Source organism: Streptomyces sp. ITFR-16 (assembly GCF_031844705.1).
Lineage (GTDB): Bacteria > Actinomycetota > Actinomycetes > Streptomycetales > Streptomycetaceae > Streptomyces.
In genome coordinates this window covers 3,085,960-3,199,756 of record NZ_CP134609.1, presented here as the reverse complement: position 1 = coordinate 3,199,756, position 113,797 = coordinate 3,085,960, and the positions used below count along the sequence as shown (strand labels likewise).

Annotated in this window: 99 protein-coding genes, 1 pseudogene and 1 riboswitch (2 of these 101 running past the window's edge); of the genes and pseudogenes, 57 read left to right on the top strand and 43 right to left on the bottom strand. The window is 72.2% G+C overall.

The window, feature by feature from the left end; all coding sequences use genetic code 11:
• Nucleotides 1-265 carry the 5' end (the start) of a TetR/AcrR family transcriptional regulator gene (locus RLT58_RS14070; RefSeq protein ID WP_311310744.1) on the bottom strand. It extends 443 nt beyond the left edge of the window, so 265 of the gene's 708 nt are visible here — the first part of the coding sequence; its start codon is at nt 263-265; its stop codon lies off the left edge, out of view.
• Nucleotides 266-400: 135 nt separating this feature from the next.
• Here RLT58_RS14070 and RLT58_RS14065 point away from each other — a divergent pair, with 135 nt between their 5' ends.
• From RLT58_RS14065 to RLT58_RS14040, 6 genes and pseudogenes are all read left to right on the top strand, one after another.
• Nucleotides 401-1,891, top strand: coding sequence for an MFS transporter (locus RLT58_RS14065; RefSeq protein WP_311314515.1), 1,491 nt, complete (start codon nt 401-403; stop codon nt 1,889-1,891).
• Between the two features lie 41 nt (nt 1,892-1,932).
• A complete protein-coding gene (locus RLT58_RS14060; protein ID WP_311310743.1) occupies nt 1,933-2,289 on the top strand; it encodes a YciI family protein in 357 nt (118 codons plus the stop codon).
• Nucleotides 2,290-2,367: 78 nt separating this feature from the next.
• Nucleotides 2,368-3,673: pseudogene (locus RLT58_RS14055) on the top strand (RNA polymerase sigma factor).
• Nucleotides 3,674-3,755: 82 nt separating this feature from the next.
• The gene (locus RLT58_RS14050) at nt 3,756-4,229 is read left to right on the top strand and encodes a VOC family protein (protein WP_311310742.1); all 474 of its coding nucleotides are present in this window, start codon (nt 3,756-3,758) and stop codon (nt 4,227-4,229) included.
• Nucleotides 4,230-4,282: 53 nt separating this feature from the next.
• On the top strand, nt 4,283-4,951 hold the full coding sequence (locus RLT58_RS14045) for a hypothetical protein (RefSeq protein ID WP_311310741.1): 669 nt from the start codon (nt 4,283-4,285) through the stop codon (nt 4,949-4,951).
• Between the two features lie 51 nt (nt 4,952-5,002).
• Nucleotides 5,003-5,368 carry a hypothetical protein gene (locus RLT58_RS14040; RefSeq protein WP_311310740.1) on the top strand — a complete coding sequence of 122 codons (366 nt, stop codon included), beginning with the start codon at nt 5,003-5,005 and terminating at the stop codon, nt 5,366-5,368.
• Nucleotides 5,369-5,375: 7 nt separating this feature from the next.
• On the opposite strand, the gene RLT58_RS14035 is transcribed toward RLT58_RS14040, so the two are convergent.
• Nucleotides 5,376-6,587 (bottom strand): class I SAM-dependent methyltransferase, encoded by a 1,212-nt coding sequence (locus RLT58_RS14035; protein WP_399131494.1) that lies wholly within the window; start codon nt 6,585-6,587, stop codon nt 5,376-5,378.
• 82 nt (nt 6,588-6,669) lie between these two features.
• On the opposite strand from RLT58_RS14035, the gene RLT58_RS14030 reads away from it, so the two are divergent.
• From RLT58_RS14030 to groL, 4 genes are all read left to right on the top strand, one after another.
• Nucleotides 6,670-7,686 carry a polysaccharide deacetylase family protein gene (locus RLT58_RS14030; protein WP_311310738.1) on the top strand — a complete coding sequence of 339 codons (1,017 nt, stop codon included), beginning with the start codon at nt 6,670-6,672 and terminating at the stop codon, nt 7,684-7,686.
• Nucleotides 7,683-8,015 carry a hypothetical protein gene (locus RLT58_RS14025; RefSeq protein ID WP_311314752.1) on the top strand — a complete coding sequence of 111 codons (333 nt, stop codon included), beginning with the start codon at nt 7,683-7,685 and terminating at the stop codon, nt 8,013-8,015. Before RLT58_RS14030 ends, RLT58_RS14025 begins: the two co-directional genes overlap by 4 nt.
• Before the next feature lie 276 nt (nt 8,016-8,291).
• Nucleotides 8,292-8,600 (top strand): co-chaperone GroES, encoded by a 309-nt coding sequence (gene groES / locus RLT58_RS14020; protein ID WP_018101172.1) that lies wholly within the window; start codon nt 8,292-8,294, stop codon nt 8,598-8,600.
• A gap of 102 nt (nt 8,601-8,702) precedes the next feature.
• The gene (gene groL / locus RLT58_RS14015; protein WP_311310737.1) at nt 8,703-10,325 is read left to right on the top strand and encodes a chaperonin GroEL; all 1,623 of its coding nucleotides are present in this window, start codon (nt 8,703-8,705) and stop codon (nt 10,323-10,325) included.
• Nucleotides 10,326-10,503: 178 nt separating this feature from the next.
• Here groL and RLT58_RS14010 read toward each other — a convergent pair whose 3' ends face one another.
• The 5 genes from RLT58_RS14010 to RLT58_RS13990 form a co-directional block, all read right to left on the bottom strand.
• Nucleotides 10,504-11,532, bottom strand: coding sequence for a hydroxyacid dehydrogenase (locus RLT58_RS14010; RefSeq protein WP_311310736.1), 1,029 nt, complete (start codon nt 11,530-11,532; stop codon nt 10,504-10,506).
• A 36-nt stretch (nt 11,533-11,568) separates the two neighbouring features.
• The gene (locus RLT58_RS14005; RefSeq protein WP_311310735.1) at nt 11,569-12,423 is read right to left on the bottom strand and encodes a carbohydrate ABC transporter permease; all 855 of its coding nucleotides are present in this window, start codon (nt 12,421-12,423) and stop codon (nt 11,569-11,571) included.
• Nucleotides 12,420-13,313 (bottom strand): carbohydrate ABC transporter permease, encoded by an 894-nt coding sequence (locus RLT58_RS14000; RefSeq protein ID WP_311310734.1) that lies wholly within the window; start codon nt 13,311-13,313, stop codon nt 12,420-12,422. The genes RLT58_RS14005 and RLT58_RS14000 overlap by 4 nt, the downstream gene beginning before the upstream one ends.
• A complete protein-coding gene (locus tag RLT58_RS13995; protein ID WP_311310733.1) occupies nt 13,313-14,641 on the bottom strand; it encodes an ABC transporter substrate-binding protein in 1,329 nt (442 codons plus the stop codon). The genes RLT58_RS14000 and RLT58_RS13995 overlap by 1 nt, the downstream gene beginning before the upstream one ends.
• 158 nt (nt 14,642-14,799) lie before the next feature.
• Nucleotides 14,800-15,885 carry a substrate-binding domain-containing protein gene (locus tag RLT58_RS13990; protein ID WP_311310732.1) on the bottom strand — a complete coding sequence of 362 codons (1,086 nt, stop codon included), beginning with the start codon at nt 15,883-15,885 and terminating at the stop codon, nt 14,800-14,802.
• Between the two features lie 223 nt (nt 15,886-16,108).
• On the opposite strand from RLT58_RS13990, the gene RLT58_RS13985 reads away from it, so the two are divergent.
• Nucleotides 16,109-17,638, top strand: coding sequence for a right-handed parallel beta-helix repeat-containing protein (locus tag RLT58_RS13985; RefSeq protein ID WP_311310731.1), 1,530 nt, complete (start codon nt 16,109-16,111; stop codon nt 17,636-17,638).
• An 8-nt stretch (nt 17,639-17,646) separates the two neighbouring features.
• Here the strand turns inward: RLT58_RS13985 and RLT58_RS13980 are convergent, their stop codons facing one another.
• Together RLT58_RS13980 and RLT58_RS13975 are read right to left on the bottom strand one after the other, a co-directional pair.
• A complete protein-coding gene (locus tag RLT58_RS13980; protein WP_311310730.1) occupies nt 17,647-18,420 on the bottom strand; it encodes an SDR family NAD(P)-dependent oxidoreductase in 774 nt (257 codons plus the stop codon).
• Between the two features lie 42 nt (nt 18,421-18,462).
• Complete coding sequence (locus RLT58_RS13975) at nt 18,463-19,134, bottom strand: MOSC domain-containing protein (RefSeq protein WP_311314514.1); 672 nt, start codon at nt 19,132-19,134, stop codon at nt 18,463-18,465.
• A gap of 89 nt (nt 19,135-19,223) precedes the next feature.
• Between RLT58_RS13975 and RLT58_RS13970 the strand changes: the two genes are divergently transcribed.
• Nucleotides 19,224-20,114 (top strand): LysR family transcriptional regulator, encoded by an 891-nt coding sequence (locus RLT58_RS13970; RefSeq protein ID WP_311310729.1) that lies wholly within the window; start codon nt 19,224-19,226, stop codon nt 20,112-20,114.
• 119 nt (nt 20,115-20,233) lie between these two features.
• Here RLT58_RS13970 and RLT58_RS13965 read toward each other — a convergent pair whose 3' ends face one another.
• Nucleotides 20,234-20,566, bottom strand: coding sequence for a WhiB family transcriptional regulator (locus RLT58_RS13965; protein ID WP_311310728.1), 333 nt, complete (start codon nt 20,564-20,566; stop codon nt 20,234-20,236).
• A gap of 390 nt (nt 20,567-20,956) precedes the next feature.
• On the opposite strand from RLT58_RS13965, the gene RLT58_RS13960 reads away from it, so the two are divergent.
• The 5 genes from RLT58_RS13960 (at nt 20,957) to RLT58_RS13940 (ending at nt 26,122) form a co-directional block, all read left to right on the top strand.
• A complete protein-coding gene (locus RLT58_RS13960) occupies nt 20,957-21,568 on the top strand; it encodes a response regulator transcription factor (RefSeq protein WP_003948568.1) in 612 nt (203 codons plus the stop codon).
• 266 nt (nt 21,569-21,834) lie between these two features.
• Entirely contained in the window at nt 21,835-22,410 is a 576-nt protein-coding gene (locus RLT58_RS13955) for a sigma-70 family RNA polymerase sigma factor (protein WP_018101160.1), read from the top strand.
• 136 nt (nt 22,411-22,546) lie between these two features.
• Nucleotides 22,547-24,049 (top strand): IMP dehydrogenase, encoded by a 1,503-nt coding sequence (gene guaB, locus RLT58_RS13950; protein WP_311310727.1) that lies wholly within the window; start codon nt 22,547-22,549, stop codon nt 24,047-24,049.
• 105 nt (nt 24,050-24,154) lie between these two features.
• A complete protein-coding gene (locus RLT58_RS13945) occupies nt 24,155-25,279 on the top strand; it encodes a GuaB3 family IMP dehydrogenase-related protein (RefSeq protein WP_024490221.1) in 1,125 nt (374 codons plus the stop codon).
• Between the two features lie 351 nt (nt 25,280-25,630).
• Entirely contained in the window at nt 25,631-26,122 is a 492-nt protein-coding gene (locus RLT58_RS13940; RefSeq protein ID WP_311310726.1) for a hypothetical protein, read from the top strand.
• Nucleotides 26,123-26,178: 56 nt separating this feature from the next.
• On the opposite strand, the gene RLT58_RS13935 is transcribed toward RLT58_RS13940, so the two are convergent.
• Nucleotides 26,179-26,616 carry a hypothetical protein gene (locus tag RLT58_RS13935; RefSeq protein WP_311310725.1) on the bottom strand — a complete coding sequence of 146 codons (438 nt, stop codon included), beginning with the start codon at nt 26,614-26,616 and terminating at the stop codon, nt 26,179-26,181.
• Nucleotides 26,617-26,810: 194 nt separating this feature from the next.
• Nucleotides 26,811-28,073, bottom strand: coding sequence for a nucleotide sugar dehydrogenase (locus RLT58_RS13930; protein ID WP_311310724.1), 1,263 nt, complete (start codon nt 28,071-28,073; stop codon nt 26,811-26,813).
• A gap of 247 nt (nt 28,074-28,320) precedes the next feature.
• Here RLT58_RS13930 and RLT58_RS13925 point away from each other — a divergent pair, with 247 nt between their 5' ends.
• A complete protein-coding gene (locus RLT58_RS13925) occupies nt 28,321-30,027 on the top strand; it encodes a glycerol-3-phosphate dehydrogenase/oxidase (RefSeq protein WP_311310723.1) in 1,707 nt (568 codons plus the stop codon).
• 66 nt (nt 30,028-30,093) lie between these two features.
• Here RLT58_RS13925 and RLT58_RS13920 read toward each other — a convergent pair whose 3' ends face one another.
• Nucleotides 30,094-31,161 (bottom strand): serine hydrolase domain-containing protein, encoded by a 1,068-nt coding sequence (locus RLT58_RS13920; protein ID WP_311310722.1) that lies wholly within the window; start codon nt 31,159-31,161, stop codon nt 30,094-30,096.
• 119 nt (nt 31,162-31,280) lie between these two features.
• Here RLT58_RS13920 and RLT58_RS13915 point away from each other — a divergent pair, with 119 nt between their 5' ends.
• From RLT58_RS13915 to RLT58_RS13890, 6 genes are all read left to right on the top strand, one after another.
• Nucleotides 31,281-33,233: a protein kinase domain-containing protein gene (locus RLT58_RS13915; RefSeq protein WP_311310721.1), complete on the top strand. Its 1,953-nt coding sequence runs from the start codon at nt 31,281-31,283 to the stop codon at nt 33,231-33,233.
• 193 nt (nt 33,234-33,426) lie between these two features.
• Nucleotides 33,427-36,033 carry a serine/threonine kinase C-terminal domain-containing protein gene (locus RLT58_RS13910; RefSeq protein WP_311310720.1) on the top strand — a complete coding sequence of 869 codons (2,607 nt, stop codon included), beginning with the start codon at nt 33,427-33,429 and terminating at the stop codon, nt 36,031-36,033.
• Between the two features lie 143 nt (nt 36,034-36,176).
• The gene (locus tag RLT58_RS13905) at nt 36,177-37,859 is read left to right on the top strand and encodes a serine/threonine-protein kinase (RefSeq protein ID WP_311310719.1); all 1,683 of its coding nucleotides are present in this window, start codon (nt 36,177-36,179) and stop codon (nt 37,857-37,859) included.
• 167 nt (nt 37,860-38,026) lie between these two features.
• Entirely contained in the window at nt 38,027-39,655 is a 1,629-nt protein-coding gene (locus tag RLT58_RS13900; protein ID WP_311310718.1) for a succinic semialdehyde dehydrogenase, read from the top strand.
• A 233-nt stretch (nt 39,656-39,888) separates the two neighbouring features.
• Entirely contained in the window at nt 39,889-41,751 is a 1,863-nt protein-coding gene (locus RLT58_RS13895) for a GMC oxidoreductase (protein WP_311310717.1), read from the top strand.
• 300 nt (nt 41,752-42,051) lie between these two features.
• On the top strand, nt 42,052-43,779 hold the full coding sequence (locus RLT58_RS13890; protein ID WP_311310716.1) for a peptidase: 1,728 nt from the start codon (nt 42,052-42,054) through the stop codon (nt 43,777-43,779).
• Between the two features lie 339 nt (nt 43,780-44,118).
• On the opposite strand, the gene RLT58_RS13885 is transcribed toward RLT58_RS13890, so the two are convergent.
• A complete protein-coding gene (locus RLT58_RS13885) occupies nt 44,119-44,421 on the bottom strand; it encodes a chorismate mutase (RefSeq protein WP_311310715.1) in 303 nt (100 codons plus the stop codon).
• A 329-nt stretch (nt 44,422-44,750) separates the two neighbouring features.
• Here RLT58_RS13885 and guaA point away from each other — a divergent pair, with 329 nt between their 5' ends.
• The 4 genes from guaA to RLT58_RS13865 all read left to right on the top strand — a co-directional run bounded on the left by guaA (nt 44,751) and on the right by RLT58_RS13865 (nt 49,357).
• The gene (gene guaA / locus RLT58_RS13880; protein WP_311310714.1) at nt 44,751-46,337 is read left to right on the top strand and encodes a glutamine-hydrolyzing GMP synthase; all 1,587 of its coding nucleotides are present in this window, start codon (nt 44,751-44,753) and stop codon (nt 46,335-46,337) included.
• A 184-nt stretch (nt 46,338-46,521) separates the two neighbouring features.
• Entirely contained in the window at nt 46,522-47,292 is a 771-nt protein-coding gene (locus RLT58_RS13875) for a class II aldolase/adducin family protein (protein ID WP_311310713.1), read from the top strand.
• A gap of 127 nt (nt 47,293-47,419) precedes the next feature.
• Complete coding sequence (locus tag RLT58_RS13870) at nt 47,420-48,685, top strand: hypothetical protein (protein WP_311310712.1); 1,266 nt, start codon at nt 47,420-47,422, stop codon at nt 48,683-48,685.
• A 162-nt stretch (nt 48,686-48,847) separates the two neighbouring features.
• Entirely contained in the window at nt 48,848-49,357 is a 510-nt protein-coding gene (locus RLT58_RS13865; RefSeq protein WP_311310711.1) for a DoxX family protein, read from the top strand.
• Here RLT58_RS13865 and RLT58_RS13860 read toward each other — a convergent pair.
• Nucleotides 49,264-49,527 carry a hypothetical protein gene (locus tag RLT58_RS13860; RefSeq protein WP_311310710.1) on the bottom strand — a complete coding sequence of 88 codons (264 nt, stop codon included), beginning with the start codon at nt 49,525-49,527 and terminating at the stop codon, nt 49,264-49,266. The genes RLT58_RS13865 and RLT58_RS13860 overlap by 94 nt on opposite strands.
• Nucleotides 49,514-50,830, bottom strand: a complete 1,317-nt coding sequence (locus tag RLT58_RS13855; protein ID WP_311310709.1) for a PspC domain-containing protein — start codon at nt 50,828-50,830, stop codon at nt 49,514-49,516. Before RLT58_RS13855 ends, RLT58_RS13860 begins: the two co-directional genes overlap by 14 nt.
• Before the next feature lie 174 nt (nt 50,831-51,004).
• Here RLT58_RS13855 and RLT58_RS13850 point away from each other — a divergent pair, with 174 nt between their 5' ends.
• Together RLT58_RS13850 and RLT58_RS13845 are read left to right on the top strand one after the other, a co-directional pair.
• Nucleotides 51,005-52,303, top strand: a complete 1,299-nt coding sequence (locus tag RLT58_RS13850) for a PspC domain-containing protein (RefSeq protein WP_311310708.1) — start codon at nt 51,005-51,007, stop codon at nt 52,301-52,303.
• A complete protein-coding gene (locus RLT58_RS13845) occupies nt 52,287-52,991 on the top strand; it encodes a LuxR C-terminal-related transcriptional regulator (RefSeq protein ID WP_250968117.1) in 705 nt (234 codons plus the stop codon). The genes RLT58_RS13850 and RLT58_RS13845 overlap by 17 nt, the downstream gene beginning before the upstream one ends.
• Here RLT58_RS13845 and RLT58_RS13840 read toward each other — a convergent pair.
• Both RLT58_RS13840 and RLT58_RS13835 read right to left on the bottom strand, forming a co-directional pair.
• Complete coding sequence (locus RLT58_RS13840; RefSeq protein ID WP_311310707.1) at nt 52,988-53,755, bottom strand: GNAT family N-acetyltransferase; 768 nt, start codon at nt 53,753-53,755, stop codon at nt 52,988-52,990. The genes RLT58_RS13845 and RLT58_RS13840 overlap by 4 nt on opposite strands.
• A gap of 43 nt (nt 53,756-53,798) precedes the next feature.
• Nucleotides 53,799-54,845, bottom strand: a complete 1,047-nt coding sequence (locus RLT58_RS13835) for a C40 family peptidase (protein ID WP_311310706.1) — start codon at nt 54,843-54,845, stop codon at nt 53,799-53,801.
• 371 nt (nt 54,846-55,216) lie between these two features.
• On the opposite strand from RLT58_RS13835, the gene RLT58_RS13830 reads away from it, so the two are divergent.
• The gene (locus tag RLT58_RS13830) at nt 55,217-55,570 is read left to right on the top strand and encodes a hypothetical protein (protein WP_311310705.1); all 354 of its coding nucleotides are present in this window, start codon (nt 55,217-55,219) and stop codon (nt 55,568-55,570) included.
• 50 nt (nt 55,571-55,620) lie between these two features.
• Here the strand turns inward: RLT58_RS13830 and RLT58_RS13825 are convergent, their stop codons facing one another.
• The gene (locus RLT58_RS13825; RefSeq protein ID WP_311310704.1) at nt 55,621-56,784 is read right to left on the bottom strand and encodes a C40 family peptidase; all 1,164 of its coding nucleotides are present in this window, start codon (nt 56,782-56,784) and stop codon (nt 55,621-55,623) included.
• A riboswitch (cyclic di-AMP (ydaO/yuaA leader) is annotated at nt 56,783-56,948 on the bottom strand. Its footprint overlaps the gene before it by 2 nt.
• Before the next feature lie 257 nt (nt 56,949-57,205).
• Here RLT58_RS13825 and pcrA point away from each other — a divergent pair.
• Nucleotides 57,206-59,644 (top strand): DNA helicase PcrA, encoded by a 2,439-nt coding sequence (gene pcrA / locus RLT58_RS13820; protein ID WP_311310703.1) that lies wholly within the window; start codon nt 57,206-57,208, stop codon nt 59,642-59,644.
• A gap of 36 nt (nt 59,645-59,680) precedes the next feature.
• On the opposite strand, the gene RLT58_RS13815 is transcribed toward pcrA, so the two are convergent.
• Together RLT58_RS13815 and RLT58_RS13810 are read right to left on the bottom strand one after the other, a co-directional pair.
• Nucleotides 59,681-61,204 (bottom strand): peptidoglycan DD-metalloendopeptidase family protein, encoded by a 1,524-nt coding sequence (locus RLT58_RS13815; RefSeq protein WP_311310702.1) that lies wholly within the window; start codon nt 61,202-61,204, stop codon nt 59,681-59,683.
• A gap of 256 nt (nt 61,205-61,460) precedes the next feature.
• Nucleotides 61,461-62,336, bottom strand: a complete 876-nt coding sequence (locus tag RLT58_RS13810) for an esterase/lipase family protein (protein WP_399131481.1) — start codon at nt 62,334-62,336, stop codon at nt 61,461-61,463.
• A gap of 336 nt (nt 62,337-62,672) precedes the next feature.
• Between RLT58_RS13810 and RLT58_RS13805 the strand changes: the two genes are divergently transcribed.
• Nucleotides 62,673-63,086: a coenzyme B12-dependent isobutyryl CoA mutase small subunit gene (locus tag RLT58_RS13805; RefSeq protein ID WP_311310701.1), complete on the top strand. Its 414-nt coding sequence runs from the start codon at nt 62,673-62,675 to the stop codon at nt 63,084-63,086.
• Between the two features lie 138 nt (nt 63,087-63,224).
• Here RLT58_RS13805 and RLT58_RS13800 read toward each other — a convergent pair whose 3' ends face one another.
• Together RLT58_RS13800 and RLT58_RS13795 are read right to left on the bottom strand one after the other, a co-directional pair.
• The gene (locus tag RLT58_RS13800; protein WP_311310700.1) at nt 63,225-64,940 is read right to left on the bottom strand and encodes a DUF5691 domain-containing protein; all 1,716 of its coding nucleotides are present in this window, start codon (nt 64,938-64,940) and stop codon (nt 63,225-63,227) included.
• Nucleotides 64,941-64,957: 17 nt separating this feature from the next.
• Nucleotides 64,958-66,340, bottom strand: coding sequence for an SWIM zinc finger family protein (locus RLT58_RS13795; protein WP_311310699.1), 1,383 nt, complete (start codon nt 66,338-66,340; stop codon nt 64,958-64,960).
• A gap of 116 nt (nt 66,341-66,456) precedes the next feature.
• Between RLT58_RS13795 and RLT58_RS13790 the strand changes: the two genes are divergently transcribed.
• From RLT58_RS13790 to sucD, 7 genes are all read left to right on the top strand, one after another.
• On the top strand, nt 66,457-67,569 hold the full coding sequence (locus RLT58_RS13790; RefSeq protein WP_311310698.1) for an ATP-binding protein: 1,113 nt from the start codon (nt 66,457-66,459) through the stop codon (nt 67,567-67,569).
• Nucleotides 67,566-69,974 carry a DUF5682 family protein gene (locus tag RLT58_RS13785; protein WP_311310697.1) on the top strand — a complete coding sequence of 803 codons (2,409 nt, stop codon included), beginning with the start codon at nt 67,566-67,568 and terminating at the stop codon, nt 69,972-69,974. The genes RLT58_RS13790 and RLT58_RS13785 overlap by 4 nt, the downstream gene beginning before the upstream one ends.
• A complete protein-coding gene (locus RLT58_RS13780) occupies nt 69,971-71,221 on the top strand; it encodes a vWA domain-containing protein (protein ID WP_399131478.1) in 1,251 nt (416 codons plus the stop codon). Before RLT58_RS13785 ends, RLT58_RS13780 begins: the two co-directional genes overlap by 4 nt.
• Nucleotides 71,222-71,337: 116 nt before the next feature.
• Nucleotides 71,338-72,147: a hypothetical protein gene (locus RLT58_RS13775; protein WP_311310696.1), complete on the top strand. Its 810-nt coding sequence runs from the start codon at nt 71,338-71,340 to the stop codon at nt 72,145-72,147.
• Nucleotides 72,148-72,308: 161 nt separating this feature from the next.
• Complete coding sequence (locus tag RLT58_RS13770) at nt 72,309-73,034, top strand: hypothetical protein (RefSeq protein WP_311310695.1); 726 nt, start codon at nt 72,309-72,311, stop codon at nt 73,032-73,034.
• 333 nt (nt 73,035-73,367) lie between these two features.
• Nucleotides 73,368-74,549 (top strand): ADP-forming succinate--CoA ligase subunit beta, encoded by a 1,182-nt coding sequence (sucC, locus tag RLT58_RS13765; RefSeq protein ID WP_311310694.1) that lies wholly within the window; start codon nt 73,368-73,370, stop codon nt 74,547-74,549.
• A 21-nt stretch (nt 74,550-74,570) separates the two neighbouring features.
• Nucleotides 74,571-75,455 (top strand): succinate--CoA ligase subunit alpha, encoded by an 885-nt coding sequence (gene sucD, locus RLT58_RS13760; RefSeq protein ID WP_007450902.1) that lies wholly within the window; start codon nt 74,571-74,573, stop codon nt 75,453-75,455.
• 102 nt (nt 75,456-75,557) lie between these two features.
• Here the strand turns inward: sucD and RLT58_RS13755 are convergent, their stop codons facing one another.
• Nucleotides 75,558-76,898 (bottom strand): helix-turn-helix domain-containing protein, encoded by a 1,341-nt coding sequence (locus RLT58_RS13755; protein ID WP_311310693.1) that lies wholly within the window; start codon nt 76,896-76,898, stop codon nt 75,558-75,560.
• Between the two features lie 125 nt (nt 76,899-77,023).
• Between RLT58_RS13755 and RLT58_RS13750 the strand changes: the two genes are divergently transcribed.
• Nucleotides 77,024-78,703 (top strand): cell division protein PerM, encoded by a 1,680-nt coding sequence (locus RLT58_RS13750; RefSeq protein WP_311314511.1) that lies wholly within the window; start codon nt 77,024-77,026, stop codon nt 78,701-78,703.
• Between the two features lie 2 nt (nt 78,704-78,705).
• On the opposite strand, the gene RLT58_RS13745 is transcribed toward RLT58_RS13750, so the two are convergent.
• On the bottom strand, nt 78,706-79,650 hold the full coding sequence (locus RLT58_RS13745; protein WP_311310692.1) for a hypothetical protein: 945 nt from the start codon (nt 79,648-79,650) through the stop codon (nt 78,706-78,708).
• Nucleotides 79,651-79,981: 331 nt separating this feature from the next.
• Here RLT58_RS13745 and purN point away from each other — a divergent pair, with 331 nt between their 5' ends.
• The gene (gene purN, locus RLT58_RS13740) at nt 79,982-80,638 is read left to right on the top strand and encodes a phosphoribosylglycinamide formyltransferase (protein WP_311310691.1); all 657 of its coding nucleotides are present in this window, start codon (nt 79,982-79,984) and stop codon (nt 80,636-80,638) included.
• Complete coding sequence (gene purH, locus RLT58_RS13735; protein WP_311310690.1) at nt 80,625-82,178, top strand: bifunctional phosphoribosylaminoimidazolecarboxamide formyltransferase/IMP cyclohydrolase; 1,554 nt, start codon at nt 80,625-80,627, stop codon at nt 82,176-82,178. The genes purN and purH overlap by 14 nt, the downstream gene beginning before the upstream one ends.
• A gap of 112 nt (nt 82,179-82,290) precedes the next feature.
• Here purH and RLT58_RS13730 read toward each other — a convergent pair whose 3' ends face one another.
• The gene (locus RLT58_RS13730; protein WP_311310689.1) at nt 82,291-83,052 is read right to left on the bottom strand and encodes an RDD family protein; all 762 of its coding nucleotides are present in this window, start codon (nt 83,050-83,052) and stop codon (nt 82,291-82,293) included.
• A 229-nt stretch (nt 83,053-83,281) separates the two neighbouring features.
• Here RLT58_RS13730 and RLT58_RS13725 point away from each other — a divergent pair, with 229 nt between their 5' ends.
• The 4 genes from RLT58_RS13725 to RLT58_RS13710 all read left to right on the top strand — a co-directional run bounded on the left by RLT58_RS13725 (nt 83,282) and on the right by RLT58_RS13710 (nt 87,459).
• Nucleotides 83,282-84,154 carry a bifunctional methylenetetrahydrofolate dehydrogenase/methenyltetrahydrofolate cyclohydrolase gene (locus RLT58_RS13725; protein ID WP_311310688.1) on the top strand — a complete coding sequence of 291 codons (873 nt, stop codon included), beginning with the start codon at nt 83,282-83,284 and terminating at the stop codon, nt 84,152-84,154.
• Nucleotides 84,155-84,174: 20 nt separating this feature from the next.
• Complete coding sequence (locus RLT58_RS13720) at nt 84,175-84,744, top strand: DUF3017 domain-containing protein (protein ID WP_311310687.1); 570 nt, start codon at nt 84,175-84,177, stop codon at nt 84,742-84,744.
• 456 nt (nt 84,745-85,200) lie between these two features.
• Complete coding sequence (locus tag RLT58_RS13715; RefSeq protein WP_311310686.1) at nt 85,201-86,307, top strand: helix-turn-helix domain-containing protein; 1,107 nt, start codon at nt 85,201-85,203, stop codon at nt 86,305-86,307.
• 162 nt (nt 86,308-86,469) lie between these two features.
• Entirely contained in the window at nt 86,470-87,459 is a 990-nt protein-coding gene (locus RLT58_RS13710) for a malate dehydrogenase (RefSeq protein WP_311310685.1), read from the top strand.
• A gap of 111 nt (nt 87,460-87,570) precedes the next feature.
• On the opposite strand, the gene RLT58_RS13705 is transcribed toward RLT58_RS13710, so the two are convergent.
• On the bottom strand, nt 87,571-88,299 hold the full coding sequence (locus RLT58_RS13705) for an isocitrate lyase/PEP mutase family protein (RefSeq protein WP_311310684.1): 729 nt from the start codon (nt 88,297-88,299) through the stop codon (nt 87,571-87,573).
• A gap of 40 nt (nt 88,300-88,339) precedes the next feature.
• Complete coding sequence (locus RLT58_RS13700) at nt 88,340-88,852, bottom strand: carboxymuconolactone decarboxylase family protein (RefSeq protein WP_311310683.1); 513 nt, start codon at nt 88,850-88,852, stop codon at nt 88,340-88,342.
• Between the two features lie 47 nt (nt 88,853-88,899).
• Between RLT58_RS13700 and RLT58_RS13695 the strand changes: the two genes are divergently transcribed.
• Nucleotides 88,900-90,303, top strand: a complete 1,404-nt coding sequence (locus tag RLT58_RS13695) for a MocR-like pyridoxine biosynthesis transcription factor PdxR (protein ID WP_311310682.1) — start codon at nt 88,900-88,902, stop codon at nt 90,301-90,303.
• Nucleotides 90,304-90,341: 38 nt separating this feature from the next.
• Here the strand turns inward: RLT58_RS13695 and RLT58_RS13690 are convergent, their stop codons facing one another.
• A complete protein-coding gene (locus RLT58_RS13690; RefSeq protein WP_311314510.1) occupies nt 90,342-91,196 on the bottom strand; it encodes a DMT family protein in 855 nt (284 codons plus the stop codon).
• A gap of 88 nt (nt 91,197-91,284) precedes the next feature.
• Entirely contained in the window at nt 91,285-92,490 is a 1,206-nt protein-coding gene (rocD, locus tag RLT58_RS13685) for an ornithine--oxo-acid transaminase (RefSeq protein WP_311310681.1), read from the bottom strand.
• Nucleotides 92,491-92,693: 203 nt separating this feature from the next.
• Between rocD and trpS the strand changes: the two genes are divergently transcribed.
• A complete protein-coding gene (gene trpS, locus RLT58_RS13680) occupies nt 92,694-93,707 on the top strand; it encodes a tryptophan--tRNA ligase (RefSeq protein ID WP_311310680.1) in 1,014 nt (337 codons plus the stop codon).
• A 106-nt stretch (nt 93,708-93,813) separates the two neighbouring features.
• A complete protein-coding gene (locus RLT58_RS13675) occupies nt 93,814-94,404 on the top strand; it encodes a 2'-5' RNA ligase family protein (protein WP_311310679.1) in 591 nt (196 codons plus the stop codon).
• Between the two features lie 39 nt (nt 94,405-94,443).
• On the opposite strand, the gene RLT58_RS13670 is transcribed toward RLT58_RS13675, so the two are convergent.
• Together RLT58_RS13670 and RLT58_RS13665 are read right to left on the bottom strand one after the other, a co-directional pair.
• Nucleotides 94,444-95,232: a decaprenylphospho-beta-D-erythro-pentofuranosid-2-ulose 2-reductase gene (locus RLT58_RS13670; RefSeq protein WP_311310678.1), complete on the bottom strand. Its 789-nt coding sequence runs from the start codon at nt 95,230-95,232 to the stop codon at nt 94,444-94,446.
• A 57-nt stretch (nt 95,233-95,289) separates the two neighbouring features.
• Nucleotides 95,290-96,651, bottom strand: a complete 1,362-nt coding sequence (locus tag RLT58_RS13665) for an FAD-binding oxidoreductase (protein WP_311310677.1) — start codon at nt 96,649-96,651, stop codon at nt 95,290-95,292.
• A 140-nt stretch (nt 96,652-96,791) separates the two neighbouring features.
• On the opposite strand from RLT58_RS13665, the gene RLT58_RS13660 reads away from it, so the two are divergent.
• Complete coding sequence (locus RLT58_RS13660) at nt 96,792-97,748, top strand: YihY/virulence factor BrkB family protein (protein WP_311310676.1); 957 nt, start codon at nt 96,792-96,794, stop codon at nt 97,746-97,748.
• On the opposite strand, the gene RLT58_RS13655 is transcribed toward RLT58_RS13660, so the two are convergent.
• A complete protein-coding gene (locus RLT58_RS13655; protein ID WP_399131470.1) occupies nt 97,696-98,961 on the bottom strand; it encodes a D-alanyl-D-alanine carboxypeptidase family protein in 1,266 nt (421 codons plus the stop codon). The two genes, RLT58_RS13660 and RLT58_RS13655, sit on opposite strands and share 53 nt — an antisense overlap.
• Before the next feature lie 121 nt (nt 98,962-99,082).
• Here RLT58_RS13655 and RLT58_RS13650 point away from each other — a divergent pair, with 121 nt between their 5' ends.
• The 3 genes from RLT58_RS13650 (at nt 99,083) to RLT58_RS13640 (ending at nt 102,477) form a co-directional block, all read left to right on the top strand.
• Nucleotides 99,083-99,328: an SCO4848 family membrane protein gene (locus RLT58_RS13650; protein WP_311310674.1), complete on the top strand. Its 246-nt coding sequence runs from the start codon at nt 99,083-99,085 to the stop codon at nt 99,326-99,328.
• 65 nt (nt 99,329-99,393) lie between these two features.
• Complete coding sequence (locus RLT58_RS13645; RefSeq protein ID WP_311310673.1) at nt 99,394-100,692, top strand: metallophosphoesterase; 1,299 nt, start codon at nt 99,394-99,396, stop codon at nt 100,690-100,692.
• A 231-nt stretch (nt 100,693-100,923) separates the two neighbouring features.
• Nucleotides 100,924-102,477 (top strand): ABC transporter substrate-binding protein, encoded by a 1,554-nt coding sequence (locus RLT58_RS13640; protein ID WP_311314509.1) that lies wholly within the window; start codon nt 100,924-100,926, stop codon nt 102,475-102,477.
• A 27-nt stretch (nt 102,478-102,504) separates the two neighbouring features.
• Here RLT58_RS13640 and RLT58_RS13635 read toward each other — a convergent pair whose 3' ends face one another.
• From RLT58_RS13635 to RLT58_RS13620, 4 genes are all read right to left on the bottom strand, one after another.
• The gene (locus RLT58_RS13635; protein ID WP_311310672.1) at nt 102,505-103,218 is read right to left on the bottom strand and encodes a TetR/AcrR family transcriptional regulator; all 714 of its coding nucleotides are present in this window, start codon (nt 103,216-103,218) and stop codon (nt 102,505-102,507) included.
• A 23-nt stretch (nt 103,219-103,241) separates the two neighbouring features.
• On the bottom strand, nt 103,242-103,679 hold the full coding sequence (locus tag RLT58_RS13630) for a thiol-disulfide oxidoreductase DCC family protein (protein ID WP_311310671.1): 438 nt from the start codon (nt 103,677-103,679) through the stop codon (nt 103,242-103,244).
• 9 nt (nt 103,680-103,688) lie between these two features.
• On the bottom strand, nt 103,689-104,123 hold the full coding sequence (locus RLT58_RS13625; protein ID WP_311310670.1) for a hypothetical protein: 435 nt from the start codon (nt 104,121-104,123) through the stop codon (nt 103,689-103,691).
• 67 nt (nt 104,124-104,190) lie between these two features.
• On the bottom strand, nt 104,191-105,465 hold the full coding sequence (locus tag RLT58_RS13620; protein WP_311310669.1) for an MFS transporter: 1,275 nt from the start codon (nt 105,463-105,465) through the stop codon (nt 104,191-104,193).
• Between the two features lie 90 nt (nt 105,466-105,555).
• Here RLT58_RS13620 and RLT58_RS13615 point away from each other — a divergent pair, with 90 nt between their 5' ends.
• A complete protein-coding gene (locus RLT58_RS13615) occupies nt 105,556-106,065 on the top strand; it encodes a MarR family winged helix-turn-helix transcriptional regulator (RefSeq protein WP_311310668.1) in 510 nt (169 codons plus the stop codon).
• Between the two features lie 15 nt (nt 106,066-106,080).
• On the opposite strand, the gene RLT58_RS13610 is transcribed toward RLT58_RS13615, so the two are convergent.
• The 6 genes from RLT58_RS13610 to RLT58_RS13585 all read right to left on the bottom strand — a co-directional run bounded on the left by RLT58_RS13610 (nt 106,081) and on the right by RLT58_RS13585 (nt 111,193).
• The gene (locus tag RLT58_RS13610; RefSeq protein ID WP_311310667.1) at nt 106,081-106,920 is read right to left on the bottom strand and encodes a hypothetical protein; all 840 of its coding nucleotides are present in this window, start codon (nt 106,918-106,920) and stop codon (nt 106,081-106,083) included.
• 100 nt (nt 106,921-107,020) lie between these two features.
• Nucleotides 107,021-107,797: a succinate dehydrogenase iron-sulfur subunit gene (locus tag RLT58_RS13605; protein WP_311310666.1), complete on the bottom strand. Its 777-nt coding sequence runs from the start codon at nt 107,795-107,797 to the stop codon at nt 107,021-107,023.
• The gene (sdhA, locus tag RLT58_RS13600) at nt 107,797-109,551 is read right to left on the bottom strand and encodes a succinate dehydrogenase flavoprotein subunit (RefSeq protein ID WP_311310665.1); all 1,755 of its coding nucleotides are present in this window, start codon (nt 109,549-109,551) and stop codon (nt 107,797-107,799) included. The genes RLT58_RS13605 and sdhA overlap by 1 nt, the downstream gene beginning before the upstream one ends.
• A gap of 30 nt (nt 109,552-109,581) precedes the next feature.
• Nucleotides 109,582-110,055: a succinate dehydrogenase hydrophobic membrane anchor subunit gene (locus RLT58_RS13595; RefSeq protein ID WP_018101094.1), complete on the bottom strand. Its 474-nt coding sequence runs from the start codon at nt 110,053-110,055 to the stop codon at nt 109,582-109,584.
• Between the two features lie 5 nt (nt 110,056-110,060).
• Nucleotides 110,061-110,441 carry a succinate dehydrogenase, cytochrome b556 subunit gene (gene sdhC, locus RLT58_RS13590; RefSeq protein ID WP_026249405.1) on the bottom strand — a complete coding sequence of 127 codons (381 nt, stop codon included), beginning with the start codon at nt 110,439-110,441 and terminating at the stop codon, nt 110,061-110,063.
• A 242-nt stretch (nt 110,442-110,683) separates the two neighbouring features.
• Complete coding sequence (locus RLT58_RS13585; protein WP_311310664.1) at nt 110,684-111,193, bottom strand: 2-oxo-4-hydroxy-4-carboxy-5-ureidoimidazoline decarboxylase; 510 nt, start codon at nt 111,191-111,193, stop codon at nt 110,684-110,686.
• Nucleotides 111,194-111,548: 355 nt separating this feature from the next.
• Here RLT58_RS13585 and RLT58_RS13580 point away from each other — a divergent pair, with 355 nt between their 5' ends.
• Nucleotides 111,549-113,153, top strand: coding sequence for a beta-N-acetylhexosaminidase (locus tag RLT58_RS13580; RefSeq protein WP_311310663.1), 1,605 nt, complete (start codon nt 111,549-111,551; stop codon nt 113,151-113,153).
• A gap of 187 nt (nt 113,154-113,340) precedes the next feature.
• Nucleotides 113,341-113,797, top strand: partial view of a hypothetical protein gene (locus RLT58_RS13575; RefSeq protein ID WP_311310662.1) — the 5' portion only. The gene runs 113 nt beyond the window's last position; 457 of the gene's 570 nt are visible here — the first part of the coding sequence; the start codon lies at nt 113,341-113,343; its stop codon lies off the right edge, out of view.

Below are 113,797 nucleotides of genomic sequence, written 5' to 3'. Positions count from 1 at the left end.
GCTCGGCGGGCAGCTCGGGGCGCGGGAAGGTGGCCGCCGTCCCGGACAGGGTGAGCATCAGCAGCTCGTCCTTGTCCTGCACGTAGTGGTAGAGCGCCATCGGCGTGGAGCCGAGCTCCTTGGCGACCCTGCGCATGCTCAGGGCGGCCACGCCCTCCTCCTCGATGATCCGGCGCGCGGTGGCGACCATCGCGTCCGGGTCGAGCCTGCGCGGCCGTCCCACGGATCGCTTCGCCGCCGGAGTCTTCTTCCCGTTCCCTGACACCCGGGCATTGTCTCCCGTCCCTCCCCGCCCGGTGGGTCCGCACCTCCTCGCGCTTATTTTCTATACGCGTATAGTAATGGCTCGACCGAGTGACCGCGAGGGAAGGGGAAGACCGTGGACGACCGCTCACGGCACATGCGCCGGCTGCTGGTGGTGTCGCTCACCGTGCAGTTCATGGTGGCGCTGGACATGTCCGTGGTGAACGTGGCGCTGCCCGACATGCGCGCCGGGCTCGGCTTCACACCGGAGGGGCTGCTGTGGGTCGTCAACGCCTACGCGCTCGCCTTCGGCGGACTGCTGATGCTCGGCGGACGCCTCGGCGACCTGCTCGGCAGCCGCCCCGTCCTGATCACCGGCCTGGTGCTCTTCGGCACGGCGAGCCTGGCCGGCGGCCTCGCCCAGTCGCCCGGCGTGCTGATCGCCGCCCGCGCGGTGCAGGGGGCCGGGGCCGCCGCGCTCGCCCCGGTCGCCTTCGCGCTCATCGCCCTGGCCTTCCCGGCCGGACCGGAACGCTCCCGCGCGCTCGGGCTGTGGGGCATGGCGGGCGCGGCGGGCGGCGCGGCCGGGGTGCTGGCCGGCGGGTTGCTCACCGATGCGGCGGGCTGGCGGGCCGTGATGCTGGTCAACGTGCCGATCGTCGCCTTCGCCCTGGTCGCGGCCCTGCGCACCGGACCGGCCGCGCGCACCCCGGCCGCGACCGGCGCCCGGCTCGACGTGACCGGGGCGCTGCTCGCCACCGGCGGGACGACCCTGCTGGTCCTCGGGCTCGTCGGCACCGCGACGCACCCGTGGGGTTCGGCCAGGACCGTCGGCGTCCTCGCGGCGGCGGCCGTGCTGCTCGCCGCCTTCGTCGCCGTGGAACACCGCACCGCGTCGCCGCTGCTGCGGCCCGGCCTGCTGAAGGGGCGCCCGGTGCTCACGGCCAACCTGTTCTGCCTGCTGCTCAGCTCCGGGCAGTTCGCCTCGTTCTACTTCGTCTCGCTCTGCCTCCAGCAGGTGCTCGGATACGGGCCGACCGCCGCCGGGGCCGCCTTCCTGCCGTTCTGCGTGGGCGTCGTCGCCGGTTCGGTGATCGCCACCCGTACGGTCGCCCGGCTCGGCACCCGGCGGCTGCTGGCGGCCGGCGGCGCCCTGGCCGCCCTCGGCTTCGCCGGTTTCGCGGCCACCGCGCGGGTCGACGGCACCTTCCTCACCTTCGTCCTCGGGCCGTCCCTGGTCGCCTCCGTCGGCATCGGCATGTGCTTCGTCCCGCTCGGCACGGCGGCCACCACCGGGGTCGCGCCCGGCGAGACCGGCATGGCCTCCGGGCTGCTCAACAGCTCCCGGCAGGTGGGCGGCTCGCTGGGACTCGCGGTCCTGGTGACCGCCGCCGCGCAGGTCACCGGCGGATCGGACCGGCGGACCGACCTGGTCGCCGGCTACGCGACGGCCTTCTGGGCGGCGGCCGGACTGCTCGCCGCGGGCGCGCTGGCGGCGCTGCTCCTGCTGCCCCGCGACCCCGCCACCGGCCCCGCGGACCCCTCCGGAACGGACGCGGGGGGCCTTGCGGTGGCCGGTCCGGAAGATTCTCAGAAGAATTCCGTGGGAGGTGTCGATCCGGCCGTGCCCCGTTCGACGCAAGGGTGAGAGGCGGGGAGAGCCCCCGTCCTTCCGACCGAGGAGTCACCATGCCGCGCTTCATGTCACTCATCCGCATCGACGAGCAGGCCGCCGCCTCCTTCGAGCCCGACCCCGGCTTCGACGAGCGGGTGACCGCGCTGTTCGAGGAGTTCGACAAGGCGGGAGTGGTGCTGGACACGGCCGGCCTCACGCCGACCGAGCGGGGCACCCGGGTCCACTGGACCGGCGGAGAGCTCAGCTACACCGACGGGCCCTTCACCGAGACCAAGGAGGTCGTCGGCGGATACGCCATCCTCCAGTGCAAGGACAGGGAGGAGGCCCTGGAGTGGACCCGGCGGTTCCTCCGGATCCACCCGGAGAGCTGGAGCGTCACCTGCGAGATCCGGGCCATCGATGAGTCCTGAGCCAGGGCCTTTCGTTCGGATCAGGCCGGGCCCGGCCGCGCTTGCCCGGGCCCGGCACGGCTGCTCTGATGGGTGGCCGTGACGACAGCGAGCGCGGTTGAGGCGGTATTCCGGATCGAGTCCGCGCGGATCATCGCCGGTGTCGCCCGGATCGTGCGGGACGTGGGCATCGCCGAGGAACTGGCGCAGGACGCGCTGGTCGCCGCACTGGAGCAGTGGCCGGAGTCGGGCGTCCCGGACAACCCGGGTGCCTGGCTCATGGCCACGGCCCGGCACCGCGCCATCGACCTCGTGCGCCGCCGCGAGACGTACGCCCGCAAGCTCGCCGAGATGGGCCGCGACCTCGACGGCGTCTCGACCGCGCCGGAACCCGCCGACGCCGACCCCGACCGCATCGACGACGACCTGCTCCGGCTGATCTTCACCGCCTGCCATCCGGTGCTCTCCACCGACGCCCGGATCGCCCTCACCCTGCGGCTCCTCGGCGGCCTCACCACCGCGGAGATCGCCCGCGCCTTCCTCACCACCGAACCGGCCGTCGCCGAGGGGGTACCTCCCATGCGTCAAGCCATGGGGGAGCACCGTCCGGGCCAAGCGCTCGCTGGGCCGGGCCGGCGTCCCCTTCGAGGTGCCGTACGGCCCCGAGCGCGCGGCCCGCCTCGGCTCGGTGCTCGAAGTGATCTACCTCGTCTTCAACGAGGGGTACGCGGCGACCGCCGGCGACGACTGGCTGCGCCCGGCGCTCTGCGAGGACGCGCTGCGCCTGGCCCGGGTGCTGGCCGGGCTGATGCCCCAGGAGTCCGAGGTGCACGCCCTGGCCGCCCTGCTGGAGCTCCAGGCGTCCCGCACCGCCGCCAGGACCGGCCCGGACGGCACCCCGGTGCTGCTCGCGGACCAGAACCGGGCCCGCTGGGACCGGCTGCTGATCCGCCGTGGCTTCGCGGCCCTGATCCGGGCCACGGAGACGGCGAAGCAGACGGCTGCGCAGGCCGCACCGGAGACCGGCGAGCCGCTCGGTCCGTACGCCCTCCAGGCCGCCATCGCCGCCTGTCACGCCCGCGCGGCGCGCTACGAGGACACCGACTGGGCCGCCATCACCGCGCTCTACGACCGCCTCGCCGCCCTCACCCCGTCACCGGTCGTCGAGCTCAACCGCGCCGTCGCCGTCTCCATGTCCGAGGGCCCGGCGGCGGCGCTCGTCCTGGTCGACGCGCTGGCCGCCGACCCCGCCCTCAAGGGCTACCACTTGCTGCCGAGCGTGCGCGGGGATCTCCTGGAGCGCATGGGACGTACCGACGAGGCGCGCGCCGCATTCGTACGGGCGGCGGAACTGACCCGCAACGAGCGGGAGAGGGCGATGCTCCTGGACCGCGCCGGCCGATGAGTTCCGGCCACGGCGGCGGCCTACCCTGCACGGCATTTCGCACCACCGGGTGGTTCGCGCCACCGAGAGTGAGGAGACGGTCATGCAGAAGGTCACCACGTTCCTGTGGTTCGACGACAACCAGGCCGAGGAGGCGGCGGACCACTACATCTCCGTCATCGGCGGCGACTCGCGCGTCCTGGAGGTGACCCGCTGGACCGAGGCCGGACCGGGCGAGGCGGGCTCGGTGATGACCGTACGGTTCCAGCTGGACGGTACGGAGTACATCGCGTTCAACGGCGGCCCCGCCGGGTTCTCCTTCGACGAGTCCGTCTCGCTCTCCGTCGACTGCGCCTCGCAGGAGGAGGCGGACGAGCTGTGGGACCGGCTCACGGCGGACGGCGGCCAGGAGAGCCAGTGCGGCTGGCTCAAGGACAGGTTCGGAGTCTCCTGGCAGATCATCCCGCCCGGCCTCGGCGGGGCCCTGACCGACCCGGACCCGGAGAAGGCGGCCCGCGCCATGAAGGCGATGCTCGGCATGAAGCGCCTCGACATCGAGGCCCTGCGCAACGCCTGAGCGGGCCCGGGCCCCGGGCGGAGGCGTCGCGCGCGCTCGATAGGGTCTGGCCCATGTCGCCCCGTTCAGAGCTGCCGCCGCCCCCGCCGCCCGTGGAGATACGCGCCTGGCCCGACCGGGGAGCGCTGCTCGCCGACCGGGCCGCCGTCCTGGGCGAGTTGGTGAGGACACACATCGGTCCGGGCCGGCTGGGGCTGCTGTGGCTGTGGGGTGCGCTGGGTGCGCTCGGCTGGTCGCTGATCGGCACGGCGTTCATCACCTTCGAGGAGTCCTACGACTTCGTCGGCGCGATCGTCGGCGTGGTCATGATCGCCATGGGCGCCTGCGCGCTGGTGCCCGCGATCGTCCTCGTCGTCATCGGCCTGCGCCGGGACGTGCGGATCCGCCGACTCCTCGTGGAGTGGGGCGCGCTGGACCGTGACCCGGCGGGCGACACCGCCCTGCGGCAGCCCGGCGTCAGCCTCTGCTTGCTGCTCGGCTCCTTCGTCCTCTGCGCGGTCGGCCTCTACGCCTGCGTCGTCGTGCCGGCGGGCGCCGTCCGGGGCCATGACACCTACGGCCTGATGGCCCTGATCATGGGCCTCGGCCTCCTCTGCTGGCTCGTCGGTCTCATCGGCGTCGTCAAGGCCTTCTGGCACCGGCGTTGGGTCCTGCGGGTACTGATCGGCGCGAGCGCGCCCGAGCCGCTCATCTCCTCCTCCGGCGGCGGCGCCCACCGCTGACCCCGGCCCTATCCTTGGCGGGTACACGGTGATTCAGGGGGAGGGCGTTTCATGGAGTGGTACTGGTGGGTGCTCATCATCTTCTGGACGGGCGGCTTCGGCTGGCTCGCCGACAACGTCCGTACGGCGCTGCGCAACCGGCACACCCGCAGGCTGGAACTGCTGGAGGCCGAACGGCGGGAACGGCTCGCGCTCGAAGCGGCGAACCGGCCGCCCGAGCCCGTCTGCGGCTGTACGCACCACACCGCCAAGCATGACAAGCAGGGCAAGTGCCACGAGCGGATCGAGGTGCCGACCGCCTGGGACGAACAGAAGAAGCCGGTCCGCTTCGAGGCGGGGCAGTGCAACTGCCAGCAGTACGTGGGCCCGCAGCCGCTCTCGCAGGTGTACGCGGACGAGCTGACGGACCTCGCCTAGGGCGTGTCTACCGGTGGCCGGCCTCCGGGCCGGTCACCGGCCGGCCGACCAGCATGGTCGGCGCGTCCGCGACCCGGGTCAGGAAGACCGTGGCCGCGTTCGGCCCCTGGAGCTTCATCTTCCGGCGCAGTTCCTCCGGTTCGACCGCCGAACCGCGCTTCTTGACCGTCAGGACGCCGACCTTCCGCTCCCGCAGCAGCGCCTTCAGCCGCTTCACGTTGAACGGCAGCTGATCGGTGATCTCGTACCCGGCGGTGTACGGGGAGTCGTACAGCTCGTCGCTCGTGACGTACGCGATCATCTCGTCGATCAGCCGGCCGCGGCAGCGCCCGACGATGTCGGCGACCAGATGCGCCCTGATCACCGCGCCGTCCGGCTCGTACAGATAGCGGCCGACCGGGCCCACCGGCGGGGCCGGCAGCGCGGCCGGGGCGGACAGGGTCGCGCCCGAGGGGAGCAGCGTGGCGCGGAAGGAGCCCGCCTCGAAGCCCTCGCCGAACCAGAGCACCGCCTCCTTCACATCGCCGCCGTCCGAGATCCACTCGGCCTCCGCCCGGGGCCCGATCGCCTCGTGCGGGATGCCCGGGGCGATCTTCAGCGCGGCCCTGGGCGCCTTCAGCGCGGCGGCGGTCGCCCAGGACAGCGGCGGTGAGTAGGCCTCCGGGTCGAAGATGCGGCCGCGGCCGCCCCGGCGGGCCGGGTCGACGAAGACCGCGTCACAGGGCGAGGTGTCGATCTCGGTGACATCGGCGCACCGCACCTCGATCAGCCCGTCGAGCCCGAGCGCGGCGGCATTGGCCCGGGCCACCTCGGCGGTCAGCGGGTCGCGGTCCACGGCGAGGACGGAGATCCCGGCGCGGGCCAGTGCGATGGCGTCGCCGCCGATCCCGCAGCAGAGGTCGGCGACGCTGCGCACCCCGGCGGCCGCGAACCGGCCGGCCCGGTGGCCGGCCACCGAGGCACGGGTGGCCTGCTCGACCCCGTTGGGCGTGAAGAACATCCGGTACGCGTCCTCGGCGCCGAACTTCGCGACCGCCCGCTGCCGCAGCCGGGCCTGTCCCAGCGCCGCCGAGACGAGGGCGGCCGGGTGGGTGCGGCGCAGCCGGGTGGCGGTGGCGAGCTCCGTCGCCGGGTCGTACGACCGCAGTCCGGCCAGCAGCCCTTCGCCCTCCGGGGTGCGCAGGGCCAGGAAGTCATCGAGTGCGTTCACCTGCCCCATTGTGAGCCAGCCGGGGGACCGTGCGGGTCCGGCGGCGGTGTCGGGCCGGGAGCCCGATCGCGTACTGGCAGGATGCGGCGCCATGCAGCCAGTACGACAAAAGGAAGAATTGGCCATGAACAGGCGCAGACCGGATGCGGTGACGGGCGGAGCGGTACGGACCGGGCGGCGGCGGGGTCATCTGCGGCGCCGGCCGGGATTCACGGTCCTTTCCGTGCTCCTGCTGGCCGCCGTCGGCTCCGGCTGCGCGGCCGGGACCGACGCCTCGGACACCGGGCGCGCGGCGAAGGCGCAGGCCGGAGCCCCGGGCGCGCAGGCCGAGGCCGCCGCCGGGGCGCTGGGCACCCGCGCGGCCCAGGAGGAGCGGGCCCGCCTCGCCCGGGCGGCCCGCGCGGTCGCCGCCAAGAAGTGGGGCCTGGCGAGCACCCCCCTCACGGCACCGCTGCCGCCCGCCGTGAAGCCGCACATCACCACCCGCAAGGGCTTCGAGGTCGAGGGCGGCGACGCCTCGCTGCCGCCCGTCTTCACCACCGTCCCCACCAAGGACAAGGTCGTCTTCCTGACGATGGACGACGGTGACGACAAGGACCCCGAGCTCCTGAAGATGATGTCGGAGCTGAACATCCCGTACAGCGCCTTCCTCAGCGACTACCTGGTGCGCGACAACTACGCGTACTTCAAGGACGCCGAGGCCCGGGGTGTCACGCTCAACAACCACACGCTCAACCACCGTTACATGCCCGGCCTGTCCTACGCCGAGCAGAAGCGGGAGATCTGCGACCAGCAGGACATCCTGGAGAAGCAGTACGGCAAGCGGCCCCGGCTCTTCAGGCCGCCGTACGGCAACTACAACGGCGACACCCTGCGGATCGCCAAGTCCTGCGGGATCACCGCCGTGCCCCTCTGGTCGGCCGAGGCGTTCCCCGACCACATGGAGTGGCGCGAGGAGGACCAGGACCTGCACCCCGGCGACATCATCCTCACCCACTTCCGCGGCAAGAAGGACTGGAAGGGCAGCATGCCCGACCTGATCCGGTCCGTCATGAAGGTCGTCACGGACAAGGGCTACGCCGTGGCCCGGCTGGAGGACTACGTATGACAGGCGCGCACCGGCTGCTGGCCGGGCTGCTGGCGGCCGGTGCGCTCCTGACCGCCACCACCGGCTGCGCACAGTCGGTGGACCCGATCGAACGCCTGGGCCGCAAGGCCGCGCAGCGGGTGGACCGGCGGCCCAGCGCTCCGGCCGCCGTGCGCCCGGCGGCGGTGCGCGGCGACCACGGGGCGCCCGGGGCGATGGTCGTCGTCGCCTGCGGCCGGGCCCGGCACCCCGGGAACGCGCGGCCGGTCTCCCCGCCGGTGCGCCGCTGGCCGGACCGGCCCGGACCGCGCTCCGGGGAGCGTGCGGACACGGGGTGCGGTCGCCCCTGACGTGCGCAGCGGCCCATGGAACGCCGCGGCGCCCTGCGGCGTTCTCCCTGCGGCGGGTCGCCGGGAGAGGCGAACCCGCCGCCACGAGGGGCGTCAATTGGCACTCCGCTTGACCGAGTGCTAATCGCGGTCATAGTCTCAGTGCTGGCACTCCCCACTGGAGAGTGCCAGCAGTACTGTGCGACCGGCAGGTCCGGCACCCGCGACGACGGGCCCACCTGGTCGCCACCCCAAGACTGTTAACCCCGTGAGATCTCCGAAGGGGGAGACCGGATCGTGTCGACCGCCAGCTCCAAGGTTGCGATCAAGCCGCTCGAGGACCGCATTGTGGTCCAGCCGCTCGACGCCGAGCAGACCACGGCCTCCGGCCTGGTTATTCCGGACACCGCCAAGGAGAAGCCCCAGGAGGGCGTCGTCCTGGCCGTGGGCCCGGGCCGCTTCGAGAACGGCGAGCGCCTGCCGCTCGACGTCAAGACCGGCGATGTCGTGCTGTACAGCAAGTACGGCGGCACCGAGGTGAAGTACAACGGCGAGGAGTACCTCGTCCTCTCGGCTCGCGACGTGCTCGCGATCATCGAGAAGTAATTCACCCACGTTTGCTTCTGTTCTGCGCCCCTGGCCCCCTGCGAAATCACTAGCCGGGCGGCGAGGGGCGCAGTTCTTGTTTTGAGAGGACAGTTCAGCTCCATGGCGAAGATCCTGAAGTTCGACGAGGACGCCCGTCGCGCCCTCGAGCGCGGCGTCAACAAGCTTGCCGACACGGTGAAGGTGACGATCGGTCCCAAGGGCCGCAACGTCGTCATCGACAAGAAGTTCGGTGCTCCCACCATCACCAACGACGGTGTCACCATCGCGCGCGAGGTCGAGCTGGACGACCCGTACGAGAACCTCGGTGCCCAGCTGGTGAAGGAGGTGGCGACCAAGACCAACGACGTAGCGGGTGACGGTACGACCACCGCCACCGTCCTGGCCCAGGCGCTCGTCCGCGAGGGCCTGCGCAACGTGGCCGCGGGCGCGTCCCCGGCCGCCCTGAAGAAGGGCATCGACGCCGCGGTCAAGGCCGTGTCCGAGGAGCTCCTCGCGACCGCCCGCCCGATCGACGACAAGTCCGACATCGCCGCCGTGGCCGCGCTCTCCGCGCAGGACACCCAGGTCGGCGAGCTCATCGCGGACGCGATGGACAAGGTCGGCAAGGACGGTGTCATCACCGTCGAGGAGTCCAACACCTTCGGTCTGGACCTCGACTTCACCGAGGGCATGGCCTTCGACAAGGGTTACCTGTCGCCGTACATGGTGACCGACCAGGAGCGTATGGAGGCCGTCCTCGACGACCCGTACATCCTGATCCACCAGGGCAAGATCGGCTCGATCCAGGAGCTGCTTCCGCTCCTGGAGAAGGTCATCCAGGCCGGTGGCTCCAAGCCGCTGCTGATCATCGCCGAGGACGTCGAGGGCGAGGCCCTGTCGACCCTGGTCGTCAACAAGATCCGCGGCACCTTCAACGCCGTCGCGGTGAAGGCCCCGGGCTTCGGTGACCGCCGCAAGGCCATGCTCGGCGACATCGCCACCCTCACCGGTGCGACCGTCATCGCCGAGGAGGTCGGCCTCAAGCTCGACCAGGCCGGTCTGGACGTGCTGGGCACCGCCCGCCGTGTGACCGTCTCCAAGGACGACACCACCATCGTCGACGGTGGCGGCAAGTCCGACGAGGTCGCCGGCCGGGTCAACCAGATCAAGGCCGAGATCGACGCCACCGACTCCGACTGGGACCGCGAGAAGCTCCAGGAGCGTCTGGCGAAGCTGGCCGGCGGTGTCTGCGTGATCCGCGTCGGTGCGGCCACCGAGGTGGAGCTCAAGGAGAAGAAGCACCGTCTGGAGGACGCCATCTCCGCGACCCGCGCCGCGGTCGAGGAGGGCATCGTCTCCGGTGGTGGCTCCGCTCTGGTCCACGCCGTCAAGGTCCTCGAGGGCAACCTCGGCAAGACCGGCGACGAGGCCACGGGTGTCGCGGTCGTGCGCCGCGCCGCCGTCGAGCCGCTCCGCTGGATCGCGGAGAACGCCGGTCTCGAGGGCTACGTCATCACCTCGAAGGTCTCCGAGCTCGACAAGGGTCAGGGCTTCAACGCCGCGACCGGCGAGTACGGCGACCTGGTGAAGGCCGGCGTCATCGACCCGGTCAAGGTCACCCGCTCCGCGCTGGAGAACGCCGCGTCGATCGCGTCGCTGCTGCTCACGACCGAGACGCTGGTCGTCGAGAAGCCGGCCGAGGAAGAGCCGGAGGCCGGTCACGGTCACGGCCACTCGCACTAGCGTGTAGCTTCCCGCGCCAGCGGCGAGGCCCGGTACCCCTGCGGGGGTACCGGGCCTTTCGCGCCCCCAGCCTTGCCGCCCACCTCCGGCTACTCCGGTCGAACCCAGCCCCTCCGGCTACCTCCGGCTACTCCGGTCGGACCCCGCTCCTCAATCGCCGGAGGGGCTTAATCTTGGGTTACGCCGAGCGGGAGAGCGCGTCTCCCCGGACCGGGTCCGCGAACGGGCGGCCGGAGGCGAAGCGTTCGAGTTCGTCCAGCGCCTGGTCCGCCATCCGGTGCAGCTCGTTGCCGAGCGAGCCCGCGACATGCGGAGTCAGCAGCACATTCGGCAGGTCGTACAACGGCGACCCCGCCACCGGCAGCTCGGGATCCGTCACATCCAGCACCGCATGCAGCCGCCCACTCGTCAGCTCGGGCAGCAGCGCGTCCTCGTCGACCAGCGACCCCCGCGCCGTATTGATCAGGGTCGCCCCCGACGGCATCGCCGCCAGCTGGGCCGCGCCGATCAGATGGCGGGTCTCCGGGAGCTGCGGAGCGTGCACCGAGACGACCGAACTGCTCGCGCACAGCTCGTCGAGCGCGCTGAGCCGGACACCCAGCCGCGCCGCCTCGGCCGGGCCGACGTACGGGTCGTACAGCAGGACGTCCAGGTCGAAGGGGCGCAGCAGCCCGATCACCCGGCGGCCGATGCGGGAGGCCCCGACGATGCCGACCGTACGGCCGTAGTTGCCGCTGCCGTCCAGCTCGGCGAGCCAGTCGTGGCCGGTGCGCAGTTCCCCGTAACGCCGGGCCGAGCGCAGGACCTGCTTGCCGGCGAAGAGGATCGCGGCCACGGTGTACTCGGCGACCGGCAGCGCGTTGGCCCCGGCCGCCGAGGTGACGGCGATGCCGCGTTCCCAGCAGGCGTCGGTGATGTGGTGCTTGACGGACCCGGCCGCGTGCACCACCGCGCGCAGCCGGGGCGCGGCGGCCAGCACCGGAGCGGTGAGCGGGGTCGCGCCCCAGCAGGTGAACAGCACCTCCGCCTCGGCGAGCGCGGCTGCGACCTCGGGCGTCGGGTCGGCCAGGTCGTGGGCGACGAGCCGGGTGTCGGTCCGGGTGAGGGCGGCCAGCCGGGCGTGATGGCGTTCGGTGAGGAGCCGTCCGGCGATGCCGGGGCCCATCGCGAGCAGGGCACGGGGCCGGTTGTCAGTGGGGTGCGGCATGGTGGAACTCGTACTCCTCAAGGCTCGCGTGGGGGGTCACTTGACGCTTCCTGCGGTCAGGCCCGCCTTCCAGTGCCGCTGCAGGGAGACGAAGGCGACGATCAGCGGGATGACGGCGAGGAGGGAGCCGGTGACGACGAGGGGGTAGAAGCTCGGCTCGCCGTGGGTGTTGGTGTTCCAGGAGTACAGACCGAGGCTCAGCGGGAAGAGCTTGCGGTCCGAGAGCATCACGAGGGGGAGGAAGAAGTTGTTCCAGATCGCGGTGAACTGGAAGAGGAAGACGGTCACGAAGCCCGGCATGACCATGGGCAGACCCACGGACCAGAAGGTGCGCAGCTCGCCGGCCCCGTCGATACGGGCCGCCTCCAGCGCCTCGTTCGGTATGTAGCCCGCGCAGAAGACCCGCGCGAGGTACACGCCGAAGGGGTTGACCAGCACCGGGATCAGCACCGACCAGTAGGTGTTGACCAGGCCGACCTTGGATGCCAGCAGATACATCGGCAGGGCCAGCGCGGTGGTGGGGACGAGCACGCCCATCAGCACCAGGCCGAACAGCTGGTCCTTGCCCCGGAAGGTGTACTTGTCGAAGGCGTAACCCGCGGCGACGCAGATCAGCGAGCAGACGAGCGCCCCGCCGCCCGCGTAGCCGAGGCTGTTGAGGTACCAGCGGAAGTAGATGCCGTCGCCGTAGGAGGCCAGGTTCGACAGGTTCTCGCCGAGGTTGAAGCCGTCGAAGGAGAACGCGTTGCCGGCGAGCAGCCCGCCGGTGTCCTTGGTCGCGGCGGTGACCAGCCAGACGAGCGGGAAGAGCATGTAGACGACGGCGAGCAGCAGGAAGCCGTTGACCGCGGTCTTCGACATCCAGCGGCCGCGGGAGGCGGGGGAACTCATGCTTTCTTTCCCTTCCGGCCGGTGAAGCGGGTGACGACGAAGGACAGCAGGGCGGCGGTGAGCGCCAGCAGGATGGAGGCGGCTGCGGCGAGGCCGTAGTCGTTGCGTTCGAAGGCCGCGGTGTACGCGTACATGTTCGGCGTCCAGGTGGAGGAGACGGCGGAGCCGGTCCCCTTGTTGAGGATCAGTGGTTCGGTGAAGAGCTGGAGCGAGCCGATGACGGTGAACAGCGCGACCATCACGACCGAGGCGCGGATCAGCGGGACCTTGATGGCGATCGCGACCCGCCAGGCGCCCGCCCCGTCGACCGTGGCCGCTTCGAGCACGGACCGGTCGATGGCCTGCAACGCGGCGTAGAAGATCACCATGTTGTAGCCGAGCCACTCCCACAGCGCGATGTTGACGACGGAGGGCAGGGCGCCGTCGGGGGAGAAGAAGTCGAAGCCGATGCCGCCGGACTCCATGGCGCTGACCACGGGGCTGAGCTGCGGGGTGTAGAGATACACCCAGATCAGCGCGGCGATGATGCCGGGCACGGCGTGCGGCAGGAACAGCGCGAGCTGGAAGAAGCGGCGGGCGCGGGCCAGCGTGGAGTCCAGCAGCAGCGCGAGGGCGAGGGCTCCGACGAGCAGGAGCGGAATGTAGAACAGGCAGTATCCGAGGAGTACGCCGAAGCCCTCGCGGAACGCCCGGTCGCCCAGGGCCGCCGTGTAGTTGTCGAGTCCGCTGAACACGGACTCGGTGCCGCCGAAGCCCAGGCCGGACTGCTTCTCCGTGAACAGGCTGAGCCAGACCGCGTATCCGATCGGCAGCACCATGGCCAGCGTGAACAGTACGAAGAAGGGCCCCAGCAGGATGGCGGCGGCTCTGGTCGTCCGGGCGCGCTTCATCAGCCTGCGTCCTCGACCTTCAGACCGCGCTTCTTCAGCTCGGCGACGGTGGCGTCGTGCCCTGCCTGCACGGCCTCCTTCACCGTGGTGCCGCCGCCGGCCACCTTGCCGAACTGGTCCTTCATCGTGGTGTTGGTGGTGCCGGTGGTCGGGCCCCAGCTCCAGTTCGGGCCGATGGATGTCGCGGCGTCCTCGAAGACCTGGTAGATGTCCTGGCCGCCGTAGAAGTCCGCGTCGAACGCCTTCTTGGCGACCGGGCGCAGGGACGCCGCCGCCGGGAACGCGCTCGACGTGCCGGACTCGATGCGGGCCTTGATGCCGTCCTCGGTGGTCGACATCCAGGTGGCGAACTCGACCGCAGCCTTGGCCTTCTTGCTGGTCTTCGTCACCGCGAAGGTGGAGCCGCCGAGCATCCCGCTGGCGGGCTTCCCGTCCCAGCTGGGCATCGGGGCGACGGCCCATTTGCCGCTCTGCTCGGGCAGGGTGCCCTTGAGGACACCGGCGCCCCAGGCCGCGCCGAGGTAGCCGACGGTGCCGCCGTTCTTGAGGGAGTTGGTCCACTCGGGGCTGAAGGAGGCGTTGGCGCGGATCAGGTCGTCGTCGAGCAGGCCCTGCCAGTAGTCGGCGACCTTGGTGGTGCCCGCGTCGGTGGTGTTCACCTTCCAGGTGTCGCCCTCGGGCTTGTACCACTGGGCGCCGGCCTGCCAGGCCATCGCCTGGAAGGTGGTGGGGTCGTCCGGGAAGAACGTGCCGATGCGGGCCTTCTTGTCGGCCTTCTTGATCTTCTCGGCGGCCTTGCGGAAGTCGGCCCAGGTCTTGGGGACCTCGACGCCGTACTTCTCGAACAGGTCCTTGCGGTAGTAGAAGGACTGCGGCGAGGCATCGAAGGGGACGGCCCAGTTCTTGCCGCCGAGCGTCGTCAGCTCCACCGCCTGCGGCAGCAGCTTCTTCCTGATGTCCTCGGTGAAGTACGGGCCGATGTCCTGGAGCGCGCCCTGGCTGACGTACTCGGGGAGCTGCGGGTACTCGATCGAGACGAGGTCGGGGGCGTTGCCCGCCTTCACGGCGTTGGAGATCTTGGCGTAGCCGCCGGCGTTGCCGGACGGTATCTCCTCGTAGACGACCTTGATGTCCTTGTGCGAGGCGTTGAACGCGTCAACGACCTCCTTGGACCCCTTGGCCCAGCCCCAGAAGGTGATGCTGACGGGCTTGCCGTCGCTTCCGGCGGTGGACGTGTCGTCACCGCTGCCGCCACAGGCCGTGAGAACGGCGAGGGCGGTGGCGGCGCCGACGACGGCGAGAGAGGTTCTGCTCGAACTGCGGCTCACAGCGAGGCTCCTGAACAGGCGGCGACATTGGCGTTGGCCGTGATCCTTGGACCAGCCGTGACCGAAGTCAAGAGCGAAAGAGCGATCGATCGAAAAAAGATCAGAAGAGTTGCGTACGGAAGCCGGGCGGAAGCGCGACGGAAGCCCGTGAAGACGTCCTACGGGAGCGGCGCTCCGCAGGACTCCCGCACCCGCAGCTGCGGCAGCAGCGTCAGATGCCGCCGGGGTGCCCCGGTCTCCTCGCCCAGCCGCTCCACCAGCAGCTCCGTCGCATGGCGGCCCACCTCGCGCTTGGGCGGGGCCACGGCGGTCAGCGGGGTGTCCGCGAGGGCCGCCACCTCGTCGTCGTACGCGATCAGCGCCAGGTCCTCCGGCACCCGCACCCCCAGCTCCGCCAGGCGCTGCACCACCTGGATCGCGTCCACGTCGTTGTGGATCAGCGCGGCCGTGGCCACCCCCGAGACGACCGCCTCGCGCATCTCCCGCACGGCCTGCTCGAACGCCTCCGGTGCCTGGTCGGCCGGTACGGAGTCGATCACGTCCTGCGGGGCGCGCAGCCCGAGCGCGGTCAGCGCCTCGGCGTACCCGGAGCGCACCGCGAGCGCGGTCGGGGAGTCCGCGCGGGCCATCAGCAGGGGCGCCCCGTGCCCCAGCCCCACCAGGTGGCGCACGGCCAGCAGGACCCCGTGCGCATGGTCCGAGCAGACCCGGTCCAGGCCGTCCAGCGGCGATCCGGCGGTGGGCCTGCGCTCCAGCAGGACCGTGGGCACGGGCAGCGAGGCGATCCAGTCGCCGAACGCGGAGGGGTCGCCCGGGTGCTGCCAGCCGGGCGCGACCAGCAGTCCCTCGGCACCCGCCGCGAGCAGTCCTTCGGTGCGGGCCTGGTCCTCCTGCGGACGGTAGTCCGAGATCCGCAGGATCAGCCGGGCGCCGGCCCGGGCGGCGGCCTCGTGGGCGCCCCGGATGACCTCGGCGAAGTAGTAGGTCGCCGAGGGTGCGAGCATGCCGAGGACCCGGCCGCCGCCCGGGCCCGCCGGCGCCGCCGCGGGCGTGGCGTCCTGCGGCCAGGACACCGAGCCGTGGACCCGGTCGAGCAGCCCCCGGCCCGCCAGGTCCTCGACGTCCCGGCGCACCGTGACGGGCGAGACCCCCAGCTGCGACGCCAGGTCGGAGACCCGGGCCGAGCCCCGGTCCCGTACCAGCCCGAGCAGGCGGTCATGACGTTCAGCAGCACTTTCGCGCACGGCGGCAGTCCCCTCGCAGTGTGTGGCCCGGCCCTCGGCCCGGCCGGTGCCGGAGCCGGTGTCCGACCCGAAAGACCCTAGACCAACGTGATCGAACGATGGGAGTTTCGATCATTCAAACGCAATCCATTGACGTTCGATCAATCCGCGTCCAGGATTCCCGGCGATGCCGATCCGGCCGTTCCCGGCCCGTCCCGAACCCGACTGTTCGTACGGAGGAATTGTGAGACATCGCGTCACAGCCGCGGCGCTCGCGGCCCTGACCGCCGCCGCCGGTCTGACCCTCGCAGGACCGGGCGCCGCGCAGGCGGCACCCGCCGGCCACACCTTCCACGTCGACTGCTCCGCCGGCCCGCAGGGCGCCGACGGCAGCAGACAGCACCCCTGGACCACCCTCGCCGAGGCCAACGCGCACACCTACGGCCCCGGCGACCGGCTGCTCCTCAAGCGCGGCGCCACCTGCACCGGCACCCTCGCCCCCCGGGGCGAGGGCAGCGCCCGCGCGCCGTTCACCATCGCCGACTACGGCGGCGGCCCGGCCCGCGCCAGGATCGACGGCGCGGGCGCCCACGACGCGGTCCTGCTCGCCAACACGCAGTACGTGCACCTCGGCGCCCTGGAGATCATCAACGCCGCCGACCCGGGCAGCGAGCGCAACGGCGTACGTCTGCTCCTCACCGACTACGGCGTCGCCCGGGGCTTCGACATCAGCGGCCTGTACATCCATGACGTGCGCGGCGGCGACTACAAGACCGTCTCCGGCTCCAGCGCCCTGCACATCGCCGTCGAGGGCACGGCGAAGGCCAGCTGGTACGACGGCCTGGACATCGGGAACAACCTCATCGAGGACGTCGACCGCGAGGGCATCTACTTCAAGTCGACCTTCTCCAAGCGCGATCTGGTCGGCGAGCAGCAGGACCCGGACGTCTACCCGGGCGAGTGGACCCCCAGCACCGGCATCCGCATCCACCACAACACGCTGAAGTCCCTGGCGGGCGACGGCATGAAGCTCGACACCACCAGCGGCGCCCGCGTCGACCACAACCGGGTCGACGGCTTCCAGCTCCGCTCGCCCTCCGCCAACGCGGGCATCTGGACCTTCAACACCGACGACACGACCGTCGAGTACAACGAGGTCTCCGGCGGCGGCAACACCCACGACGGCATGTCCTTCGACGCCGACGGCGCCTCGCAGAACACCGTCTTCCAGTACAACTACAGCCACGACAACAAGGGCGGCTTCCTGCTGATCTGCCCGTACAGCGGGGCGAAGACCCTCGGCACCGTCGCCCGCTACAACGTCAGCCGCGACGACGGCGCCCGGCTGATCCAGAACTGCTGGGGCCCCATCCTCGGCACACAGATCTACAACAACACCTTCCGCAACACGACGCAGATCCCCGGCTACCTCGTCCAGGACGACGCCGGCAGCCCCGGGACCACCCAGCACGAACTGGCCATCCGCAACAACGTCTTCGTCAGCGAGGGCACCGGCGGCTACGCCTTCAAGAACCCGACGCCGGGGCTCGCCTTCGACCACAACGCCTTCCACGGCATCGACATGACCCGCCCGAACCCCGGCGGCATCACCGCCGACCCGAAGCTCCGCGACGACTTCCGGCTCGGCGCGGGCTCGCCCGCCCTCGCCGCCGGAGCCGTCGTCGCGGACAACGGCGGCAAGGACTACTTCGGCAACCGCCTCAGGCCCGGCGCCCCCAACATCGGCGCCTACGCGGGTCCCGGAGTGCGCTGACCGAACGCTCACTGAGGCCCGTACCTGCGGCCTGTCTTGGAGGTGACCCCTCCGAGCAGGCCGCGCGGCGTCAGCTTCACCAGGCCCATCAGCGCCTTGTACCGAGGGTCCGGCACCGACACCGACCTGCCGCGCGCCAGGTCCGCCAGGGCCGCGGCCACCAGCTTGTCGGCGTCGAGCCACATCCAGCCCGGGATGTTCCCCGTGCCCATCCCCGCCCGCTGGTGGAACTCCGTACGGACGAAGCCCGGACAGAGCGCCATCAGCCGCACCCCCGACCCGGCCAGGTCCTTCGCCGCGCCCTGGCTGAACTGCACCACCCACGCCTTGGACGCCCCGTACGTGCCGCGCGGCACGAACGCCGCCACCGAGGCGACATTGACGATCCCGCCCCGGCCGCGCTCCCGCATCCCCGCCGCAGCCGCCGACGTCAGCCGCAGCACCGCCTCGCAGTGCACCTTCAGCATCGCCAGCTCGTCCGCCATGGGGACGTCCAGATAGCGGCCCTTGTTGCCGAACCCGGCGTTGTTGACCAGCAGGTCGACCGGCTGCAGACGGTCGCCGAGCCGCTCCTCGACCGCGGCGATCCCCTCGTCCCGGGACAGGTCTGCGGTCAGCACCTCCGCCTCGATGCCGTGCCGGTCATGCAGTTCGGTGGCCTGCTCCCGGAGCCGCTCGGTGTCGCGGGCCACCAGGACCAGGTTGTGCCCGTCGGCGGCGAGCCGCCGGGCGAAGGCGGCCCCGATGCCCGCCGTCGCTCCCGTAATCAGTGCAGTCGTCATACGCGGCACGTTAGTGCCACGCCCCTGCTCGCCTCGCAGCCCTCACACCGCTGCCTGCCTGGCCGCGTACTCCCGGGCCTTGGCCAGCGGAATGGGGTGCAGTGCCTCCTCGGCCGGGAGCAGCAGCGGCAGCAGGTCCCGCCGGGTCGTCACCGCCTTGAACTGGAGCTCCACCGTCACCCCGTGGTCCGGCCGGTGCACGATCTCCACCGGGTCACCGGCCGTGATCGAACCCGGTGCGAGCACCCGGAAATAGGCGCCGGGCAGGGCCGCCTGCGTGAACCGCCTGACCCAGCCCTTCTCGTCGAGATGGCCCGCGAACGTACGGCACGGGATGCGGCCCGACGTGACCTCCAGGAGCAGATCGGGACCGACCCGCCAGCGCTCGCCGATCAGCGCCCTGCTGACGTCGAGGCCGGTGGTGGTGAGGTTCTCGCCGAAGGTGCCGTTGCGCAGGGGGCGCCCCAGCTCCTGTTCCCAGCGGTCCAGTTCCTCGCGGGCGAAGGCGTACACCGCCTGGTGGGAGCCGCCGTGGAAACGCAGGTCGCAGACCGCGTCACCGGCCAGACCGCTGCCGCCGGTGCCCTCGGGCCCGGGGTCGGTGACGTACACCGGACCGTCGACCGGGTGCTTGTCGATCCCGGTCACGCCGCCCGGGGAGTCGGTGTGGGGCGCGGCCACGGGCCGGCCGGTGTTCACGGTCAGCAGTCTCATCGCAGTCATGCCTGCACGGTAACGGCCCCGACCCCAAAGTCGCACACGAATAATTCGCACCTTCTCCAAGATTCCCTTATATTCAAGGGGTGATCGAAGCCCGTCATCTCCGTGTCCTGCGAGCCGTGGCCGGCACCGGCTCCTTCTCCGCCGCCGCCCGCGAGCTGGGCTGCACCCAGCCTGCCGTCAGCCAGCAGATGAAGGCCCTGGAGTCCTCGGCGGGCACGACGCTGCTCATCCGTACGGGACGCGAGATGCGGCTGACCCAGGCCGGCGAGGCGCTCGTGCGCCATGCGTCGGGCATCCTCGCCGGGCTCACCGCCGCCGAGGAGGAGGTCGCCGCGATCGCCGGGCTGCGGGCGGGCCGGGTACGGCTGGTCTCGTTCCCGAGCGGCAGCTCCAGCCTGGTCCCGGGCGCCCTCGCGGCGCTGCGGGCCGCCCACCCCGGCACCCGGGTCTCCCTGGTCGAGGCCGAACCGCCCCGCTCCGTGGAGATGCTTCGGGACGGCGACTGCGACATCGCGCTCGCGTTCCGGTACGGGGCGCCGGGCGCCGAGTGGGACGACCTGGTGGTGCGCCCCCTGCTCACCGACCGGCTGATCGGCCTGGTCCCCGAGGGGCACGGGCTGGCCGACCGGGCCGAGGTGGGCATCGCGGAACTCGCGGGCGAGTCGTGGATCGCCGGCTGCCCGCGCTGCCGGCGGCAGCTGGTCGAGGTCTGCGAGGAGTCCGGCTTCACCCCCCGGATCGATTTCGCCACCGACGACTACCCGGCCGTGATCGGCCTGGTCGGGGCGGGTCTGGGGGTGGCCGTGCTGCCGGCGCTGGCGATCGAGTCGGTACGCCCCCGAGGGGCCAGGACGGTGGCGGTGCGGCCGGCCATCGAGCGCGAGATCGTCGCGCTCACCCTGCCCGATCTGGCGAGGGTCCCGGCCGTGGCGGCCACCCTGGACCAGCTGTCCCTGGCGGCCGCCCGCTGAGGCGTCCGCCGGTGACCCGGGCCCGGGATGGGATGCCCGGGATGGGATGTCCGGGATGGCTTGCAGGGGTGCGGTGGGCTGAAGAAACGTTTCTGTGTCGGCGCGTGCGGTGCTGTCGGTCAGCTGTGTCCGGACGTGGTGGGGCCCGAGGGCGCCGCCGCCGTGATCAGGCGGTTGCGGGCCCGTCCCATGAGCTCCTCGCGCTCGTCCTCGGTCAGTCCGCCCCACACGCCGTAGGGCTCGCGGACCGCCAGTGCGTGCGCGGCGCACTCGGCGCGTACCGGGCACCGCATGCAGACCTCCTTGGCGGAGGTCTCGCGGGCGCTCCGGGCGGCTCCGCGTTCCCCCTCGGGATGGAAGAACAGAGAGCTGTCGACCCCGCGGCAGGCCGCCAGCAGCTGCCAGTCCCACAGATCGGCGTTGGGTCCGGGAAGGCGGGAGAAATCTGCCATTGCTTGTCCCCTCGAAACCATGCTGTGTCGGTGACCGTGCTCATGACCGTACATCTACGGTGTTAGTAGATGTAAATATGACTGATTGCGAATCTAGCCACAGACACCAGCAAAAGGGAAGAAAACCCGCTAAATGGGGCATGGGGTCATCAGAAGTTCCGGTTGACGGCTGGACGAACCGTGGCGCTCTCCTCCGTGCACGCCCCCTCACATAGAGTGCCGAACTCGGTCGTTCGGCCCGTAACTCTTTCGAGTGACCATCGTTGAGAGTGCAGAGGCGGTTGGCAGAAAGAGCGATCGGGCAGATGTCCGAGAGCGTCAACCGCACAGGTGACGACTTGTAACAGCCTGGAGGCTCAAGGTGACGCGCATCAGCTGCGGAGGGCGGTCATGACATCCGTCCTCGTCTGCGACGACTCCCCGCTTGCCCGAGAAGCGCTCCGTCGCGCGGTCGCGACCGTGCCCGGCGTCGAGCGTGTGACGACGGCGGCCAACGGCGAGGAAGTCCTCCGCCGCTGGGGTGCCGACCGTTCGGATCTGATTCTGATGGACGTACGCATGCCCGGCCTGGGTGGTGTGGAGACCGTCCGTCGGCTGCTCTCCGCGGACCCGGGGGCCAGGATCATCATGCTGACCGTCGCCGAGGACCTGGACGGTGTCGCGCTCGCGGTCGCCGCCGGGGCCCGCGGATATCTGCACAAGGACGCCTCCCGGGCGGAGCTCCGGGCGACCGTCACCCAGGCGCTGGCCGACCCGACGTGGCGGCTCGCCCCGCGCCGGCTGCGGTCGGCCGAGATGGGTGCGGCGCCCACGCTCACGGCGCGTGAGATCCAGGTGCTCGAAGGGATGAGCCACGGCCGCTCCAACGCGGAGATCGGCCGCGAGCTCTTCCTCTCCGAGGACACGGTGAAGACGCACGCCCGGCGGCTGTTCAAGAAGCTCGGTGCCTCGGACCGGGCCCACGCCGTGGCGCTCGGCTTCCGCTGGGGCCTGGTCCGCTGAGGACCGGTCGTGGCCTGCGGCCCGGGCGGGGGTGCGGCGCGAGCCGCACCCCGCCCATGGTCCTCGAAGACCCCGCCGCCCCGGCGGCATGTGACGCTTCCCGGCCGATGCCGCATCCTTGAGATGTGGAGTTCCTCGGGAACGATTCGGTCGAGCGGAAGGGGAGGGCGCAGGACATGACTTCCGGCGCACCCGCTCATAACGCTTCGGTGCACAACTACGGACGCGGTGCCACGGATGACGCGGCGCCGGGGCACCATGGTCCGATGCGCGACGACGGAACGACGGTGATCGGTGCTCTGGTGCACCGCGCCGTCGAGGGCGACGCGCAGGCCACTCACGATCTGCTGGCTCATGTCCACCCCCTCGCGCTGCGCTACTGCAGGTCCCGGCTGAACCGGTTGCCCGGTGATGCCCGCCACTTCGTGGAGGACCTGGCGCAGGAGGTCTGTGTCGCGGTGCTGATGGCGCTGCCGCGGTACAAGGACACGGGCAGACCCTTCGAGGCCTTCGTCTTCGCCATCGCCGGCCACAAGGTGGCCGATCTCCAGCGGGCCGCGATGCGGCACCCGGGATCGACCGCCGTCCCCTCCGACGAGATGCCGGAGCGGCCGGACGACTCCCTCGGGCCCGAGGAGCGCGCGCTGCTCAGCAGCGACGCGGCCTGGGCCAAGAAGCTCCTCGCCAACCTCCCGGAGAACCAGCGCGAGCTGCTGGTCCTGCGGGTCGCGGTCGGCCTGACCGCCGAGGAGACCGGGCAGATGCTCGGGATGTCACCGGGCGCCGTCCGGGTCGCGCAGCACCGCGCGCTCAGCCGGCTGCGCGCCCTCGCGGAGCAGTGAAGCGGGCCCCGGGGCCACGGGCCGCCGCCGTAGGAAGCTACAGAACCTCCAGGTGATCTTGCCCGTGGAATGAGACACCCCCGGAGGCCGTTAGCATGGACATCCGCACCGATCAAGGCCATTTGGGGAAGGTGTCATGACTGCAAACGTCGACGGAGTGCCCGAGAAATTCGCGACGCTCGGGCTGACATACGACGACGTGCTGCTGCTGCCGGGCGCATCTGAAGTGCTGCCCAACGCGGTCGACACCTCGACGCTCATCTCGCGCAACGTCCGGGTGAACATCCCGCTGCTCTCCGCCGCGATGGACAAGGTGACCGAGGCCCGCATGGCCATCGCCATGGCCCGCCAGGGCGGCGTCGGCGTGCTGCACCGCAACCTCTCGGTCGAGGACCAGGTCAACCAGGTCGACCTGGTGAAGCGGTCCGAGTCCGGCATGGTCACCGACCCGATCACGGTCGGCCCGGACGCCACGCTCGCCGAGGCCGACGCGCTCTGCGCCAAGTTCCGCATCAGCGGCGTCCCGGTCACCGACCCGGCGGGCAAGCTGCTCGGCATCGTCACCAACCGCGACATGGCCTTCGAGTCGGACCGTACGCGCCAGGTGCGCGAGGTCATGACCCCGATGCCGCTGGTCACCGGCCGGGTCGGCATCTCCGGCGTGGACGCCATGGAGCTGCTGCGCCGCCACAAGATCGAGAAGCTTCCGCTGGTCGACGAGGCGGGCATCCTCAAGGGCCTGATCACGGTCAAGGACTTCAAGAAGGCCGAGCAGTACCCGAACGCGGCCAAGGACGCCGAGGGCCGGCTGCTCGTCGGCGCGGCCGTCGGCGCCAGCCCGGAGGCGCTCGACCGCGCCCAGGCGCTGGCCGAGGCCGGGGTCGACTTCCTGATCGTCGACACCTCGCACGGCCACAACAGCAACGCCCTCAACTGGATGGCGAAGATCAAGTCGGCCGTGAACGTGGACGTCATCGGCGGCAACGTCGCGACCCGCGACGGCGCCCAGGCCCTCGTCGACGCCGGCGTGGACGGCGTCAAGGTCGGCGTCGGCCCCGGCTCGATCTGCACCACCCGCGTGGTCGCCGGCATCGGCGTCCCGCAGGTCACCGCGATCTACGAGGCCGCGCTCGCCGCCCGTGCGGCAGGCGTCCCGGTCATCGGCGACGGCGGCCTGCAGTACTCGGGCGACATCGGCAAGGCGCTCGCCGCCGGTGCCGACAGCGTGATGCTGGGCTCGCTCCTCGCGGGCTGCGAGGAGTCCCCGGGCGAGCTGCTCTTCATCAACGGCAAGCAGTTCAAGTCGTACCGCGGCATGGGCTCGCTGGGCGCGATGCAGTCCCGCGGCCAGGGCCGTTCGTACTCGAAGGACCGCTACTTCCAGGCCGAGGTCTCCTCCGACGACAAGCTCGTCCCCGAGGGCATCGAGGGCCAGGTGCCCTACCGGGGCCCGCTGGCCAACGTCCTGCACCAGCTCGTCGGCGGCCTCCGCCAGACGATGGGGTACGTGGGCGCCGCCTCCGTCGACGAGATGGAGAGCAAGGGCCGCTTCGTGCGGATCACCTCGGCGGGCCTCAAGGAGAGCCACCCGCACGACATCCAGATGACGGTCGAAGCACCGAACTACAGCAGGAAGTAACGCGACAGCGCAGGTGAGGGGCGGACCGGAGTTCCCGGTACCGCCCCTCATCCGTGTGTCGGGGATACTGGACAGCGCAGACGTAGAGGGAAAGGCCACACCATCGTGACTGAGATCGAGATCGGGCGCGGCAAGCGCGGCCGCCGGGCATACGCATTCGACGACATCGCCGTCGTCCCGAGCCGCCGGACCCGCGACCCGAAGGAGGTCTCGATCGCCTGGCAGATCGACGCCTACCGCTTCGAGCTGCCGTTCCTGGCCGCCCCCATGGACTCCGTCGTCTCCCCGCAGCACGCCATCCGCATCGGTGAGCTCGGCGGCCTCGGCGTGCTCAACCTGGAAGGCCTCTGGACCCGGCACGCCGACCCGCAGCCGCTGCTCGACGAGATCGCGCAGATGCCCGTCGAGTCCGCGACCCGCCGGCTCCAGGAGATCTACTCCGCCCCCATCCAGGAGGAGCTGATCGGGCAGCGCATCAAGGAGGTGCGCGACTCCGGCGTCGTCACCGCTGCCGCGCTCTCCCCGCAGCGCACCGCCCAGTTCTCCAAGGCGGTCGTCGACGCGGGTGTCGACATCTTCGTCATCCGGGGGACCACGGTCTCCGCCGAGCACGTCTCGGGGGCGGCCGAGCCGCTCAACCTCAAGCAGTTCATCTACGAGCTGGACGTCCCGGTGATCGTCGGCGGCTGTGCCACGTACACCGCCGCCCTGCACCTGATGCGTACGGGCGCGGCCGGTGTCCTCGTCGGCTTCGGCGGCGGCGCCGCGCACACCACGCGCAACGTCTTCGGCATCCAGGTCCCGATGGCCACCGCCGTCGCCGATGTGGCCGGCGCCCGCCGTGACTACATGGACGAGTCCGGCGGCCGCTATGTGCACGTGATCGCGGACGGCGGCGTCGGCTGGTCCGGCGACCTGCCGAAGGCCATCGCCTGCGGTGCGGACGCCGTGATGATGGGCTCCCCGCTCGCCCGCGCGACGGACGCGCCGGGCCGGGGCCGCCACTGGGGCATGGAGGCCGTCCACGAGGACGTGCCGCGCGGCAAGCTGGTCGACCTCGGTTCGGTCGGGACGACGGAGGAGGTCCTCACCGGTCCTTCGCACACCCCCGACGGCTCGATGAACATCTTCGGCGCGCTGCGCCGGGCGATGGCGACCACGGGCTACAGCGACCTCAAGGAGTTCCAGCGCGTCGAGGTGACGGTGGCGGACTCGCAGCACCGCCGCTGACAACGGATCCAGCCTTTCGGGGTCTGAAGCACCGATCAGGTGCCTCAGGCCCCGTTCCATGTCCGGCTGCCGGGCGTACACGGCAGTTGTCGAAGCGGGCAGCGGGCCGGGAATTTCGAAGGCTCAGATTTGGATCAAATTTGCCCGCTTGAGCAGTTTCCCTCAGACGAGCGCTGTTAGCTTTGATCTGTACAGAACGATCAACGTTCGTGGGGGAACACGAGACCGTTGGTCGTCGTCGACTGATGCCTCTGTCGTGTCTGCCGGCTCTCCCGGCGGAGCGATGGAAAGCGAGGGGGAGTTTTGACCAGCAGTGCGTTTTCGTGGGCCCGTGCGGGCCGGAGTTCCATCGTGGTTCTGGGGCTGGTGGCTGGAACCCTGGGAATGACAGCCGGAACCAGCTCGGCGGCGGCACAGACAAGTTGCGCCGCGCGCTACAAGGATGAATTCGGCCGCCCTAAAGCCTATAACCTGTGCAACCTCAAGAAGGTCAAGTACATCGGCCTGCAGACCGGCAAGAACTACATCGCTCTCGTGCGGGGGCGCGGCCCCATGACGCTGACGCTCACGAGCATCGAGACCGTGAGCAACACCAAGAGCTCCAAGTTCGATGTCACTGCCGGAGCGGTCTCGGCAGCGGTCGGCTTCGATGTGACCAAGTCGCGAACGAAGAGCATGTCCGGTAGTTGGGTCGTTCCGAAGAAGAAGTTCGGGACTCTCAAGGCATATCCCGTCTACAAGGCCTATTCCTTCGAGGCCTACAGCAAGTTCACCGGCAAGCTTGTCGGTAAGGGAGTGGCTCGGAAGGCCATTGGCTACCACTACACGCATTCCGCGAAGTAGGCGCAGAGCAAGGGCCCGGCACGTACTGTGCCGGGCCCTTGTCTGTCGTAAGGCGATCAGCCCGCGGCCTTCTTGGCGGTAGTGAAACCTGCCAGGCCGGCGATACCGAGGAAGACGATGTTCATGAAACTCGACTCGTCCTTCCATACCTGCAGCAGATCACTCAGCCCGGAGGTGAGGAGTTCCGTGACCGTCACGGGGTCGGGGGCAGCCTCCGACCACCAGCTGAGCATCAGGGCGAAGCCGAAGAGTTGGCCGAGGAAGACGCCTGCAAGGGCGAGAGGGATACCCACGGCCGGCAGGAGTGGGTTGCGGCCACCCGCCTTGCCGAGGGCGAGGCCGACGAAGGCGCCGACGCCGACGGCGACATAACCCACCTGTGTGTAGCTGCCGTCCTCGTCGGCCAGTGCGCGCATCAGGCCGCCGTACACCAAGGCGCCCACAAGAGCGGCGATGATGCCCGCGCCGATACCGAGTCCGAGGTTGCTTCGCACCGGAGCCGGAGCCGGAGCCGGAGCCGGAGCCGGTGCCGGTGCCGGTGCCGGGGGGTACGGGGTAGGGCCGTGGCCGGCGAACGGGTTGCCGGTCGGTGGTGGAGGTGGGACCCCCATATGACGGAATCGTCGCACGAACGTGCGACGCTTTCCGGACACTAGCAGGAGCCGATGACAGGGCCTTCGGGTTCTTCTCAGAGCCGGTGCGCGGCTCCCGCCGGGGTCGCGCCCCGGGTGTCCAGGAGGAGCTGCGCCTTCACGGCGAGACCCTGGAGGTCGTACGTACGGTGGTGCTGGAGCAGCACCGTCAGATCGGCGTGCGCCGCCGCCTCGTAGAGCGAATCCGCACGCGGGACCGGGAGTTCACGTACGCGCCAGTCCAGGACGTGCGGGTCGTGGTAGCCGATCTGGGCGCCCATGTCCATCAGCCGGGTGGCGATCTCGCGGGCGGGGGAGGCCTCCTGGTCGGCGAGGTCCGGCTTGTAGGTGACCCCGAGAAGAAGCACCCGGGCGCCCCGGACGGACTTGCCGTGTTCGTTGAGGAGGGTGGCGCAGCGCTGGATCACGTACTGCGGCATCCGGTCGTTGATCTCCTGCGCGAGCGAGACCATCCGCAGGGGGTGCCCGGGGGTGCGGCTGTTGTACGGGAGATAGCCCGGGTCGACCGGGACGCCGTGGCCGCCGACGCCGGGGCCCGGCCGGAAGGGCTGGAAGCCGAAGGGCTTGGTCTCGGCGCACCGGATGACGTCCCACAGGTCGACGCCCAGGTCGTGGCAGAGGACGGCCATCTCGTTGACCAGGGCGATGTTGACGTGCCGGAAGTTGGTCTCCAGGACCTTCGTCATCTCCGCCTCGCGCGGACCCCGGGCGCGGACCACCTTGTCGGTGAGCCGGCCGTAGAAGGCGGCGGCCGACTCGGTGCAGGCGGGGGTGAGGCCGCCGATGACCTTGGGGGTGTTGGCGTAGACGTGGGTGCGGTTGCCCGGGTCGAGCCGGGTGGGGGAGTACGCGAGGTGGAAGTCGCGTCCGCCGCGCAGCCCGGATCCCTCTTCGAGGAGGGGGAGCAGGAAGTTCTCGGTGGTGCCGGGGTGGACGGCCGATTCGAGCAGCACGGTGGTGTGCGGGCGCAGCCGGGCGGCCAGCGCGCGGGCTGCGTCGCCGACGGCGGTGAGGTCAAGGGTGCGGTCGGGGCCGAGCGGGGTCGGGGCGCAGATCACGGCGGTGCGCACCCGGCCCAGTTCGGCCTGGTTGGTGGTGGGCCGGAATCCGCCGGCGAGCATCCGGCGGACGTCGGACGCGGTGAGCGGTCCCTCGACGGGGGTGCGGCCGGCGGAGAGTTCCGCGAAGGCCCGGGGGTCGGTGTCGTAGCCGACGGTCTGGATACCGGCGCCGACGGCGGCCTGGGCGAGGGGCAGGCCGAGGTGACCGAGTCCGATGACGGCGAGGTCTGCAGGCACGTGGGTGGCCGTCCTTCCCTAAGACCATGAGGACAGAAAGCGCAACTGCTGGGGACAGCGCAATGTCAGACTAGGCGTAAATATGACCTATATGTCGCATTGTGTGGTCATCGACGTCCGGGTGTTGTCCACAGGCGGTGGCTGAAGTCGCGGAGCGCGGACAGAATCGAGGGATGGGCACGGGCACCGACCCCGCGGTCGGGCCGCACCCCCGTGCCGTACCACCCCGATCTACCGGGAGGCAGCAGTGAGGACAGCGACACTGGGACCCGCGGAGCGCGCCGAGGCGCTCGCCGCGATGGCCGAGCGCGAACTGGACGTGCTGGTCGTGGGGGCGGGCGTGGTCGGCGCCGGGACGGCGCTGGACGCGGTCACGAGAGGGCTCTCGACCGGCCTGGTCGAGGCGCGCGACTGGGCGTCCGGCACGTCGAGCAGGTCGAGCAAGCTGATCCACGGCGGGCTGCGCTATCTGGAGATGCTCGACTTCGCGCTCGTCCGGGAGGCGCTGAAGGAGCGCGGGCTGCTGCTGGAGCGGCTGGCCCCGCATCTGGTGAAGCCGGTGCCGTTCCTCTATCCGTTGCAGCACAAGGGCTGGGAGCGGCTGTACGCCGGTTCGGGCGTCGCGCTGTACGACGCGATGTCGGTGTCGTCCGGGCACGGCCGAGGGCTGCCCGTGCACCGGCATCTCTCCCGCCGCCGGGCTCTTCAGGTCGCCCCGGCCCTGAAGCGGGACGCCCTGGTGGGCGCGCTGCAGTACTACGACGCCCAGATGGACGATGCCCGCTATGTGGCCACGCTGGTGCGCACCGCCGCCGGATACGGGGCGCAGGTGGCGAACCGGGCGCGGGTGGTCGGCTTCCTGCGGGAGGGCGAGCGCGTCGTCGGCGCCCGGGTGGAGGACGTCGAGGCGGGCGGTGTGTACGAGGTCAGGGCCAAACAGGTGGTCAACGCCACCGGTGTCTGGACGGACGACACCCAGGCGCTGATCGGCGAGCGAGGACAGTTCCACGTCCGGGCCTCCAAGGGCATACATCTGGTCGTCCCCAAGGACCGCATTCACTCCTCCACCGGGCTGATCCTGCGGACCGAGAAGTCCGTGCTCTTCGTCATCCCGTGGGGGCGGCACTGGATCGTCGGGACCACGGACACCGACTGGGACCTGGACAAGGCGCATCCGGCGGCGTCCAGCGCGGACATCGACTATCTGCTGGAACATGTGAATTCGGTCCTGGCCACGCCTCTGACCAGGGACGACGTCGAGGGTGTCTACGCGGGCCTGCGGCCCCTGCTGGCCGGCGAGTCGGACGCGACCAGCAAGCTGTCGCGCGAGCACACGGTGGCGCATCCGCTCCCGGGCCTCGTCGTCGTCGCGGGCGGGAAGTACACGACGTACCGGGTGATGGCCAAGGACGCCGTCGACGAGGCGGTGCACGGCCTCGACCAGCGGGTGGCGGAGTGCGTCACGGAGGACATCCCGCTGCTGGGCGCCGAGGGCTACCGCGCCCTGTGGAACGCCCGGGCCAGGATCGCCGCCCGCACCGGCCTGCACGTCGCCCGGGTGGAGCATCTGCTCAACCGGTACGGCTCCATGACCGAGGAGATCCTGGAGCTGATCGTCGCCGACCCGGTGATGGGCGAACCGCTGCCCGCCGCCGACGACTATCTGAAGGCCGAGATCGTCTACGCCGCCTCGCACGAGGGGGCCCGCCACCTCGACGACGTCCTGACCCGGCGCACCCGGATCTCCATCGAGACCTTCGACCGGGGCACGCTCTCCGCCCGGCTCTGCGCGGAGCTGATGGCCCCGGTCCTCGGCTGGGACAAGGACCGCATCGAGCGGGAGGTCACGCACTACGAGAAGCGGGTCGAGGCGGAACGGGAGTCGCAGCGCCAGCCCGACGACCTCACGGCGGACGCGGCGCGGCTGGGCGCACCGGACATCGTGCCAATCTAAGGGCTCCGGAACCGGGGGCCGGCCGCACTGCCCGCCGGCCCCCGGCCCGGCCCCGCTCCCCATGGCTCAGGCCGGGCAGAACTCCGCTTCCAGGAGCGCCGGTTCCAGCGTTCCGGCCTCGGCCAGGGTGTCCGTGTTGATGCGGTACGTCAGGGTGTGTCGCCCGTCGCGGGTGGCGGCGGCGCGCACATAGCTGCCCGCTATCAGGCCGTTGTGGCCCCAGACGGTGACCCCGCAGGACAGCCGCTGCGGGAAGATCCCGAGGCCGTAGGAGCCGTGGGCCGCCGAGGTGTCCAGCAGGGCGGCCAGCTGCGCGGGCGGCAGCAGCCGGCCGCCGAGCAGGGCCGCGTAGAAGCGGTTCAGGTCGGCGAGCGTCGAGATCAGCTCGCCTGCCGCGCCCGCCGTGCGCGGGTCGAGAGCGGTGACGTCCGCCAGCGCGCCGTCCACCGGATCGCGGGAGTAGGCGCGCCCGTGCGGCGCGGGCAGGGCGGTCCGGGCGCCGGGGAGCGAGGTGCCGTCGAGGTGGAGAGGGCCGAGGAGGCGGCGCCGGATCTCGGTGGCGTAGGGGTGGCCGGTGACGCTGCGGACGACGAGCCCGAGGACGGCGTAGTTGGTGTTGGAGTAGGCGAAGACGCCGGGTGCGCCGGCGGGGTGGTGGGCCGTCGCCGTGCGGACCGCCGCGGTGGCGGACAGTGGCCGCGCGGACGGGTCGTCGGTGTAGTCGTAGAGGCCGCTGGTGTGGCTGAGCAGGGCGCGCAGCGTGATGCGGCGGCCGTCGTTGCCGTGGCCCCGGATCAGTCCGGGCAGGAAACGCTCGACGGGGTCGGACAGCCCCAGCCGTCCCTCACCGGCGAGTTGGAGGACGACGGTGGCGACGAAGGTCTTGGTGACGCTGCCCGCCCGGAAGCGGTCCGCGAACCGGATCCCGGGGCCCGTCGAGCGGTAGCTGTCATGGGGCGAGGCGGAGGGGGTATGCGCCAGGAGTGCCGCGGCGGGGGCACCGCCCCGCACGACGAGCCGGGGGAGGTAGGACGCCGCGGGCGTGAGGTGTGGTTCGCTGGGCAGGCTCGCCGTTCCGAGGCCGAGCAGCGTAATCACCAACAGGGTGGCGAGCGGTGCCCTGAGTGTCGGCATGGCAGGGAGTCCCTTCCTCCGGCCACATCATGACGGACCCCGGACCCGGCACCAGGACCGGTCCCGGGGTGAGGGACAATGAACGCTCTGCCAGGGCGGGTTGATCGCAGAGGGGACGCATGTCGGAGGCGGAGCAGGCACGGGAGCCCCAACGGGACAAGGACGGACGTCTCCTCGCGGGGCGCTACCGGCTCGGAGAGGTGCTCGGCCGGGGCGGCATGGGCACGGTCTGGCGCGCCGTCGACGAGACGCTGGGGCGCACGGTCGCGGTCAAGGAACTGCGGTTCCCGTCGGCCATCGACGACGACGAGAAACGCCGTCTCATCACGCGTACGCTGCGCGAGGCCAAGGCGATCGCCCGGATCCGGAACAACGGCGCGGTCACCGTCTACGACGTGGTCGACGAGGACGACCGCCCGTGGATCGTCATGGAACTCATCGAGGGCAAGTCGCTGGCCGAGGCGGTGCGCGAGGACGGCGTCCTGACGCCGAAGCGGGCGGCCGAGGTCGGTCTCGCCATCCTCGACGTGCTGCGCTCGGCGCACCGCGAGGGCATCCTGCACCGCGACGTGAAGCCGTCCAACGTCCTCATCTCCGAGGACGGCCGGGTCGTGCTGACCGACTTCGGGATCGCCCAGGTCGAGGGCGACCCGTCCGTCACGTCCACGGGCATGCTGGTCGGCGCCCCCTCGTACATCTCGCCGGAGCGGGCGCGCGGCCACAAGCCGGGTCCGCCCGCCGACCTGTGGTCGCTCGGCGGACTGCTGTACGCGAGCGTCGAGGGCTGCCCGCCGTACGACAAGGGCTCCGCCATCGCGACCCTGACGGCCGTGATGACCGAGCCCCTCGACCCGCCGAAGAACGCGGGCCCGCTGGAGGAGGTCATCTACGGGCTGCTCGCCCGGGACCCCGAGCAGCGGCTCGACGACGCGGGCGCGCGCGCCCTGCTCAACGACGTCATCAGCTCCTTCGAGCAGCCGGAGCGCCCGGTGCCGCCGCCGGCGGACGCCACCCAGGTGATGGCGCTGCCCAAGAACGTCGCGGCCCCGAAGCCCGGCGAGGGCGAGGGAACCCGCGACCGGCTGCGCGGGGCGCTGCGCTCCGTGCGCAACGCGAAGGCACCCGCGGCCGGTGCCGCGGCGGCCCCGGCCGCGACGGCGTCCGCACCGGCCCGGCCCGCCGCGGCCCCCGTGACCGCGGCGTCGCCCTCCGGGGCCGTGCCTCCGCAGCGTCCGGCGCCCTCGGCGGTCACCCCGCCGCGGGCGTCCCTCACCGACGTGGTGCCGCGCCGCACGCTGGCGATCATCGCGGCCGTCATCGTGCTCGCCGTGCTCGGCACGGTCCTCGCGCTCACGCTCGGCGGGGACGACAAGGGCACCGACGCCGGCGGGAAGACGGGCGGCACGTCCGCGCTCGACGGCCGCGACCCCGGCTCCGGCAGCGGCTCGGCCGGCACGGAACAGGGCGGCAGCGGCAAGAAGGCGGACGAGGGCAAGGGCGGGACCGGGGACGGCTCGGCCAAGGACGACGACGCCGGCAAGGACGGCTCCGGCAAGGACGACGACTCGGGCAAGGCGGCGGACGGCGCGAAGGGCGGAAAGTCCTCGGACTCCCTGCCCGCCGGATACCGGACGGTCACCAACAAGCAGTTCCACTTCTCCATCGCGCTGCCCGAGGGCTTCCGCTTCGACACGACATCGGGCCAGAACGCCGGCGCCATCTACAACACCGACGGCGGCTTCCCCCGGGTCCAGGTCGACTACACCTCCTCGCCCGGCGGGGACGCGGCCGCCGCCTGGAACGCCGCGAAGAACGGGGTGGCCGGCTCCAGCACCGCCTATCACCACCTCGGCATACGGGAGGTCCAGTACAACGGCTATCCCACGGTCGCCGACTGGCAGTTCGAGCGTACGCAGCACGGCCAGCGGGTCCGGGTGCTCAACCGGGGCTTCAAGGTCGACGCGGGCCACGGGTACGCGATCATGATCAGCTGCAAGGCCGCCGCCTGGGACGGCAAGGAGTGCCGGACGCTGCGCAAGACGGCGTTCGACACGTTCAAGCCGCTCGACTGAGGGCGGCCGCGCGGCCGGGTTGCGCCGACCCGGCCGCGCGGGCGCCACTTGCCACGTATGGTGAGAGCCCGAAGACCGTACGCAGTCGGAACCGCCGGTCAATTGGCGAGCACGTGACCGCAATTGACCGAACCCGGCGGTTTCCTTGCGACGGTCTCCGTGACCGGGGGACAGCGCGCTCTGGGGAGGCGTCGTGGACGACTACGCGGGTCGGGTACTTGCCGACCGCTACCGCCTTCCGCTGCCTCCGTCCGATGCGTACGAACTGGTCGAGACCCGCGCCTTCGACACCTACAGCGGACAGGAAGTCCTGGTCCGGCAGGTGCCGTTGCCCGAGGTCGTGGACGCCGAGATGCTCGACGCCGACGGTGCGCCCGCGCCCGCCCGGCGCACCAGCGGGCGTACCGTGCGCAGGTCCACCGACCCGGCCGTGCGGCGTGCCATAGAGGCGGCCCAGGCCGCCGCCCAGGTGCCCGACCATCCACGGCTCGACCAGGTCTTCGACGTGTTCGCCGAGGCGGGCTCGCTCTGGATAGTGAGCGAACTGGTCGCGTCCCGCCCGCTCGCCGCCCTGCTCGCGGAGCGCCCGCTCAATCCCTACCGGGCCGCCGAGATCGGCTCCGACGTCCTGACCGCTCTGCGCGTCCTGCACGCCCACGGCTGGACCCACCGCAACATCACCGTGCGCACGGTGCTCATCTGCGACGACGGACGCGTGGTGCTGACGGGCCTCGCGGCCGGCGCGGCGGAGGAGGCCCTCTGCGGCTACATGCCGGTGCCCCGCCCCGACGAGGGCCCGGACGACGAGGGTGAGTACGGCGGTCCCGCGGTCGAGTCGGGCCCCACCGGACCCTATGTGCCGCCCGCCCTGCAGCCGGCCCAGGACCTGGGCGGCCCCTACCCGCCGCGCGACCCCGCACCGCTGCCCGCCTCGCGCGGCCCCGCCGCGATCGAGTCCGCGCCCGCCCTGCCCGTTCCCGCGCCCGGGGCCGACAGTGCCGCGCAGGCCAGGGCCGCGCGCGCCGGTGCCATCGCCGCCTACCGCGCCGGGGCCCGCGCCGCCGCCGCACGCGTCAGCGAGGAGGAGCGCCGCGCCGCCACCGAGCCGACGGGCGACACCGGCCGGCCGGCCGGCCCCGTCCCGGGCGGCGGCCGGCCGCGCCTGCCCGAGCCGCAGAACCCCTTCGACGACGCCTATCCGTACGACGACGAGGACGACGAGGACGAGGACGGCGACGGCGGTCCGCTCCCGCCCCGGCGGCTGCATCTGACCGGTTCCTGGGACGACGGGCCCGGCGCCGGGCGGCCCGTGCCCGCCGGGGGCTCCGGCGAGGACGCGCTGCGCGCCGACTCCCGCCGCACGGGCCCGCCACGCCCCGAACTCCCCTCCGCCGCCGCCCGGGAGACCCCGCCCGGGCGCTGGGACGAGATCGTCGCCGAGAGCCCCGGGACCTCCGCCTACCGGGGCCCCGCCACGACGCTCGCCGCCGAGCGCGCCCGGCAGGCCCGGATCGCCGTCGTCGGCGCGGTCACCGAGCGCTGGGCGCCCGAGCAGGCGGGCCCCGTCCACGAGAACTGGCAGCTGGCCCCGCCGATCGGCCCCTCCACCGACCTCTGGGCGCTCGGCGCCCTGCTCTACCGCGCGGTCCAGGGCCACGCCCCGTACCCGGAGGACAACGCCGCCGAGCTCGTCCAGATGGTCTGCGGCGAACCGCCCGCGTTCGCCGAGGAGTGCGGCCCGCTGCGCCCCGTCGTCGAGTCGCTGCTGCGCCAGGACCCCACCGAGCGGCCGGACTTCGAGGAGCTGCGCGGCTGGCTGCGCTCCCTCGTCCGCTCGGCCCCCGAGCCGGAGGCCGGGACCGACGTCGTGACGCTGCCCGCCGACGACGCCACGAAGCTGCCCGTCGTACGCCGGCGGGGCGAGCTCGTCCGCAAGCGGCGCGGCCGCCGTGGCGCGGTTGCCGCGCACGGCAGGCACCGCCACACCAAGGAGCGCCTGGAGCCCGCCGAGCGGCCACCCGCCACCCGCCGCGAACCCCCCATCAGGGCGCCGCGCGAGCCCAAGGGCCCCAAGGCGCTGCGCACCCCGCCCCGCCCGCCGCAGGGCGGACAGCGTGCGCCGCGGCGGCTCGGCCGGCTGCTGCTCGTCGCGATCCTGCTGGTGCTCGTGGCGGCGATCGCGTACGCCGTGATGTTCATGCCCAAGTCGGGGGAGAAGCAGGGCGCGGGCGCCAGTCCCTCCCGCACGGCGTCCGGGGCGCCCGAGCCCGGACCCGGCACGCCGGAGCCGTCCGGGTCGTCCTCCGGCGCCCAGAAGCCGCAGACCAGCCGCTCGGCCGCCGCGCTGGCCGCGGGCTACACCCTGCGCAAGGACGCCGAGGGCTTCGAGGTCGGCGTACCCAAGGGCTGGCAGCGCAGCCCGGCCAACGCGGACCGTCAGATCCGGTACGGCAGCGACGGCTTCAGCCTGGTCATCGTCCCCGGGCGCGACACCGCCAAGGCCAACGGCAGCGACCCGCTCGACTACCAGCGGGACAAGGAACCGGAGTTGAAACCGTTCCGCGACTCCAGCTGGTCGTCGGCGAGCGGGCTGCGCCGGACCGACGTCGGCCGGCAGGCCATGGCGGAGGGCCAGTACACCTGGCAGGACGGCAACGGCCGGGAGGTCTACGTCCGCAACCTCGTGATGCTCGTCGACGGCCGCTACCACATCCTCCAGGTCATCGGCCCGGAGGACCGGCGTGACAAGGTGTCGGACATTTACCAACAGGCCAGCCTGTCCTACCGCGTGACGTCCTGAATCCCCGCAGGATCGAAGCGGTTCGACGCGGGGCCCTGTGCCCGGGCGACAAGCATCACAGTGCGGTCTCGTGAGCGATGCGAGGTTCCGTGGCCGCACATCCGCTCCGTAACCTGTCATCCGAAGGAACGGGGCGGGGACACGTGGATCGATCACAGAATACGGACGCGGGACTGCTGCTGGCCGGAAGGTACCGGCTGGGCGAAGTCCTCGGACGCGGCGGGATGGGCAAGGTCTGGCGCGCCCATGACGAGGTGCTGCACCGCACCGTCGCCGTCAAGGAGCTGACGGCGGGGCTGTACGTCGCCGACGCGGACCGGGTCGTGCTGCACGCCCGTACGCAGAAGGAGGCCCGCGCCGCCGCCCGCATCACGCACCCCGGTGTGGTCACCGTCCACGACGTCGTCGAGTACGACAACCGGCCCTGGATCGTCATGCAGTACGTCGACGGACCGTCACTCGCCGACCGGACCAAGGAGTCGGGCGAGATCGATCCGCGCGAGGCCGCCCGGATCGGTCTCCATGTGCTGGGCGCCCTGAGCGCCGCACACGGTGCCGGGGTGCTGCACCGCGATGTGAAGCCGGGCAACGTCCTGCTCGCCCGGGACGGCCGGGTCCTGCTCACCGACTTCGGGATCGCGGCGATAGAGGGCGACTCGACCATCACCAGGACCGGTGAACTGGTCGGCTCCATCGACTATCTGGCGCCCGAGCGGGTACGGGGCGGCGACCCGGGGCCCGCGTCCGACCTGTGGTCGCTGGGCGCCACGCTGTACACCGCGGTCGAGGGGCGTTCGCCGTTCCGCCGCACCTCCCCGATATCGACGATGCAGGCCGTCGTCACGGAGGAGCCGCCGCCGCCCGAGAGGGCCGGGGCCCTGGGCCACGTCATCACCGCCCTGCTGCGCAAGGAGCCGGCCGAGCGGCCGACGGCGGCGGAGACCGAACGGATGCTGCTGGAGGCCATGGAGGGGCGCGAACCCCGCTCGGCCCAGGCGTACGTCCCGACGCAGCGCCTGTCCGAGGAGGCCCTGCACACGCTCGGCCCCGACGGCACCCCGGCCGGCGGGATGCCGCCCGGCGGCACGGCCCCGCTGCCCTACCCCGGGCCCGTCCCGGCCCCCGGCTCCGCACCCGTGGTCCGCCGCAGCCGCTGGCGGACCACGGCCGTGGTCATCGCGCTGGCGGCCCTGCTCGGCGGCGGCGCGGGCATCGCCGCGATGCTGTACGCGAACCGCGCGGACCACGACGCCAGGGCCGGGACCGGCGGCACCACCTCCCACGGCACCCGGTCACCGGGTCCGGCCACGCCGAGCCCCGAGCCCAGCCGCTCCAAGGAGAAGGACCCGGCGACGCCGGGCGTGCCGGACGGCTGGCGGCGGGTGGAGGACCCCGCGGGGTTCAGCATCCTCATGCCGATCGGCTGGGAGCGCCGGGTGAGCGGCACCAACATCGACTACACCCCCGACAACGGCGTGCACTACTTCCGCCTCAGCGTCGACCAGGCACCCGACTTCGAGCACCCGTACACGCACATGCAGAACATCGAGACGGACCTGCGCAAGCGGCTGCCGGACTACCGGAGCCTGGAGATGAACTCCAACGTCTACCGCGACTGCGTCGGTTCCATCTGGGAGTTCACCTGGACCGAGAAGGACGGCGTGGCCGCCGGGCCCCGGCACGCCATCGACCAGATGTACTACGCCAAGGAGGGGGGCCCGGAGTACGCGCTGTACATGACGGGACCCGCGGACGACTGGGACGTCACCCGGGACCAGTTCAACACGATGCTGCGCAGCTGGCGGGCGCCGGCCGACGAGGGCTGACCCGCGCGGAGCCCTCCCCGCAGCCGGGGATAGCCCCTGATCAGCGCTTATGCAGCCAGTAGGCACTGGCTCGATCAGTGGGTGCCGTGCGAGGGCTGTGGGAGGGACTGTGAAAAGCTGTTACCCACGGGTACCCAAAGCATCCGGCTCGACGTACTCTCGCCCTCATGACGGACTCGCAGGCCTCCACGTCCACCTCCGCCGCCGCTGTCGGCACCAACCCCGTGGCCGCCGCCCCCGCAGGCGTGCGCACGGCCGCCGATGTCGTGACGCCCGAGGTGATCGCCCAGCTGACCCGTGGCGTCGTCGGCTCCGGCCGTACCGCCAACCACACCCCCTTCACCGGTGAGAAGCTGGCCGATCTGCCCGAGTCCACCCCCGAGGACGTGGCGGAGGCCTTCACGCGGGCGCGCGCCGCCCAGGCCGCCTGGGCCGCCACCCCGGTCCGCACCCGGGCCGCCGTGCTCCTGCGCTTCCACGACCTCGTCATCGGCCGCCAGTCCGAGGTCCTCGACCTCATCCAGCTGGAGACCGGCAAGGCCCGGCTGCACGCCCACGAGGAGGTGCAGGCGGTCGCCGTCGCCGCCCGGCACTACGGCCGCAAAGCCGGTGCCTATCTCAAGCCGAAGCGGCACACCGGCGTCGTACCGACCCTCACCAAGGTCACCGAGCTGCGTCAGCCGCGCGGCGTCATCGGCCAGATCGCCCCGTGGAACTACCCCTTCGAGCTGTCCGTCGGGGACGCGCTGCCCGCGTTCGTCGCCGGCAACGCCGTGGTGATGAAGCCCGACACGGAGACCGCGCTGACCGCGCTGTGGGCCCGTGACCTGCTGATCGAGGCCGGGCTGCCGGCCGAGGTGTTCCAGGTCGTCCTCGGTGAGGGACCCGTCGTCGGCCCCGAGGTCGTCAAGCACGCCGACTACGTCTCGTTCACCGGCTCCACCCGCACCGGCCGCGAGGTCGCCCAGGGCGCGGCGGCCCGGCTCGTCGGGGTCTCGCTGGAGCTCGGCGGCAAGAACGCGATGCTGGTCCTGGCCGACGCCGACGTGGAGAAGGCCGCCGCCGGCGCCGTCCGCGCCTGCTTCTCCTCCGCGGGCCAGCTCTGCATCTCCATCGAGCGGCTGTACGTCCACGAGTCGGTGGCCGACGACTTCGTGGAGCGCTTCGCCGCCCGCACCAGGGCGATGCGGCTCGGCAACTCCCTCGCGTACGGCGCCGACATGGGCTCGCTGGTCGGCGAACGCCAGCTGGAGACCGTCAGCCGGCATGTCGCGGAGGCCGTCGAGAAGGGCGCCAAGCTGGTGGCCGGCGGGGTCGCCCGCCCTGACATCGGCCCGCTCTTCTACGAGCCGACCATCCTGGACGGCGTCGAGGCGCCGATGGCCGTGTGCACCGAGGAGACCTTCGGCCCGGTCGTCTCCCTCTACCGCTTCAGCGACGAGGACGAGGTCATCGCGCTGGCCAACGCCACCCCGTACGGCCTGAACTCCAGCGTCTGGACCAAGGACTCCGGGCGGGGCCACCGCGTCGCCGCCCGGCTGCGGACCGGCACGGTCAACATCAACGAGGGCTACGCCCCCGCGTACGGCAGCGTGCAGTCCCCGATGGGCGGCATGAAGGACTCCGGTCTCGGCCGCCGCCACGGCTCCGAGGGCATCCTCAAGTACACCGAGGCGCAGACCGTCGCCCAGCAGCGGCTGATCCCGCTCGCCCCGTCCTTCGGCATGGACGACGAGAAGTACGCGGCGTTCATGAGCCGCAGCCTGAAGGCGATGAAGGCGTTCCGCCTGCGCTAGGGCGTGTCGTCGAACTGGCGTCTGCCGGGCGACGCCATGCACGCACTCTCGCCGCACCGGCCCCAGACCCCGGTACGTCCAGTACAGGGGCCTGGGGTCGGCACGCCGAGAGCACGCACCTGACGCCGCCCGGCCGCCCTTCGGGCAACGACGCCAGTTCGACGACACGCCCTAGCCCCGCCGAGTCGCCGCACCCACGCAGCACTTCTGTCCTTTTCGTACCGAGGAGAGCCATGTCCCAGGACAGCCCTGCCCAGAACCAGGCCGGACCGGCCGGTGCGGCCGACGACGACGCCGCGTACGACTACGACGTGATCGTCGTCGGTTCGGGCTTCGGCGGCGCGGTGTCGGCGCTGCGGCTGACGGAGAAGGGGTACCGGGTCGGCGTCCTGGAGGCGGGCCGCCGCTTCACGCCGGGCACCCTGCCCAAGAACTCCTGGGACCTGAAGAACTACCTCTGGGCCCCCGCCCTCGGCCTCTTCGGCATCCAGCGCGTGCATCTGCTCGGCAAGGTGATGGTGCTGGCGGGCGCCGGGGTCGGCGGCGGCTCGCTGAACTACGCCAACACGCTGTACGTGCCGCCCGCGCCGTTCTTCGAGGACCGCCAGTGGGCCCACATCACCGACTGGCAGGACGAGCTGAAGCCGTACTACGACCAGGCCAAGCGGATGCTCGGGGTCCGGCTCAACCCGACGACGACCCCCTCCGACGTCCATCTGAAGGCGACCGCCGAGGTCATGGGCGTCGGCGACACCTTCCACCTCGCCCCGGTCGGCGTCTTCTTCGGGGACGGCGAGGACGCCGACGGCGCCGCGCGGGCGAAGCCGGGCGGCACGGTCGCCGACCCGTACTTCGGCGGCGCGGGCCCCGCCCGCAAGGCCTGCACCGAGTGCGGCGAGTGCATGACGGGCTGCCGCCACGGGGCGAAGAACACCCTCAACGAGAACTACCTCCACCTCGCGGAGAAGGCCGGCGCGGTCATCCACCCGATGACCTCCGTGGTCGGGATCACGGACGACCCGGACGGCGGCTATCGCGTCTCCACCGTGCCGACCGACCGCCGGAGGAAGGCGAGGCCCACCCGGCTGCGCGCCCGCAAGGTGGTCGTGGCGGCGGGCACGTACGGCACCCAGACCCTGCTGCACACGATGAAGGACGAGGGACTGCTGCCCCGGCTCTCGGCCCGGCTCGGTGAGCTGACCCGGACCAACTCCGAGGGCCTCGTCGGCGCCCAGACCTCCGAGCGCCGCTACCGCAGGCGCCACGGCACGAAGCCCGACTTCACCAAGGGCGTCGCCATCACGTCCTCGATCCACCCCGACGAGAACACCCACATCGAGCCGGTCCGCTACGGCAAGGGCTCCAACGCGATGGGCGGGATGACCATCCTCCAGGTGCCCTACAGCACCCACCGGGTCCTGGCCTGGTTCGGGAACCTGGCCAAGCACCCGACGCTCGCCGTGCGCTCCCTGTCCAACCGGCGCTGGTCGGAGCGGACCATCATCGGCCTCGTCATGCAGTCGCTCGACAACTCCCTGACCGCGTACCGCAAGCCGCGCGGCCTCGGGAAGGGTCTGCTCACCGCCCGGCAGGGCCATGGGGCGCCCAACCCGACGCAGATCGCGGAGGCCACCCGGAGCGCCTCGCTGCTCGCCGCGGAGATCAACGGTTTCGCCGGCTCCAACATCGGCGAGCTGATGGGCACCCCGCTCACCGCGCACTTCCTCGGCGGCTGCCCGATCGGGGCGAGCCCCGAGGAGGGGGTCATCGACCCGTACCACCGGCTGTTCGGGCACCCGGGCATCTCGGTCGTCGACGGTTCGGCGGTCTCCGCCAACCTGGGCGTCAACCCGTCACTGACGATCACCGCCCAGGCGGAGCGCGCCATGTCCTTCTGGCCGAACAAGGGCGAGCGGGACCCGCGCCCGGCGCAGGGCGAGGCGTACGAGCGGCTGGCGGCGGTCGAGCCGCAGGCGCCGGCGGTCCCGAAGGAGGCGTTCGGCGCGTTGAGGCTGCCGTTCCTGGGGATGCCCGTGCTGCCGCCGAAGAAGGAGTCCGCCGAGAAGGCCACGGAGAAGGCCGCCGAGAAGGCCTGAGCGGCGCCGGGAGCCGGCGAGGACAGCAGAAGGGGCTGCACCCCCCTCCGAGTGCAGCCCCTCACGCTGTAACCGGTGCGCCGGATGAACGGCGGTCGACCGGTGTTCCGCATGCATGACCTGCAAGGCGTCCGAATGGTTGTCCTCCCGTTGATGAAATCCTTATGTGAGGTGGGTCACCCCGTCGGGTGTGCCCGATCCGTGATCTGATCGCGCGCAACTATTCGCGCATCCCCGGGGTCGTACCCATATCGCTGTCACAGCGGTCACACAGCTCCCGACGACCTCAGAGGGCCCGAGATGAGACGCACGACCCCGAGAGCCGCTCTCCGCCGTGTCGCAGGCGGACTCGCCACCGTCGGCCTGCTGGCGGCCGGCACGCTCGCCCTGGACACCCCGGCGCGGGCCGCCGGACCGGAGTTCACCCTCGGCGGCCCCGCCGAGACCGCCCTGCACCCGTACCCGGCGAGCGGCACCCCGAAGAAGGCCGCCCTCGACTTCACGGTCACCAACCCCTCCGAGGACGAGGACAACGGTGGCTTCGACGGCGAGTACACCGTCCGCTTCGACTTCGCCGGGCTCGCGGGCGTCGCGGACGTCTCCTTCGGCGAGGACGGCACCCTCGACTGCGAGACCACCGGGACGACCGCCGTCTGCCACGACTACGGCATCCGGCCCGGCCTGAACACCCTCGCCGAACTCGACGTCAGCGCGGCACGGGGCAGCAAGGACGGCGCCTCCGGCACGCTCACGGTCACCGCCGAGGCGGACGGCGCCACCTTCCGCCCCTTCACCGCCCGCGTCGGCGTCGGCGGCCCCGACCTGTCGATGAAGCGGCTCCCCTTCCGTACGGAACTGAAGCCGGGCGACAGCCAGCCGGTGCCGGTCACCTTCACCAACAACGGCACCCGGGCGGCCGACGGCGTCCTGCTCACCCTGCGCCACACGCGCGGCATGGAGTTCACCGAGCGGTACCGCAACTGCGAGTACAGCGAGGACGACCTCGGGATGGGCACCCCGGGCGCCTGGACCACCGCCCTGTGCACCTTCGAGGGCAGCTACGACCCGGGCGTCACCTACACGCTGGCCGAGCCGCCGGCCATCCGGGCCACCGCGCACGCGTACTACGACTCCTTCCTCTACCGGATCGAGGAGGACGGCTCCGGTGCCCGTGAGGACCTGCGGGCCGGGGCGCGGTTCAGCCCCGGCAAGGGCGCCACGCTGGCCCTGCGCGCTGCCCCGGCGGCCCGCGCGGCCGACCTCGAACCGGGCGACAACCAGCAGGAGGCCGACTTCCGGACCGCCAACAGCGCCGACTTCGCGGCCTACGGCGACCGGGGCCGGGGCGCCAAGGGCGACACGGTCGACGTGACCGTCGGATTCCGCAACCGCGGACCGGCCTGGATCGGGTACATCCGCTCCGGCGAGGACGTCGCGACCGTCGACTTCACCGTGCCCGAGGGCGCCTCGGTGACCACGAAGCCGGACTCCTGCCGAGGGGTGACGGCGGACGGGCAGTACCGCGAGAACCAGACGGCGGCCCCGCGCTACTTCTGCTCCACCCCGATGTCCGTGGGCGAGGACGCCGACTTCGCGCTCCCCTTCGGGCTGAGGATCGACAAGGTGGTCACGGGCGCCTCCGGCGAGGTCCGGGTCCGCAACACCCACCTCGCCGGCCCCGCGCTGCCCTTCGACCCGAAGCCCGCCAACAACACCGCGTCCCTGGTGCTGAACGCCGAGGACTCCGGCACGACGACCGGGGGCTCCGGCCCGGGTTCGGGCTCCGGCTCGGGCGGATCGGGCACCACGGGCGGCGGCTCGACCGGCTCCGCCGGTTCCACGGGTGCCACCGGAGGCTCGGCAGGCTCCGGCTCCGGTGGCACGACCGGTTCGTCCTCGGGCTCCGCCACCGGCGGCGCACTCGCCTCCACCGGCACCGCCGCCCTGGCCTCGGCGACCGCCGCGCTCGTCGCGCTGGTCGCGGGCGGGGTCCTGTACACCGCGTCCCGCCGCCGCACCGCCCGCTGACGAAAGCTGACGAAAGGAGAACGGCCGGCCCCGGGCGTCCCCGGAGCCGGCCGTTCGTGGAGGAACCGGTGACTGTCCCTCCGAGTGACCGGGCTGCTGTCCCCTGCCGACCGGTCACGCACGCCGGTGCGCGGTCCCACGGCGTACATGCAGTACGCCACACACCCCGGCGGAGCCACGCGTGGATTCCTCTTGCCGGTCCGCCCCTGGCTGGCACGGACATCGGGACCAACGAAGCCGCGCGGGAGCCGGTCACGCGCCGTACGGGTGAGACCCCGCCCGAACTGGGATACGCCCGTACAGCCCTGTGCCCCCTTGTGCCGCCCGACCTGCGGCGGGTCACACCCGGCCGCGGCACAGCTCCAGCAGCGTCATCGCCAGCGAGGTGCCGGGCTTGCCCAGCGCGTCCCGGTACTGGCCGAGGATCTCCATCTCGCGGGAGAGGTTCACCCGGCGGCCGCCCGAGGTGATCCGGGCCTCCTGGATGACCGAGGAGACGGCCATCCGCTCCTGGACGAGCCCGATGATCCGGTCGTCGAGGGCGTCGATGCGCGCGCGGGCGTCGCTGATCAGGGACGCGGCCTCGTCGGTGTGCGCGCCGGTCGCCTCGGTGGCGGTGCGGGTGGCTGCGGTGCTGCTCATGGTGGGTCTCCCGGTGGGCTGGGCCCCCGGGACCGACCGGGCCCGGAACGCCAGAACGCCCCGGGCCTGTCGGCCCGGGGCGCCTGGAACGTTGCTTGTCAGTTGCTCAAGCAGCACGACCATGGCAGCCGGCGGGCCGGGTGCCATAGGTAAAGACGAAGGTCGTGTGCTGACGCATGGGAGACAGTATGGACCCGGCCCCGCGCCCGGTCCAACGCCCGGCCCGGATCGTGAGACGGCCGGGCCCGTCCCCGCGCGACGAGGGGCGCCTCCGGCCGCCGGTAGAATCGGGAGAACCGACCCCCTCTCCACCGCCGGAAGGCCGCCCCGTGCCAGCAGCACCCCCCGCCGCCCCCGACACCGCCACCGACGTGGTCCTCGTTGTCGACTTCGGCGCGCAGTACGCCCAGCTCATCGCCCGCCGCGTCCGTGAGGCCCGGGTCTACAGCGAGATCGTGCCGTCCACGATGCCGGTGGCCGAGATGCTGGCCAAGAACCCCCGGGCGATCATCCTGTCCGGCGGACCGTCCTCGGTCTACGCGGAGGGCGCGCCCTCGCTCGACCGCGCGCTGTTCGAGGCCGGGGTCCCCGTCTTCGGTATGTGCTACGGCTTCCAGCTGATGGCCACCACGCTCGGCGGCACCGTCGACGACAACGGTGCCCGTGAGTACGGCCGCACCGCGCTCACCGTCTCCAAGTCCGGCTCGACGCTCTTCGAGGGCACCCCGGACCAGCAGTCGGTGTGGATGTCGCACGGCGACGCCTGCTCCGCCGCCCCCGAGGGCTTCACCGTCACCGCGTCCACGGACGTCGTCCCGGTGGCCGCCTTCGAGAACGACGAGAAGAAGCTCTACGGCGTCCAGTACCACCCGGAGGTCCTGCACTCCACGCACGGCCAGCAGGTCCTGGAGCACTTCCTCTACCGGGGCGCCGGCATCGAGCCGACCTGGACGACCACCAACGTCGTCGAGGAGCAGATCGCCGCGATCCGCGCCCAGGTCGGCGACAAGCGTGCCATCTGCGGCCTCTCCGGCGGCGTGGACTCGGCGGTCGCGGCGGCCCTCGTCCAGAAGGCCATCGGCTCCCAGCTGACCTGCGTGTACGTCGACCACGGCCTGATGCGCAAGGGCGAGACCGAGCAGGTCGAGAAGGACTTCGTGGCCGCGACCGGCGCGAAGCTGAAGGTCGTCGACGCGGAGAAGCGCTTCCTCGACGCCCTGGCCGGTGTGTCCGACCCGGAGACCAAGCGGAAGATCATCGGCCGCGAGTTCATCCGCGTCTTCGAGCAGGCCCAGCTGGAGATCCTCCAGGAGGACGGCCCCGAGGTCGCCTTCCTCGTGCAGGGCACCCTCTACCCGGACGTCGTGGAGTCCGGCGGCGGCACCGGCACCGCCAACATCAAGTCCCACCACAACGTGGGCGGGCTCCCCGACGACATCGAGTTCCAGCTCGTCGAGCCGCTGCGCCAGCTGTTCAAGGACGAGGTCCGGATGGTCGGCCAGGAGCTCGGCCTGCCGGACGAGATCGTCCAGCGCCAGCCCTTCCCGGGCCCCGGCCTCGGCATCCGGATCGTCGGCGAGGTCACCAAGGAGCGGCTCGACCTGCTGCGCGAGGCCGACGCCATCGCCCGCGAGGAGCTGACCGCGGCCGGCCTGGACCGCGACATCTGGCAGTGCCCGGTGGTCCTGCTCGCGGACGTCCGCAGCGTCGGCGTCCAGGGCGACGGCCGCACCTACGGCCACCCGATCGTGCTGCGCCCGGTCTCCTCCGAGGACGCCATGACGGCCGACTGGTCGCGCCTGCCGTACGAGACCCTCGCCAAGATCTCCACCCGCATCACCAACGAGGTCGCCGACGTCAACCGCGTGGTGCTCGACGTGACGAGCAAGCCGCCGGGGACGATCGAGTGGGAGTGACCCCCCACACGATTCCCGTGCCGATGCCGTCGCCCGTTCCCGCGGGCGGCGGCATCGCCGCGTTCCCGCACCGAATCGGCACCCGGATACCTCTGGCCACCTGCGGCGACCGGCGGTAACTTCCGATCCCGTACGACTGATCCGCCCGCCCGATCCGTACGCCCGGGAGCACCGAGGAGCCGCCATGCCCGAGCCCGCACCCCTCCCCGTGGACCAGCTCCACTTCGCGATGCCGCCGGTGCACGCCTCCCTCGGGGAGGAGCGAGCGCACCGCAAGGAACGGCTGGCCGGGGCGCTCCGGCTGTTCGGTGAGTACGGGTACGAGGACGGGGTCTCCGGGCACATCACGGCACGCGACCCGGAGTTCACCGAGTGCTTCTGGGTCAACCCCTTCGGCGTCCCCTTCGACGGGATGCGGCCGGGGGACCTGATCCTGGTCAACGCCCAGGGGCAGGTCGTCGAGGGCACCCGGCACGTCAACCAGGCCGCCTTCACCGTCCACGCCCAGGTGCACCGGGCCCGCCCGGACGTCGTGGCCGTGGCGCACACCCACTCCGTGCACGGCCGGGCGCTGGCCGCGCTGGGCGAGCTGATCGAGCCGATCACCCAGGAGTCCTGCGCCTTCTACGAGGACCACGCCCTGTACGACGCGTACACCGGGGTCGTGGTGGACGAGGACGAGGGTCGCCGGATCGCCGCCGCGCTCGGGCCCCGCAAGGCGATCGTGCTGCGCAACCACGGACTGCTGACCGTGGGCGACTCGGTGGACGCGGCGGCCTGGTGGTTCCTCGCGCTGGAGCGGTCCTGCCAGGTCCAGCTGGTCGCGCGGGCGGCCGGGAAGCCGGTGCTGATCGAGCACCGGGACGCGGTCACCACCCGCGAACAGCTCGGCAGCGACCTGGTCGCCTGGATCAACTACCAGCCGCTGTGGAGCCGGGTTTCTCGAACGTTCTGACGATCCCGCCCGCCCGGTGTGCCCCGATGCGGGAACCGCCCGTACCGTACGGCACAATTCGCAGCAATCACAGCTGAGTTGGGTTTGATCATCAGCTGTACCGGGGTGGGAGAGGGCGGCGTTTTCCGTGGCGTTGGACGAGGCACGACAGGGCACGCACGGCGGTGGCTGTACGTGCGGCGACTGCCCGCACGGAGCGCGCCGGGGGCACCGGCGCGCGGTGGCCGCCTTCCTGGCCAAGCGGGACGAGCTCGCGGCGGGCCAGGGGCTGCCCACCGGGGTCGCCCAGTCCGCCTCCGCGACCCGGCAGTGGGTCTCCGACGAGCTGACCCAGTCCGCCCGCGCGGTCGCCGAGCGCGGCCGGGAGGCCGGGGACGCCTGGCTCCACCGGGTCCGGCAGCGCACCCTGGCCGTCGTCTGGGGTGCGGTGGCCGTGCTGGCGGTCACCGAGGCGGCCACCGCGATCGGTGCGGGCTGGTCCCACGCCCGTACCGCAGGACTGGTCGCCGGGGTGATCATCGCCGGGCTGCTGACCGCCGCCGCGCACCTGCACCGGGCGCGCGGCGGGCTGCTGGCGCCGCTGATCGGTGAGGACAACCGGCTCTCCACCTCACGGGCGGTCGCCGCCTCCTGGGTGCTGCTGGCGGTCTTCTCCGTGCTCGTCCTCGCGCTCCAGCTGGCGGGCGCGTCCGGACACGACGAGCGCGACGCGCTCATCGAGGGCCTGGACCTGGCGCGCGGCGCCGGCGTGGTGAGCGTGCTGGCGCTGGTGTGCGCGATCGCCGTGGTCGTGCGGCGGGTGGTGAGCGTACGGGTGCTGTCCGGGCGGCTCCAGAAGCTGCGGGCCGACCGGCCGCGCGCCGCCGATCTGCTGACCGACGACTCCGGGCGCGGCGGGTTCACGGATGTGCAGTACGTCCTGGTGAGCACGGCCGCCGTGGTCTTCGCGGCGGTCCGGCTGGCCCGCCGGCCCGAGCAGCTGCCCGATCTGCCGTGGGGGCTCGCGCTGCTGGTGGGCGTCTCGGCGGCGGCCTATTTCGCGGGCAAGTACACCGAGGGCGGCCGGCCGGTGGTGCTGTCGGTGGTCCGCGCCCGCGAGGCGGGCGACCTGGACGCGCCGATCCGCACCGGCGACGACATCGAGATCAGGGGCGCGGGGTTCGTGCCGCCCGGCGCCGGGGCCCCGGACCGGCTGGCGCGCATGGTCGTGCGGATCGGCTCCGTCCATGTCCATGTGCCGCTGATCCCGGTCACCGGCGGCTTCGCCAACCCCACCGACACGGTGCTGACCGTGCCGGTGCCGGTGGAGGTGGAGCCGGGGGTGGTCGAGGTGCAGGTCGTGACAGCCGCCGGGGCGGAGTCCAACCGCGTCGAGATCGATGTGACGGACTGAGGCCCGGCCCGGCCTTTCGCGGGAGTCGGCCGCACACCCGGTGAGCAGTGCGTTCGCCGCGTACGTATCGTCTGGTGACGGGTCGAACGGTCCGGCGAGGGCAGAACGGCCCTGCGGGCGGGACGGTGGTCCCGCGACAGGGCTGCGGAAGGCGGGAGAACCATGCACGGATACGGCACGAACGGGCGCGGTCTGGGCGAGGCCAGGAGCCTGCGGGACCTGGCACGGGAGCACGCCCTGCTGCCGTTGCGGATCTTCCTCGGGGTCACCTTCGTCTACGCGGCGCTCGACAAGCTCACCGACAGCGCGTTCTTCCACGCCACCGGCGCCGGATCGATCGGCGAGCAGATGACCGGTGTCCGCGACTCCGCCGCGATCCCGGCCCTCGTCGACCTCGCCCTGAAGAGCCCGTCCGGCTTCGGGTACGCCATCGCGTTCGGCGAGCTCGCCGTCGGGATCGGCACCCTGCTCGGGCTCTGGTCCCGGATCGCCGCGCTCGGCGGGGCGCTGATCTCGCTGAGCCTGTGGCTGACCGTCAGCTGGCAGGTCTCGCCCTACTACCTGGGCAACGACCTGATCTACCTCATGGCCTGGCTGCCGCTGCTGCTCGGCGGTGCCGCCTCGTTCTCCGCGGACGCCTTTCTCGCGGCGCGGCGGCGGCGGATCCGGTAGGCCGTCCAGGTCGCGGTGGCCGCGAGCCACAGACCGCCCACGAACACCGGGACGAAGAAGACCCACGGGGCCTCCCACAGCCCCGCCGCGTCCGCCGCGTAACCGGCGGCCAGGGTCAGCATCACCAGACCCGCGACCGCCCGGCCCGGCCGGAACTCATGACGTGGCACGGCTGACCTCCACCTGTCCGATGCCCACTTCCAGATCCAGGTCGACCGTGCCCGCCGCCTTGGTGCCCGCAGGCGGCGGCAGCGTGCGGTGCTCGTTCTGCGAGGGGCTGATGTCCACGTCGCCCCGGCGCCGCTCGCCCGGCAGCGTGATGTCCCCGAGGCCCGCGCGGGCGTTCACCCTCACGGTGACCGCCTTCGGGACCAGCACGACGACCCGGCCCGCCCCGACCTCCACCTCCGTGCTGAGCGTCTGCCCCCGGGGGACGGCGACCCGGGTGAGGTCCAGGCGCACCTGCCCGGAGCCCAGTTCGTAGCGCGGCTGTACGGCGGCGACCGTCGCGGGCCGCCAGTCCTCGCGCGCCCAGTGGGTGGTGATGTCCTTGGGCAGCGCGGAGGCGCCGGCCAGCAGCCCTGCGGTGATCATCGCCAGCAGCAGCGTGCCGAACCCGGTCCGCCCCACGAAGGCGCTGATCAGCATCCCCGCCCCGAACACCGCGAGCGCCGCGGCCAGGCCGATCTGCAGGCTCGTCCCGAGCGGGTGGGCGTCCCAGCTGAGCCCCGTGCCCAGCCCGCCCGCGAGGAGCGCGGTCAGGAACACCATGCCGCCGATCGAGCGCGGCCCCCGGATCTCCCGCGACCGCTGCGGCGGGCTGAACGGGGCGTCGGCCCTCGCCCTGCGCGCGCCCGCCGCCTGCCCGTCGACCACGGCGTCCGGCGGACCCCACAGATAGCCGGGCCCCACCGGCCCCGTCGTCCCGTCCTTGACGATCGGGTCCCGCCACCAGGACGGGCCGGACGGGGACGGCGGCGCCTTCACCTCGGGCGGCGCGTCCGACACGGCCTGCGCGGCCGCCGGATGCAGCGGGTCCTGCGGATCGGCCGTCCTGCGGTGCTGCGTCCAGACGGAGAAGCCGACGACCGCGGTCGACAGCATCCCGGCGAACGCCAGCGTGCCGCCGTTGCCCAGCATCGACAGGAAGAGACCGCAGCCGATCAGCGCGCACAGCACCGCGATCAGCGAGGCACCCTCGACGCGGCCCGACAGCAGCCGGCGCGCCTCGTTCTCCTCCTCGCCGTCCAGCGGGATCAGCAGCCAGGCGAAGCCGTAGAAGACCAGGCCGAGGCCGCCGGTCACGGAGAGCACACCGAGCACGATCCGGAAGATCACCGGGTCGACGTCGCAGTACCGGCCGAGCCCGCCGCACACCCCGGCCACCACTTTCTGCCGCGAGCTGCGCTGCAGCCGCGGGAGTGGCCCGGGGGGCGGTACGACGCCGGGCGGCGCATCCTGGGGAACGGTCATGGCTCCATGGTGACGGGCCCCGGCCCCGTCCGGCACCCGCCCCGACCCTGGACGGTCCCTGATATTGGCCGGCCCGTCCCTCAGGGTGCCCCGGGCCGTCGCCGCCCGCTCTCAGGGTCGAAGTGGGGGCCGACCCTGATGCCACGACCCTCCGGGACGTGTGACGATCGGGTCATGCCAGCCGCCACGTCCCGAGCCGCAAGCTCCCACGCCCCCGACACGGAGGAGCCGCCGCAGCGCAAGCTGTACCGCAGCGCCGACGGACGGCTGCTCGGCGGCGTCGCACGCGGTCTCGCCGGGCATCTCGGACTCCCGGTCGCCTGGGTGCGGTTCGTCTTCCTCGGGCTGTTCTTCGCGGACGGCCTCGGCGCACTCCTGTACGCCGTGTTCTGGATCGTCGTGCCGCTCGGCGTCGGCGGCGTCGACACCCCCCGGTCCGTCTTCGAGACCGCCCCCGACGGCAGACGCCGGCTCCGCAAACCCGACAAGGGCCAGGTCTTCGCCCTCATCGCGCTGCTCATCGGCGCCGTCGTCTTCGTCGGCAACGTCGACATGGGCAGCAAGGCCGACCGCTACATCTGGCCCACCCTGCTCATCGGTGCCGGCTCCGTCCTGGTGTGGCGCCAGGCGGACAACGCCCGCCGCGCCCGCTGGATGGAGGTCGGCAGCCGCCGCCGCGTCCTGCACCTGGCCCGCGGCCTCGCCGGTGTCGCGCTGGTCGGCCTCGGCCTCGCCGGCTTCATGGTCGTACGCGGCTCCGCCGCCCAGCTCGGCAACGTCCTGACCGCCGCCATCGCCGTCCTCACCGGCATCGCCCTGCTGGCCGGGCCCTATCTCGTCCGCATGACCCAGGACCTCTCCGAGGAACGCCTCATGCGCATCAGGGCCCAGGAGCGCGCCGAGGTCGCCGCCCATGTCCACGACTCGGTGCTGCACACCCTCACCCTGATCCAGCGCAACGCGGAGGACCCGGGCGAGGTCCGCAGGCTGGCCCGCGCCCAGGAACGCGAACTGCGCAACTGGCTGTACAACCCCGAGGGCACCGGCAAGGACGAGGCCGACGAGCCCGAGACGCTCGCCGAGGCCGTCAAGCGCGCCGCCGCCGAGGTCGAGGACAAGCACGGCGTCCCGCTGGAGGTGGTCGTCGTCGGCGACTGCCCGCTCGACGAGAAGCTGACCGCACAGATGCAGGCCGCACGCGAGGCCATGGTCAACGCCGCCAAGTACGGTGGCGAGGGCGGCGCCGTGCAGGTCTACGCCGAGGTCGAGGGCCGGACGGTCTTCGTCTCGGTGCGTGACCGGGGCCCGGGTTTCGACCTGGACTCCGTACCGGGGGACAGAATGGGTGTACGAGAGTCGATCATCGGCCGGATGCAGCGCAACGGCGGCAGCGCCCGGCTGCGTTCGGTGCCCGGCGGGGGCACGGAAGTCGAGCTGGAGATGGAGAGGACGAGCGATGAACGGGACCACTGAGGCGACCGGGGGCCACGAGGGCCCGGAGCGCCGGGTACGAGTCGTGCTCGTCGACGACCACCGGATGTTCCGCACCGGCGTACAGGCCGAGATCGGCCGCACCGAGGAGACCGGGGTCGAGGTCGTCGGCGAGGCCGCCGACGTCGACCAGGCGGTCACCGTCATCACGGCGACCCGCCCCGAGGTCGTCCTCCTCGACGTCCATCTCCCGGGCGGCGGCGGCGTCGAGGTGCTGCGCCGCTGCGCCCCCTTCATGGGCGCGGTCGAGAACCCGGTGCGCTTCCTCGCGCTGTCCGTCTCGGACGCCGCCGAGGACGTCATCGGTGTCATCCGGGGCGGTGCGCGCGGCTATGTCACCAAGACGATCACCGGCAGCGACCTGGTCGACTCGGTCTTCCGGGTCCAGGACGGCGACGCGGTGTTCTCGCCCCGGCTGGCCGGCTTCGTCCTCGACGCCTTCGCCTCGACGGACGCGCCCCCGGTCGACGAGGACCTCGACCGGCTGACCCAGCGCGAGCGCGAGGTGCTGCGGCTGATCGCCCGGGGCTACGCGTACAAGGAGATCGCCAAGCAGCTCTTCATCTCGGTGAAGACCGTCGAGTCCCATGTCTCGGCGGTGCTGCGCAAGCTCCAGCTGTCCAACCGCCACGAACTGACCCGCTGGGCGACCGCGCGGCGGCTCGTCTAGCCCCGGTCCGGGTCCAGCGAGATGTTGAGCTTCTCGCCGATCCGGCGGTAGCCGATGGCCGCGTAGATCCGCTCCACATCGGCGTCGCCCGGCTCCAGCCACACCACCCGGCAGCCCCGCTCGAACGCGGTGCGCGTCAGATGGGCGGAGAGCGCGGCGCCGATGCCCCGGCGGCGGAAGTCCGCGCCGACCGCGAGACCGGCGAGCTCGCTGAGGCCGTCGACCGGGACCGAGCAGCCGCCCGCCCCGGCCGGGGTGCCGCCGACGGTCGCGAGCGCGGTGACCCCGCCGCCCGCCGCCGCGTTGCGCAGCCACTCGGCCGTGCCGTCCTCGGGCTCGCCCTCCCCGCCGTAGCCGAGGTGCTGGACGAGCGCTGCGGCCGCGAACTCCGCGTCCGTTGCGGGCTCCGTGACGACCAGGTCCGCGACCGGCTTCGGGTCCACCAGGCCGCCGGGGGCGCAGGCGAGGATCGGGGCGCGGTTCTCCACCGTGAACCCGGCGGCGAGCAGAGCCGGTTCGACGGCGGGCGCCCAGCCGGGCAGGAACTCCAGGCGGGGCATCCGGTCCCGCTCGCGGAAGGCCGCTATGAGTGCGTCGAGTTCGCCGGGCGTCGGCTCGGCGTCCTGGTCCGGGATCGCGTAGTTGGCGAACTTCAGGGACCAGTTCGGGTTGTAGCGGATCACGAACGGACCCACCCGGACATGGTCCGGCGAGCGGAGCGTGAGCGTACGGGCATGGGTCTGGACGTCGGCGTCCATGGGCATGTGCGGGTGTCCTTCGGGCCGTTGGGTTCGCAGCCACGGGAGCCTATGCCACCCGGGTCGCTCCCGCGAAAGGCATTTGGTCGATCGGAGCGATGCGGACCGGGGCGCCGGGGCGCGGGGCGTGGATCATCCGGCCGTTGCCGATGTACAGCCCGACATGGCTGACGCCGGAATAGAAGAACACGAGGTCGCCCGGCGCGAGTTCGGAGCGCGACACCCGGCGCCCCGCGTTGATCTGCGTGTACGTGGTCCGGGGCAGCGAGACACCCGCCGCGCGCCAGGCGGCCTGCGTGAGTCCGGAGCAGTCGAACGAGGAGGGGCCGGTGGCACCCCAGACGTACGGCTTGCCGAGGGCGGTGTACGCGAAGGCGACGGCTGCGGCGGCGCGGGAATTGGGCGCCTCGGCCGCGCCGCGCGGAGCGCTGCGGTCGGCGTGCCCGGCGCCGCGCCCGTCCTCCGACGCGTCGTAGGCGGCGCGCTCGGTGGGGGAGAGACGCTCCAGCAGCTTCCGGGCCTCGGCGAGCCTGGCGCGGACGGTGTCCTTGTGCGCGCGCAGGGCGGCCTGCTGGGACGCGAGCTCCGACAGCCGGCCGGCCGCCTCGGAGCGCAGCTGGGCCACGTCGGTGACCTGGCGCTCCACGGCACGGAGCCTGGTCGCGCGGCGCTCGCCGGCCCGCTCCACGTACGAGGCGCGCTCCAGGTACTGGTCGGGGTCCGAGGAGAGCGCGAGCTGGACGGCGGGGGAGAGTCCGCCGGAGCGGTACTGCGCGGCGGCGTACGCACCGAGCGCGTCGCGCGAGGCGTTGAGCCGGGCGGTCCGGCGGGCGGCCTCGTCGCGCAGGGCGTCCACGGACCTGGTGAGGGCCTTCGCCTTCACCTTCGCGCCGTTGTACTGCTCGGTGGCGACCTCCGCCTCCCGGTACAGCCGGTCCACCTCGGCCTTGACCTGGGCGGGGGTCGGCGCCGGCGCGGCGTGCGCGGATCCCGGCAGCGCGGCGGCGGTCGCGGCCCCGGCGAAGGCGAGGGTCGCTGCGGTGCGGGCAGCAGAGCCGGTGGAGAGGCGCTGCTTGGGTTTCCGATGGGCGGCCACTGGGGCGGGCGTCCTTCCTTCCGACTGCCCGGCGGGGACTACCGGCGGGCCCGTCCGGGATCCGGCGGCGGGCCGCCAACAGGGGGAGCGGTCCGTCGCCGGATCTCCCGGCGGGGTGGCCGCCCACCGCCGTCCGGGTGCGGAGCGGCGGTGGGCGGCCACCTGCACAGGGACGCTAAACCCGGGGCACGGGCAGGAGTCGTCTTGGCGCTTATTGCCCGCTTTTGGCGTTGCGTTGTCGTCGAATGACTGGGAAAAACGCGTCAGATTCAGGCATTTGGTGCATTCTTCGGTCACATGGCCACTACGCCTCCGGCTGCCGGGGAGCCCTGGTAAAGCGCCCGGAAACGCCGTGGCTAGGCTGCGGAACCATGCGCGTACTCATCGACTTCATCGTGGCCCTGCACATCATCGGTATCGCCGCCCTGCTCGGCGGCTTCCTGGGCCAGCTGAAGGCGATGTCGGCCGGCACGGCCCGGTTCGTCCCGGGGATGCTGCACGGGGCGCTGACGATGCTGGTCACCGGGATCGCCCTGGTCGGCCTCGACCAGGCCGACGACCACCCGGTGAACAACATCAAGATCGGCATCAAGCTGGCGATCCTGGTGGTCATCCTCGGGATCGTCTACGTCAAGCGGGACGAGGAGAAGGCCGGGAAGGGCCTCTTCGCGGCCGTCGGCGCACTCACGGCCGCCAACATCTTCATCGCCACGCTCTGGACCTGAGCCGCCCTGAGCCGGGCCGGCCGGAACCCGGGCCGGCCCCCTGCTCCCGGTCAGGCCGGCCGCACGCTCCCGTAGATCGGCATGTAGTAGATCGATTCCTCGCGCACGTTCGCCCCCGGCTTCGGCGCGTGGATCATCATGCCGTCGCCCTTGTAGATACCGACGTGGCTGATGTCGTCGTAGAAGAACACCAGGTCCCCCGGCTGAAGGTCCTCCGTGGCGATCCGCGTGCCCACCTCGACCTGGTCCCAGGTGGTCCGAGGGATGTCGACGCCCGCGGCCTTCCAGGCAGCCTGGGTGAGCCCCGAGCAGTCGTACGAGGCCGGGCCGGTCGCCCCCCAGACGTACGGCTTGCCGAGCTGCGCGCGGGCGAACGCGAGGACCTTCTCGGCCTTCGTCGAGGCGCTGCTGCCCGCACCGGACCCGGAACCCGTGCCGGTACCCGTACCCGTCCCGGAGCCGCTGTCGCCACCGGCCTCCTTGGCCTTGCGGGCGGCCTCCGCCTTCGCGGCGGCCTGCTTCTTCGCCAGCTCGGCGGCCTTGCGCTCGGCCTCGGCCTCCTTCTTGCGCTCCAGCTCGGCCAGCCGCGCCTTCTCCTCGGCGGTCAGCCTGGACAGCAGCGAGCGGGCGGAGGCCAGCTTCTTCTGGACGTTCTGCTTGCTGGTGCGCAGCGTGGCCTGCGACTCGGTGAGCGTCTCCAGGCTCGTCACCGCCTCGGCCCGCTGCCTGGACGCCTCCGCCTGCTGGGTACGGAAGTCCGAGACGGCCTGCTGCTGGCGCTCGGCCATCCGGTTCATCAGATGGGTCTGGTCGAAGAACGACTGCGGGTCGTTGGCCAGGAAGAAGGTGGCGGTCGGCGCGAGGGCGCCGTCGCGGTACTGGGCGGCCGCATAGGTGCCGAGCGTCCTGCGGGCCTCGTTCAGCTTCTCGGTGCGCTTGGCGACGTTGTCCAGCAGCGTGTCCACCCGGGAGCGCTGCTTGTCCGTCGCCTCCTTGGCCTGGTTGTACTGCTGGGTCGCGGTGCCCGCCTGCCGGTAGAGGTCGTCGACCTTCTTCTGGACGTCCTCGATGCTGGGCTTCGGGGCCGGGGCGGCCAGCGCGCTCTGCGAGGACAGCAGGGTCACCGACGCCAGCGCGGCCGTCGTGAGCCCGACGGCAGGGGTGGTGGTGCGCACCCGGGTGCGCGGCTTGCGATGCGACGCCAAGGCCGGCATCTCCTTCCGTGGACCGCCTACCGGGTTAGCTGTCGGGTTCGGGCGGAACGGAAGGCTGCCCTACGGTCCGGGTGGGGGATTCGGACCGATTCACCCCGGTGATGCGTGTGGGTCCCCGGTTCCGGACTCCCCTGGGGGAGGCGCGGATTCGGCGTGGACGCCCGCTCGGCGTGGTTCGCCTCGGTGGTACGGGCCGCCCGGACGAGCACGCTAGCCAACTCATGGTGCCGCTGTGAAGGTTGATGTGCGATATGCCCGATACATTTTCGTGACCTAGCCGGATCGGGGTGCTCCGGGGCAGGTGGAGCCCGCCTCCGGCCACTTCGCGCGGTGCCGTGCTTGCTCTGCGTGCCCGCCCGGAGGTGCGCGCTTCGTCACTCCGGCCCTGAGTGTCAGTCCGCACGCCTAGACTCGGACAGCGATGAGCAGCCTCTTTGACGACAGTTTCCTGGCCGGCCTCCAGCACACGGAGGAAGGGCCCCCGCCGCCCCCCGAGGACTCCGCACCCGAAGCGGTGCCGGAGGACCTCTTCGCGGGCGTGTTCGACGGGCCCCCGCCGCCCCGCGACGCGTACTACCGCGACGGGGCGCACCGCCCGGTCATCGACGCCGCCGCGCTGCTCGACGGGCTGAACACCGAGCAGCGCGCCGCCGTCGTGCACGCGGGCTCCCCGCTGCTCATCGTGGCCGGGGCCGGCTCGGGCAAGACTCGGGTGCTGACCCACCGCATCGCCCATCTGCTGGCCGAGCGCGGGGTGCACCCCGGCCAGATCCTGGCGATCACCTTCACCAACAAGGCCGCCGGCGAGATGAAGGAGCGCGTCGAACAGCTCGTCGGCCCGCGCGCCAACGCCATGTGGGTCATGACGTTCCACAGCGCGTGCGTACGGATCCTGCGCCGCGAGTCGAAGAAGCTCGGCTTCACCTCGTCGTTCTCGATCTACGACGCGGCCGACTCCAAGCGGCTGATGGCCCTGGTCTGCCGCGATCTCGACCTCGACCCGAAGCGCTACCCGCCGAAGTCGTTCACCGCCAAGGTCTCCAACCTCAAGAACGAGCTCATCGACGAGGAGACCTTCGCCGGGCAGGCCGCCGACGGCTTCGAGAAGACCCTCGCCCAGGCCTACGCGATGTACCAGGCCCGGCTGCGCGAGGCCAACGCGCTGGACTTCGACGACATCATCATGACGACGGTGCACCTGCTCCAGGCGTTCCCCGACGTCGCCGAGCACTACCGCCGCCGCTTCCGGCACGTCCTGGTCGACGAGTACCAGGACACCAACCACGCCCAGTACACGCTGGTACGGGAGCTGGTCGGCCCGGCCGGTCCCGAGGACGCACCCGCCGAGCTGTGCGTGGTGGGTGACGCGGACCAGTCGATCTACGCCTTCCGGGGCGCGACCATCCGCAACATCCTCCAGTTCGAGGAGGACTACCCGAACGCGACGACGATCCTGCTGGAGCAGAACTACCGCTCCACCCAGACGATCCTGTCCGCCGCCAACGCGGTCATCGAGCGCAACGAGAGCCGCCGCCCCAAGAACCTCTGGACCAACGCCGGCACCGGCGCCCGCATCACCGGCTATGTCGCCGACACCGAGCACGACGAGGCGCAGTTCGTCGCCGACGAGATCGACCGCCTCACCGACGCCGGCGACGCCAAGGCCGGCGACGTCGCGATCTTCTACCGGACGAACGCGCAGTCCCGTGTCTTCGAGGAGATCTTCATCCGCGTCGGCCTGCCCTACAAGGTCGTCGGCGGGGTGCGCTTCTACGAGCGCAAGGAGGTCCGGGACGTCCTGGCCTACCTCCGCGTCCTGGCCAACCCCGAGGACACCGTCCCGCTCCGCCGCATCCTGAACGTGCCCAAGCGCGGCATCGGCGACCGCGCGGAGGCGATGATCGACGCCCTGTCCCTGCGCGAGAAGATCACCTTCCCGCAGGCGCTGCGCCGCGTCGACGAGGCGTACGGCATGGCCGCCCGCTCCGCCAACGCCGTCAAGCGGTTCAACACACTGATGGAGGAGCTGCGCACGATCGTCGAGTCCGGCGCGGGCCCGGCCGTGGTGCTGGAAGCGGTCCTGGAGCGTACGGGCTATCTCGCCGAGCTCCAGGCGTCCACCGACCCGCAGGACGAGACCCGCATCGAGAACCTTCAGGAACTCGCTGCCGTCGCCCTCGAGTTCGAGCAGGAGCGTGGCGAGGAGGAGGGCGCGGGCACCCTCGCGGAGTTCCTGGAGAAGGTCGCGCTCGTCGCCGACTCCGACCAGATCCCCGACGAGGACACCGACGGCTCCGGCGTCATCACGCTGATGACCCTGCACACCGCGAAGGGCCTCGAATTCCCGGTCGTCTTCCTGACCGGCATGGAGGACGGCGTCTTCCCGCACATGCGGGCGCTGGGCCAGGTCAAGGAGCTGGAGGAGGAGCGGCGCCTCGCGTACGTCGGCATCACGCGCGCCCGTGAGCGGCTCTATCTGACCCGGGCGGCCATGCGCAGCGCCTGGGGCCAGCCCTCGTACAACCCGCCGTCGCGGTTCCTGGAGGAGATCCCGGACCAGCACCTGGACTGGAAGCGCAAGGGCCCGATGGCGGCCCCGGCGGGGCCCACGTCGGGCATCACCTCGTCGCTCTCCACGTCCCGTTCGCGTTCCGGCCCCTCGGGCTTCGCCACCCGGCGGACCTCGGACAAGCCGACGATCACGCTGGTGGTCGGCGACCGGGTCACCCACGACCAGTTCGGTCTGGGCACGGTGGTGGCGGTCGAGGGCATCGGCGACCAGGCGAAGGCCACGGTCGACTTCGGGGACGAGCGGCCGAAGAAGCTGCTCCTGCGGTACGCGCCGGTCCAGAAGCTGTAAGTGCGGCCGGCCCGGCGGGGGCGCTGTGCGCCCTCGTCAGGTCGGGTCGACGCCGTGGCTGCGGAGCCACGGCAGCGGGTCGATCGCCGCGCCGCCGCCGGGCCGCACCTCGAAGTGCATGTGCGGGCCCGTCGAGTTCCCGGAGTTGCCGGAGTACGCGATGACGTCACCGGCCTTGACCGGACCGGAGCGGATCCGGGTGCTGCTGAGGTGGCAGTACCAGGTCTCGGTGCCGTCGGCCATGGTGACGATGGCCATGTTCCCGTAGGCGGTGTTGTACTGCGTGCGCACGGTGCCGTCGGTCGCGGCCATCACCGGGGTGCCGTACTGGACGGGGAAGTCGATGCCCGTGTGCACGGACATCCAGTTGACGCCCGCCTGGCCGAAGTAGGCGCTGAGGCCGTGCTGCTTGACCGGCATGACGTACTTGGGGCGCAGGGCCTCCTTGCGGGCGGCCTCCTCGATGCGCTTCTTCTTCTCGGCGGCCTGCCGCTCCTTCAGGTCGATGCGCTCCTGGGTGCGGCTGGCGCGGTCGGCGAAGTTCTCCGCGTCGGCGCTGAGGTTGGCGAGCTGGGTGTCCAGCTTGTTGTTCGCGGCGACCGGCTTGACCGTGCCGGGGTCCGCGGCGGCCATGCTCGTGGTGTCGTCCTTCTTCTCCTCGCCCCCGCCCATGCCGCTCACGGAGGCGGCGGCGATGCCGGCCACGCTCATCACGCAGGCGGAGGGAACGGCGACGGTGAGGAGTGCGGAGCGCTTCGCGGGGGAACGCCTGCGGCTGCGGCTGCCACCGGACCGGGTCACGGGACGGGCGACGGGATGCGGGGCGGGGTGTGGGTCGACCGGTTCCGGCGCGGGATCCTCGCCGTCCGTCTCCGGGAGCGCGGACTCGGCGGTCCGGTAGGGCTCATAGGGGTCGTACTGGTTGTACTGGCCGTACGAGTCGTGCGCCTCCGGCGCCGCGTGCTCGTGCGGCTCGGTTGTCTCGTAGTGCCCGAGCGTCTGCTGTGCCGCGTGTTCGGCTTCGTTCGGATCCGGCACGGTTTGCACTGTTTGCTGTTCGTACCCGGGCGTGGCGCCGGTGTTCCACGCGGTGGCGTCGTACGCGCCGGTGTCGTAGGCCGCCGTATCGGTGCCCGCCCACTGTCCGTTCGGGTACCAGGCGGTGGTGTCCCACTGCCCCGAGGACTCCGGTGCGCCGCCCTGGGCGGGGACGGCCGGGCCGTAGCCGTCGGCCGTCAGCCAGGTCGCGGAGGTGTCGTACGGGGCTGCCGCGTCGTACTCGGGGTGCTGCTGGGGCTGCTCGGCGTAGGTCTGGTAACCGGCGGTGTGGTCGTATCCGACCGTCCCGTGCGTGCCCGTGTCCCACTGCGTGGTGTCGTAAGCGCCGGTGTACGTGGCCTGCCCGGTGGCGTACGAGGTGCCGTAGCCGTAGTCCGCCGAGGTGTCGTACGAACCGTCGTAGCTGCCGGGGAGCGAACCGAAGAGCGGGTCGCTGTCGAAGGCGGTCGTCGAGTGGCCGTCGTATCCGGCATACCCGGCGTGGGGGTGCTGGTCGTTCACCAACTTCTCTCTCGCCTCGGCAGCAGGACCAGTTCCGGGGGCGGTGGGGGACCCCGGGGGCTAAGCAGTGGCCGCGACTGTACCCGGCGGTATGCGACGCCGACAATCTTCGACGGCCTCCACGCGCTCAGGAAACGGGCAATCGGCCGTCTTTCGGCGGACCGCTCACACAGCCTTGGCTCTATGTTCGAAACCCGTTCTATTTGTGCGGAGGGTGAGGGCGCGCCCGGGGGAGAGGTTCAGGCCGCGGAGAGGCTCAGGCCACGGAGACGGCGCCGGACGCGCCGAGGGCCGCCTCGTCCGCGTCGAGGGCCTGGCGGACTCCTGCGGCCACCGCCGGGTGCACCGGCAGCGCGAGGTGCCCGATGCCCGTGACGCGTACGTTCACCGCATCGAGGTCCGGGTGGTCCACGCAGGCCGCCTCGGCCGGGACGATCACCTGGTCCAGCTCGCTCCAGAAGCTGACGAACCGGGTGCGGCAGCCGGGCGCGGGCAGCCGCAGCTCCTCGATCGGAACCGATCCGCTGCGCATCTGCCGCACGATCGGGTGAGCGCCGGCCAGCGGCGCGACGGCCGTGCCCGCGTGCGGGGTGCCGAGTGTGACCAGGGTGCGGACCCGGTGGTCACCGCCCAGTCGCTGTACGTAGTAGCGCGCGATGAGACCGCCGAGGCTGTGTCCGACGATGTCCACCCGGCGATGCCCCGTGCGGGCGCAGATCTCCTCGACATGCCGGCCGAGCAGCTCGGCCGCCGTACGGATGTCGCAGGTCAGGGGGGAGTAGTTGAGCGATTCCAGATGGCGCCAGCCGTGCCGGGCCAGCGAGCGGCGCAGCAGGACGAAGACCGAGCGGTTGTCGATGAAGCCGTGCAGGAGCACGACCGGCGGGCGGTCGGGCGGCCCGGCGGGCAGCGCGGACGTCCCTGCGGGCGCGGGCGCGGGCCCGGCCGGGGACGGGGCGGCGCGGCGCTCCCCGGTGATTCCGGTGGGATACAGCAGGGCGTGACCGGCGAGTACCACGAGCTCCAGCGCGGTCGCTCTCAGTAGCGCGGAGGGCAGCCAGGCCGAGGGCAGCCAGGCGGTGCGCAGGCAGGGGCGGCGCAGCAGTAGGGGAAGGAAAGGCAGGGTCCTCACGGTCGACCTCCTGCTCCGGCACCCGGGGAGAGCGGCTCCCTGTCCCGTGTGCCCTCGTGGGGCGCCGTGTCGGAGGTCGGGCAGGCGGTGAGCCGTACCACCGTGCCGTGCGGCTGACGGCGCGGTGGTACGGCGACCTCGATGCGGCTCCCCCGGCGACCGGGCCCCGCACGGCGGTTCTGCCGCATGCTGCGGGGAACGGTGCCCGGTGAACATGTCCCACGTGTGATTTCCCCCTCCCGGTCCACCGCGAAACGGCGGCTTGCGGGATGCTGTGGATAACGTTCGTTCACATCCCCGGCCCGTCCGGTACGGGAGACGCATGTGGAGGCAGTGATGGGTGTGTCCGGTCCGATCCGTGTGGTGGTGGCCAAACCGGGCCTCGACGGCCATGACCGCGGGGCCAAAGTGATCGCGCGGGCCCTGCGCGACGCCGGTATGGAGGTCATCTACACGGGGCTCCACCAGACGCCCGAGCAGATCGTGGACACCGCGATCCAGGAGGACGCCGACGCGATCGGCCTCTCGATCCTCTCCGGCGCGCACAACACGCTCTTCGCCAAGGTGATCGAGCTGCTGAAGGAGCGCGAGGCGCAGGACATCAAGGTGTTCGGCGGCGGCATCATCCCGGAGGCGGACATCGCGCCGCTGAAGGAACAGGGCGTCGCGGAGATCTTCACCCCGGGCGCGACGACCACCGCGATCGTCGACTGGGTCAACGCGAACGTCCGCCAGCCGGCCGGGGCCTGATCCGGGCGGAGCCGGGTGCGGGCCCGATCCGGGCGGCCCGGGTGGGGTGGTTGCGGTCCACCGCCGGGTGGGCGCCGGTGGGCGCGGGCCCGGCAGGGCTTCGCCGTCTCGCCGGTCCGGCGCCGCCCCGCCCCCGCCTCACCGCACCGGCGCCAGCTCCGCCTCCATCGTCGCGCGCAGCCTCAGTGTCGAGACCAGGCGTCCGAACGCCTCCGACCAGTAGCCGTTCGCCCCGGGGGAGGCGTCCTCGGGCTCGTCGGGGGTCGTGGTGAGCACTTCCAGACGGCCTGCCTCCGCCGGATCGAGGCAGCGCTCGGCGAGACCCATCACCCCGCTGAAGCTCCAGGGGTAACTGCCCGCGTCCCGGGCGATGTCGAGGGCGTCGACGACGGAACGGCCGAGCGGCTCCGCCCACGGGACCGGGCAGACCCCGAGCAGCTGGAACGCCTCGGACAGGCCGTGGGCGGCGATGAAGTCGGCCACCCAGCCCGCCCGTTCGCCCGGGGGCAGGACGGCCAGGAGCTTCGACCGCTCGGCGAGCGACGCCGTGCCCGGCCCGTTCGACGGAGGTATCGACGGGGCGCCGAGCAGTGCCCGCGCCCACTCCGGGTCCCGCTGCCGCACGGCCGCCCGGCACCAGGCCGCGTGCAGCTCCTCGCCCCAGCCGTCCGCGACGGGCAGCGCGACGATTTCGCGCGCCCCCCGGCCGCCGAACCGGCCCGCCCAGACCGAGAGCGGCGACGCCTCCACCAACTGGCCCAGCCACCAGGACCGTTCGCCCCGGCCGGACGGCGGGAGCGCCGCCACCCCGTCCCGCTGCATCGCCGCATCGCACTCGTGCGGCGCCTCCACAGCGACGGACGGCTCGGTGCCGGTGAGTCCCGGGCTCACACAGGACAGCGCGCGGTCCGCCATCCTGCGGCCGAGCGCCGATCCGGGCAGCGCGGACAACAGCTCGGCCGCCGTCGCCCGCACATTGCGGCTGCGGTCGGCGAGCGCCTGCTCCAGGAACTCCTCGTCGGCGCCGGACAGTCCGGTGCGCAGCGAGTCGACGAACATCAGCCGGTCCTCGGCCCGCTCCGTCGTCCAGGTGGTGGCGAGCAGATCGAGCGCGGCCGACGGTTCATGCGCCCGTACGGCTCCGAGCAGTGCCACCCGTTCGGCGAACAGCCCCTCCTCCCAGAGCTTCCGCACCGCCTCCCGGTCGGTCACGTCCGGCAGCAGCGCGCTGCTGCCGGACGCGCCGCGCAGCGCGAACTTCCACTCCGGGTTCAGCCCGGCCAGCCACAGTCCGCGCGGACCCGCGAACTCCAGGGCCTGCGGGCGCAGATCGGTACGCGCGCGGGCCGCGTCCAGCAGGGGGGGCAGGGCGGCGTCCGGGGCCCGGTAGCCGTGCTGATTGGCGGTGGTCAGCCACTGCGGGATCAGCTCCGTCAGATCGGGGGCGGCCCCTCGTCTGCCGGCCGATCCGCCCGTCGCCACCCGGTCCGCGAGCAGTTGCGCCAGCCGGCTGCGGGCCGCATCGGGGAGCGGGGGCCGGGGATCGGCGGGGGCGGGGGCGGGGCGGGGCCCGGCAGGGGCGGGGAGCAGGGCCGCCCGGCGCCGCACGGTGTGCAGGGCGGCGGCATCGAGCAGCGCGACCGCGGCGCCGTCCGGGCTCGTGGCAGCCGGGCCCGGACCGCCCGCGCCCGTGCCGGGGGTCTTCGCGGCGGCCTCCCCGGGCGGGCGGCGGTCCGTGCCGAGCAGGGCCGAGGTGACGAGCTCTTCCCACGGCGTGGCCGCGAGCGCGTCCGCGACGGCGCCGGTGGCGGATGTGGTGGCGGACGCGGTGGTGCGTGTGGTGGTGCGGGGCATCGCTCCCCCTCCAGGAGTCAGATGAGCGGAACGGTCTCGGCGGCCTCGGCCGGCCAGGCCGCGAGCGGGTCGAAGCCGCGGTGGCCGCATTCACCGAAGACCGTGAGCGGGCCGCCGCCCGAGACCGCGACGAGCTTCCACAGCGCCGGCCGGGCCGACGCGTCGGCCGTGACGGGCAGGGCCGTCCGGCCCTCGGCGTCCGTGAGCTGCCAGCCGTCCTCGGCCGGCACGGGTATGACATCGCGCAGGGTCACCGGCCAGGACTCCAGCCAGGGGTCGCCGGTCAGCGCCTGACCGTACGCCGCGACGGCCTCGGGCACCGTGACACCCGGCGGTGGGCCGCCGGCCGGCTCCGCCACCCCGAACTGCGGCCCCAGCTCCGCCCGCAGCTGCGCGGAACCCGGGTAGGGCGTCAGCTCGGCGTCGATCGTGGCGCCCACGGGCAGGGCCTGACCGGGGGAGCGCCCGGCGGCCCCGAAGGACAGCAGCAGCGCCGTGCGGCCCGAATCCGTGCCGCGGAGCCAGATGCGGCGGGTGACGATCTTTCCCTCGGGGGTGTCGTACTGGGCGAGGACGAGCCAGCGGTCCCGGACCGGCTCCCCGTCCGGGGCGGCCGTCAGCCCCACCCGGGTCCGGACCGTGGCCGCCAGCGGCTGCGGCAGCCGGTCGATGCCCAGCCAGGCCGCGTCCAGCAGATGGAGCAGCGCGCACTCCTCCAGCAGCCGCACCGGCCAGCCGGGCCCGGACGCCGGGATCGCGCCCAGCTCCCGCACCCGGCCCGCCAGACCTGGCGCCTGCGCGTCGACCATGCGGGCCGCCGTCTCCTCCCACAGCCCGTACCCCGCCTGCTCGGCGGCGGCCAGTCCGCCCCGTAGCAGATCGGTCAGCCGCTGCTCCAACTCCTGGGCACCGCCGCCGATCCGCTCCGCCCGCCGCTCGGCCCGGCGGCGGGCGGCCGCCGGATCCGCGGGCCCGTCACCCGTACCCTCGCCGCCGGCCGGCCGCGCCTTGGCCTCCGCGCGGGCCCGCCGGGCGGTCAGCCATTCGCCCGCCCAGTCGGGCGGATCCCCGGCGGGCACCGCCGGTCCGTCGGACGCGCGGAGCAGCAGCAGACCCAGCGCGTGCTTGCACGGGAACTTGCGACTGGGGCAACTGCACTTGTACGCGGGGCCCGTCGTGTCGATCACCGTGCGGTACGGCTTGCTTCCGCTTCCCCGGCACTGCCCCCACAGCGCACCCGAAGCATCCCACCCGGTGTCCGACCACGGACCGGCCGAACCCAGCTTGTTCCCCGCCTTGCGTGAAGCGTCGTCAGGAGCCAGGGCCAGGACCTGCTCCACCGTCCAGCGCGCCGCCGGAGCAGCGGCGCCCAAGGGTTCTCCCCCGTCAGTCAGCAGCATGGGAACGACGGTAGGCGGCCCCACTGACAATCGCCCTGACCTGCGCAAAGGGCGATTGTCAGTGGCATGGTGCACGGTGGGAACCACACCAGGCCGACCGATCTGGAGGGGGATCCATGACCGTGTCCGACACCACCGCAGCCACCGGCGGCGAGGCCCTGCGCCCGCATGCCGAGGACGCCTTCGCCGACGAACTGAAGGCGCTCGCCGCCGCCGACGACCGCCCCCGGCCCGCGCGTTGGCGCCTCTCGCCGTGGGCGGTCGCCACCTATCTGCTGGGCGGCACCCTGCCGGACGGCACCGTGATCACACCCAAGTACGTGGGTCCGCGCCGTCTCGTCGAGGTCGCCGTCACCACGCTCGCCACCGACCGGGCCCTGCTGCTCCTCGGCGTTCCCGGCACCGCCAAGACCTGGGTCTCCGAGCATCTCGCGGCCGCCGTCAGCGGCGACTCCACCCTGCTGGTGCAGGGCACGGCGGGCACCCCCGAGGAAGCCGTCCGCTACGGCTGGAACTACGCGCAGCTGCTGGCGCACGGCCCCAGCCGCGACGCGCTGGTGCCCAGCCCGCTGATGCGCGCCATGTCAAAGGGCATGACCGCGCGGATCGAGGAACTGACGCGTATCCCCGCCGATGTGCAGGACTCGCTGATCACGATCCTGTCCGAGAAGACCCTGCCCCTGCCCGAACTGGGCCAGGAGGTCCAGGCGGTGCGCGGGTTCAACGTCATCGCCACGGCCAACGACCGCGACCGGGGGGTCAACGAGCTGTCCAGCGCCCTGCGCCGCCGGTTCAACACCGTGGTGCTGCCGCTGCCCGCCACCCCGGAGGCCGAGGTGGACATCGTCTCCCGGCGCGTCGACCAGGTGGGGCGCTCGCTCGACCTGCCGCCCGCGCCCGACGGCCTCGCCGAGATCCGCCGCGTCGTCACGGTCTTCCGTGAGCTGCGCGACGGCGTCACCACGGACGGGCGCACCAAGCTCAAGTCCCCCTCGGGCACGCTGTCCACGGCCGAGGCGATCTCCGTCGTCACCAACGGCCTCGCCCTCGCCGCCCACTTCGGCGACGGGGTGCTGCGCCCCGGCGACGTCGCCGCCGGCATTCTCGGCGCGGTCGTCCGCGACCCGGCCGCCGACCGGGTGGTGTGGCAGGAGTACCTGGAGACCGTGGTGCGCGAGCGGGACGGCTGGAAGGACTTCTACCGCGCCTGCCGAGAGGCCTCCGTATGACCGGCGCCCGCACCGCCGGCCCGCTGCTGCTGGGGGTGCGTCACCACGGTCCTGGCTCGGCCCGCGCGGTCCGCGCCGCCCTGGACGCCGCCCGCCCGAGGGCGGTGCTCATCGAGGGGCCGCCCGAGGGGGACGCGCTGCTGCCGCTGGCGGCCGACGAGCAGATGCGGCCGCCCGTCGCCCTGCTCGCCCACGCGGTGGACGACCCCGGGCGGGCGGCGTTCTGGCCGCTCGCCGAGTTCTCCCCGGAGTGGGTCGCGATCCGCTGGGCCCTGGCGCACGGCGTCCCCGCCCGCTTCGTCGACCTGCCCGCGGCGCACTCACTGGCCATGGAGGAGGAGCCCGCAGGCTCCCCGGACCGGGGCGAGGACCCGGACCCGGAGGCGGAGGCGGGCCCCGAGCCGGACGGTCCGTCCCGACGCGTCCCCGTCGACCCCGTCCGGGTGCTGGCCGAGACCGCGGGGTACGACGACCCCGAGCGCTGGTGGGAGGACGTGGTCGAACACCGGGTCCCCGACGGCGGGGCGGCCGGCCCCCTGGCGGCGTTCGCCGCACTCGGCGAGGCGATGACCGCGCTGCGCGAGGTGTACGGGGACGGCGGCCACCCCCGTGACGCGGTGCGCGAGGCGTACATGCGCATCCAACTGCGGGCTGCGGTCAAGGAGTTCGGGGACGAGGTCGCCGTGGTGTGCGGGGCCTGGCATGTCCCGGCCCTGCGGACGAGGACGACGATCACCGCGGACCGGGCCCTGCTCAAGGGGCTGCCCAAGGTCAAGGCCGAACTGACCTGGGTGCCCTGGACCCACCAGCGGCTCGCCCGGCACAGCGGATACGGGGCCGGGATCGACTGGCCCGGCTGGTACGAGCACCTCTTCACCGCCCCGGACCGTCCGATCGAACGGTGGATGACGAAGGTCGCCGGACTCCTGCGCGACGAGGACCGGTTCGTCTCCTCCGCCCATGTCATCGAGGCCGTCCGGCTCGCCTCGACCCTCGCCGCCCTGCGCGGCCGGCCGCTCGCCGGACTGAGCGAGACGACCGACGCCGTCCGGGCCGTGATGTGCGAGGGCTCCGACGTACCGCTGGCGCTCGTCCGGGACCGCCTGATCGTCGGCGGAGCCCTCGGCGAAGTACCCGACACCGCACCCGCCGTGCCGTTGCAGCGCGACCTCACCCGGCAGCAGCGCACCCTGCGGCTCAAGCCGGAGGCGTCCGAGCGGGAGACGGAGCTCGACCTCCGCAAGGACACCGACGCGGCCCGCAGCCGGCTGCTGCACCGGCTGCGCCTCCTGGGCATCGGCTGGGGCGAGCCCGCCGCCGGGCGGGGGAGCACCGGCACCTTCCGGGAGAGCTGGCGGCTGCGCTGGGAGCCCGAACTCCATGTACGGGTCGCGGAGGCGGGCGTCTGGGGCACCACCGTGCTCACCGCCGCGACCGCCCGCGCCGAGTCGGACGCCCTCTCGGCGACCGCCCTCGCCGAGGTGACCGCGCTCGCCGAGCGCTGCCTGCTGGCCGACCTGCCCGAGGCGCTCCCCGTCGTGATGCGGGCCCTCGCCGACCGCGCCGCCCTCGACACCGACGTCGGCCACCTCGCCGACGCCCTGCCCGCCCTGGCCCGCACCCTGCGCTACGGGGACGTCCGCTCGACGGACACCACCGCGCTCGGTGAGGTCGCGGCCGGACTCGCCGAACGGATCTGCGTCGGGCTGCCCCCCGCCTGCACCGGCCTCGACACCGACGGGGCCGAGGCGCTGCGCCGCCGTATCGACGGAGTCCACACCGCGATCGGGCTCCTCGCGGGCGCCGTCCCGGAGAACGCGGACGGCCTGCGCGAGCGCTGGCGGGCCGTGCTGCACAGGCTCGCCGTCCGGGACACGGTCGCGGGTGTGATCCGAGGCCGAGCGGCCCGGCTCCTCCTGGACGACGGACACCTCGAACAGGACGACGCGGCACGGCTGATGGGCCTGGCCCTGTCGCCCGGCACCCCACCGGCCGACGCCGCCGCGTGGATCGAGGGATTCGTCGGCGGAGCGGCCGGCGGCGGCATGCTCCTGGTCCACGACGAACGGCTGCTCGCCCTGGTCGACTCCTGGCTCACGGGAGTCTCCGCCGACACCTTCACCGACGTACTGCCGCTGCTGCGCCGCACGTTCTCCGCGTACGAGCCGGGCGTACGGCGCACGCTGGGCGAACTGGTCCGGCGCGGCCCGGCCGCCGACGGCGCCCCGGGCACCGGCGCGCTGCCCGGGGGCGGGGCGACGGCACCCGGATTCGGCCCCGCGCTCGACGCGGCACGGGCGGACGCGGTGGTCCCGGTCCTGCGCCTGCTGCTCGGCCTGGACACGGAGACACCGCCGACTGCGGCACCCGGCCACCACGCACAACCCCTGGGAGCGACGGGATGACGACTTCCGAACCGACACCGGCCGTTCACGCGACACCGGCCGCCCCCGCGACACCCGCCGCGGCGGGCGGCGCGGACGACGGGGAGCGGCTGCGGCGCTGGCGCATGGTGCTGGGCGCGGACAGCGCACAGAGCACCGGCTGCACGCTCACCGGCCGCGACGCCGCGATGGACGGCGCGCTGACCGCGCTGTACGAGGGCGGGAGCAGGCCCGGCGGCCGGGGCGGCGGCGGACGCTCGGCCGGACTCGGCGCCTCCGCACCGTCCGTGGCCCGCTGGCTCGGCGACATCCGGACGTACTTCCCCAGCTCCGTCGTCCAGGTGATGCAGCGCGACGCCATCGACCGGCTCGGGCTCTCCGCGCTCCTGCTCGAACCGGAGATGCTGGAGGCCGTCGAGGCGGACGTCCATCTCGTCGGCACCCTGCTCTCGCTCAACAAGGCCATGCCCGAGACGACGAAGGAGACGGCGAGGGCCGTCGTCCGCAAGGTCGTCGATGAGCTGGAGAAGCGGCTCACCACCCGCACCCGGGCCACGCTCACCGGCGCCCTGGACCGCTCCGCGAAGGTCAGCAGGCCCCGCCACCACGACATCGACTGGGACCGCACGATCCGGGCCAACCTCAAGAACTACCTGACCCTGCCCGGCGAGGACGGCGCCGGGACCGTCGTCCCCGAGCGGCTCATCGGGTACGGGCGGGCCGCGCAGTCCGTGAAGAAGGACGTCATCCTCTGCATCGACCAGTCCGGTTCGATGGCCGCCTCCGTGGTCTACGCGTCGGTGTTCGGGGCCGTGCTCGCCTCCATGCGCTCCCTGCGGACCAGGCTCGTCGTCTTCGACACGGCGGTGGTCGACCTCACCGACCAGCTCGACGACCCCGTCGACGTGCTCTTCGGCACCCAGCTCGGCGGCGGCACCGACATCAACCGGGCCCTGGCCTACTGCCAGTCGCAGATCACCCGCCCCGCCGACACCGTCGTCGTGCTCATCAGCGACCTCTACGAGGGCGGCATCCGCAACGAGATGCTGAAGCGGGTCGCCGCGATGAAGTCGTCGGGCGTGCAGTTCGTGACCCTGCTCGCTCTGTCCGACGAGGGCGCTCCCTCCTACGACCGTGACCACGCCGCGGCGCTCTCCGCCCTGGGCGCCCCGGCGTTCGCCTGTACGCCGGACCTCTTCCCGGAGGTGATGGCGGCCGCGATCGAGAAGCGGCCCCTGCCCATACCGGACAAGGAGACCCATCAGTAACACAGGGCTTGCGTGACCCCCCGCGCCCCGTGCAAGCATCGTCCCGTCGCCCGCGGGGGGATGCATTCCGCGTCTCCGTCCGTGCCGTGCCGCGTACCGAAAGGGTTCACTCCGACGTGACCACCGCAGTCGCCCGCCCCGGCACCGCCGCGCGCCCCGTGCGCGGGCGGACCGGCCGGCGCGTGCTGCACGTGGTGCTGTTCCTCGGCGGACTCCTGGCGCTCGGGCTGCTGTTCGGCGCGCCGGCCCACGCGGAGGGCCGGCAGCCGGCCGCCCGACCGGCCCTCGATGTCTCCGTGGACGCGGACACGCACATCGGTGAGGACGTACGTACGGCCCTGCGGCAGCCCGCGCGGCAGCCGGTCTCCCGCACCGCGCCGGCCGCCCCGGCGCGGAAGGCCGTACGGCAACTGGCCCGGCCCGTCGGCCGGGTGGCCGAGAAGGCGGTCGGCACGGCGGTCACCCAGGTCCGGAAGGTCACCACGCGGCTCCCGGAGCAATGGCCCGTACCGGCACAGCCGTTGCCGCACACGCCCGACACCCCGTCCACCGCACCGCACGCCGGCCACACCCGGCCCGGCTCCGGACCGCGCACGGACCCGCGCGGCGCACCCGCACCCGCGCCCGTCCACCGCGCCGCAGCCGAGCCGAAGGCCGGCCCCGTCGCCCCGCACACGACCACGACCGCTTCGCACCGGCACACCGCGACCCAGGATCCACCCCCCCACCGGGGTCCCTTCGGGCCCACCGGAGACCAGGGGCGTTCCGCCTCCGCCGAGGCCCATCCGCCACGCGGCGGTGACGTGCACGCGGTCGCCTCCTTCGCCGCCCGCGCCCCCCTGGGGCTCGTCCGCGGCGCCGGTCTTCCGGCCACCGCCGCGCCGGTCCGCGACAGATCCGGCGACATCCCCGAGTTCCCCGGCTAGGGCAGGCCGTTCCCCCGCCTCGACCTGCCGCGCGGGGGCGGAACAGGTCTGCCCGCTGTCCGGACGTACTCCGGACGGAGACGTGAACTCGAAGGATCTGACACACACATGCACAAGAACATCCGCCGTTCCCTGGCCGTCGCCGCCACCGCCACCGGTATGTGGGCCTCGGTACCGCCGCCGCGAGCGCGGACGAACTGCCCGTCCACCTCCCGCTGTCCACCCCCGACCACGCCACCGACGCGCTCGACGGCGTCGACGACCTGGGCGCGAAGGACGTCGTCGGCAAGGCCCGGGATCTGAAGGACACCGCCCCGGCGAAGGCCGCGGCCGCCACCGCCGGCCGGGTCACGGGCCACACGGCCGAGGCCCCGGCGCCCGCAGCCCTCACCCCCGAGACCGGCACCCCCAAGGCCGGCATCCCCGAGACCCCCGCCCACGGACTCCCCGCAGCTGAGCTCCCCGCCCCCGAAGCCCCCGTCGACTACCTCTTCGGCCCGATCGAGAACCTCCCCGGCTACGGGCAGGACGCCACGTCCGCGGTGGCCGGCCCGGTCGTCGGGCAGACCTCCGACGCCGTGCTGCCGCCCCTCGCCGCCGACGCGGTCTCCACGGTCCTGCCGGTCGTCGGACAGGCGCTGGGCGATGTCTCGGCCCTCGCGCAGGGGGTCACCGATGAGGTGCCCCCGTTCGCCCAGGGAGTCACCGGCGAGGTCTCCCCGTTCACCCAGGGGGTCCTGTCCACCGTCGGCGAGGACGCCCGGCCCGCCGTTGAGCACGCGGCGGCCGGAGCCCAGGGCCTGACCTCGGTCACGCCCGCGTACGTCTCCGATGCCACGGCCGGCACGACGGCGTCGCCGGCCTCCCTGGCACCGGCCCGGCACTGACACCCACCGGGAAAGCGGCACCGGCGCAGGGGCCGGGCGGCTCCCGTGCGGCCGGACCCGTCCGGGTCCCGGCCGGCGGGGGGCCGCCCGGCCCGCCCCGGGCCGTTTTGTCCACTGCGACCCGGCCACCAGGGCGATCTGTGACCGTAATCACCGCCCAGGTGCGATCTGCGATTTAGGGTCATGCGGGGCTCGGGGATAACCTGCGAGATGGACATGCCGCGTATTCGGTCACCGTGTGCGCCTTCCTTGTGACAGAGCAGTCACGTTGCCCCTCGCGGCACGCCCACGCAGAAAACCAACCGCGAGACCATTGATAAGGGACGGACGCGCGTGGACCTGTTCGAGTACCAGGCGAGGGACCTCTTCGCCAAGCACGGTGTACCGGTGCTGGCCGGTGAAGTCATCGACACGCCTGAGGCAGCCCGCGAGGCGACCGAGCGGCTGGGCGGCAAGTCGGTCGTCAAGGCACAGGTGAAGGTCGGAGGCCGCGGCAAGGCCGGTGGCGTGAAGCTGGCCGCCAACCCCGACGAGGCGGTCGCCCGGGCGACCGACATCCTCGGCATGGACATCAAGGGCCACACGGTCCACAAGGTGATGATCGCCGAGCTGTCCCCGGAGATCGAGGCGGAGTACTACGTCTCGTACCTCCTCGACCGCACCAACCGCACCTTCCTGGCCATGGCCTCGGTGCAGGGCGGCATGGACATCGAGGAGGTCGCGGAGAAGACCCCCGAGGCCCTCGCGAAGGTCCCGGTCAACGCCGTGGACGGTGTCGACATCGTCAAGGCCCGCGAGATCGTGGCCCAGGCCAAGTTCCCGGCCGACGTGGCCGAGGGTGTCGCCGAGGCCCTGGTGACCCTGTGGGACACCTTCGTCGCCGAGGACGCCCTCCTCGTCGAGGTCAACCCGCTGGTCAAGACCAAGGACGGCCGGATCCTGGCCCTGGACGGCAAGGTCTCGCTCGACGAGAACGCCGACTTCCGCCAGCCGGGCCACGAGGCGCTCGAGGACAAGGCCGCAGCCAACCCGCTCGAGGCTGCCGCCAAGGCCAAGAACCTCAACTACGTCAAGCTCGACGGCGAGGTCGGCATCATCGGAAACGGTGCCGGTCTGGTCATGTCGACCCTGGACGTCGTCGCGTACGCCGGTGAGAACCACGGCAACGTGAAGCCCGCCAACTTCCTCGACATCGGGGGCGGCGCCTCCGCCGAGGTCATGGCGAACGGCCTGGAGATCATCCTCGGCGACCCGGACGTCAAGTCCGTCTTCGTCAACGTCTTCGGCGGCATCACCGCCTGCGACGAGGTCGCCAACGGCATCGTCCAGGCGCTTGAGCTGCTCAAGTCCAAGGGCGAGGCGGTCACCAAGCCGCTCGTCGTGCGCCTCGACGGCAACAACGCGGAGCTGGGTCGCAAGATCCTCTCCGACGCCAACCACCCGCTGGTCCAGCGCGTGGACACCATGGACGGCGCGGCCGACAAGGCCGCCGAGCTCGCCGCGGCTGCGAAGTAAGGAAGAGGGACTCAGACCACCATGGCTATCTTCCTCACCAAGGACAGCAAGGTCATCGTCCAGGGGATGACCGGCGCGACGGGCATGAAGCACACCAAGCTCATGCTCGCCGACGGCACCAACATCGTCGGTGGCGTGAACCCGCGCAAGGCCGGCACGACCGTCGACTTCGACGGCACCGAGGTACCGGTCTTCGGCTCCGTCGCCGAGGCGATGGAGAAGACCGGCGCGAACGTGTCCGTCCTCTTCGTGCCGCCGGCCTTCTCGAAGGCCGCCGTCGTCGAGGCGATCGACGCCGAGATCCCGCTGGCCGTCGTGATCACCGAGGGCATCGCCGTCCACGACTCGGCCGCCTTCTGGGCCTACGCCGGCGCGAAGGGCAACAAGACCCGGATCATCGGTCCGAACTGCCCCGGCCTGATCACCCCCGGCCAGTCCAACGCCGGCATCATCCCGGGCGACATCACCAAGCCCGGCCGCATCGGTCTCGTGTCCAAGTCCGGCACGCTGACCTACCAGATGATGTACGAGCTCCGCGACATCGGCTTCTCGTCCGCCGTCGGCATCGGTGGCGACCCGGTCATCGGTACGACGCACATCGACGCCCTCGCGGCGTTCGAGGCCGACCCCGAGACCGACCTGATCGTCATGATCGGCGAGATCGGCGGCGACGCCGAGGAGCGTGCGGCGGACTTCATCGCGAAGAACGTCACCAAGCCGGTCGTCGGTTACGTCGCGGGCTTTACCGCCCCCGAGGGCAAGACCATGGGCCACGCCGGCGCCATCGTCTCCGGCTCCTCCGGCACCGCGCAGGCCAAGAAGGAGGCCCTCGAGGCCGCCGGCGTCAAGGTCGGCAAGACGCCGACCGAGACCGCCAAGCTGGCGCGCGAGATCCTCGGCGCCTGACGTACCGCGGCACCACGCCGCACGGCGTCACCGCACGGACGACGCGGGCCCGTACCCCGGCCAGGGGTACGGGCCCGCGTCCATGTGCGGCGGCCGTCCGGCTCAGAGCGCCCCGGGCACCAGCCGGGCCGGACCGCGTACCAGCTCCTCGCCGAGCTTCTTCTGCAGCTTCTTGTCCTGCGGCGTCAGCTTCTGCGGACCGCCCACCGGCGGCACCCCGCCCACCTTCTGGGCGGGCGACGGCGGCGTCTCGTACTTCCGAGGAGCCGTCGCCAGGGTGATCAGCGTCAGGCCGATGATCAGCACGGTGAACGCGATGGCCGCCCGGGTCCACAGCTGCGCCTTGCGCTCGCTGCCGGTACGGATCAGCTCCGGCACGGGCAGCGAGGAGGCGGGCTGGGTACGGGCGAGGGTGCCGAGGCGCTCGTGCAGCAGCGCGGACTGCTCGTCCGGGGACAGCGGCTCCGCCAGCTCGGGCAGCTTCTCGGCGACGGCCGCCCGCGCGGTCACCAGCCGCCCGGCCGCCGCCGGCGTGCTCGCCTCCGTCTCCGCCGCGGTCTCCGGCAGCCCGAGCCCCACCCCGTCGTGCAGCAGCAGGGTGCGACGGTACGCGGGCGGCAGGGACAGCAGCGCGTCGAGGAGCGCGCGCGAACCGGGCGCCTCGGGCGGTGGATCGGCGCGCCGGTGCTCGCGGCGCACCTGGCGCCACGGCGACATCGCGTGCTCGTACGCGGCGGCCCGCACCCACCCCACCGGGTCCCGGTCCACCGCCACCTCCGGCCAGCGCTGCCAGGCCAGCTCGAAGGCCTTGGCCACCGCCTCGCGTGACAGGGCGCGCCGGCCGGTCAGCAGATACGTCTGACGGTAGAGGGCGCCCGCGGCGTGCCGGTAGAGGGCGTCGAACGCCTCGTCGGGCGAGAGCCCGGCCGAGGAACCGGCCTCCGCCTCGGCCGCCCCCGCGCCCCCGCCGCCTGCCTCGGCGGTCGCGGCGACCTCACCCGCCACGGGCGTCTCGGCGGGTGGCGCGGACGAAACGGGCGGGGCGGGTGAGACGGGCGGTGCGGGCGGCTCGGGTGTGGTGCTGCCGGGCTCGGTCGGGGCCATGGCGTCGCTCCCGGTGGCTTCTGCGGGGGAGGGCGTCGACGGGTGCGCCGCCCGGTCGGTGGTGGCCTTCGGCCGGGTGTTCGATGCCTTCGGCTTGACCCGGGAGGCGGGCGCGGAGGAGTGCGCGCCGCCGCTCCCGATCAGCCGGGCGTACGCCTCGCGCTTGCGGCCGCGCGGGCTGGTGCGGCCGGTCTCCCAGGATCTGACCGTGGCCCGGGTGACGCCGACAGCCGCCGCGACCTGCTCCTCACTCAGCGACCTGGCCTCCCGCAGCCTGCGCCGCTCCTTGGGGGAGGGGAGCGGATGGGTGGCGGCCTCGCCGGTCGTGCTCTGTGTCATGAGGGCCCCTCGCACGGCCTGCACCGGGTGAAAAAGTACATAAACGTATATTGAGCGACACAACGGCCGTTCGCCCGTTACACGGAATAAGCGCGTGTCGTTGGCAGCATGACGGCGTGACCCAAGTGACCGAACGCAGCCCGTCGTTGTCGGCCGAGCAGGGACGGTCCGCCGTACTGGCCTCGGCGCTGCTGCGCGGGGCACTCGCCGCAGGGCTCGGACTGGGCTCCGTCGCGGTGCTCGTCGCCGTCCTGTGGATCAGCTCGCCGGCCCCGGACAGCGGCCCCGGCGAGGCGTTCCACGCTGCTGCCGGGATCTGGCTGCTCGCGCACGGCGCCGAACTGATCAGGACCGACACCCTGACCGGGGCCCCGGCCCCCGTCGGGCTCACCCCGCTGCTGCTCGCCGCCCTGCCGGTCTGGCTGGTGCACCGGGCGGCCAGGGACGTGCTGGAGCCCGAGGAGGGGCGCGGCGCCCCGTCGCCCGGGAGCGCCTTCGCCCTGGTGACGGGCGGATATCTGCTGGTCGGCGCGGCCGTGGCGCTCTACGTGCGGGGCGCCTCGCTGTCCGTGAGGCCCTGGTCCCTGCTTCTTCCGGGTGTCCTCGTGGTGGCGGGCGCGGCGGCCGCCGGGGTGTGGACCGCCGCCGGCCGGCCGCTCGGACCGCCGCCCTCCTGGGCGCCGGTGCGGCTGCACGAGGCGATGGCGCGCTCCCGGTTCGCGCGGCGCGCGGAGGTGGTGGGCCGCTCGGCGGCGGCCGGGGCGGCGGTCCTGCTGGGCGGCGGCGCGCTGGTGGTCGCGGTGGCGCTGGTGTGGCACGCGGCGCCGGTCCAGACCTCCTTCCTGGGGCTCTCCGGCGACTGGGCCGGACGGTGGGCGGTGCTCCTGCTGGCGCTGGCGCTGGTGCCGAACGCGGCGGTGTGGGGTGCGGCGTACGGACTCGGCCCCGGCTTCGCGCTGGGCACCGCGTCCGCGGTCGGCCCGATCGCCTTCACCGGGCATCCGGCGGTGCCGGAGTTCCCGTTGCTGGCCGCCCTGCCGGACCAGGGGCCGGGGACGCCCGTGAACTGGGCGGCCGGGGCGGTGCCGGTCGTGGCCGCGCTGACCGTCGCCTGGTTCACCGTACGGCGGGCCGCCCCGGCCCACGGGGAACGCGAGGAGGCGTGGACCCTGCGGGAGACCGCGCTCACCACCGCACTCGGGGCGGCCGGCTGCGGGATCTGCACCGCCCTGCTCGCGGCGGCGGCCGGGGGGCGGCTCGGCACGCGCGCCCTGGCGGAGTTCGGCCCGGTGTGGTGGCTGACGGGGGCGGCGGCCGTGGCCTGGACGGTGGTGATCGGAGTCCCGTCGGCCCTGCTGCTGCGGGCCTGGCGACTGCGCGGCCGTACCGGGGCCGAGGATGCGGCGGGCGAGGAGACGGAAGCGGACGCGGAGGCGAAGCAGCCCGAACCGGCCGACGCGAAGAAGCCGAAGAAGCAGAAGAAGCAGAAGAAGGCGGAGAAGGCGGAGAAGGCGGAGAAGGCGGAGAAGGCGGAGAAAGCAGCGAAGGCGGAGAAGGCGGAGAAGGCGGGGGAACCGGAGAAGGCCAGGAAGGGGAAGAAGTCCAAGACGTCCGAGCCCGTCGCCCCCGTACCCGCCCCGGGCGGCGGCCGGGACGACGACGAGGACTTCGAGCCGTACGACTTCCTGCCCACCGACCCCTGGCACGCGAGAACGACGGAGGCCCCGCAGGCCCCGGAGAACGGGCCTGCGGGGCCTTCCGAAGAGGCTCCCGGTGTTCCGGACGCCCCGGACACCGCTTCCTGACGCTACTTCTTGACGCCGAAGAGCGGTTCCAGCGGCTTCGGGAGCAGATCGTTGCAGGCGAGCTGGCCCGACTTGGTGAGCGCGTCGTTCACACAGGTGTAGTAGTCGCGGTAGACCAGCTGCACCGTGAACGTCGTCGCGACGATCGCCAGGGCGACCACCCCCGTCACCAGACCGCTGACCGCGGCCGTCGTCTGCTGCCGGCTGCCGCGCTGGGCCTGGACGGTGCCGGGCACGGACGCCGCCCCGGGCAACGGAGCCGGTCCGGACGCGGCGCCCGGCGCGGTGTCCGGACCCCGGCCGGGGGCGCCCGTACCGGATGCCCCGGGCGTTCCGGCCGGCCCGCCCGCCGCCGGGGACTCCTTCGGCTTGGCCCGCAGTGAGCTGATCGCCCAGTAGGTGGCGAGGGCGCCGAGCAGCAGGGCGATCTCCGGGAAGTCGAAGATCGCGAAGAAGAAGGCCCACATGCCGGCGAGCAGGGCGTAGCGGGCGCGGCGCTGAACGGGGTCGGTCGGGTCCCAGCGCAGGCCGCCGGGGGAGCCCTCGGGGCCGCCCTTCCCGTTCGGTCCGCCGGGCCCGGAGGGTCTTCCGCCGAAGCCGCCGCTCTGGCGGCCCGGCTGGTGGCTGCTCCACTGGCTGCCCCAGACGGGGCGGTTGTCGGAGGACCCGCCCTCGGGCGCGTCCCCGCCGTTGCCCTCGCCCTCGCCGTGCGTACCGCCGTTGACCGGGTGGCGCGGCTGCCAGGGCTGGTCGGGGCGGTCCTCCGGCGGCGGGGCGAACGGGTTGTCGTCCGTCGGCCCGTTCCCGGAGCCCGACGACGAGGAGGAAGAGGAAGAAGAGGAGGAGGAAGAAGAGGGGCCCGGCGTGGGGGACTGGCGCTCCCGCATCAGCAGTGAGGACCCGGGCAGCGGGTGGCGGAAGGCGGTGCGGCGGCGTCGGTCCGGCATATGGTGAACGTCTTCCCCATCTCGTCATTTCCGCCCTGCGGACGGTTCGCTGTCCCCTGACGCTACCTCCCGGTGAGGAAGGGCCGAAAGCGGGGAGTTGCAGGCGTGGTGGCCTACGGCTGTGGGCGCTCGCTCACCCCGTCACACAAGGGCCCGGCGAGGTGCCGGTATCGTTGCTGACGGTCGGCTCGTTCGTAGAGTTCCCCGTATCGGGGGGCGTGATTCATTCGTACGACCGTACAAACCGCATCGCCGCCGTACCGCTGCCCAGCGCCTCGGCAGGCGGGCCGGCCGCTTCGAAGCCGCTCCACACGCGAGAAAGGGCCCAGCCGTGGCCTCCCCGCTCTCCTCCGCCGCTCCGGCCCGTCTGGTCGTCCTGGTCTCCGGGTCCGGTACGAACCTCCAAGCCCTGCTCGACGCGATCGGCGGCGACCCCGAGGGATACGGCGCCCGGATCGTCGCGGTCGGCGCCGACCGCGACGGCATCGCCGGTCTGGAACGGGCCGAGCGCGCCGGACTTCCCACGTTCGTGTGCCGGGTCAAGGACCACGCCTCGCGCGAGGAGTGGGACGCCGCGCTCGCCGCGGCCACCGCCGAGCACCGCCCGGACCTCGTCGTGTCCGCGGGGTTCATGAAGATCGTGGGCAAGGAGTTCCTGGCCGGCTTCGGCGGCCGGTTCATCAACACCCACCCCGCCCTGCTCCCCAGCTTTCCCGGTGCCCACGGTGTGCGTGACGCGCTCGCGTACGGCGTGAAGGTCACCGGGTGCACCGTCCACTTCGTCGACGACGGTGTCGACACCGGTCCGATCATCGCGCAGGGCGTGGTCGAGGTGACCGAAGAGGACACCCCGGAGGGCGAAGCGGCCCTCCACGAACGCATCAAGGAAGTCGAGCGCAAGCTGCTCGTCGAGGCCGTGGGGCGACTCGCCCGTGACGGCTATCGCATTGAGGGACGAAAGGTTCATCTCGGTCATGACGGTGAATAAGCCCATCCGCCGCGCCCTGGTCAGCGTCTACGACAAGACGGGGCTCGAAGACCTCGCGCGCGGTCTGCACGAGGCGGGTGTCGAGCTGGTCTCCACCGGCTCCACCGCCGGAAAGATCGCGGCCGCCGGAGTGCCGGTCACCAAGGTCGAGGAGCTCACCGGCTTCCCCGAGTGCCTCGACGGCCGGGTGAAGACGCTGCACCCGCGCGTCCACGCCGGCATCCTCGCCGACCTGCGGCTGGACGCCCACCGCGAGCAGCTCGCCGAGCTGGGTGTGGAGCCGTTCGACCTGGTCGTCGTCAACCTCTACCCGTTCAAGGAGACCGTCGCCTCCGGCGCATCGGCCGACGAGTGCGTGGAGCAGATCGACATCGGCGGCCCGTCGATGGTCCGCGCCGCCGCCAAGAACCACCCCTCGGTGGCCGTCGTCACCAGCCCCGAGCGGTACGCCGACGTCCTCGCGGCCGTCAGGGCGGGCGGCTTCGACCTGACCGCCCGCAAGCGGCTCGCCGCCGAGGCCTTCCAGCACACCGCCGCGTACGACGTGGCCGTGGCCTCCTGGTTCGCCGCCGACTACGCCGCCGCCGACGACTCGGGCTTCCCCGACTTCTTCGGTACGACGTACGCGCGCAAGAACGTCCTGCGCTACGGCGAGAACCCGCACCAGCCCGCCGCGCTCTACACCTCGGGCGAGGGCGGCCTGGCCGATGCCGAGCAGCTGCACGGCAAGGAGATGTCCTACAACAACTACACGGACACCGACGCCGCGCGCCGGGCCGCGTACGACCACGCCGAGCCGTGTGTCGCGATCATCAAGCACGCCAACCCGTGCGGCATCGCCATCGCCGACGACGTCGCGACCGCGCACCGCAACGCGCACGCCTGCGACCCGCTGTCCGCGTTCGGAGGCGTGATCGCCGTCAACCGTCCGGTGACCGTCGCGATGGCCGAGCAGGTCGCGGAGATCTTCACCGAGGTCATCGTCGCCCCGGCGTACGAGGACGGCGCGGTCGAGGTCCTGTCCCGCAAGAAGAACATCCGCGTGCTGCGCGCCCCCGGCGCCCCGTCCGCCGGGGTCGAGGTCAAGCCGGTCGACGGCGGCGCGCTGCTCCAGGTCACCGACCGCCTCCAGGCCGACGGCGACGACCCGGCCAACTGGACGCTCGCCACGGGCGAGGCGCTCTCCGCCGACGAGCTCCGCGAGCTGGCCTTCGCCTGGAAGGCGTGCCGCGCGGTCAAGTCCAACGCGATCCTGCTGGCCAAGGACGGCGCCTCGGTCGGCGTCGGCATGGGCCAGGTCAACCGCGTCGACTCCGCGAAGCTCGCGGTCGAGCGGGCGGGCGAGGAGCGGGCGCGCGGTGCGTACGCCGCGTCCGACGCGTTCTTCCCCTTCCCCGACGGGCTGGAGATCCTGACCGCCGCCGGCGTCAAGGCCGTGGCCCAGCCGGGCGGTTCGGTCCGCGACGAGCTGGTGGTCGAGGCCGCGAAGAAGGCGGGCGTGACGATGTACTTCACCGGGACGCGTCACTTCTTCCACTGATACGCGCCGTACCCGGGCGCCCCGGCTACGACAGAAGGCCGCCCCCTCACCGCGACGAGCGGTGAGGGGGCGGCCTTCGTGTGCCGGTGCGGACGTCACACCGTCAGCGGGTTCACTTCGTCTTGATGACGATCGTGCTGCCCGCGCGGTCGTGCCAGCCCTGGAGCTTGCCCGAGTTGTCGAAGAAGGGGGAGAGGTAGACCAGCAGCGTGCCGAGACCGCAGAAGAGCGAGCCGACCATCGGGATGATCCAGCGGATGAAGCCCGCACCCAGGCCGGGGGCCTGGCCGGTGTTCTCCCGGACGACCTTGACGTTGAGGATCATCTTGCCGAGCGTGGCGCCCCAGATGGAGACCATCAGCCACTCGTAGAGCAGCGCGATCAGCGCGAACACGGCGATGAAGCCGAAGAAGCCCGCGACGATGCCGACGCTGGTCGCGGCCGCGTCGTTCACGCACTGGTTGTACGCGGCGGTGCCGTACTGGCTGCTGCTGCAGTCGTCGACGGACTTCGAGGCGCCCACGAGGCTCGCGATGCCGATCGCCGAGAAGATCGCGTAGAGGATGCCGTACGCGACACCGTCCAGCGCACGGGCGCCCAGGCGGCGTCCCATCGTGGCGAGTTCGACCGTGCCGAGGCCCGGGACGTTGATGTAGCCGTTGTTGGCCTGGAGGGTGCCGCCGGGCTGCTGGGGCGGGTACCCGTAACCGGGCTGGCCCTGCGGCGGGACTCCGGGCTGCTGCGAGTAGCCGTAGCCCGGCTGACCCTGCGGCGGGACGCCCTGGGGGGCCTGCGGGTAGCCGTAACCCGGCTGGCCCTGCGGCGGCTGGCCGGGCTGCTGGCCATAAGGATTGTTCGGGTCGCCGAAGCTCATCTGGGGCGTTCCTCCAACGGACGTACGGGGACGAATGCGGCCGCACGGAGGAAAGAAAACGTCAGCGGTCCGCCCCCCGGGTACATCTGCGGCACTGCGGCCTTCATCGTTATAAGCGGAACGTAAGTTTGTCCAGTCGCTGCCCGAGAAGTTGTCCAAGTGCAACCTTGCGTCCACGGCCGGTACCCGCAATTGGTCCGCGGGCCGGGTCATCCGCGAGTATGGGCACATGACTGCCCAGATTCTCGATGGCAAGGCCACCGCAGCCGCGATCAAGTCCGATCTCACCGTCCGCGTGGCGGCCCTCAGGGCCCGGGGCGTCACGCCCGGCCTCGGGACCCTGCTGGTCGGGGACGACCCGGGCAGCCGCTGGTACGTGAACGGCAAGCACCGCGACTGCGCCCAGGTCGGCATCGGCTCCATCCAGCGCGAACTGCCCGACACCGCCACGCAGGAGGAGATCGAGGCCGTCGTCCGCGAGCTCAACGACGACCCGGCGTGCACGGGTTACATCGTGCAGCTCCCCCTGCCCAAGGGGATCGACACCAACCGCGTCCTGGAACTGATGGATCCGGCCAAGGACGCCGACGGCCTGCACCCGATGAACCTGGGCCGGCTCGTGCTCAACGAGACGGGCCCGCTGCCCTGCACCCCGCAGGGCGTCGTGCAGCTGCTCCGCCACCACGGTGTGGAGATCAACGGGGCGCATGTCGTGGTCGTCGGACGCGGTGTCACCATCGGCCGCTCGATCCCGCTGCTGCTGACCCGCAAGTCCGAGAACGCCACGGTGACCCAGTGCCACACCGGAACGCGTGACCTCGCCGGCCACCTCCGGCAGGCCGACATCATCGTCGCCGCCGCGGGCGTGCCGCACATCATCAAGCCCGAGGACGTGAAGCCGGGCGCCGCCGTGCTCGACGTCGGCGTCAGCCGGGACGAGAACGGCAAGATCGTCGGCGATGTCCACCCGGGTGTGGCCGAGGTCGCCGCCTGGATCTCGCCGAACCCGGGCGGTGTCGGTCCGATGACCCGCGCCCAGCTGCTCGTCAATGTCGTCGAGGCGGCCGAGCGGGACGCCGCCGACGCCGTCTCCGCCGGCTGACCCGATCCGGAAGGAACCCCATGGGTGCTGGTACGAGTCCGGCCGAGACACCGTCCGGCGCGGCCGACGCCCCTGACGGCCCGCAGGCAGACGCGCCGTCCGAGGGGGCGCAGCCGGACGCCGCCGCCGGTGAGGCGGCCGGGGGCCGCACCGGCAGTCATGAGGCGGCCGGTGCCGCCACGCCCTCCGGGGCGCGCCGCGCACGGCGCTTCTCACTGACCCGGGACACCGCGCGACCCGAGGGCGGCGGCCGGGCCGCCGCCGGGGACGCGCCCGCGCCGGCCCGTCAGTGGCCGCTGCTCGCGGTGCTCTGCACGGCCGGGGCAGGGCTGCTGATCGTGGCCACCGATCCGTTCGACGAGGCCTTCCGGATCGGCACGATACTGATCGGTGTGGCGCTCATCGGGGGTGCGGTGCTGCGTCTCGTGGTCCCCTCGGTGGGCATGCTCGCGGTGCGCTCCCGCTTCACCGACCTGGTGACGTACGGGCTGCTGGGAACCCTCATCGTGCTGCTGTCGCTGATGGCGCAGCCGAAGCCGTGGCTGGATGTCCCGTTCCTGGAGGACGCGGTCCACTTCACGATCCGCTGAGCGCGGTCCGCGAGGACCTCCGCCGGCCGGTGGCCGTCCCCTCCCCCGAGAAGGGACGGACACCGGGGACGGGGCGTACCGGAGCGAAAAGCCCCGGAAAGAGGCGACTTGAGCGGCCTTGCCCCGTCCTGGCTCCAGCCTTGTGGACGGGGCACACGGGTTCAAGGGATGACTGTGGCCTGTGGCACGGAAGTGACCATTCCGCCACGGTGTGATCGCCGCGCAACGGTGGCAGACTGGGCCGGCGGACCGGAGCGGGGGGGCGCGCGGGCGTGCGCGCTGGACGCCCGAGTGCCACCGTGCGCTCCCGCGCCAGGAACTGCCGCTCCGCGTTCGCGCATCCTGCTGGGTAGTCCGGAACGGAAGACCACCGGGTCCGGACAGGGGAGCGGGGGACGCGCGCCGCACAGGGCGCGGCCGGTGGAATGAAGTGAAGCCAAGGCAGGGGGAGACGTAATGCCTCGTTGGAAGGCGCTGCCGCAGGACCTCGATCCGCAGATCCGGGAGTTCACCGGCCAGCTGCGCAGGCTCGTGGACCGCAGCGGCCTCGGCCTCGCCGCGCTGGCCGACCGCACGGGCTACAGCAAGACGTCCTGGGAGCGGTATCTGAACGGCCGGCTGCTCGCACCCCGAGGCGCGATCGTCGCGCTCGCCGAGGTGACGGGCACCAACCACGTCCACCTCAACACCATGTGGGAGCTGGCGGAGCGGGCCTGGAGCCGCGCCGAGATGCGCCACGACATGACGATGGAGGCCATCCGGATAACCCAGGCGCGGGCGGCGCTCGGCGAGTCCGGGCAGAACCCGCCCGGCCACGGCAGGAGCCGCCCCGCCGGCGTCGGCACGGCCCAGGACGCCAAGGGGCGGCGCCCGGCCGGTCACGGCCGCTCGCCGTCCGTACCCGCGCAGCGCGGCCCCCTCCCGCAGGAGCCGCAGCAGCCGCCCTCCGGGCCGTACGCGCCCCTGGGCGAGGGTCTGCCGCCCGCCGTGGCCCACGCGGCCGGACTCGGGGGCCGGCAGTCGCCGCCCGGACGCCGTGACGACGGCCGGGGCCGCACCGGCGGGCGCCGCCGGCCCGCCGTGATCGCCGCAGCCGCGGCCGGTCTCGCGCTGGTGGTCACCGCCGTGGTGCTGCTCACCGGCTCCGGCGACGACTCCAAGGCCGCCGAGCCCTCGGCCGCCCCCGCCCCGAAGCCGGCGACGAGCGCGCCCAAACTGCCCGCCGGGGTCGGCTGCAACGGCGCCGACTGCGCCGGGCAGGACCCCGAGGACATGGGCTGCGGCGGCGAGTACGCCCGTACGCTCTCCAGCGCCACCGTCGGCGGCTCCTTCATAGAGGTGCGCTACAGCAGGACGTGTGCCGCGGCCTGGGCGCGGATCACCAAGGGCGGCCCCGGCGACCTCGTGGAGATCACCGCGGGCACGGAGGGACAGAAGGGCAGGGTGGAGACGGCCGCGGAGGCGTACACCCCGATGGTCGCCGTGAAGCGCGTCTCCGACGTCCGGGCGTGCGCCACCCTCGCCGCCGGTACCCGGGGATGCACGGCCGAGGCGGCCGGATGAGCGGGGAGTGACCGGTTGTGTGCGGTGCCACAGGGGGCCGGGCGGCCAGGGGGTTCCGGGTCGGATAGCCTGACCGACGGATATCTCTTCACATCAAGATTCAGGGATGTCCCGCACCAGGGGCCAGGAGCCCTCACCGCCAGCTGTCTAACGGAGATCGCCATGACCCGCACTCCCGTGAATGTCACCGTGACCGGCGCAGCCGGCCAGATCGGCTACGCGCTGCTCTTCCGCATCGCCTCCGGCCACCTGCTCGGCCCGGACGTGCCGGTCAACCTGCGTCTCCTGGAGATCCCGCAGGGGCTCAAGGCCGCCGAGGGCACCGCGATGGAGCTCGACGACTGCGCCTTCCCGCTGCTGCGCAACATCGAGATCACCGACGACGCCAACGTCGGCTTCGCCGGTGCCAACGTCGCGCTGCTCGTCGGCGCCCGCCCGCGCACCAAGGGCATGGAGCGCGGCGACCTGCTCTCCGCCAACGGCGGGATCTTCAAGCCGCAGGGCAAGGCGATCAACGACAACGCCGCGGACGACATCAAGGTCCTCGTCGTCGGCAACCCGGCCAACACCAACGCGCTCATCGCGCAGGCCGCCGCCCCGGACGTACCGGCGGAGCGCTTCACCGCGATGACCCGCCTCGACCACAACCGCGCGATCTCGCAGCTGGCCGCCAAGACCGGTGCCGCCGTCTCCGACATCAAGAAGCTGACGATCTGGGGCAACCACTCGGCCACCCAGTACCCGGACATCTTCCACGCGGAGGTCGCCGGGAAGAACGCCGCCGAGCTCGTCAACGACGAGGCTTGGCTGGCCGACTCCTTCATCCCGACCGTCGCCAAGCGCGGCGCCGCGATCATCGAGGCCCGTGGCGCCTCCTCGGCCGCCTCGGCCGCGAACGCCGCCATCGACCACGTGTACACCTGGGTCAACGGCACCGCCGAGGGCGACTGGACCTCGATGGGCATCCCGTCGGACGGCTCCTACGGCGTCCCCGAGGGCATCATCTCCTCCTTCCCGGTCACCACGAAGGACGGCGCGTACGAGATCGTCCAGGGCCTGGACATCAACGAGTTCTCCCGCGCGCGCATCGACGCGTCGGTGAAGGAGCTCACCGAGGAGCGCGACGCGGTCCGCGAGCTCGGCCTGATCTGATCCACCGCCCGTTCGCGGGTACGCAGACGCCCCCGGCAGCCGCTCGCTGCCGGGGGCGCGGTGTTTCCCTGCGCCGGGTTTCCGTACGCCGTACTCACGTACGCCGAGGGCTCAGGCCTTTCGCAGCCCGTCGGCGATCTCGCGCACCGCCGCCATGGCCCGCAGCTGCATCCCGGGGCCGAACGTGATCCGGGCGGCGCCCAGTTCGCCGAGCCCGCGCGGGCCGGGTCCGTCCGGCCGGGCCAGCGCGTTCAGCGGTCCCGGCACGGCGGCCGCGAGGCGGGGGAGCGCCTCGGGCGGGGCGCCGAGCGGGTAGACGCAGTCCGCGCCCGCCGCCGCGTACAGCCGTGCGCGGCGCACGGTCTCCGCCTCCCGGTCCGCGCCGTCCGGCACGGACCGCAGATACGTGTCGATCCGGGCGTTGACGAACAGCCCGTCCCCGGCGGCCTCCCGCACCGCCGCCAGCCGGTCCGCCTGCCACCCGGCGTCCACGAGGACGCCGTCCACGGTGTCCTCCAGATTGCAGCCGACGGCCCCGGCGGTGAGCAGCCGCTCCACCAGCTCCCCGGGGGCCAGCCCGTACCCGGCCTCGATGTCCGCCGACACGGGTACGGACACGGCCCGGGCGATCCGCGCCACCGCCGCGAACATCTCGTCGGCGGGCGTCTGGCCGTCCTCGTACCCCAGCGAGGCCGCGATCCCGGCGCTCGGGGTCGCCAGCGCCGGGAACCCCGCGTCGGCGAAGACACGGGCGCTCGCCGCGTCCCACGGACCGGGCAGGACCAACGGGTCGCCCGGGGTGCGCCCGTGGTGCAGGGCGCGGAGTGCGGACGCGGTCATCGCGGGGCTCCAGACGGGGGAGGGACGGGAAGGGCGCCGGTCAGCGGTGGTCGCCGGGGGTGTAGTGGCCCGCGACCATGCGGGTGGACACGGCGAACCGGTTCCAGGAGTTGATCGCGACGATCGCCGCGATGAGGTGGGTCAGCTCGGTCTCGTCGAAGTGCTTCGCGGCCTTCTCGTACGCCGCGTCCGGCACGAACCCGTCGGTCATGACCGTGATCGCCTCGGTCAGCTCGATCGCGGCGATCTCCTTCGGCGTGTAGAAGTGCTGCGCCTCCTCCCACGCGCTGAGCTGCACGATCCGCTCGACGGACTCACCGGCGGCGAGCGCGTCCTTGGTGTGCATGTCGATGCAGAACGCGCAGTGGTTGATCTGCGAGGCCCTGATCTTCACCAGCTCGTCGACGACCGGGTCGAGGCCCTTGCGCGCGGCGGCGTCGAAGCGGGCCATCGCCTTGTAGACGTCGGGGGCGTGCTGGGCCCACTGCAGGCGCGGGGTGTGCTCGGCGGTGTACTCGGAGGTCGCGTGGCTGTGGTTCTCGTTCGTCGTCATGCCCACAACGCTACGGGGCAGGTGGCACAGGGGTATGGTCCATTTCCATGACGGATCCCTGGGCCACTTTCGGAGCCGACCTGCACATCGACCCGACCGGCGCGAGCGGACTGCGGGCCGGGCTGATGGACGCCCTGCGGGAGGCGGCCCGGACGGGCCGGCTGGCGCCCGGCACCCGGCTGCCGTCGTCCCGCACCCTCGCGGCCGACCTCGGCATCGCCCGCAACACGGTCGCCGACGCCTACGCGGAGCTGGTCGCCGAGGGCTGGCTCACCGCCCGCCAGGGCTCCGGGACCCGGGTGGCGCAGCGCGCCGAACCCCGTCGGACGGCCGCCCCCGCCCCGCGCTCGCGGCCGCCCCGCAGCAGCCCCGCCCACAGCCTGATGCCGGGCACGCCCGACCTCGCGACGTTTCCCCGCGCCGAATGGCTCAAGGCGGCCCGCCGCGCCCTCTCCTCGGCGCCCAACGACGCCTTCGGCTACGGCGATCCACGCGGCCGGGTCGAGCTGCGCACGGTGCTCGCCGAATACCTCGCCCGGGCCCGCGGGGTCTACGCCGACCCCGAACGCATCGTCCTGTGCGCCGGTTTCCTCCACGGCCTGACCCTGATGGGGAAGGTGCTGCGGCGGCGCCGGGTGCGGGAGGTGGCCGTCGAGTCCTACGGGCTGGACATCCACACCCGCCTGCTCACGGAGGCCGGGCTGCGCATCCCCTGTCTGCCGCTCGACCACCTCGGCACCCGGACCGCCGGGCTGCACGGGATGCGGGGCGCGGGCGCGGTGCTGCTGACACCGGCGCACCAGTTCCCCACCGGTGTGCCGCTCCACCCGGACCGGCGGGCGGCCGCGGTCGACTGGGCGCGCGGTACCGGCGGGGTGATCCTGGAGGACGACTACGACGGGGAGTTCCGCTACGACCGCCAGCCGGTCGGCGCGCTCCAGGGCCTGGACCCCGAACACGTCGTCTACCTGGGAACGGCGAGCAAGTCCCTCGCGCCGGGGCTGCGGATGGGCTGGATGGTGGTGCCCGAGGCGATGGTGGGCGAGGTGACCGAGGCCAAGGGGGTGAGCGACTGGGCGTCGAGCGCGCTGGACCAGCTGACGCTCGCCGAGTTCATGGCCTCCGGCGCCTACGACCGGCATGTGCGCTCCATGCGGCTGCGCTACCGCAACCGCCGCGACCAGCTCGTCGCGGCCCTCGCGGAACGGGCCCCCTCCATCCGGATCAGCGGCATCGCCGCCGGACTGCACGCCGTGCTCGAACTCCCCGAGGGCGGCGAGGCGGAGACGGTCCGGGCGGCGGCCTGGCAGGGGCTCGCCGTCCAGGGGCTGGCCTACTTCCGGCACCCGGACGCCGAACTGCGCCGAGAGGCCCTCGTCATCGGCTACGGCACCCCGAGCGACAGCGCCTGGGCGGGCACCCTGGACGCCCTGTGCCGCGTACTGCCGTGACGCGCCGCGCCCGAGCGGGGCTGGACCGGCCCCGGGGCTCAGGTCCTGCCCGGCTCCGCCGGTGCGGGCGCGTCCGCCGGGGCCTCGCCGAACCGGGCCAGGGCCAGCGCGCCCGCGACCGCCACCGCGAAACCGGTGACCGCCAGCCAGCCCAGCCCGTCGCGGGTACGGTCCCCGAGCCAGACGACGCCCACCAGGGCCGGCCCGATCGTCTCGCCCAGCACCATCCCGGCCGTCGCCGTCGTCACCGAACCGCGCTGCAGCGCCGAGGTCAGCAGCAGGAACGCCGCGCCCCCGCCCACCAGCAGCGCGTACACGGCGGGATTGGCCACCAGCGCGGACGGCGCCACGTCGTCGATCAGCCGGACCGAGACCTCCACCACCCCGAACCCGCACCCCGCGCCCAGCCCCAGCACCAGGGCGCGCGCCCGCTCGGGCAGCCGGCCGGCCGCCGTACCGACCAGCAGGACGCCGACGGCGACCCCGAGCATCGACCAGCGCAGCGCATCCGATCCGGAAAGGTGCCCCTCCCCGCCGGAGGCGAGCCCCAGCATGCCGAGGCCGGCGCAGACCACGGCGACCGCCGCCCACTCCAGGGCGGTCAGCCGGACCCGCAGCAGGTGGGCGGCCACGACTGCCGTCACGGCGAGGCTGGCGGCCAGGGCCGCGCCCACCGCGTAGATGGGCAGGGAGCGCAGCGCGACGATCTGGAGCACGAAGCCCAGGCCGTCGAGGGCCAGCCCGGCCAGATAGCGCCACTGGCGCAGGGCCCGCAGCAGCAGCGCCGGGTCCACCCCCGCACCGTCCCCCGGTTCGGCCGCCGCCCGCGCGGCGACGGCCTGAAGGACGGAGGCCGTGCCGAAGCAGACCGCGGAACCGAGCGCGCACAACATCCCCAGAAGCACACCGCGGACTCTACTGGCGGACCTGCGGACCTGCGGCGGGCCGCCCGGCCGCAGGTCCGCCCGGCCCCGGCCCGGCTCAGCCCCGCAGGACCTCGCGCAGTTGCTCCAGCCCCCAGTCCAGGTCCTCCTTGCTGATCACCAGCGGCGGCGCGATCCGGATCGTCGAGCCGTGGGTGTCCTTCACCAGCACCCGGCGGTCCATCAGCCTCTCCGAGATCTCCCGGCCCGTGCCCCGGCCCGGGTCGATGTCGACGCCCGCCCACAGCCCGCGCCCCCGTACGGCCTCCACCGCGCCGCCGCCCACCAGCAGCCCGAGCTCCTGATGCAGATGCTCGCCCAGCTCGGCGGCCCGCTGCTGGTACTCACCGGTGTCCAGCATCGCGATGACCTCCAGCGCGACCGCGCACGCCAGCGGATTGCCGCCGAACGTCGAGCCGTGCTCCCCGGCGCGGTAGACCCCCAGCACCGCGGCCGACGAGACCACGGCCGACACCGGCACCACCCCGCCGCCCAGTGCCTTGCCGAGGATGTACATGTCCGGCACGACGCCCTCGTGCTCACAGGCGAAGGTCTTCCCGGTCCGGCCGAGTCCCGACTGGATCTCGTCCGCGATGAACAGCACGTCCCGTTCGCGGGTCAGCTCCCGGACCCCGGAGAGATAGCCGGGCGGCGGCACCAGCACCCCCGCCTCGCCCTGGATCGGCTCCAGCAGCACCGCGACGGTGTTCTCGGTCATGGCCTCCCGCAGCGCGGTCAGGTCCCCGTACGGCACGATCTCGAACCCCGGTGTGTACGGACCGAAGTCCGCGCGGGCCTCGTGGTCCGTGGAGAAGCTGATGATCGTCGTCGTCCGGCCGTGGAAGTTGTCGGCGGCGACGATGATCTTCGCCATCCCGTCCGGGACCCCCTTGACCCGGTACCCCCACTTGCGGGCCGTCTTCACCGCGGTCTCCACCGCCTCCGCCCCGGTGTTCATGGGCAGCACCATCTCCATGCCGCACAGCTCGGCGAGCCGCGTACAGAAGTCGGCGAACCGGTCGTGGTGGAACGCCCGTGAGGTGAGCGTCACCCGCTCCAGCTGCGCCTTGGCCGCGTCGATCAGACGGCGGTTGCCGTGGCCGAAGTTGAGTGCCGAGTAGCCGGCGAGCATGTCGAGGTAGCGCCGGCCCTCGACATCCGTCATCCAGGCACCGTCCGCTGTGGCGACGACGACGGGCAGCGGGTGGTAGTTGTGCGCGCTGTGCGCCTCGGCGGAGGCGATGGCGTTTTCCGTGGTCGACACGGGATCTCCGTTCGTCGTGCGGCGTGGGCCGGGGTTGCGCCCACTTTGTATCGTCGGTCGCTTCCCCCACGAGGAAACCTTCACTTCACGGCGCGCCCGCGTTTTCCCCGGCCGGCACCGTCCGGGGAGCCCCTTCCCGGGCCCCCGGACCTTTCGCGCACCGGCGGCCCGAGATCGGTTCCGTACCTGAGACAATGAGTTCCATGGCCTCTGAACGTCCCCGTGTGCTCTCCGGAATCCAGCCCACCGCAGGCTCGTTCCACCTCGGCAACTATCTCGGCGCGGTCCGCCAGTGGGTGGCTCTGCAGGAGTCCCACGACGCCTTCTACATGGTGGTCGACCTGCACGCGATCACCGTGCCGCAGGATCCGGCGGAACTGCGCGCCAACACCCGGCTCGCCGTCGCCCAGCTGCTCGCGGCGGGGCTGGACCCGGAGCGCTGCACGCTGTTCGTGCAGAGCCATGTCCCCGAGCACGCCCAGCTCGGCTGGGTCATGAACTGCCTGGCCGGATTCGGTGAGGCGTCCCGGATGACGCAGTTCAAGGACAAGTCCGCCAAGCAGGGGGCCGACCGCACCACGGTCGGGCTCTTCACCTACCCGATGCTGATGGTCGCCGACATCCTGCTCTACCAGGCCGACCAGGTCCCGGTGGGCGAGGACCAGCGCCAGCACCTGGAGCTGACCCGCAATCTCGCCGAGCGGTTCAACGGGACCTACGGGGACACCTTCACCATCCCGGACCCGTACATCCTCAAGGAGACGGCGAAGATCTACGACCTCCAGGAACCGTCCGCGAAGATGAGCAAGTCCGCGGCGACCCCGAAGGGTCTGATCAACCTCCTCGACGAGCCGAGGACGACCGCCAAGAAGGTGAAGAGCGCCGTCACGGACACCGACACGGTGATCCGTTTCGACCGGGCCGGGAAGCCGGGCGTCAGCAATCTGCTCACCATCTACTCGACGCTCACCGACACCCCCGTGCCGGACCTGGAGCAGAAGTACGAGGGCAAGGGCTACGGTGCGCTGAAGACCGACCTCGCCGAGGTCATGGTCGATTTCGTCACACCGTTCCGCACCCGCACCCAGGAATATCTGGACGACACGGAGACGCTGGACTCCATCCTGGCCAAGGGGGCGGAGAAGGCGCGGGCCGTCGCCGCCGAGACCCTGGCGCGGACCTACGACCGGATGGGCCTTCTGCCCGCGAAGCACTGAGTCCAAGGACCCTGGCGGCAGGCCCTGCACAGGCGGCACACTGGCGGCGTAAAGCTTGTGGCCGCCAGTGGCTGAAAACAGACCATCGAGGATTGAGGAGAACGACGTGGGGACCGTAACGCTCGGCGTTTCGATCGCGGTCCCGGAGCCCTACGGCAGCCTGCTCCAAGAGCGGCGCGCGAGCTTCGGGGACCCTGCCGCACACGGCATTCCCACCCACGTCACCCTTCTGCCGCCCACCGAGGCGGTGGCGGCCGACCTGCCCGCGATCGAGGCGCACCTCGCCTCGATCGCGACCGGAGGCCGCCCCTTCCCGATGCGGCTGTCCGGCACGGGCACCTTCCGCCCGCTCTCGCCGGTCGTCTTCGTCCAGGTCGTCGAGGGCGCCTCGGCCTGCTCCTGGCTCCAGAAGCGGGTCCGGGACGCCTCGGGCCCGCTGGTGCGCGAGCTCCAGTTCCCGTACCACCCGCATGTCACCGTGGCGCACGACATCTCCGAGGCGGCGATGGACCGGGCCTACGAGGAGCTCGGCGACTACGAGGCGTCCTGGACCTGCGAGTCCTTCGCGCTGTACGAGCAGGGCCGGGACAGCGTCTGGCGCAAGATCAACGAGTTCCCGTTCGGCGCCGGCGGCACGGCACCCGCCGTGCCCGCGCAGAGCGGCAGCTCCGTCGACACGCCCTCGCTCCACCCCTGAGGGACCCCGAGCGGCGGGCCCACGGGCCCGCCCGCACCCTCAGACCGGCATGCGCCGGAAGAGCGGCCTCGGCACATGCCGCAGCGCCGACATCACCGCCCGCAGCGCCCCCGGCACCCACACCGTCTCCGACCGCCGCCGCAGCCCCGTCACGATCGCGGCGGCGACCGCGTCCGGCGTCGTCACGAGCGGGGTCCGGGTGAACGGGATCGTCGCGAGCGGCGCCCCGTCCGCCGTCCCGTCCCCGGCCGCCGTCCGCACCGGGCCGGGACGCACGATCATCACGTGCACCCCCGTCCCGTGCAGGGCGTCGCCGAGCCCCTGCGCGAACGCGTCCAGGCCCGCCTTGCTCGACCCGTAGATGAAGTCCGCGCGCCGGGCGCGCTCCCCCGCCACCGAGGAGAGCACCACCAGCGAACCGTGTCCCTGCGCCTGGAGTGCGCCGGCGCACACCAGCCCGGCGGAGACGGCCCCCGTGTAGTTCGTCTGGGCGACCCGGACCGCCGCCAGCGGCTCCTCCTCGTCGCGCTCCTGGTCGCCGGGGATGCCGAAGGCGAGCAGCACCATGTCGATGTCGCCCTCGGTGAAGATCTTGCCGAGGACCGTCTCGTGGGACTCGGTGTCCAGCGCGTCGAAGTCGACGGTACGGACATAGGCCCCCCGGCCGCGCAGCTCGGCGGCGGCGGAGTCCAGCGCGGGGGAGGGCCGGCCGGCCAGCCAGACCGTGCGGGTGCGGTGGGCGATCAGACGGCGTGCGGTGGCGAGCCCGATCTCCGAGGTGCCGCCGAGGACGAGCAGGGACTGCGGGGCACCGAAGGCATCCTTCACGGAACGCTCCTTACAGACAGAGGAAGAAAGCAGGGGGGAGAAGGGCGGCGGCCGCCTTCAGAGCGACAGCCGGCGCGAGAGGTCCGAGCGGAACGCGCCCTTCGGGTCCAGCTCGGCCCGCAGCGCCCGGAACTCCGGCAGTCGCGGGTACATCGCGGCGAGCGCGCCGGGGCGCAGCCGCGAGTCGTCCGTCAGGCAGACCCGGCCGCCCGCGCCCGCCACCTCCTCGTCGAGGCTGTCGAGGAAGCGGGCCAGTCCGGGCAGGCCGGCGGGCAGGTCGAGCGCCAGGCTCCAGCCGGGCTCCGGGAACGACAGCCAGCCGGGACCGCTTTCGCCGAACCGTTTGAGCACGGCATTGAAGGACGGGCAGCGCCGCCGCGCGATCCGCCCGACGATCCGGCGCAGGGTCTCCTCCCGCCCGGGTCCGACGGTGAACTCGTAGTGCACGAAGCCGCTCCGGCCGGGGACGCGGGTGCCGTGCGGCGCCCCGTCCAGCGGGTGGAAGAAGGCGGAGATCCGCTGGAGCTCGCCGGTGCGCGACCGGGGCGCCCTGCGGTATCCGATCTCGTTGAGCGCCGCCGCGGACATCCGGCCGAGCAGCCCGCCGGGCACGAGATCCGGTACGGGGAAGGGCGCGGCGGGCACGGCGGCGGAGGAGCGGAACGCCAGCGGAGTGCGCCGGGCGTGCGCGGGGAGCGCGTCCAGGGGTGCGTGCTCCCCTCGGCGGAGCACGCCGCGGCCGGTCGCCCGGCCCCGGGCGGTCAGGTCGACCCAGGCGTACTCGTAGCGGTGCCGCCCGCCCGCCGTCATCCGGGCCATCAGATCGTCGAGGCCGGTGGCGCGTTGGGTGTCGACCGCCATCAGGGATGTCGCGACGGGGTGGAACCGGAGCGTGGCCGAGAGGATCACCCCAGTCAGCCCCAGGCCGCCGGCCGTCGCGTCGAAGAGCGGGGTGCCGGGGCGCACCGTACGGATCTCGCCGTCGGCGGTGAGCAGTTCGAACTCCATGACGTGGCGCGCGAAGGAGCCGGCGGCGCGGTGGTTGTGCCCGTGCACGTCGGAGCCGATCGCGCCGCCCACCGTGATGTACCGGCCGCCGGGCGCCACCGGCAGGAACCAGCCGAGCGGAAGCAGCACGTCCGCCAGCCGGTGCAGGCTCACGCCCGCGTCGCACACCACGACACCGGCCGCCGCGTCGACGGTGCGGACCCGGTCCAGGGCCGTCATGTCGAGGACGCTGCCCCCGGCGTTCTGCGCCGCGTCGCCGTGTGCCCGCCCCAGGCCCCGGGCGATCGAGCCGCGCGGCCCGCAGCCGCGCACCGTCGCGGCGGCCTCCTCGTAACTCCTGGGGCGGAAGCGCAGCGCGGTCGTCGGGGCGGTGCGGCCCCAGCCGGTCAGGGACACGGTGTCGACAGACATGAGGGTGACCGTATCGCCCGAGAAAACACCTTTGAGGGATTTGTTACAACACTCACCGAAATGGGTGATTGAAGGTACGTCATCTCCCACCCGGCGGACCGCACACCGGTTTTCGGGGCCCGGGAGGGTAGTCGTACGTCATGGACTGGCTGAAAAAACTCCCCGTGATCGGGCCGCTCGTCTCCCGGCTGATGGAGACGCACGCCTACCGCAGTTACGAGACCCTGGTGCGGGTGCACTGGGCCCGGCTCGCCGCGGCGATCACGTTCATCAGTTTCCTGGCGCTCTTCCCGCTGATCGCGGTCGGCGCGGCGATCGGAGCGGCGCTGCTCTCCGACAAGCAGCTGGACAAGATCGAGGACAAGATCGCCGAGCAGGTCCCCGGCATCTCCGACCAGCTCGGCATCGACAACCTGGTGGCCCACGCCGGGACGGTCGGGCTGGTCGCCGGTGCGCTGCTGCTCTTCACCGGGGTCGGCTGGGTCGGCTCGATGCGGGACTGTCTGCGGGCCGTCTGGGAGAAGGACGACCTGGACGAGGGCAATCCGGTGCTGCGCAAACTCAAGGACGCCGGGGTGCTGTTCGGCCTGGGCGGGGCGGCCCTGGTGACGCTGGCGATCTCTTCGGTCGGCTCGGTGGCCGTCGGCTGGGTCGCGGATCTGCTCAACATCCCGGAGGACGGCGCCGGCGGGGTGCTGCTGCGGATCGCCGCCCTGCTGGTCGCGGTGGTCGCCGACTTCCTGCTGCTGCTCTATCTGCTGACCCTGCTGCCCGGCGTCGAACCGCCGCGCCGCCGGCTGATGGTCGCCGCGCTGGTCGGCGCGGTCGGGTTCGAACTCCTGAAGCTGCTGCTCGGCAGCTATATGCGGGGCGTCGCGTCGAAGAGCATGTACGGCGCCTTCGGTGTGCCGATCGCCCTGCTCCTGTGGATCAACTTCACCGCGAAACTGCTGCTGTTCTGCGCCGCCTGGACGGCGACGCCGAGCAAGGAGGACGCACCGGCGGCGGACGCGGACGAGGCCGCCGCGCCCGCCGGCCGGGAGGTCACGGACGGGGGCGGCGACGCACCAGGTCCGGCAGCGGCCAGCGCCGGTTGACCAGGAACACCGCTCCGGCCAGCAGCACCAGCACGCCGCCGGTGATGCCCAGCGCGATCCCGACGCCGCCGGATCCGTCGGCGGCCGCCGCCTTCGTGGTGGCGCGGTCCGGGCCGTGCCCGCCCTTGCTGCCTGTCTGCTTGTCGGACTCGGCGCCCTTGCCCGTACCGTCCCCGGTCACGGCGGACTTCGGCGGGACGAGTTCGCCCACGGGGGTGACCTTGCCGCTCGCGGCGAAGCCCCAGTCGAGCAGGCTCGCCGCCTCCTTGTAGACCGCGTGCGTCTCGTCCGACGACGGGTTCATGACGGTGACGAGGAGCACCTTGCCGTTGCGCTCGGCGACACCGGTGAAGGTGTTGCCGGCGTGCGTCGTGTAGCCGTTCTTGACGCCCGCGATGCCCTTGTACGCACCGACCCCGTCCGCCCCCGTGAGCAGCCGGTTGGTGTTCTGGATGCCGAACTCCTCGCGCTTCTTGCCCTTCTCCTTCTTGCCCGGGAACTCCGCCGTGGCGGTCGAGCAGTACTCCCGGAAGTCCGCCTTCTGCAGGCCGCTGCGGGCGAAGAGCGTGAGGTCGTAGGCGCTGGAGACCTGCTCCGGTGCGTCGTAGCCGTCCGGCGAGACCACATGGGTGTCCAGGGCCTGGAGCTCCACCGCGTGCGCCTGCATGGCCTGCACGGTCTTGGGGACACCGCCGTACATCGAGGCCAGGACGTGCACCGCGTCGTTCCCCGACCGCAGGAAGACCCCGAGCCACAGGTCGTGGACCGTGTAGCTGAGGTCCTCCTTGATGCCGACCAGGCTGCTGCCCTCGCCGAGATCGGCCAGGTCCTCGTCCTTGACGGTGTACTCACGCGTCTTCGGCTGGAGCGCCGGGTCCGGCAGCAGGGTGTCCGCGAAGAGCATCTTCAGCGTGGAGGCCGGGGGCAGCCGCCAGTGCGGGTTGTGCGAGGCGAGCACCTCGCCGGTCTCCGCGTCCGAGACCATCCAGGACCGGCCCGTCAGATCCTTCGGCAGGACCGGCGCGCCGGGGCCGAGATTGACCTGGGTGCCGGCCCGCCCGAGCTGCTCGCCCCCGACCTGGGACATGCCGGAGGGGGGCTTGGGCGCCTTGGCGGCCGCGTCCCGGCCGGTGGCCGAAGCCGGGGTCACGACAAAAGCGGACAGCAGAGCGGCAGAGGTGACCGCGAGTGCGGCCTTCTTGAGAGCTGGCACGGTCGAAAACGTACATGCAGTTGATCTGATTATGTGTACCGGCGCTATGACCCGCCGTATGCGCCGCCGGGACGGACCACCCCGGGCGAGCCTGCCGGAGCGCGGCGGAGATACTGATTCCATGAAGCTCAGCCGCCCCGTCTCCTGGTTCCTGCTCGCTTTCGGGGTGTGGAGCTGGTTCATCTGGATCACTTTCGTCAAGAACCTGTGGAAGGACGGCAGTGGTCTCGCCTTCGACGACGCGGGTGACCCGACTGCGTACTTCTGGGTGCATCTGCTGCTCGCCATCACGTCCTTTCTCCTGGGGACGGCCGTGGGCATCATCGGGTTCCGCGGCGTCAGGGCCCTGCGCCGGCAGGACGCTTAGCGCGCCGGTTTCCGGCCGCGGCCGAATTCAGGACAGACAGGGACGAACGAGGCGGGGGAGTGCGCGTGGCGGTCGTGGGGTTCGCTCTGGTGGCGGTCCTGGTGCTGGGCCTGCTCGTCGCGGTGCACCGCTATGTGTGGCGCCGCTTCGTCGGTGACACGACGGCGGCGGGCAGCCCCTGGCGCAGGGCCGGCACGGTCGCGGCGTACGTGCTGCCGCTGCTGAGCGTCGGCGCCCTGGTCTCCGGCCGCGCGGGCGCGCCGTTCTGGCTCCAGCGCGTGCTGGCCTGGCCGGGCTTCCTCTGGCTCGCCGCGCTCCTCTATCTGACCCTCGCCCTGCTGGCCGGGGAGGCGGTGCGGCCGCTGCTGCGCCGGCTGCTCGCCCGCCGCGCCCCGGCCGCCGAGCCCGCGGCCGTCCCCGCCGCCGTCCTCACCGGCCCGCCCGCAGCCTCCGGCCCGGCGGTGCCGGACGCGCCGGACGGCCCGGCCGGCACTTCGCCGGACGCGCCCGACCGTACGGACGCCGCCGCACCCGACGCCCCGTCACGCCGGCTGTTCGTGGCGCGGGCCGTCGGGGGCGCCGCCGCCGTCGCCGGTCTGGGCACCGTGGGCTACGGCACGTACGGGGTGCTGCGCGGACCCCGCGTCAAGCGGGTCACCGTGCCGCTCGCCCGGCTGCCCCGCTCCGCGCACGGCTTCCGGATCGCGGTCGTCAGCGATATCCATCTGGGCCCGGTCCTGGGCCGGGCCCACACCCAGCGGATCGTCGACACGGTCAACCGGACCCAGCCCGATCTGATTGCGGTGGTCGGGGATCTGGTCGACGGATCGGTCGCCGATCTCGGTCCGGCGGCCGAACCGCTCGCCCGGCTCCGCTCCCGGCACGGCGCGTTCTTTGTCACCGGCAATCACGAGTACTACTCGGGCGCGGCCCAATGGGTTGATCACGTAAGGGAATTGGGGCTGCATCCGCTGGAGAACGCGCGGGTGGAGATCGACGGCTTCGATTTGGCCGGGGTCAATGACATCGGGGGCGAGAGCGAAGGGCACGGTCCCGATTTCGGCCGGGCCCTCGGCGACCGGGACCGCACCCGCGCCGCCGTCCTCATGGCCCATCAGCCCGTGGTCATCGACGAGGCGGTCGCGCACGGCGTGGACCTGCAGCTCTCCGGTCACACCCACGGCGGCCAGCTGTGGCCGGGCAACTACATCGCGGAGCTCTCCAACCCCACGGTCGCCGGGCTCGAACGCTACGGCGACACCCAGTTGTACGTGACACGCGGTGCGGGTGCGTGGGGTCCGCCGGTACGCGTCGGCGCCCCTTCCGACATCACCGTCGTGGAGCTTGCGTCCCGTCAGGCGTAAATCACCGGCGAACGGCGGCGAGCCCCCCGCAAATTGCCGATCGGGTGACCGGCCGTGAACCCTCTGTATTCGACGTAACGGCCCAAGGTTTCAAGTAACGAACAAAAGGCTATGAGCCTCTGATTTCCTCTTCCAGATGTGAAAATCGTGTGATTGGCTGAGCGCGAACGTGCGGTGGTCTGCGTATCTGAGCGCGACGCCGAGGTGGGGCTGGTAAGGGAGAGCACGGCAATGCGGTCGATCCGACTACGGATTCTCGCGATTCTCGCGGTTTTGGTCATCGCAGGCGTCGGCGCCTGGCAGCTGCTTCCCTCGGACGAGGGGAAGACCGATCCGGTCGTCGTCGGCACGACCGACGAAGTGACCTCGCTCGACCCCGCCGGGGCGTACGACGCCGGTTCCTGGGCGATGTACAGCAACGTCTACCAGTCCCTGATGACGTTCAAGTCCGGGGCGATCGTCCCCGAGCCGGACGCGGCCGAGAGCTGCGGCTTCATCGGCGGCAAGCTGCAGACGTACCAGTGCAAGCTCCGGGACGACCTGACGTTCTCCGACGGCAGGAAGATCACCGCCGAGGACGTCAAGTACTCCTTCGACCGGATGCTGGACATCAAGACGGATGTCGGTCCCTCCGTCCTGTTCCCCAGCCTGAAGAACGTGGTGACCGACGGACGGGTCGTCACCTTCAACCTGTCGGCGCGTGACGCGACCTTCCCGCAGAAGATCGCGACCGGTGCGGGCTCGATCGTCGAGCGGTCCTCCTACTCGGAGCACAAGCTGCGCGCCGACGACAAGGTCAGCGGCTCGGGGCCGTACGTGCTCAAGTCGTACGAGCCGGGCGTCAGCGCCGAACTGGTGCCGAACACCAAGTACAAGGGCGCGCTGACGAAGACCGGCGGTCCGGTCACGGTGAAGTACTACAAGGAGTCCGACGACCTGCTGGCCGCCTGGAAGTCCGGCCAGGTCGACGTCACGCACCGTCAGCTCCCGCCGTCCACGCTCGCCGACCTGAACCCCGGTGACTCCGACCAGCGCGTCACGGAGGCGGACAGCGCCGAGATCCGCAACCTGGTCTTCAACGTCCGCGACGGATCCCCGCTCTCCAACCGCAAGGTCCGGCAGGCCATCGCCGCGATCATCGACCGGGGGCCGCTGGTCTCCGACGTCTACAAGGGCACGGTCGACCCGCTCTACTCGCTGATCCCGCAGGGCTACATCGGGCACAGCACCCCGTTCTTCGACGCGTACCCCTCGCCGAACCCGAAGCGCGCCAAGCAGCTCATGCAGGAGGCCGGCGTCCAACTGCCGCTGCACATCACCTTCGCCTACCGCGCCGACGCCGCGTACACGAAGGAGACCGCCGAGATCCGCCGGCAGCTGGAGGCGGACGGGCTGTTCAAGGTCACCGTGAAGGCCGTGGAGTGGCAGGCGTTCCAGAAGGGGTACGCGGCCGGCAAGTACGACGCGTACACCGTCGGATGGCTCCCCGACTACCCGGACCCCGACACCTTCAGCCAGCCGCTCGTCGGCCGGGACAGCAGCCTCCACAACGGCTACACCAGCAAGAAGATGGACCAGCTGATCAGCTCCACGCTCCAGTACAGCGACCGGAGCCGTACCTCGGCGGACTTCAAGGCGCTCCAGAAGCTGGTCGGCGAGGACGTGCCCCTGGTGCCGCTGTGGCAGAAGAAGGACTACGTGGTCGCCAAGTCCGACGTCGCCGGATCGCAGTACCTCTCCGACGGCACCGGCATCTGGCGCCTGTGGGAGCTGGGCTGGATCTGATCCGCCCGCACGCTCCGGCTGCCCGCGCTACTCGGCCGCGCGGGCGGCCGCGCCCGGCAGGAACTCCTCCAGCACTTCGTGGACCTGGCGCACGAGCGGCCGCAGCACCCGGAAGCGGGAGAGGGCGATGGCCCGGGCCGCGATCGGGGCGGTGCGCTCGACCAGGCGCCGGCTGCGCTCGGCGTGGTCCGTCCGGTCGTACACCCAGAACAGCACCAGGCCCATCTGCATCAGCCACATCAGCTGCGGCAGCAGCTCGGCGAGTTCGGGGTCGGACTTGGTGGAGGAGCCGGCGAGGCAGCGCTCATGGATGGAGATCGCCGCCTCGCGGGCCGCGACCGAGTCCGGTGAGAAGGGGCTGAGCGGGCTCTCCGGGTCGGCGGCGTTCTTGAAGAACTGGGCGGCGAAGCGGTGGTACTGCTCCGCCACGTCCAGCCAGCCGATGAGGACCCCGCGGATGCGCACCGCAAGGTCCCTGTCGCCGTCCAGAACCGGCTGGACCGCCGCCCTGTGCTCGGCGGCGATCCGGTCGTAGAAGCCCTGGACCAGGTGTTCCTTGGACGAGAAGTAGTAGTAGGCGTTGCCGACGGAGACGCCGGCCTCCTGGGCGATGGCCCGCATCGTCGTCTTGTCGTAGCCGCGTTCCTGGAAGAGCCGGAGCGCGGTTTCGAGGATGAGCGTGCGGGTCTGCTCGCTCTTGGGAGCCTTGACTTCCTTCACGTCCTTCTCTTCCTTCACCACGGTCCCGAGGGTATCGGGGTTGCCTACGTGCCGGGCTCCGGGCCCGGCACCGCGCACGCGCCGCCCCCGTCCGCCCGGCAGGGCGCGGCCGTCAGCGAGCGGTACTTCGCGGCGGCGAGCACGGTCGCCCGGGCGAACGGGCGGCCGGCCGGGGTGGTCAGCCAGTGGGCCCGGGGCCGGTGCTCGGCCAGGGCCCAGAGGCAGACGATCCACGCGGAGGTGCCCCGGTAGATCTGCCCCCGGTCACCGATCACCGTGATCTCCTCCAGCGTTCCGGAGTGGTCGAGCCCGGGGAAGCGGTGGTGCGCCTGAGCGGAGCCGGCCGGGACGAGGTCGAGCGGGACCAGCTGGCGCTGTCCGCCCAGCCACTGGCGCACATGCGTGCACAGCGAGCACTGCGCGTCGTAGAGCACGGTGAGCCGTGCGACGGGCGGCTGGTCCCCACCCGGACGGGGTGCCATGGCCGGCCCTCATGCCTTGGGCGGGACGGGCGCGGCCCACGGCCCCGCACCGGGAGCCGTCCAGCCCTGCGGCGGCACCGGCGGGGTCTGCTCACGCTCCATCAGGCCCCGGCGGCGGATCTTGTTGAGCACGAAGACGTTGCACAGGTGCAGGACCCCGAGGACGAGCAGGACGACGCCGACCTTCACCGAGAGCGCGTCGAACAGCCCCCGGGCGTCGGCCACCCCGTCGGAGTTCTTCAGATAGAGCGTCACAAACCCCAGGTTGACCAGGTAGAAGCCGACCACCAGCAGGTGGTTGACGGCATCGGCGAGCTTCTCGTTCCCGTGCAGTACATCGGCGAGGAACACCTTGCCGTTGCGGCTCAGTGTGCGGGCGACCCAGACGGTGAGCGCCACGCTGATGAGCAGGTAGATGACGTACGCGACAACAGTGAGGTCCATGCCCCACCCTCCCTTGAACGCGTTCAAATGCTGTTGTCATGGACTGTAGACCTGACTTTGAACATGTTCAAGTCGTGCTCTCCGCAGTGGGTTTCACCGTGGCCGCCGCCGCCCCGAAGTGCCGTACGCCCGGCACCAGCGCGGTGGCCAGACAGGCGGCGCCGACCAGCACCCCGGCGGCCCCCAGCGGGACCTCGGCGCCCCAGGCGGAGGCGGCGAGCGGGGCGAGCGCGTAACCGAGCGGCGTCGCGCCCAGCGAGAGCAGCCAGTCGTACGAGGTGACGCGGGCGAGCGCGTGGGCGGGGACGGCGGACTGGACGGCGGTCTCCCAGACCGGGTTGAGATAGCCGAGGCCGGCCATGGCGATCCCGTACGCCGTGACACAGACGGCCACCGGGGCGTGGACGGCCAGCAGGCAGAGCGGGAGCAGGTAGAGGGCGCCGCCCAGGTTGGCGGTCAGGACCGGGCGGCGCGTGCGGACCCGGCCGGCCACCAGTGAGCCGAGCAGCAGGCCGACGGCGCCCGTCTGCAGGAAGACGACCCAGACGCCCTTGCCGCCCAGGTCGCTGAGGAAGAGCGCCGGGCCCACCGTCATCAGGACGGCCGCCGCCCCGTTCCAGACGGCGTGGGCGATCAGGCTGGTCCAGTACCAGTCGCGGCTGCGGACCTCGCCCCACCCCTCCTTGAGGTCGGCGAGCAGGGGGCGCCGGGGGATGGGGACGTGCCGGACGTCGATCACGGCCAGCAGGGTGGCGCTCACCGCGAAGCTGGCGCCGTCGAGGACGAACGCCCAGCCGGGTCCGGCGGTGAGGACCAGGGCCCCGGCGACGGCGGGGCCGCCGATCCGGGCCGTGCTGCTGACCACGGCCATCAGGGCGTTGGCGCGCAGCAGCCCCGACGCGTCCACGGTGCCGCGGATCAGCGGCGAGACGGTCGGCATCGAGAAGGCACCGGCGGCGCCGCCGATCGCCTCGGCCACGGCGATCTGCCACAGCGCCGGGGTGCCGGAGAGCAGTTCGGCGCCGACGAACAGCTGGGTGACGCACCGTACGAGATCGGTGGTCAGCGCGACCGTGCGGGCGTTGAAGCGGTCGCCGGCCACCCCGCCCAGCGGCAGCAGGAGCAGCTTCGGCACCATCGCGCAGGCGAGCACCAGGGCGAGGGCGCCGGTCGAGCCGGTGGCCAGATAGACGGCGAGGGTGAGGGCGGCGGGGATCGCGGCGTCGCCGAGCAGCGAGAGCGAGCGGCCGGCGAACAGCAGGCGGAACGAGCGGGTCCGCAACGGGTGCGGTGTGGGCCGGGGTTCGGACTCGGGCGTGTGGTGGGACACGGGCAGAGGCATGGGACGGGAATCTATTTCGCTTCCGAACTATTCGTCAACGAAATATCGGACACCGAAGCATGGGAGCCGGTCCGGCGTAGGCTGTGACCCATGCAGCAACGGGACTGGACCGACGGCCATGTGGAGCGGTGGAAGCCGGTGCTTCCCGACCTCGATCCCGACATCGAGGGCGCGGTGACACGGATGAAGAAGATCTCCGTCCATCTGCGCCGGGTGCGCGAACAGTCCCTGGTCGACTTCGACCTGGACCGCCAGGAGTTCGACACCCTGCACAAGCTGGCCGGCCGGGGCGGCAAGGCGGCCCCCTCCGAGCTGGCCGCCGACCTCGACCTCGCGCCCGCCTCCGTCACCGGCAGGCTGGACGCCCTGGAGCGCCGGGGGTTCGTCCGCCGCAGGCCGTCCACCACGGACCGGCGGCGCGTGGACGTGGAGCTGACCGACGAGGGGCGCTCGACCTGGATCGGCGCGATGGAGGTCCTCGGCCACGAGGAGGAACGGCTGCTGCGCACCCTGGACGAGGAGGAGCGCACCCAGCTCAACGACATGCTGCGGCGCGTCATGGTCGTCGCGGAGGACCGGGGCGGCGCGGCCTGGGACTGACCCGGGCCGCCCGGCTCACCCCTCCTCGGCGTCCCGCGGCCCCTGGGCATCCTGCGGAGCGTCCCGCGGCTCCTGCGTACGGCCTTCCGTCGCCTGCCGGGTCAGTTCGGCCCGCAGCTCCTTTGGGGACAGGGCCAGCAGCTCGGCCACCGCCTCGTTCCACCCCTCGGCCGCCCGCTCCACCCCCGAGCGGAAGCCCCGCCGCAGCATCCCGCCCGCCGGCAGCAGGGCGACCGCCGCGACCGGCCGCAGCAGCCACCGCCCGCGCAGGGTGACCGCCGCCTCCACCAGCCACCGCCCGTCACCGTCCCGCCGGGGCCGCAGATACAGCCGCGCCTCGCCCAGCAGATGCCGCACCCGCACCGTCGCCGGGGCGCGCGCCACCGGCGGGGCCCCGGGCGGGAGTCCGGCGGCGGCCCACCACGCGGCCAGGTCGAGCCGGGCCTTCCCCGAGCCCCGCCGCATCCGCCCCGAGCCCTCCGCGCCCCGGAACCGCCCCTCGGCCTCCAGCAGGCGCGGCCGGTCCGGACTGGCCAGCCGCACCGCGAGCCGGGCGCTCATCTCCGGCGCGCTCATCAGCTGCTCCACGGCGATCGCGGTGGAGCGCCGCCACTCCCGCAGGCGCAGGGTCACCCGGTCCGTGGCGCCCGGCTCCATCAGCTCGTACCGGGCCCCGGGCCGCAGATGGCGGCCTCCGGCGAGCCGGATGTCCGCGACCGTCTGCCCGTCGCCCGTCAGGATCACCTCACCGTGCGCCCGGGAGGACTCGGCGAGGTCGCAGAGCGCCGCGACGGCCTCCCGGACCCGCTCCTGATCCAGGGCGAGGACGCTGACGGAATGCCGGAGAACGGCCATGCGGCCGACCGTACCTCCGGGACCCCGGCCTACGGCAAGGGGCCCCGCCCTCCGCAGTGTTCCTGCGGGGGACGGGGCCCCTGGAGTCCGGCCGGGAAGGTCAGAAGCGACGCGTGATCAGCGCGCGCTTGACCTCCTGGATCGCCTTGGTGACCTCGATGCCACGCGGGCAGGCGTCCGTGCAGTTGAAGGTGGTGCGGCAACGCCACACCCCGTCACGGTCGTTGAGGATCTCCAGGCGCTGCTCGCCGCCCTCGTCGCGCGAGTCGAAGATGAAGCGGTGCGCGTTGACGATCGCCGCCGGGCCGAAGTACTGGCCGTCGTTCCAGAACACCGGGCACGAGGACGTGCACGCGGCGCACAGGATGCACTTGGTGGTGTCGTCGAAGCGCTCGCGGTCCTCGGGGGACTGCAGACGCTCGCGGGTCGGCTCGTTCCCCTTGGTGATGAGGAAGGGCATGACGTCACGGTAGGCCTGGAAGAACGGGTCCATGTCGACCACGAGGTCCTTGAGGACCGTGAGGCCCTTGATGGCCTCGATCGTGATCGGCTTCTCCGGGCTCAGGTCCTTGATCAGCGTCTTGCAGGCGAGCCTGTTCTTGCCGTTGATCCGCATGGCGTCCGAACCGCAGATGCCGTGCGCGCAGGAGCGGCGGAACGTCAGCGTGCCGTCGGTCTCCCACTTGATCTTGTGAAGGGCGTCGAGCACACGCTCCTTCGGGTCGATCTCGATCTGGAAGTCCTGCCACTGGGCCTCGTCGGAGACCTCCGGGTTGAACCGCCGGATCCGGAAGGTCGCCGTGATGTACGGCGAGTCGGCGAAACCGGCCTCGGGCTCGGGAGCCTTGTCGGCCTTGTCCAGGGTGGGGGTAGCCATCAGTACTTACGCTCCATCGGCTGGTAGCGGGTCTGGACGACCGGCTTGTAGTCCAGCCGGATCGACTCGGTGCCGTCGTCGGCGACCTCGCGGTACGCCATGGTGTGGCGCATGAAGTTGACGTCGTCGCGGTTCGGGTAGTCCTCGCGGTAGTGACCGCCGCGGGACTCCTTGCGGGCCAGCGCCGACGTCGCCATGACCTCGGCCAGGTCGAGCAGGTTGCCCAGCTCGATGGCCTCCAGCAGGTCCGTGTTGAACCGCTTGCCCTTGTCCTGGACGGAGACGTTGAGGTAGCGCTCGCGCAGCTCCGCGATCTTCTCGACCGCGGTCTTGATCGTCTGCTCGGTGCGGAACACCATCACGTTGGCGTCCATGCACTCCTGCAGCTCCAGACGGATCGCCGAGACGCGCTCGGTGCCCGTGGAGTTGCGCAGCCGCTCGACCTGGTCGACGACCTGCTGGGCCGGGTTCTCGGGAAGCTCGACGAAGTCGTGCTTCGCGGAGTACTCGGCGGCGGCGATGCCCGCGCGGCGTCCGAAGACGTTGATGTCGAGCAGCGAGTTGGTGCCGAGGCGGTTGGCGCCGTGCACCGACACGCAGGCGACCTCGCCGGCGGCGTACAGGCCCGGGACGACGGTGGTGTTGTCGGCCAGCACCTCGCCCTCGACGTTGGTCGGGATGCCGCCCATGGCGTAGTGCGCGGTCGGCTGGATCGGGATCGGGTCCGTGTAGGGCTCGATGCCGAGGTACGTACGCGCGAACTCGGTGATGTCCGGGAGCTTGGCGTCCAGCTGCTCCGGCGGCAGGTGCGTCAGGTCGAGGTAGACGTGGTCGCCGGCCGGACCGCAGCCGCGGCCCTCGCGGATCTCCGTGTAGATGGAGCGCGAGACGACGTCGCGCGAGGCGAGGTCCTTCATGACGGGCGCGTACTTCTCCATGAAGCGCTCGCCGTCCTTGTTGCGGAGGATGCCGCCCTCACCGCGGGCGCCCTCCGTCAGCAGGATGCCCATGCGCCAGATGCCCGTCGGGTGGAACTGGAAGAACTCCATGTCCTCCAGCGGCAGACCCCGGCGGTAGCAGGCGGCCTGGCCGTCACCGGTCAGGGTGTGCGCGTTCGACGTCACCTTGAAGAACTTGCCGGTGCCGCCCGAGGCGTAGATGACCGACTTCGCCCGGAAGACGTGGATCTCGCCGGTGGCCAGCTCGTAGGCGACGACGCCGGCGGACTTCTTGACGCCGTCCTCCTCGACGACCAGCTGGTCCAGGACGTAGAACTCGTTGAAGAATTCCACGCCCTCCTTGACGCAGTTCTGGTAGAGCGTCTGGAGGATCATGTGGCCGGTGCGGTCGCCCGAGTAGCAGGCGCGACGGACCGGGGCCTCACCGTGGTTGCGGGAGTGCCCGCCGAAGCGGCGCTGGTCGATCCTGCCCTCGGGCGTACGGCCGAACGGCAGGCCCATCTTCTCCAGGTCGAGGACGGCGTCGATGGCCTCCTTCGCCAGGATCTCGGCGGCGTCCTGGTCGACCAGGTAGTCGCCGCCCTTGATCGTGTCGAAGGTGTGCCACTCCCAGTTGTCCTCCTCCACGTTGGCCAGCGCGGCGGCCATGCCGCCCTGCGCGGCGCCCGTGTGGGAGCGGGTGGGGTAGAGCTTGGTCAGCACGGCGGTGCGGCTGCGCTTGGTCGACTCGATGGCCGCGCGCATGCCGGCGCCGCCGGCGCCGACGATGACGGTGTCGTACGTGTGGATCTGCATGGTTTACCTCTGGTCCTTCGGGCCCGGCGCCTAGCGGATGTTCGGGTCGAAGGTGAAGATCACCAGCGTGCCCAGCAGGACGGTGAACACCGTGGCGGTGTACAGCAGCATCTTCAGCCAGAAGCGGGTGTTGTCCCGTTCGGCGTAGTCGTTGATGACCGTACGCAGACCGTTGGCGCCGTGCAGCATGGCGAGCCACAGCATCGCCAGGTCCCAGACCTGCCAGAACGGCGAGGCCCAGCGGCCGGCCACGAAGGCGAAGCCGATCTTGGAGACACCGCCGTCCAGCACCAGCTGGATCAGCAGGTGGCCCAGGACCAGGACGACCAGCACGATGCCCGACAGGCGCATGAAGAGCCAGGCGTACATCTCGAAGTTGGTGCGCGAACCCTTGGGGGTCTTGCCGGTCCGCTTGCGCGGCGGCTCGATCACGGGCGCCGGATTGTCGACGTCGTACAGGGAGACGCCTTCGACGGCGCCGATCGCGGAAGTTTCGGTGGACATGGGCCTCAGCTCCCGAAGACTTCGCGTACGGCGTGACCGAGGACGGGGTACAGGGCCCCGACCATCAGCACGATCCAGATACCCAGCACGGCCCAGAGCATCTGCTTCTGAACGCGCGGGCCCTTGGCCCAGAAGTCCACGGCGACGATGCGCAGACCGTTCAGCGCGTGGAAGAGAATGGCGGCCACCAGGCCGTATTCGAGGAGCGCGACGATCGGCGTCTTGTACGTGGACACGACGTCGTCGTAGGCCTCGGGGGAGACGCGGACGAGGGCGGTGTCCAGGACATGTACGAACAGGAAGAAGAAAATGAGGACACCGGTGACTCGATGAGCCACCCAGGACCACATGCCTTCCCGGCCGCGGTACAGCGTTCCAGCCGGCACGGAAGAACCCTCCGGGAGCGGGGATTGGGGTCGGCCGGCTTGACTGTCGGTCTGACCCGGCCGGGTACGGTCCACCGGCCCCGGCCATCGTAGCGACGCTTTGTCGGTTCGATCGCGCGGGGGCCTCTGGTGTGATCAAAGTGGCAACGAATCAGGCACGGACGGGCTATGGACAGCCTCCGACACACCTGTTCACCCGCCTGTGACGGGGAATCCGGGCCCCGGGGGCCGCCGCCAACCCGTTACTGACTCGATACCAGCTCGATGATGCGGCCCCGGGCGAGTCGCCGCATCTCGTCCGCCGTGACCACCCGCTCCTGGTCGGGGTCGTGCGCCAGCCGGGTCCGGATGCCGGCCAGCACCTGGTCGGGGTGCTCGGCGGGGTGGAAGCCGTCCAGGCAGATGACGAAGACATGCCCGAACCTCGACTCGTACGCGGCGTGCGCGGCGGCCAGCGCGAGGTGCGCGGAGCGCGGTGCGCCCGGGTGCAGCCCCGGGGCGGCCTCGGCGGCGAGCGCCTCGGTGCGGTCGGTGGGGGAGAGGTCGTACCCCGCCTCCTCGGCGGCGGCCAGCAGCGCGTCCACGTCCGGGTAGGGGCGGTGGCCGGCCAGCCGGTGGGCCCAGCGGTGGCTGCCGAAGCACTCCAGCAGGGCGGCCTCGGCATCGGCGGCGGGCGCGGTGTTGAAACGGTGCAGGTCCCAGCCGTGCGGTGCGGCCCGGTCGGGTGCGGGGCCGCAGTTCTGCACGGGCACGGCGGTCCGCCGGGGGGACGGGTGCGGTTGCTCCGGGAGGCCGGCGTGGGACTCGCTGGACCTGGACAGCGTGGGCTCCTCGAATCAACGGCATCTGTGAACCTGGAGTAGGGAGGGACCGAAGAGACCAGGCGGATGCAGGGTGAAGGGAGAGACGAATGTGCCTCAAAGGTAGCGAGGCCGGGCAACGGCCGTCCGACGGATGCGCGAATTTCACCCGGACGGGAGAGTTTCAGGATGCCTGATGGGCGAATCTGTGAGGAGAATGCCCGGCTATCTCCCCACATCAGCCCTGTTTCCCCTCGCTTCTGCTCTGTTTCCCGGTTTCCCCACTGAATCTGGAGGTTTCTGACCGATGTCCCCCTCACGCGGTGCCCTGGTGGCCGGTGCGGTCGTCGCGGCGACCGTCACCCTCGCCGCCTGTGACAGCTCCGGCACCGCACACCGGAACGGCGCCGAGACATCCCGCTCCTCGACGGCGTCGTCCCCCTCCGCTTCCCCCACACCCTCCCCGACCAGGAGCTACCCGCTCTCCAAGGCACCTCGCACCATCCCCGCCGTACGGGAGCACACCGCCGCCCGCGGCCCCGGCTGGCGGCCGGGCAAGGACAGCGCGGTGGTGATCGCCGACGGCAGCAAGGGCCTCGCCGACGAGGGCCGGCTGCTCGCCGGTGAGCTGAAGATCGGCTACCGGGGCGAGACCCCCGCCCGCGCGGGCGACGTGGAGCTGGCCCTCACCCCGAAGGCCGGCGGCGGGGCGGAGTCGTACACCCTGCGCACCCACGACGGCCGCGTCACCATCAGCGGGCCCGGCCAGGCCGGGGTCTTCTACGGGACCCGCACCCTCAAGCAGTCCGTGCGCGCCGACGGCACCATGCCCGAGGGCGAGGTGCGCGACCGGCCGGGCAAGCCGCAGCGCGGGCTCAACCTCGACATCGCGCGCAAGCACTACAGCGCGGGCTGGATCGAGGACCGGCTGCGCGAGATGGCCGACCTCAAGCTCAACCAGCTCGGGCTGCACTTCTCCGACGACCAGGCCTTCCGTATCGAGTCCGACACCCACCCCGAGGTGGTCTCGCCGGACCATCTGACCAAGGCGCAGGTGCGCCGGATCGTCGCCCTGGCCGGGCGGCTGCACATCGAGGTCGTCCCGGAGATCGACTCCCCGGGCCACCTCGGCGCCGTGCTGCGCGCCCACCCGGACCTCCAGCTGCGCAACGTCTCGGGCGTGCCCTCGACCGGGTCGCTCGACATCTCCAAGCCGGGCGCGGCGAAGATCGTCGACGAGCTCCTCGGCGAGTACACGAAGCTGTTCGGCGGCGCGTACTGGCACCTGGGCGCCGACGAGTACCTCGCGCTGATGGCGCGCGACCCGGCCGCCTCCTATCCGCAGCTCCAGCGCGCCGCCGTACAGAAGTACGGGGCGGGGGCCGGGATCAAGGACCTCACCACCGGCTGGCTCAACGACCGCGCGGCGGTGGTCCGCCCGCACGGCATGAAGCCCAAGGCGTGGAACGACGGCTTCTTCCGCGGCGGCGTCGTCAAGGCCGACAAGGACATCGAGGTCGAGTACTGGACGGGCAAGGAATTCGGCGCCCGGCCGCCGCAGGAGTACCTGAGCGAGGGCCGCCGGGTGATGAACCTCAACGACGAGTTCCTCTATTACGTACTCGGCCAGCCCAACACCTTCGTCTATCCCACGGGCAAGCGCATCTACGAGCAGTGGACCCCGCTGGTCCTGCGCGGCACCACCCCGGTGCCGGCGCGCTACTCCGACCAGATCCTCGGCGGCCGGTTCGCGGTCTGGGGCGACCTGCCGAACGCCCAGACCGCCGCACAGGTGGCGCAGGGCATCCGGATGCCGCTGCGGGCGACGGCCCAGAAGCTGTGGGTCCCGGGCAAGCCGAAGCTGAGCTGGAACGGGTTCACGGCACTGGCGAAGGAGATCGACGCGGGCTGAACGGCCTTGGGTGTGGACAGCGCGGCGGGCGGGGACTACGTTCCGCCTGCCGCGCGAATCCGGCGGGTGGTCCAGGCGATTTCGGCCGTCGCAGTGACGATTTTCGGCCATTCGCCGCTGAATGCGATAACAGGAAGCGCTGCGTCCCCATGCGTCCCGGCACGGGGAGGGCCGACGGGAGACGCCGATGAGCCTGCTGGAACTGATCGCCGCCGCCGATGAGCGTGGGCTCGCCGCGAGCGCGGCCGCCTGCCTCGACCGGTGCCTGCCGCAGCCGGGGCCGGGGGCAGAACCCGATCCGCTGCGCCCGCTCTGGTCCGGCAGCGCCGACCGGCAGGACTGGCCGGACCGGCTGGCCGAGGCACGCATCGCCCTGGACGCCGTACCGGACCCGGGCGAAACGGTCCTGCGCATCCGCAAGCTGCTCGGCGAGGCCCCCGAGGACCGGGCGGGCGAGGAGCTGCGCGCCTGGTCCGACGCCTGCTCACTGCTGGCCCTCGACATCCACCTCGGCCACGACGCGGCCCGCCCGGACGCCGGGGAACTGGTGGCCCGCTGCCGCGCCGGCGACCCGACGGGGGCCGGCCCCCTGCTGTCCGGGGAGACCGCCCGCCAGGCCCGGATCTTGGAGATGCTCGCGGAGA

Excerpts from the sequence above, each read along its gene's own strand:
- RLT58_RS14065 (WP_311314515.1), top strand. The coding sequence starts at position 401 with ATGCGCCGGCTGCTGGTGGTGTCGCTCACCGTGCAGTTCATGGTGGCG.
- RLT58_RS14060 (WP_311310743.1), top strand. The coding sequence starts at position 1,933 with ATGCCGCGCTTCATGTCACTCATCCGCATCGACGAGCAGGCCGCCGCC.
- RLT58_RS14050 (WP_311310742.1), top strand. The coding sequence starts at position 3,756 with ATGCAGAAGGTCACCACGTTCCTGTGGTTCGACGACAACCAGGCCGAG.
- RLT58_RS14045 (WP_311310741.1), top strand. The coding sequence starts at position 4,283 with ATGTCGCCCCGTTCAGAGCTGCCGCCGCCCCCGCCGCCCGTGGAGATA.
- RLT58_RS14040 (WP_311310740.1), top strand. The coding sequence starts at position 5,003 with ATGGAGTGGTACTGGTGGGTGCTCATCATCTTCTGGACGGGCGGCTTC.
- RLT58_RS14035 (WP_399131494.1), bottom strand. The coding sequence starts at position 6,587 with ATGGGGCAGGTGAACGCACTCGATGACTTCCTGGCCCTGCGCACCCCG.
- RLT58_RS14030 (WP_311310738.1), top strand. The coding sequence starts at position 6,670 with ATGCAGCCAGTACGACAAAAGGAAGAATTGGCCATGAACAGGCGCAGA.
- RLT58_RS14025 (WP_311314752.1), top strand. The coding sequence starts at position 7,683 with ATGACAGGCGCGCACCGGCTGCTGGCCGGGCTGCTGGCGGCCGGTGCG.
- groL (WP_311310737.1), top strand. The coding sequence starts at position 8,703 with ATGGCGAAGATCCTGAAGTTCGACGAGGACGCCCGTCGCGCCCTCGAG.
- RLT58_RS14010 (WP_311310736.1), bottom strand. The coding sequence starts at position 11,532 with ATGCCGCACCCCACTGACAACCGGCCCCGTGCCCTGCTCGCGATGGGC.
- RLT58_RS14005 (WP_311310735.1), bottom strand. The coding sequence starts at position 12,423 with ATGAGTTCCCCCGCCTCCCGCGGCCGCTGGATGTCGAAGACCGCGGTC.
- RLT58_RS14000 (WP_311310734.1), bottom strand. The coding sequence starts at position 13,313 with ATGAAGCGCGCCCGGACGACCAGAGCCGCCGCCATCCTGCTGGGGCCC.
- RLT58_RS13980 (WP_311310730.1), bottom strand. The coding sequence starts at position 18,420 with ATGACGACTGCACTGATTACGGGAGCGACGGCGGGCATCGGGGCCGCC.
- RLT58_RS13975 (WP_311314514.1), bottom strand. The coding sequence starts at position 19,134 with ATGAGACTGCTGACCGTGAACACCGGCCGGCCCGTGGCCGCGCCCCAC.
- RLT58_RS13965 (WP_311310728.1), bottom strand. The coding sequence starts at position 20,566 with ATGGCAGATTTCTCCCGCCTTCCCGGACCCAACGCCGATCTGTGGGAC.
- RLT58_RS13960 (WP_003948568.1), top strand. The coding sequence starts at position 20,957 with ATGACATCCGTCCTCGTCTGCGACGACTCCCCGCTTGCCCGAGAAGCG.
- RLT58_RS13955 (WP_018101160.1), top strand. The coding sequence starts at position 21,835 with ATGCGCGACGACGGAACGACGGTGATCGGTGCTCTGGTGCACCGCGCC.
- guaB (WP_311310727.1), top strand. The coding sequence starts at position 22,547 with ATGACTGCAAACGTCGACGGAGTGCCCGAGAAATTCGCGACGCTCGGG.
- RLT58_RS13920 (WP_311310722.1), bottom strand. The coding sequence starts at position 31,161 with ATGCCGACACTCAGGGCACCGCTCGCCACCCTGTTGGTGATTACGCTG.
- RLT58_RS13915 (WP_311310721.1), top strand. The coding sequence starts at position 31,281 with ATGTCGGAGGCGGAGCAGGCACGGGAGCCCCAACGGGACAAGGACGGA.
- RLT58_RS13900 (WP_311310718.1), top strand. The coding sequence starts at position 38,027 with ATGACGGACTCGCAGGCCTCCACGTCCACCTCCGCCGCCGCTGTCGGC.
- RLT58_RS13895 (WP_311310717.1), top strand. The coding sequence starts at position 39,889 with ATGTCCCAGGACAGCCCTGCCCAGAACCAGGCCGGACCGGCCGGTGCG.
- RLT58_RS13890 (WP_311310716.1), top strand. The coding sequence starts at position 42,052 with ATGAGACGCACGACCCCGAGAGCCGCTCTCCGCCGTGTCGCAGGCGGA.
- RLT58_RS13885 (WP_311310715.1), bottom strand. The coding sequence starts at position 44,421 with ATGAGCAGCACCGCAGCCACCCGCACCGCCACCGAGGCGACCGGCGCG.
- RLT58_RS13875 (WP_311310713.1), top strand. The coding sequence starts at position 46,522 with ATGCCCGAGCCCGCACCCCTCCCCGTGGACCAGCTCCACTTCGCGATG.
- RLT58_RS13865 (WP_311310711.1), top strand. The coding sequence starts at position 48,848 with ATGCACGGATACGGCACGAACGGGCGCGGTCTGGGCGAGGCCAGGAGC.
- RLT58_RS13855 (WP_311310709.1), bottom strand. The coding sequence starts at position 50,830 with ATGACCGTTCCCCAGGATGCGCCGCCCGGCGTCGTACCGCCCCCCGGG.
- RLT58_RS13850 (WP_311310708.1), top strand. The coding sequence starts at position 51,005 with ATGCCAGCCGCCACGTCCCGAGCCGCAAGCTCCCACGCCCCCGACACG.
- RLT58_RS13845 (WP_250968117.1), top strand. The coding sequence starts at position 52,287 with ATGAACGGGACCACTGAGGCGACCGGGGGCCACGAGGGCCCGGAGCGC.
- RLT58_RS13840 (WP_311310707.1), bottom strand. The coding sequence starts at position 53,755 with ATGCCCATGGACGCCGACGTCCAGACCCATGCCCGTACGCTCACGCTC.
- RLT58_RS13830 (WP_311310705.1), top strand. The coding sequence starts at position 55,217 with ATGCGCGTACTCATCGACTTCATCGTGGCCCTGCACATCATCGGTATC.
- RLT58_RS13825 (WP_311310704.1), bottom strand. The coding sequence starts at position 56,784 with ATGCCGGCCTTGGCGTCGCATCGCAAGCCGCGCACCCGGGTGCGCACC.
- pcrA (WP_311310703.1), top strand. The coding sequence starts at position 57,206 with ATGAGCAGCCTCTTTGACGACAGTTTCCTGGCCGGCCTCCAGCACACG.
- RLT58_RS13805 (WP_311310701.1), top strand. The coding sequence starts at position 62,673 with ATGGGTGTGTCCGGTCCGATCCGTGTGGTGGTGGCCAAACCGGGCCTC.
- RLT58_RS13800 (WP_311310700.1), bottom strand. The coding sequence starts at position 64,940 with ATGCCCCGCACCACCACACGCACCACCGCGTCCGCCACCACATCCGCC.
- RLT58_RS13795 (WP_311310699.1), bottom strand. The coding sequence starts at position 66,340 with ATGCTGCTGACTGACGGGGGAGAACCCTTGGGCGCCGCTGCTCCGGCG.
- RLT58_RS13790 (WP_311310698.1), top strand. The coding sequence starts at position 66,457 with ATGACCGTGTCCGACACCACCGCAGCCACCGGCGGCGAGGCCCTGCGC.
- RLT58_RS13785 (WP_311310697.1), top strand. The coding sequence starts at position 67,566 with ATGACCGGCGCCCGCACCGCCGGCCCGCTGCTGCTGGGGGTGCGTCAC.
- RLT58_RS13780 (WP_399131478.1), top strand. The coding sequence starts at position 69,971 with ATGACGACTTCCGAACCGACACCGGCCGTTCACGCGACACCGGCCGCC.
- sucD (WP_007450902.1), top strand. The coding sequence starts at position 74,571 with ATGGCTATCTTCCTCACCAAGGACAGCAAGGTCATCGTCCAGGGGATG.
- RLT58_RS13755 (WP_311310693.1), bottom strand. The coding sequence starts at position 76,898 with ATGACACAGAGCACGACCGGCGAGGCCGCCACCCATCCGCTCCCCTCC.
- RLT58_RS13745 (WP_311310692.1), bottom strand. The coding sequence starts at position 79,650 with ATGCCGGACCGACGCCGCCGCACCGCCTTCCGCCACCCGCTGCCCGGG.
- purH (WP_311310690.1), top strand. The coding sequence starts at position 80,625 with ATGACGGTGAATAAGCCCATCCGCCGCGCCCTGGTCAGCGTCTACGAC.
- RLT58_RS13730 (WP_311310689.1), bottom strand. The coding sequence starts at position 83,052 with ATGAGCTTCGGCGACCCGAACAATCCTTATGGCCAGCAGCCCGGCCAG.
- RLT58_RS13725 (WP_311310688.1), top strand. The coding sequence starts at position 83,282 with ATGACTGCCCAGATTCTCGATGGCAAGGCCACCGCAGCCGCGATCAAG.
- RLT58_RS13720 (WP_311310687.1), top strand. The coding sequence starts at position 84,175 with ATGGGTGCTGGTACGAGTCCGGCCGAGACACCGTCCGGCGCGGCCGAC.
- RLT58_RS13715 (WP_311310686.1), top strand. The coding sequence starts at position 85,201 with ATGCCTCGTTGGAAGGCGCTGCCGCAGGACCTCGATCCGCAGATCCGG.
- RLT58_RS13710 (WP_311310685.1), top strand. The coding sequence starts at position 86,470 with ATGACCCGCACTCCCGTGAATGTCACCGTGACCGGCGCAGCCGGCCAG.
- RLT58_RS13705 (WP_311310684.1), bottom strand. The coding sequence starts at position 88,299 with ATGACCGCGTCCGCACTCCGCGCCCTGCACCACGGGCGCACCCCGGGC.
- RLT58_RS13700 (WP_311310683.1), bottom strand. The coding sequence starts at position 88,852 with ATGACGACGAACGAGAACCACAGCCACGCGACCTCCGAGTACACCGCC.
- RLT58_RS13695 (WP_311310682.1), top strand. The coding sequence starts at position 88,900 with ATGACGGATCCCTGGGCCACTTTCGGAGCCGACCTGCACATCGACCCG.
- RLT58_RS13690 (WP_311314510.1), bottom strand. The coding sequence starts at position 91,196 with ATGTTGTGCGCGCTCGGTTCCGCGGTCTGCTTCGGCACGGCCTCCGTC.
- trpS (WP_311310680.1), top strand. The coding sequence starts at position 92,694 with ATGGCCTCTGAACGTCCCCGTGTGCTCTCCGGAATCCAGCCCACCGCA.
- RLT58_RS13665 (WP_311310677.1), bottom strand. The coding sequence starts at position 96,651 with ATGTCTGTCGACACCGTGTCCCTGACCGGCTGGGGCCGCACCGCCCCG.
- RLT58_RS13660 (WP_311310676.1), top strand. The coding sequence starts at position 96,792 with ATGGACTGGCTGAAAAAACTCCCCGTGATCGGGCCGCTCGTCTCCCGG.
- RLT58_RS13650 (WP_311310674.1), top strand. The coding sequence starts at position 99,083 with ATGAAGCTCAGCCGCCCCGTCTCCTGGTTCCTGCTCGCTTTCGGGGTG.
- RLT58_RS13640 (WP_311314509.1), top strand. The coding sequence starts at position 100,924 with ATGCGGTCGATCCGACTACGGATTCTCGCGATTCTCGCGGTTTTGGTC.
- RLT58_RS13630 (WP_311310671.1), bottom strand. The coding sequence starts at position 103,679 with ATGGCACCCCGTCCGGGTGGGGACCAGCCGCCCGTCGCACGGCTCACC.
- RLT58_RS13625 (WP_311310670.1), bottom strand. The coding sequence starts at position 104,123 with ATGGACCTCACTGTTGTCGCGTACGTCATCTACCTGCTCATCAGCGTG.
- RLT58_RS13620 (WP_311310669.1), bottom strand. The coding sequence starts at position 105,465 with ATGCCTCTGCCCGTGTCCCACCACACGCCCGAGTCCGAACCCCGGCCC.
- RLT58_RS13615 (WP_311310668.1), top strand. The coding sequence starts at position 105,556 with ATGCAGCAACGGGACTGGACCGACGGCCATGTGGAGCGGTGGAAGCCG.
- RLT58_RS13610 (WP_311310667.1), bottom strand. The coding sequence starts at position 106,920 with ATGGCCGTTCTCCGGCATTCCGTCAGCGTCCTCGCCCTGGATCAGGAG.
- RLT58_RS13605 (WP_311310666.1), bottom strand. The coding sequence starts at position 107,797 with ATGGCTACCCCCACCCTGGACAAGGCCGACAAGGCTCCCGAGCCCGAG.
- sdhA (WP_311310665.1), bottom strand. The coding sequence starts at position 109,551 with ATGCAGATCCACACGTACGACACCGTCATCGTCGGCGCCGGCGGCGCC.
- RLT58_RS13595 (WP_018101094.1), bottom strand. The coding sequence starts at position 110,055 with ATGTCCACCGAAACTTCCGCGATCGGCGCCGTCGAAGGCGTCTCCCTG.
- RLT58_RS13580 (WP_311310663.1), top strand. The coding sequence starts at position 111,549 with ATGTCCCCCTCACGCGGTGCCCTGGTGGCCGGTGCGGTCGTCGCGGCG.